Here is a 111,773-nt window from a genome sequence, read left to right on the forward strand (position 1 = left end):
GCGAGTTCTGCGAGACCCCGCCCGTCGCGAGCAGCGCAGGGAAGCCCGAAGGGCCGGTGACGTCGGCCGCCCAAGGGCACAGCACCCATCGCCGCCAACCCCCGAGGCGAAACACAAACAAGAAACAGGAACGCTTTATGCGTGCTGCAGCGCAGCACACCAACCATCCGCGAAGGAGCGCCCCATGCTGGACCGTACCGCCACCCAGTTCTCCCACGTCAAGCCCGGTGACACAGAATTCGTCTCGGGCGGCCTGCGCGATTTCTTTCTCTACCGCGACCTGGGCATTGCGCAAGCCACCAACGGCAAGGTCATCGCGCATCTGGTCAAGGCCAACATGGCACCCGAAACGGGCACCGGCTGGCACCTTCACGAGGCGGATTTCCAGATCGTGATCATGGTCAAGGGCTGGGCGCGCTTCATGTACGAGGACAAGGAAACCCTGGTCGAGGCCGGCGACGTGGTCCACCAGCGGCCCGGCATCCGGCACTTTCTCTTCGACTACTCACCCGACATGGAGTACCTGGAAATCGTCTCGCCAGCGGACTTCAAGAGCGTCGACGTGGAACCGGTCTGCGAGATTCCGCCGCCCACGCCCTGGAAGTAGCAAGTCTTCAGCGGTCACTTGGGCGCCGGCGTCGAGTGCGCGGCGGCGATTGCCAAAACAGGCTTCGCTCGGTCAGAGCGCGAGCCGCTGCCTGGCTTCCTGATACTCGCGCTTGAGCTTCTCGATGAAGGCCGCGGCGCTGGCCACTTCAGTCACGGCGCCGATGCCCTGGCCCGAGCCCCAGATGTCTTTCCAGGCCTTGGCCTTGCTGCCGTCGCCGCTCGCGAAGTTCATGGTCTTGAGGTCGCCTTCGGGCAGGTTCGCCGGGTCCATGCCCGCCTTGACGATACTGGGCGCGAGGTAGTTGCCGTGCACGCCGGTGAAGAGGTTCGAATAGACGATGTCGTCCGAGTTGCCGTCCACGATGGCCTGCTTGTAGTCGTCGCTGGCGCGCGCCTCTTCGGTGGCGATGAAAGCGGTGCCGATGTAGGCGAAGTCGGCACCCATGGCCTGCGCCGCGAGCACCGCGCCCCCGGTGGCAATGGAGCCCGACAGCGCGATCGGGCCGTCGAACCACTGGCGAATTTCCTGCACCAGCGCAAACGGGCTCTTCACGCCCGCGTGGCCACCGGCACCGGCCGCCACCGCGATGATGCCGTCGGCACCCTTCTCGATGGCCTTCTGCGCGAACTTGTTGTTGATGATGTCGTGCAGCGTCACACCGCCGTAGCTGTGCACCGCGTCGTTCACGTCGGTGCGCGCGCCCAGCGAGGTGATGACGATGGGCACCTTGTACTTCACGACCATCTCCATGTCGTGCTCCAGGCGGTCGTTGCTCTTGTGCACGATCTGGTTGATGGCGAAGGGCGCGGCGGGCTTGTCGGGGTTGGCCTTGTTGTAGGCCGCGAGTTCTTCGGTGATCTCGATGAGCCACTCTTCAAGTTGGGCCGCGGGGCGTGCGTTGAGCGCCGGCATCGAGCCGACCACGCCGGCCTTGCATTGCGCAATCACGAGCTTGGGGTTGCTGATGATGAACAGCGGCGAGCCGATGATCGGCAACGGCAGGTTCGCCAGGACGGGGGGCAGCTTGGACATGAAGTCTCCGGAAATGGTGTTCGGTTTTATAAGAGAGGAAGCCCGCGCCGCCGGTCAGATGGGCGACACGGGCCGTAGCGAGCCGTGAACCCGGGGCGTCAGAACGCGTCGAGCGCCAGCGCGGTGACGCTCTCGGCGCCGTCCACGATGCTGTCGCGGATGCCCGGCACCTTGTTCAGGATGTGCTCGGCATAGAAGCGCGCGGTGGCGATCTTGGCGAGCATGAAGTCGGTGTCGAAGCTGCGCGAGGCGAGGTCCTCGGCAATGATCAGCGAGCGCGCCAGCTGCCAGCCGGCCACGAGATTGCCCGCGAGCATGAGGTACGGCACGCTGCCCGCGAACACGGCGTTGGGCGAGGCCTTGGTCTGGCCCGCGACGAAATCGACCACTTCGATGAAGGCTTCGCGCGCGGCCTTCAGGCGCTTGTGCACTGAGGCGGCGGCGGGGCTGTCGCTCTTGGCGAGCTCGGCTTCGGTCTTCTCGATTTGCGCGGCGATGGCCTTGGCCGTCTGGCCGCCGTCGCGCGCGGTCTTGCGGCCCACGAGGTCGTTGGCCTGGATGGCGGTGGTGCCTTCGTAGATCGTGAGGATCTTCGCGTCGCGGTAGTACTGCGCAGCGCCCGTCTCCTCGATGAAGCCCATGCCGCCGTGCACCTGCACGCCGAGCGAAGTCACTTCGAGGCTCATCTCGGTGCTGTAGCCCTTGACCAGCGGCACCATGAATTCGTAGAAGGCCTGGTTCTGCTTGCGCGCGTCCGCGTCGGGGTGGTGGTGCGCGGCGTCGTAGGCAGCGGCAGCGACCGAGGCCATCGCACGGCAGCCTTCGGTGTAGGCGCGCATCGTCATCAGCATGCGCTTGACGTCCGGGTGATGAATGATCGGTGCGCTGGCGTTGATCGAACCGTCGACCGGACGGCTCTGCACGCGGTCTTTCGCGTAGGCCACGGCGTGCTGGTAGGCGCGCTCGGCAATCGCGATGCCCTGCATGCCCACGGCGTAGCGGGCCGAGTTCATCATGATGAACATGTACTCGAGGCCGCGGTTCTCCTGGCCGACGAGGTAGCCCACCGCCCCACCGTTGTCGCCGTACTGCAGCACGGCGGTCGGCGAGGCCTTGATGCCCATCTTGTGCTCGATGCTCACGCAGTGCACGTCGTTGCGCTCGCCCAGCGCGCCGTCCTTGCCGACCACGAACTTGGGCACCACGAACAGGCTGATGCCCTTCACGCCCTCGGGCGCGCCGGTCACGCGGGCCAGCACGAGGTGCACGATGTTCTCGGCCATGTCGTGCTCACCGTAGGTGATGAAGATCTTGGTGCCGAACACCTTGTAGGTGCCATCGGGCTGCGGCTCGGCACGGCTGCGCACCATCGCCAGATCGCTGCCGGCCTGCGGCTCGGTGAGGTTCATCGTGCCGGTCCACTGGCCGCTCACGAGCTTTTCGAGGTACACCGCCTTCAGTTCGTCGGAGCCCGCGGTGAGCAGCGCTTCGATGGCGCCGTCGCTCAGCAGCGGACACAGCGCGAAGCTCATGTTGGCCGAGTTGAGCATCTCGCCGCAGGCCGCGCCGATGGTCTTTGGCAGGCCCTGGCCGCCGAAGTCCGACGGGTGCTGAAGACCCTGCCAGCCGCCCGCGACGTACTGCGCGAAGGCGTCCTTGAAGCCGGGGGTTGTGGTGACCTCACCGCCCTTGAACGACGAAGGATTGCGGTCGCCTTCGATGTTCAGCGGCGCCACCACGTCCTGGTTGAAGCGCGCGCATTCCTCGAGCACGGCCTGCGCGGTTTCAAAGCCGGCGTCTTCGAAACCCGGCAGCTTGGCGATTTCGCCGATGTTGGCCAGGTGCTCGATGTCGAACAGCATGTCCTTGAGGGGGGCGGTGTAGCTCATGTGTTGTCTCCAGATACGGCGGATACGAAAAGGGCATCGCGAACGATGCCCTTCGGCTCAATGCAGCGATGCGGCGATCAGAGCGCCTTCACCAGTTCCGGCACGGCCGTGAACAGGTCGGCCACGAGGCCGTAATCGGCCACCGAGAAGATCGGCGCCTCTTCGTCCTTGTTGATCGCGACGATGACCTTGGAGTCCTTCATGCCGGCCAGATGCTGGATCGCGCCCGAGATGCCCGCTGCGATGTACAGCTGCGGCGCGACGATCTTGCCGGTCTGGCCCACTTGCCAGTCGTTCGGGGCGTAGCCCGCGTCCACGGCGGCGCGGCTGGCGCCCAGGCCCGCGTTGAGCTTGTCGGCCAGCGGCGCCATCACTTCGGTGAACTTCTCGGCGCTGCCCAAGGCGCGGCCACCCGAGACGATGATCTTGGCGGCCGTCAGTTCGGGGCGTTCGCTCTTGGTGACTTCGCGTCCGACGAAGCTGCTCTTGCCGCTGTCTGCGACGCCTTCAGCGGTTTCGACGGTGGCGCTGCCACCCGTTGCTGCGGCTGCATCGAAGCCGGTCGTGCGGACCGTGATCACCTTGGTGGCGTCGCTGCTCTGCACGGTGGCAATCGCGTTGCCGGCGTAGATCGGGCGCTCGAAGGTGTCGGGACTGACCACCAGGGTGATGTCGCTGATCTGTGCCACATCGAGCTTGGCGGCCACGCGCGGTGCGACGTTCTTGCCGTTGGCGGTCGAGGGGAACAGGATGTGGCTGTAGTTGCTGGCGATGGCCAGGACTTGAGCGGCCACGTTCTCGGCGAGGTTCTCGGCCAGGCTCGGGCTGTCGGCGGCGATGACCTTGGTGACGCCAGCGATCTGGGCGGCCGCCTTGGCTGCTTCGGCGGCATTGGCACCGGCCACCAGCACATGCACTTCACCGCCGCAGGCCAAGGCTGCGGTCACGGTGTTGAGGGTCGCGGGCTTGACGGTCGCGTGGTCGTGTTCGGCAATAACAAGTGCGGTCATTTTTTGTTCCAAAAAATTCTGATCAGTTGAGGACAGAGCTTGCGGCTGCGCCGCTGCGGACTATCCCGCAATGACTTCAAATTACCTTCGCTTCGTTCTTCAGTTTGTCCACCAGCGTCGCCACATCAGGCACCTTGATGCCCGCGCCGCGCTTGGGCGGCTCGCTGACCTTCAGGGTCTTCAGGCGCGGCTTCACATCCACGCCCAGGTCTTCAGGCTTGAAGACATCGAGCTGCTTCTTCTTGGCCTTCATGATGTTGGGCAGCGTGACGTAGCGCGGCTCGTTCAGGCGCAGGTCGGTCGTGATGACGGCCGGCAGGCTCAGGGAGATGGTCTCCAGGCCGCCGTCGACTTCGCGGGTGACCGTGGCCTTGTCGCCAGCGACTTCGACCTTGGAGGCGAAGGTGGCCTGGGGCAGGTCGGCCAGCGCAGCCAGCATCTGGCCCGTTTGATTGGCGTCATCGTCGATGGCCTGCTTGCCGAGGATGATCAGCTGGGGCTGCTCCTTGTCGACCAGCGCCTTCAGGAGCTTGGCGACAGCCAGCGGCTGCAGCTCTTCGGTGGTTTCCACGAGGATGCCGCGGTCGGCACCGATGGCCATCGCGGTGCGCAGGGTTTCCTGGCACTTGGCATCGCCGCAGGAGACGGCGATCACTTCCGTGACCACGCCCTTTTCCTTCAGGCGCACAGCTTCTTCGACAGCGATCTCGTCGAAGGGGTTCATGCTCATCTTGACGTTGGCAATGTCCACGCCGGTGCCGTCGCTCTTCACGCGCACCTTCACGTTGTAGTCGACGACCCGTTTGACAGGTACAAGAACCTTCATTGACTTGACTCCATTGGATTGCAAAAAGGGGGCTTCGAGGGCAGCCGGTCATTCTAGGGTTCGACCCCTGCGCCCCAAGGCGTTCGTTCAGACCGGCATCGCAGGCGATCAAAAAGAACGGTCGTGCTATTTAACGATTATAAAACAGCGTTTGGCGCCGGCGCCATCTCCGGCGGCAAAGATTCCACACGCAGCACGCGCTGCGGATAGGGAATGTCGATGCCCGCCCCGCGCAGCCCCTGGAGGATGGCGACATTGATGGCCGAGCGCAGGTTGTCCTTGCCCTTCTCAGGGTCGGCCACCCAGAAGTGCAGGCTGAACTCCAGCCCGTCGGGCGCGAAGTTCACGAGATAAGCCACAGGCGCGGGGTCGGTCATCACACGCGGCTGCACCTTGGCCGCCTCGCACAGGATGCTCTGCACCTGCGCCACGTTGCTCTCGTAACCCACCACGATGTTGGTCGTGATGTTGAACTTGCGGTCGGCCAGCGACAGGTTTTCCACCCGGCTGGTGATCAGCGATTCGTTGGGCACGATGGCTTCGCGCCCGTTGCCCGCGCGAATGAGCGTGTAGCGCGTCTTGATGTCGGTGATGCGGCCTTCGAAGGTGTCGACCTTGACGTTGTCGCCGATGCGGATCGAGCGCTCCAGCAAAATCACGAAGCCGCTCACATAGTTGGCCGCCAGCTTCTGCAAGCCGAAACCCAGGCCCACGCCCAGCGCGCCGCCCAGCACCGAGAGCGCCGTGAGGTCCACCCCCACCGCCGACAGCGCGAACAAGAGCCCGATGAGCAGCAGGAAGGCGCGCACCGCATTCGATGCCACCTTGCGCATCGACAGGTCGGTGACGGCTTCGCGCAGGATGCGCTTCTCGATGGTCGAGGCGATCCACAGCGCGATCACCAGCACCAGCCCGGCCGACAGCACGCCCTGGAAGATCGTCTGCACGCTCACCCGGGTCTTGCCGAAGGCCAGCGTGATGTTGTCCAGCTCGGCCAGCACCGGCGGCAACAGGCCGACGATCCAGAGCACGGCGGCGATCCACGCGAGCCAGGAGATGGTGCGTTCGATCAGCCGCACCAGGTTGGAGGTGGGAAACACCGCCCGGAGCACCCGCGCGAACAGGCGGATGACCAGGAGCGACAGAAACACCGACACCGCGATGCGCAGCACCAGCACCGTCTGGAAATCGATCACCACGCGCCGTGCAAGGTCGGTGAGCACCAGTGCGAGCAGCGGAAACAGCACGCCGTCGAAGGTGTTTTCACCGAACCAGATGGAGTCCTTGGGCTGGTCGCGCCCGAACCATTTGCAGACGGCCCACGCCAGGGCCACGCAGGCGGCCAGCACGGCCAGTTCGATGCCGATGCCGCGCGCATCGACCTGGGCGAGGCGTTGTGTGAAGTCGTTGAAGGTCATCAATCTGGGACCGTTCGGGCTGAGCTTGTCGAAGCCTTCGCAGCGCTTCGAGAAGCTCAGCGTGAACGGACTGTCTTTCGATCAGGAATACGAATCAGAGGTCCGCGAGCACGCGGATATGGGCTTCCACGCTGCGCGCCAGGGCGTCGAGGTTGTAGCCGCCTTCGAGCATCGAGACGATGCGGCCGCGCGCGTGGCGCCTGGCGACGTCGCGGATGCGGCCGGTGATCCACGCAAAGTCGTTCTCGTTGAGGCCCAGCTGGCCCAGGTCGTCCTCGCGATGGGCGTCGAAGCCCGCGCTGATGAAGACCATTTGCGGGCGGAATTCTTCGAGCCGCGGCATCCAGGCGGCCTCGATCAGCTCGCGCACGTCCATGCCCTTGGTGTAGGCCGGGATCGGCAGGTTCAGCATGTTCGACGCCGGGTGGTCGGTGCCGCTGTACGGATAGAAAGGGTGCTGGAAGAAGCCGACCATCAGCACGCGCGGATCGTTCGAGAGGATGTTCTCGGTGCCGTTGCCGTGGTGCACGTCGAAGTCGACGACGGCCACCCGGTCGAAGCCGTGCACCTCCAGCGCATGCCGCGCCGCGATGGCGATGTTGTTGAAGAAGCAAAAGCCCATGGCCTGCTCGCGGCAGGCGTGGTGACCGGGCGGGCGCACCGAGCAGAAGGCGTTCTCGATGTCGCCCGAAATCACCGCATCGGTCGCGGCAATGGCGGCGCCGGCGCCGCGGCGTGCGGCCAGCAGCGTGAAACGGTTGAGCGAGGTGTCGGGGTCCAGCAGCGCGTGGTCGGGGCCGCCCGCGGGTTCGTCGGCCACCAGGCGCTGGTGAAGTTCTTCCAGGTGCTCCACGTGCGCCACGCTGTGGGCCCGGGTGAGCTGCTGCAGCGTGGCCAGCGGCACTTCGCAGTGCTCCAGCGCGTCGCCGACGCCCGATACCAGAAGCCGGTCTTCGATGGCATCCAGTCGCTCGGGGCACTCGGGATGACCCCGGCCCATGTCGTGCTTCCAGAAGTCTCGGTGTGTGAAGTAGCCTGTCTTGCCCATGTCTCTTGTCGCGTGTAGACCTCACGCGGCATGGGGCCGCAAGGTCTTACGGTATCGTTTGCATATGGATACAAATATGGACGTTGCTGCGAAGCTTGCCACTTTGCTGAGTCAGCTTAACACGGTGATCGTGGGCAAAGAGGCGCAGGTGCGCGACTGCGTGGCATGCCTGCTCGCTGGAGGACACCTGCTGATCGAGGACGTGCCGGGGGTCGGCAAGACCACCCTCGCCCATGCGCTGTCGCACACCTTCGGCCTGCAGTTTTCGCGGGTCCAGTTCACCGCCGACCTGATGCCGGGCGACCTGTCGGGCGTGGCGATCTACGACCGGGGGCAGCAGGCCTTCGTGTTCCACCCCGGCCCGATCTTTGCGCAGGTGCTGCTGGCCGACGAAATCAACCGCGCAAGCCCCAAGACGCAGAGCGCCCTGCTCGAAGCCATGGAAGAAAAGCAGGTCACCATCGAAGGCGAGACCCGCCCGCTGCCCACGCCCTTCTTCGTGATCGCCACGCAGAACCCGCAGGACCAGTTGGGCACCTTCGCGCTGCCCGAGTCGCAGCTGGACCGCTTCCTGATGCGCATCTCTCTCGGCTACCCCGACCGCGCCGCCGAGCGTTTGCTGCTCTCGGGCGCGGACCGCCGCGAGATGCTGGCCGGCCTGCCCGCCATGCTGACCGCCGGCGAACTCACCGCCATCCAGCAGCGCGTGCAGCAGGTGCATGCCTCCGAGCCGCTGCTCAACTATGTGCAGGACCTGATCGCCGCCACGCGGTCGGGCCGCTGGTTCCTGCAGGGCCTGTCGCCGCGCGCCGGCATTGCCGTGCTGCGCGCCGCGAAGGCGCAGGCGCTCCTGGCCAACCGGAGCTACGTGGCGCCTGACGACGTGCAGGCCGTGCTGCCGCAGACGATTGCGCACCGGCTCACGCCCGTGGGCGATGCGGGCCGCGGTGCTGTCGAGCAGGTGCGCGCAATGATCGCGGCCGTCCCGCTGCCGTGAATCCGGTCGGCGCCCTGCGCTCGCGCATCGACGGCTGGTTCCTGTCGCGGCGGCCGCCGTCGGACAGGCTGGAACTCACGCAGCGCAACGTCTACATCGTGCCCACGCGGGCCGGCTGGACGTTGGCCGCCACGCTGCTGGTGCTGCTGGTCGCGTCGATCAACTACCAGCTCAACCTGGGCTACCTGCTGACCTTTCTGCTCGCGGGCAGCGTGGCGGTCGGCATGCATGTGTGCCATGCCACGCTGCGCGGGCTCGCCATGCACATGCAGCCGCCCGAGGCGCACTACGCGGGCGCCGCGGCCGTCTTTCGGGTGGTGCTGCACAACACGCGCCGCAGCGTGCGCTACGGCATCGGCATGGCGGTGCGCGGCAGCGGGCAATGGGCCTGGACCGATGTGCCGGCCGAGGGCACGTCCACCGTCGAGATCGCGTTCCTGCCCGAGCGGCGCGGGCTGCATGCCGTGCCGCCCTTGACGGCCGAGACGCGTTTTCCGCTCGGCACCTTCCGCGTGTGGACGGTGTGGCGGCCGGCGGCGCAGATGCTGGTGTATCCCACGCCCGAGGCGCACCCGCCGCCGTTGCCGGCCGGCGAACCGCTGTCGGGCCCGGCGGCGGCTTCGGCGGCGCTGCGTCCGCAGGGCGCGGGCGAGTACGACGGCGTGCGGGCCTACCGGCGCGGCGATCCGTTGAAGCTGGTGGTGTGGAAGAAGGCGGCGCGGGCGCAGGCGGCGGGGTCGGAAGACCTGGTCAGCCGCGATACGCAACACACGCAGCGTGAAGAGCTCTGGCTCGATGCGCAGGCTTGCGGGGTTGTCGATACCGAGGCCCGGGTGTCGCGGATTTGTGCTTGGGTGTTGATGGCGGATCGGTTGGGGGTGGATTACGGGGTTCGGGTGGGGGGGAGGGTTTTGAAGCCTTCTCAGGGGGAGGCTCATCGGAGGGCTTGTCTAGAGGCGTTGGCTTTATGTTGATGTGTTGTGTGATGGCTTCCCGGGGCCGGGTCTCGGCCCGGCGGCCGACCTACTTTTCTTTGCTTCGCCAAAGAAAAGTAGGCAAAAGAAAGGCGACCCTGCTGTGTGTGTCCCGCAGCGAAGCTGCGGGCAACCTGCGGTGCTCGCGGTTCGCGGGGTCTCGCAGAACTCGCTTCGCTCAAACAGCTGCGAGCCCTGATCCGCGAACCGCTGCGCTCCTCGGCACACCCAGAAGGGCTTTGGACGGGCCATCGCTTCGCTCGGCGCTCGACACCATGCGGGCCTTCGCTGCGCTCGGCTTGGGTTGCGGCTGCTCTCCTCGGGGAGGGTCGGGGTGGGGGCAAGCAGCGTGCCTATCGAGCGCTCTGCCTGCCCCCATCCCAGCCTTCCCCCAAAGGGGGAAGGAGCAAGTCAAGTCGGCGGCCGAGCGAAGCGAAGGCCCGACTGAAACCCGAGGCCGAGCGAAGCGACGGCCCGAACGGTGCCCCCTCCCCTCTGGCTGCGCCGAGGAGCACAGCGTTTCGCGGATCAGGGCCGCAGCTGTCCGAGCGCAGCGAGTTCTGCGGACCCCGCGAAACGCGAGCACCGCAGGTCGCCCCGTAGCAACGCGAAGGGGTCGCAGACAGTGGGGTCGCCTTTCTTTTGCCTACTTTTCTTTGGCGAAGCAAAGAAAAGCAGGTCGCCCGCCGGGGCGAGACCCGGCCCCGAGACAAAAAAGAGAGCACACAACATGAACAACCTCATGCAAAAGCTCTCAACCTTGCCAAGAGACGCAAGAGACACCCTCTTCCTCCTCACAGTCATCGCCCTGATCGTGCTGCCTCAGGTCGAGAACCTCCCCTGGTGGTGCACCCTCCTCACAGCCCTGGTCCTCCTCTGGCGCGGCTCCCTCGCCGTAGAAGCACGCCCCCTCCCCAGCCGCTGGTGGCGCATCGCCCTCCTGGCCCTGGCGCTGGCAGGCACCTACGCCACCTACCGCACCCTGCTGGGCCGCGACGCCGGCGTGACGCTCATCGTCATCCTGCTGGCGCTCAAGACCCTGGAGCTGCGCGCCCGGCGAGATGCCTTCGTCGTCTTCTTCCTGGGCTTCTTCGCGATGCTCACGAACTTCTTCTATTCCCAGTCGCTGCTGACCGCGTTCACCATGCTGCTCGCGCTGCTGGGGTTGCTGACGGCGCTGGTCAACGCGCACATGCCGGTCGGCCGGCCGTCGCTGATGCAGGCCGCGCGCACCGCTGGCTGGATGGCCCTGCTCGGCGCGCCGATCATGCTGGCGCTGTTCCTGCTGTTCCCGCGCTTCGCGCCGTTGTGGGGCACACCCAGCGACGCCATGGCCGGGCGCACGGGCCTGTCGAACACGATGCGCGTGGGCACCATCGCCGAGCTGGCGCTGGACGACAGCATTGCCGCGCGCGTCAAGTTCGAGGGCAACCGGGCGCCGCCGCAGAGCCAGCTCTACTTTCGCGGACCGGTGCTCGCGCAGTTCGACGGGCGCGAGTGGACGGCGCTCTCGCCCTGGGCGCGTGGCGGACAGGGCGCCGCCAACCTGCGCGTCAGCGGCGAGCCCGTGCGCTACGAGGTCACGCTCGAACCAAGCAACCGCCCCTGGCTGCTGACGCTCGATGCGGCCCAGCGGCCGCCCGAAGGCCCCGGCCTCGAGGTGACCGGCACGCCCGACTTGCAGTGGATCGCGAACCGCCCCGTCACCGACCTGCTGCGCTACAGCGCCGAAAGCTACACGCGCTTTTCGAGCGGGCCGACCCGCCGCATCGGCGGACAGCTGCAGGCCTACCTGGCCCTGCCGCCCGGCAAGAACCCGCGCACTGCCGCCCTCGCCGCCGAGATGCGCGGCGACCCCCAACTGGCCAACGCCGACACGCCGGCCTTCGTGCAGTCCGCGCTGCGGCGCCTGCGCACCGGCGGCTACACCTACACGCTGGAACCCGGCGTCTACGGCGACGACACAGCCGACGAATTCTGGTTCGACCGCAAGGAGGGTTTCTGCGAGCACATCGCCTCGGCCTTCGTCGTGCTGATGCGCAACCTCGGCGTTCCCGCGCGCATCGTCACCGGCTACCAGGGCGGTGAACTCAACACCATCGACAACTACTGGACCGTGCGCCAGCGCGATGCGCACGCCTGGGCCGAAGTCTGGCAAGAAGGCGCGGGCTGGGTGCGCGTGGACCCGACGGCTTCGGTTTCCCCCGGCCGCATCGGGCAGTTCCAGCGGCTCGCGCCGCAGCCCGGGCTGTTTGCCGGCGCCATCGGCGCGATGAGCCCGACGCTGGTGCAGAACCTGCGCGCCGCCTGGGAGGCAGTGAACAACAGCTGGAACCAGTGGGTGCTCAACTACACACAGAGCCGCCAGCTCAATCTGCTGAAGAACATCGGCTTCGATGCGCCGAGCCTGGAAGACCTGGCCTATGTACTGCTTTACCTGCTCATCGCCGCAAGCATCGCGGGCGCCGGCTGGACCCTGTGGGAGCGCACCCGGCACGACCCCTGGCTGCGCCTGCTGGGCCAGGCGCGCACGCGCCTGCAGAAGGCCGGGCTGCCCCTGCCCGAGACCACGCCGCCGCGCCGGATGGCCGCCGAGGCCGATGCGCGCTTCGGCACCGCCGCGCAACCGGTGCGCGACTGGCTGCTGAAGCTGGAGGCCCAGCGCTACGCGCCGCAGGCCGCGCCGGGCGCGCTGTCCGAGCTGCGCGCGGAGTTCCGCCGCCTGAGCTGGCCCGCCGCAGCGCCGCGCGGCTGAAACCACATGTGTCCCGCCGAAGCGCTCGCGCGAGCGGGCGGCACAATCGACGCATGCGATTTTTCTCCTCCAAGCCTTCTCGCGCCGCCACAGCCGCCGTCGCCCTTCTCGCCGCTTGCTGCGCGTGGTCCACGCAGGCGCTGGCGCAAAAATCTTCCGCGTCCGGCAATCGCAATGGTGCGAGCAACAGCAGCACCGTGCGCGGCGGCATCCCCTACGCCACGCGCGAAGACGCCATGCGCTTCGCCGACGACGTGGCCGAACGCCGCGGCCTGGACCGCGAATGGGTGCGTGCCACCATCGGCAGCGCCCGCTTCCTGCCCAATGTGCCGCGGCTGATGCTGCCGGGCCCGGTGGGCACGGTGAAGAACTGGCAGACCTACCGCAGCCGCTTCATCGACCCGGTGCGCATCGCGGCCGGCGTGCGCTTCTGGCGCGCCAACGCCGACACGCTCGCGCGCGCCGAGCAGGTGTACGGCGTGCCGCCCGAAATCATCGTCGGCATCATCGGCGTGGAAACCATCTACGGCCGCAACATGGGCAGCTTCCGGGTGATCGACGCGCTCGCCACGTTGTCGTTCGACTTTCCGCAAGGCCATCCGCGCGCGGCCGAGCGCGAGACCTTCTTTCGCGGCGAGCTCGAGAGCTTTCTCAGCACCGAGAGCCGCACCGCCGAAGACCCGCTGGTCCCCGTCGGCAGCTATGCCGGCGCCATGGGCATGCCGCAGTTCATGCCCAGCAGCATCGCCAAGTACGCGGTCGATTTCGACGGCGACAGCCGCATCGACCTGGTCAACAACCCGGCCGACGTGATCGGCTCGGTGGCGAGCTACTTCAAGGGCTTCGGCTGGACGCCCGGCATGCCGTCGATCTACCCGGTGCACTTCGAGGAAGCGCGGCTCAAGAAAGAGCTGCTGCTCGCACCCGACATCCTCCCCACCTTCAGCGCCGACAGCTTCGTGGCCGCCGGTGCCGTGCCCGAGGGCGAAGGCCTTCGGCACAAGGGCCTGCTCGCGCTGGTCGAGCTGCAGAACGGCGCCGACGCGCCGCCCACCTATGTGGCCGGCACGCGCAACTTCTACGTGATCACGCGCTACAACTGGAGCAGCTACTACGCGATGTCGGTGCTGGACCTCGGCCAGGAAGTCAAAGCCGCCATGGCGCAATAGCCGCCATGACACCCGAAGCGCTGCGCGCGAACTGGACCGCCGCCTGGCAGGTGCTGGGTGTGGCCGCACCCGCGCCCGCGCTGTGCGCCGAACTGCAGCACTGCTACGGCGAGCCGCAGCGCCACTACCACACGATGCAGCACCTGGGCGAATGCCTGGTCTGGTTCGAGCGCGAGAAGGCGCTGGCCGAGCGGCCCGGCGAAGTGGCGATCGCACTGTGGTTCCACGACGCCATCTATGACGTGCATGCCCACGACAACGAGGCCCGCAGCGCCGACTGGGCGCGCGACGTGCTGCGCGCGGCGGGCGCGGCACCGGAGGCGGCCGAACGCGTCCACGCCCTCGTGATGGCCACGCGCCACGATGCGGTGCCCGAAGGCCGCGATGCCGAATTGCTGATCGACATCGACCTGTCCATCCTCGGCGCCGACGAGGCGCGCTTCGACGAATACGAGCGCCAGGTCCACACCGAATACGCCTTCGTGCCGCTTGAGCTTCGCCTGCCGCGGCGCCGCGAAATCCTGCAGCGCTTTCTGGACCGCGAGGCGATCTACGCCACGCCGCGGATGCATGCGCTGCTCGAAGCCCGCGCACGCGCCAACCTCCGGCGCTCGATCTCTGCGGCATAGCCGCTGCCGGGTCAGGCCGGCACCAGCCGCCACCACTCGGAGCGCGCAGGCTCCGCGTCGCGCTCCTCTTCGACGATGCCGAACAGCAGCCCGTCACGAGAAGCACCGAGCTGGGACAGCTGAAGCAGGCGCTGCGCATCCTGGCACAGCATGAAGCTCGCGTCGCCCTGCCATTCGAGGCAGCGGCCGACTTCGGCGAGCATCAGCGCGGGCTGGCTCTGCATGAAGGTGAACGGCATCGGCAGGCCGGCATCGAGCTGCTCCAGCCCCGTGTGCATGGCGCGCCAAGCGCCGCGCTTGCTGGCCACCCGCAGGCGCGCGCCCTGGGGCAGCGCGGCTTCGTTTGCCGCGTCGAGGCAGCGCCGCGCACCGTACATCGCAAGCTCGGTCCACACGCCCACGCGGCGCGGCCGGCGGCCGAGGCGGATGGCCAGCTCGTCGCGCCAGTCCGCGGGCGGCGGATGAACGACGAAGTGAGCCGCGGTGCGCCAGACGGTCGAGCTTCCCGAATTCATGCGTGGCAATCCTCGATCAGCAGCGAAGCATGACCGCCGCCGAAGCCGACCACGTTGAGCAGGATGTTGCGCAGCTTCGCGGGCGCCTCGGTGGCCAATGCAATGCCCAGCGTCGGGTCCAGCGCGTAGCCGATCGACGGCCACGCCCCGCCCTCGATGCAGCCGACCAGCAAGGCCAACTCCGCGGCGCCCGCGGCACCCAACGTGTGGCCGAGCGACGACTTGAGCGACACCAGCGGCGGCAGCCGACCGAACACCTCCTTGAGCGCATTCACCTCGATGGTGTCGTTGACCAGGCTGCCCGCGGCCTGCACCTTGATGAGGTCGATGTCTTCCGGGCCGAGGCCGCTCTGCGCGAGCGCGGCGCGGCACATGGCGCGCACGGCGCTGGCCTCGGTGCCCGACGGGTTGCGCCCGTCGACCACGTTGGCACCGCCCGTGATGCGCCAGCGCGACGGGCGCGCGCTCAGGCGCAGCGCCGCGACGGCTTCACCGAGCACCAGGCCCTTGCGCTCGGCGCCGAAGGGCTGCGCGCTGCCCGGCGCCAGCAGTTGCATCGCGTGGAATCCGGCGGCGGTGAAGCGGTTGTCCATTTCGGCGCCCAGCACCAGCGCCTCGTCGTTGCCGCCGTGGCGGATCAGGTCGGTGGCCGCCAGCACGGCGTTGAGCGCCGACGTGCAGCCCGTGGAGACGGTGAAGACCGGGCCTTGCCAGTCGAGCGCCGAGGCGACGAGGCCGGCAAAGTCCTGCAGGTCGCCGCCGAAGCGCAGCGCGGGCTTTTCGAACTCCATGCCGCCGATGTCCAGCGACGACGAGGCCACGAAGAGCGGCGCGGTGCGATCGCCCCATTCGCCGGTCTGCGCGACCACGCTGCGCGCGGTGTGCTGCACGCGCCGGGTCCAGTCGCCTTCTTGCGGCGGCAGCTTGTAGACCGTGCAGCCCACACCGTCGGCCAACGCCACGGGGGTGGGCGGCACGCCGCCGCGCCCCAAGGCGTTGAGCGCGGCGGGCATGTCGTTGCCCAACACGCAGGCCAGGCCGGTCGCGGCCAGGTACACGTCGCCGTTCACGCCGCCGCTCATGCCTTGCCCGCCTGGGCAAGGTGCTCGGCAAGGTGGGCGATGGAGGTCAGCGCACGGCGTGTTTCCTTGCTGTCGGGCATGCGCACGCCAAAGCGCTGCTGGATCGCCATCGACACCTGCAGCGCATCGAGCGAATCGAGGTCCAGCCGCGCCTGCGGACCGAACAGCGGCTCGTCGTCGCCGAGGCCGCCGGGGGGCGCCTCTTTCTCGACGGACTCGAGCACCATCGTCTTCAGGTCGGCAATGAATTCAGGAGAAACGGTGCTCACGGTGTGCGCCTGCGAAACAGAAAGACCGCCACGAAGAACATGAACGCCGCGAACACGGCCAGCCGTCCGATCTGCGGCAGGGCATCGGCCACGCCGCCGCCGCGCAGCAGCACGGTGAGCAGGGCTTCGAGCCCCCAGTTCATCGGCGAGACCTCGACCAGCCGCTGCATGAAGCCCGGCATGACGAACTTCGGCACCATGATGCCGCCCGCCGCCGCCATCAGCACATTGACCATCGGCCCGAGCGTGGCGGCCTGCGCATGGCTGCGCACCAGGCAGGCCAGCGCGAGCGACAGGCTCACCGCCGCCAGGCTGATGGCCGCGAGCGAGAGCAGCAAGGCGCCCCAGTGGATGCCGGCGAGCGACAGCGCATCGCCGCCCACGAGCGGCATGAACCAGATGCCGGCCGCCAGCATCAGCAGCGCCTGCAAGGCGTTCACGCCCAGGTACGGCAAGGCCTTGGACGCCAGCAGCATCGAGCGCGACACGCCCAGGCTCTGCAGCCGGCCGAGCGCGCCCGAGCTGCGCTCCTGCACGAACAGGCTGGAGAGCGAGGCCACGACGAAGAACATGCCGAACACCAGCCACGCGGGCACGTTCTGCTGCACCGAGGTGGGCCGTGGGCCGGCGGTGGCGAAGCGCTCGGCCTGCACCATCGCCTGGATGGAAGCATCGGGCGCCGGGCCGGCGGTGCCGGGCACCGCGAGCGCAAGGCGCGCCTTCAGCTCGCCCGAGGCGCCGATGAGCTCCGCGCGCAGTGCATTGAAAAGATTGGCGTCGATGCCCGGCTCGGTGAGCAGCCGGATGTAGGGCTTGGTCGACAACGCGGCCGACTCCAGTTCTTCGGACAGCCCGGGCTCCAGCACGATCACGTACTTGAGCGTGCCGTTGCGAAGGCGCTCTTGCCAGTCCGCGCCCAGCGGCTGCGGCGCACCGTGGTTGCGCTGCCAGAGCTGCTGCAGCCACTGGGCGGGCGTCGCGGTATCGCGGACGTCGACGGCGTAGCTCAGCTCGGCGAGCGGCGGGCGGTAGATGTCCTTCAGGGTGAGCGACATCAGCACGATGAAGACCATCGGCATCAGGAACAGCACCGCCAGCCCATGCATGTCGCGCACGAGGGCGAGCAGTTCCTTCTTGATGAGCGCCAGCAGCATGGGGTTCAGGGCCTGTTCAGTCGCGCAACGAGCGGTGGGTGAGCGCCATGAAAAGCTGCTCGAGGTCATGGCGGCCGAACTCGGCATGGCGCACCACGATGCCCGAAGCTTCGAGCGCCGCGAGTACCGGGCCGGGGCCGGTGTCCGCGTTCAGGTGAATGCGCCAGTGCGCCGCGCCCTCGCCTGCCTCCACCGTGCCGAAGCGCGACAGCATCTGCGCATCGAGCCCGTCGGCGGCCAGCGTGAGCAGCATGGCGCTGCGCGACAGCAGATCGTCGAGCGAGCCTTCGCGCAGCACGCGGCCGTGGTCGAGGATGGCCACGCGGTCGGCGATGGCCTCGATCTCTTCCATGTAGTGCGAGGCGTAGATCACCGCAGCGCCGGCCTGCGCGAGGCTCTTGATGGCGTCCAGGATGAACGCGCGCGATTGCGGATCGACACCCACGGTGGGCTCGTCGAACAGCATCAGCTCGGGTTCGGGCAGCAAGGCGATCGCAAGGTTGAGCCGACGCTTCAGGCCGCCCGAGAGCCGGTCGGCGCGCACGCCCGCGAACTGCTCGAGCTGGGCGAACTGCGTGCAGCTTGCGATGCGCGATTTCTTTCTCGCGCCCGACAAACCGCCTGCCGCGGCAAAGCACGCGAGGTTCTCGGCAACCGTGAGCATCGGATAGAAGGCCTGCTCCTGCGGCGCCACGGCAATGCGCGTGGGCGTCTTCGCACGCACCTGCTTCAGCGCCTGCCCGTCGATGCGGATCTGGCCGGACTGCACGGCCAGCGCGCCCGACAGATGGGAAATCAGCGTCGTCTTGCCCGCGCCGTTGGGCCCGAGCAAGCCCAGCACGCAGCCCCGGGGCACCGCCAGCGACACATCGGTCAGCGCGGCCGCGTCGGCATGCGGATAGCGGTAGCCGAGCTGTTGCAGTTCGAGCATCGGGCCGTCAAGAGCGGGCTGCAACGCGGGCCTCATTCAGGTCAGGCGACGGCCGCCTTGAGATCGCGAAAGAAGGCTTCCTCCTGCTGCGCCTGCTCGCGCAGCTTGCCCGCCAGCGCCACCGGATCGACCGGCTCGCGGCCCTTGACCATGCGCGCCGCCTTGAGTGCAAAGGCGCGCCAGCCGTCGCCGATGGCGATCAGCCGCTCGGACATCTGCTGCAGTTGCGGCTTGTCGAGCAGCTGGGCCGCCTCTTGCAGAAAGCCCGCGTAGATGAAGCGAAAGCCCGCCCCGCCCGTGCCGATTTCTTCCTGCATGCGCACCAGGTGGCCGATGAAATCGACGCTGCGCGGGTCGGTGGCCGAAAGCCGTTGCAGCCGGTTGGCCAGCATGCGCATGCCGCGCACGCCGACGATGGGAATGGGCGCGAGCATGCCGCGCACCGTCTTGCGGATGGCCTTGGTCACCGAGGCGGGATCGACCGCCTTGCGCTCGATGGCCTGCGGGTAGTACATGAGCCCCTTGGGCGCGAGCACGCCCTTGGCAAAGCGCGCGCGCAGCAGGTCGGCGCTCGCGCAGCGCACGGGCTCCTCGAACACCGGGTCGCTGATGAGGTAGTCGTCGCCGTCCTTGCCGTAGACCAGCAGGTTGTGCGCGTTGAAGTGAAAGCGCATGTTCGGCGGAAAGTACGGCAGCCAGTACACCGAGGTCTGCAGGCCCACGAGCTGGCCGTCGGCCAGGAGCGCATCGAGCCGCCGCTGGCCCTTCTCGGGACTGCGGAAGGTCTCGAAGCGAAAGCGCGCGGCCATCGGCGCCATCAGGCCCTTGATGATGGCCTTGGGCGGCATGCGGTACGAGATGAGCGGCAGGCCCGACAGCTTGATGAACGGCAGGTAGGCGAACGACAGCGCCGACGACAGGCCCAGCGCCATGCTCTCGGTCATCGGTGCACCGTGGTGGCGCATGAGGCTGGAGATGACACCGCTCTCGCAGTGCGCCGCCTGTTGGTGTTGAAAGTTCACGGCAGGCCCTGCAAGGTGGAAATCGGAAGGCCCAGCGCCTCGGCGTAGCGCGCGAGCTGCGCCTGCGAAAGACCGGCGAAATGCCGCGGCTGCAGGTGGCGCCGCACGCGCCACTGCCAGAAGCCGCTGGTCTGCGAGAGCAGCGCCACGTCCATGCGGCGCTCGTACATCCAATATTCGAGCGGCGATGCGAGCCCGGCCTTGACCCGCTCTTTCGCCTCTTTCGCCTGCTCGACCAGCACATCGACCGCATGGCTGGTGACGATCTCTTCCGCCTCCCAGCCGCGCGAAGTGGTGGTCACGACGCGGCCCTGCGCGTCGCGGGCGTACATCAGCTTGGAATGGCCGGCCAGGGTCGCGTTGCCCTCCTGTGGAACTGCGTCGAGGTCCATGTCAGGCCTCCCGCCGGGCCGCCCCAAGGGAGGCCTGCGCCCCCTCGGGGGGCAGCGATACGCGAAGCGATGAGCGTGGGGGTTTCATACGGCCTCCATGTGGATGAAGCCGCTCGAAAAACGGCCGCTTTCGGGCACGAACATCAGCAGCTTGTGGCCGGGCTGGATGCGTCCGGAGCGGAACAGCTCGTCCAGCATGATGTACGGCGATGCCGAACCGGTGTTGCCCTTGCTGCTGAGGTTGCTGAACCAGCGCTCGCGCGGAATAGCAAAACCCATGGCGTCGAGGCAACGGCTGACGGGCTCGACGAAATAGTTCGACGACAGGTGCGGCAGGAACCAGTCGATGTCCGCCGACTTCAGCCCGCGCTTGCGGACGATGGCCTCAAGCGGCTCGCCCAGCGTGGCGCGCACGATGTTGTCGTTGAGCAGGCGCACGTCCTGCTTGACGGCGAAGGTCGAGTCGCGGTGCCAGTCGGCCGGCGAGGTGCGGGCCCAGCCGTCCAGGCCGCCTTTGGCGTTCTTGTCGGCGCCGGCATACATGCACACCGGCAATTCGTGCGCGGCCGAAGACAGGTCGATCCATTCGACGCGCAGCGACAGCGGCCCGCGCGGCGCGCGCTCCAGCAGCACGGCGCCGGCGCCGTCGGAGAGCATCCAGCGCAGGAAGTCTTTTTCGAAGGCCAGCTCGGGCCGGGCTTCGAGGGCGTCGAGCTTGTGTTCGAGCTCGGCCTCGAAGCTGGCGCCGCGCATCACGGCCGATGCCAGCTCCGAGCCGGTGGCCACCGCCCGCTGCGCATCGCCCGAACGCACCGAGAGCCACGCGTGCTTGAGCGCCGTGGTGCCGGCCAGGCAGATGCCCGCGCAGGCCACCACTTCGAGCCGGGGCCAGCCCAGTTCGCCGTGCACCATCACCGCATGGTTGGGCATGAGCTGGTCGGGCAGCGAGGTGCCGGTGGCCAGGCAGTCGACCGGGCCGATGTCGTCGCCCAGCGCCCGGATGGCCGCGGCGGTGAGCTGCGCGTTGGTCATGGCCAGTTGGCCGGTGGCGCGGTCGATGGCGTAGTGGCGCGACCGGATGCCGTTGCTGCGAAGAATCAGGCGCCGCGCGCGCGACGCCTTGCCGGCGATGCGGCCCAGGACCTCTTCGATGTCTTCGTTGCTGACCGGGGCAAAGGGCAGAAAGGCAGCGGTGCGGGTCAGGAAGACATCAGTCGTCATAGAGGTGGGAGCGGTCCGTGGCGGAGCCCGACGGGCACTCGAATTGGGCTGTCATTTTAGTCAGCCACCCCTTGAACAACGGTCGCAGGAGCGCCTGCAGGGTCAGGCTCACCGGAACGACGGTGACGATCAGCGCCAGCAGGAACACCACGTAGAGCAGCAGCAAGGGCTTGCGCGCCGGGGCGCCGGGCCCGCCGGCCGCCATGATCAGCTTGCCCCACAGATAGAAGCTGCGGGTGCCGGCCTTCTCGCTGATCAGCAGACGCGCATCGGCCTGCACCGCGCCCAGGCCGGCCAGCAGGGGCTGCGTGCCGCGCTCCAGGTCGCCGTGCAGCGCGTCGCGCAGCGCACGGCCGAAACGGCCCGCACCGCGAACCTGCGCGGCGCTGAGCCCCGCATCGGGCATGCCCCAGAAACCGCGCTTGCGGCCCCAGATCAGCCACGCCGGCGTGGTGAAGAAGGTGGCCAGCGTGGGGCCGGGGTCGGTGAGCACCACGTTGTCGATGAGGCGCGCGCCCACGTCGCCGAGCATGCCCTTGAGCTTTTCGTGCGCCAGCAGCCACATGTTGCGGCAGGCAATGACCGTGACCACCGGCTTGCCCTTGAGCAGGCGTGCCGCCACCGGATGCTTGAGAAATGCGGTGACCGGCTGCGACGGCGCCAGGAACCACACCTGGTACGGCAGGATGACCAGGTCGAAGTCTTCGTCGCCCGACAGCGAGAGCGGCGCCAGCGGCGGCGGCTTCATGTGGGCCGACTCCGGGAAGGCGTCGAAGAAGCTGATGAACGGCCAGGGAAAGGGAAACGGCGCCTGCGGCCGCAGCGTTTCCTCGTGCACCTCGATGGACGGATCGGCCTTGAGCGGCGCGACGATCTGAGCGGCGACGCTGTCGAGCTGCCCGGACTGCGAGTAATGAATCACCAGCACCCGCTTGGGGCGTGCGACCGGGTCGGCGGAACTGGGAAAGCTGGAAGTCACTGGGTGGGCTGTTTCGAGGGCCGTCGAATGTAATTCAACCGTTAACGAAACGCATCTGCCATTGGTCATGACGTCGCGCCGATCCCACGTTCAAGACTGTTCCATGGGCCGTTTCGACCGCCTTGCAGAGGAATGGCGACAGCAAACCCGAACCCGGCAACGCCGCGGGCACCGTGCAGATGCTTGCGACGCTGCTGCCCGCTCAGGCGGGCGGGCGCGGTGAGCCCGCCGGCGGGGGCCTCAGCGCCGCCACGAGGTGATCGACCAGAACGCGCACCTTCGGCGTGGTGTAGCGAGAAGCCAGGAACAACAGGTAGGCCATGCCCTGGTAGTTGGTGTCCAAGGCCCACTCCGGCAGCACATGGACCACCCGTCCGTCCGCCAGTGCATCATGTGCCACGAAATCCTGAACGCAACCCACGCCCAGGCCGGCCTCGATCGCCGCCAGACGCATCTCGCCGTGGTTCAGGGTGTAGCGGCCGGCCACCGCGAGTTCGACCTCGTCGTCGCCCCGCACGAAGCGCCAGCGGCTGTCGCGCTCCTGCTCGCCGATCGACAGGCAACTGTGGGCCATCAGGTCCTCGGGACTGCGGATGGCCTCGTGGGAGGCGAGGTAGTCCGGACTTGCCAGCACCAGTTGCCGCACCGGCATCAGCGCGCGCGCCACCATGCCCTGCGGTGGGTCGTCGGTCAGGCGGATCACGAGGTCGACGCCTTCGCGCAGCGGATCCACCGGCCGGTCGACCACCAGCAGATGCACATCCACGCCGGGATAGCGCTCGAGAAAAGACAGCAAGGGCCGCTGCAGCACATGGCGGGCGAACGCCTTGGGCGCGCTGACGCGGATCAGCCCCTTGGGCGTGCCTACATGGCCCTCGGCCACACGCATCGAGGCCTGTGCCGCGGCCACCATGTCGCGCCCGCGCTCCAACACGGCCATTCCCGCTTCGGTGAGGCGCAACTGCCGGGTCGTGCGCTGCAACAGCGACACGCCCATGACGCTTTCGAGGCGAGCCACTTGCCGGCTGATGGCCGACGGCGTTTGCCCATGCCGCCGTGCCGCGGCCGAAAAGCTGCCCGCTTCCGCCACACGGACGAACGCGACCAGTTCGCGCATCACCTCCAGGAAATCATCTGTTCTCAAGGCGCAAAGCTCCTGTTCTGGCGCCGAGTCTAGTCAACGCAGGAAGCGAAACGAACAATCCGCACGCCCACAACATCGAGGAGGAAACGGCATGTCGACACGCAGGATTCGCAGCTTCAAGGTTCCGGCCGTCATGAAAGATCGCGTCGACCAACCGGGGGCGACGGGTCTGCGTTCGATCAGGACGGGTGCGCGGCCGTGGCCGTCGTTCGGCCCGGTCGAATGGCTTCTGCTTCTGGTGGCCGTGATCTGGGGCGGCAGCTACAGCGCCGCCAAGCTCGCTACCGGGCAGATGCCCGTGCTGCAGTTTCTGGTGCTGCGCTTCGGCCTCACTTTCCTGATACTGCTCCCCGCGTTGCGCGGGCTGGCGATGGCGTCATGGCCGGCGGCGCTGACCGGCGCATCGATGCTGGGCATCAATCTGCTGGCCATTTTTGTCTGTGAGACTTTCGGTGTGTCGTTGACCACGGCCTCCAACGCGGCATTCCTGATCAGCCTCTGCGTCGCCTTCACGCCGTTGTGCGAGTGGTGGCTGCTCAAGGCAAGGCCCAGCGGCGCGGTGCTCGCGGCGGCGGGCTTGTCCTTGCTGGGCGCGGGACTGCTGGCGTTCCAGCATGGCGGATCGGCCAACCTTGCTTGGGGAGACGGCCTGATGGTGCTCGCTGCATTCCTGCGGGGTGTCATGGTCTGCCTGACCCGTCGCCATGGTCAGGCACACGGCCTGCCCGCGCTCACGGTGACCGCGGTGCAGATGGGCGTGATGACGCTGGGCTCCGCGATCCTGATGCTCGCCGTGCACGGCGCCGCGTGGCCACCGCTGCCGCGCAGTGCATCTTTCTGGTCTGCCATGGCGTTCCTGGTGCTGCTGTGTACGTTGTTTGCGTTCTTTGTGCAGAACTACGCGGCATCGCGCAGCAGCCCCTCACGGGTGGCCCTGCTCATGGGCAGCGAACCGATGTGGGGCGCGCTGATCGCCGTCTTCTTTCTGGGCGAGCAGATGGCATTGCAGGGCTGGATCGGTGGCTTGTTGATCGTTGCATCGGCATGGTGGGTGACCCAGCCGGCAAAAAAATGAACTGCGCCTGATTCTTTTCTCGCGGAAGAACGCAAGCCGAGAGCTACCGCAGTCGGACGCAAAAAAAGGGCCGCACCCTCCGGCACGGCCCTTTTCGCTGTGGCTGCTGCTGTCCCTTCGGGCAGCTCGACCAGGCGCGTTCAGCGCACCTTGCCTTCCTTCCAGGCGCTCAGCAGCTTGTTGTAGTCGATGGTCTCGCCCTTGGGCTTTTCGTTGGCCAGCTTCTTCCACGGTGCGTTCTTGTCGCTGAGCCACTTGTTCGGGTCGCCCTTGGGGTTGAGCTTGGGCGCGCAATGGGCCATGCCGGCGCGCTCCAGGCGGGCCATCACGTTGTCCATCTCGTCGGCCAGGTTGTCCATCGCCTTCTGCGGGGTCTTCTCGCCGGTGACCGCCTCGGCCACGTTCTTCCACCAGAGCTGCGCGAGCTTCGGATAGTCGGGCACGTTGGTGCCGGTGGGCGTCCACGCCACGCGGGCCGGGCTGCGATAGAACTCGACCAGGCCGCCGAGCTTGGGCGCCAGGTCGGTCATGGCCTTGCTCTGGATGTCCGATTCGCGGATCGGGGTCAGGCCCACGATGGTCTTCTTGAGCGAGACGCTCTTGGAAGTCACGAACTGGGCGTAGAGCCAGGCGGCAGCCGTCTTGTTGGCGTCATGGCCGTTGAAGAAGGACCACGAACCCACGTCCTGGTAGCCGTTCTGCATGCCCTGCTTCCAGTACGGGCCGTTCGGGCCGGGCGCCATGCGCCACTTGGGCGTGCCGTCCTCGTTCACCACGGGCAGGCCCTTCTTGGTCATGTCGGCGGTGAAGGCCGTGTACCAGAAGATCTGCTGGGCGATCTGGCCCTGCGCCGGCACCGGACCGGATTCGCCGAAGGTCATGCCCATGGCTTCCTTGGGCGCGTACTTCTTCATCCAGTCGATGTACTTGGTGAGCGCGTACACGGCGGCCGGCGAGTTGGTCGCACCGCCGCGCGAGACGGCAGCGCCCACGGGCGTGCACTTGTCGTCCGCCACGCGGATGCCCCATTCGTCGATCGGCATGCCGTTGGGGTTGCCGATGTCGGCGGTGCCGGCCATCGAGAGCCACGCATCGGTGAAGCGCCAGCCCAGCGACGGGTCCTTCTTGCCGTAGTCCATGTGGCCGTAGATCGGCTTGCCGTCGATGGTCTTCACGTCGACGCTGAAGAATTCGGCGATGTCCTCGTACGCGCTCCAGTTGAGCGGCACGCCCAGCTCGTAGCCGTACTTGGCCTTGAACTTGTCCTTCAGGTCCTTGCGCGCGAACAGGTCGGCGCGAAACCAGTAAAGGTTGGCGAACTGCTGGTCGGGCAGCTGGTACAGCTTGCCGTCGGGCGCGGTGGTGAACTTGGTGCCGATGAAGTCCTTGAGGTCCAGGCCCGGGTTGGTCCACTCTTTCCCTGCGCCGGCCATGTAGTCGGTCAGGTTCATCATCTTGCCGTAGCGGTAGTGCGTGCCGATCAGGTCGGAGTCGGAGATCCAGCCGTCGTAGATCGACTTGCCCGACTGCATCGAGGTCTGCAGCTTCTCGACCACGTCGCCTTCCTGGATCAGGTCGTGCTTGACCTTGATGCCGGTGATTTCCTCGAAGGCCTTGGCCAGCGTCTTCGATTCGTACTCGTGCGTGGTGATGGTTTCGGAGACCACCGAGATCTCCTTGACACCCTTTGCCTGAAGCTTCTTGGCTGCGTCGATGAACCACTTCATCTCGGCGGCCTGCTGGTCCTTGCTCAGGGTCGACGGCTGGAACTCGCTGTCGATCCATTTCTTGGCCTCGGGCTCTGCGGCCCATGCACCGTGTGCGGCGAACATCGCCGCCGCCATCGCCAATGCCGTGTAGCGCATCTTCATGAATGTGTCTCCTCGGTTGTGCTTCCCCGGTGTTCTTCGTTTCGCGGCTCCGGGGAGGCGGAGAGCCGGACGCGTCTGAAAAAAACTTGAAGCCTAGCCTTTGCGCATCACCAGGGCCAGCACGAACATCGACAGCACGAAGCTGATCCAGATGGAAGGCTCGGCCTCCAGGCTCATCCATTCCTGGAACTTGCCGGCCAGGCCGATGAAGATCAGGTTCACATAGGCCGCCGACAGCAGCCCGATGAAGAGCCGGTCGCCGCGCGTGGTGGCAATGGGCAGCCAGCCACGCCGCATGACGGTGGGCGACTTGAATTCCCACACCGTCATGCCGACCAGCATGAGCACGATGCAGATGAAAAACACGGCCACCGGGGTGGTCCAGAACATCCAGTCGAACATCACAGATTCCTTCTCAAAGACCCGCCGACGCTTCTTGCGCCCACGGAGCTGGATACAGGCACAGCCCAGGCGGGAAACACCGCGGAACCGGCTTTGCCGGGCCGCTGGTGTTGCCCCCTCGAGGGGGGATGCGAGCCACACGAAGTGGGCGAGAGTCGGGGGTGGTCATACTCTGCCCATCGCGAAACCCTTCGCGATGTAGTGACGGACAAACCAGATCACGATCGCGCCGGGCACGATGGTGAGCACGCCCGCCGCCGCGAGCGTTGCCCAGTCCATGCCCGATGCGCTCACCGTGCGCGTCATCGTCGCCACGATGGGCTTGGCATTCACGCTGGTGAGCGTGCGCGCCAGCAGCAGTTCGACCCAGCTGAACATGAAGCAGAAGAACGCCGCCACGCCCACGCCGGCCTTGATGAGCGGCAGGAAGATCGTCGTGAAGAAACGCGGGAACGAGTAGCCGTCGATGTAGGCCGTTTCGTCGATCTCGCGCGGTATGCCGCTCATGAAGCCTTCCAGGATCCACACCGCCAGCGGCACGTTGAAGAGCAGGTGCGCGAGCGCCACACCCAGGTGCGTGTCCATCAGGCCGACCGTGCTGTAGAGCTGGAAGAACGGCAGCAGGAACACCGCGGGCGGCGTCATGCGGTTCGTCAGCAGCCAGAAGAACACGTGCTTGTCGCCCAGGAACGAATAGCGCGAGAACGCATAGGCCGCCGGCAGCGCCACGGCGAGCGAGATCACCGTGTTGATCGCCACGTAGATCAGGCTGTTGATGTAGCCCGAGTACCACGACTCGTCGGTGAAGATGCGCGCGTAGTTCGCCCAGGTGAGCTGCTGCGGGAAGAACGAGAAGCTCGAGAGGATCTCTTCGTTCGTCTTGAAGCTCATGTTGATCATCCAGTAGATGGGCAACAGGGCGAACAGGATGTACAGCACCAAAAAGATGCTGCGCTTGTGGAATCTCTTTTCGTTCATTTCTCGACCTCGACTTCCTGCGTACCGACCCGCTGCATCCAGTTGTAGAGCACGAAGCAGAACAACAAAATGATCAGGAAATAAATCAGCGAGAACGCAGCCGCCGGCCCGAGGTCGAACTGCCCCACCGCCTTCTGCGTCAGGTATTGGCTCAGGAACGTGGTCGCATTGCCCGGCCCGCCGCCCGTCAGCACGAAGGGCTCGGTGTAGATCATGAAGCTGTCCATGAAGCGCAACAGCACCGCGATCATCAGCACGCCGCGCATCTTGGGCAGCTGGATGTAGCGGAACACCGCGAACTTGCTCGCACCGTCGATGCGCGCGGCCTGGTAGTAGGCGTCGGGAATGGAGCGCAGGCCTGCATAGCAAAGCAAGGCCACCAGCGGCGTCCAGTGCCACACGTCCATCACCAGCACGGTGAGCCAGGCGTCGGTCGCGTTGCCGGTGTAGTTGTAGTCGATGCCCAGCGTCTGCAGCGCATGGCCCAGCAGGCCGATGTCGGCACGGCCATAGATCTGCCAGATGGTGCCTACCACGTTCCATGGAATCAGCAACGAAAGCGCCACCACCACCAGCACCGCCGACGACTTCCAGCCCTTGGCCGGCATCGAGAGCGCCAGGCCGATGCCCAGCGGAATCTCCACCAGCAGCACCGACAGTGAGAAGCCCAGTTGGCGCCACAGCGCCTGGTGCAGCTCGTCGTCGCGCATCACCGCGGCGAACCATTCGGTGCCGACGAACACGCGGCGCTCGGGCGAGATGATGTCCTGCACCGAGTAGTTGACCACCGTCATCAGCGGCACGATGGCCGAGAAAGCCACGCAGATCAGCACCGGCAGCACGAGCCACCAGGCTTTTTGATTGATGGGTTTGTTGGTTGCGTTCATTCCAATACCTCCGTGCTTCGCACTGCGGTGCGAACTTGCTTGGGGCGGCCCGGCGCGGCGTTCATGCCACCAGCTCCTCGTCCTTGTAATAGCAGGTGTGGGCATCGAGCACCCGCAGCCACACCGTCTCTCCCACGGCGGGCGGTTGCTCGTCGGAGTGCAGCCGCACCTTGATCACGATGCCGTCGACTTCGGCGCTCAGCATCGCGTGCGTGCCTACGTCCTGCACCTGCCTGACCACCGCGGGCACGGCGCCGGCGGCACCGGCGTTCGACAGGCGCAGGTACTCGGGGCGGATGCCGATCTTGAGCGCGCCTTGCGGCAGCTCGCGCGTGGGCACCAGCGGCGTACCCGCCACTTCGAGCGTGCCGTTCGCACTTTGCGCCGACAGGAAGTTCATGCCCGGCGATCCGATGAAGTGGCCGACGAAGGTGTGGGCCGGCCGCTCGAACAGCGCTTCGGCGCTGCCCACCTGCACCGCCTTGCCGCGCGTCATGACCACCACCTCCTCGGCGAAGGTGAGCGCCTCGACCTGGTCGTGCGTCACGTAGATCAGCGTGAGCTTGAGCTCGCGATGGATCTGCTTGAGCTTGCGGCGCAGCTGCCACTTCAGGTGCGGATCGATCACGGTGAGCGGCTCGTCGAAGAGCACCGCCGACACGTCGCTGCGCACCAGGCCGCGGCCCAGCGAGATCTTCTGCTTGGCGTCGGCCGCCAGGCCCGCCGCGCGCTGGTTGAGCTGGCCGCTCATGTCGAGCATCTCGGCGATCTCGCCGACACGCTTCTTGATCTGGTCTTCAGGCACCTTGCGGTTGCGCAGCGGAAACGCGAGGTTCTCGGCCACGGTCATGGTGTCGTAGATCACCGGGAACTGGAACACCTGCGCGATGTTGCGCTCCTGCGGCGTGGCGCGCGTCATGTCGCGGCCGTCGAAGGTGACCGTGCCGTGCGAAGGCACGAGCAGGCCCGAGATGATGTTGAGCATGGTCGTCTTGCCGCAGCCCGAGGGGCCGAGCAAGGCGTAGGCGCCGCCGTCGCGAAAGCTCATCTTCAGCGGCAGCAGCGCGTAGTCGCTGTCCTGCGTGGGGTTGGCGCGGTAGGCGTGGGCCAGGTCGAGATCGATGCGTGCCATCTCAGTTTCCTTTGCGCCATGCGGGCGCGAGCGCCAGCTTTTCGCCGGCATCGAACACATAGGCTTGCGATGCGCTGAAGTACAGCGTGATCGAAGCGCCCAGCTCGAAGCGGTGCACACCGGTGAGCTGCGCCACCAGCTCGCCCACCGGCGTCTCGACGTGCACGAAGGTGTCGGAGCCCGAAATCTCGGCCAGCTCCACCTTGCCGGGCAAGGCGATGTCGCCCTCGCCCGCGCCCACGTTCAACGCACTCGCGCGCAAGCCGACCGTGACCGGACCCGAAACGCCCTCGGGCAAGGCCAGCGCCAGCGCGGGGCCTCCCGCGAGTTGCACCTGGCCGGCGGTTGCGGTGCCGGCCAGCAGGTTCATCGGCGGATCGCTGAAGGCGCGCGCCACGCGCAGCGACTGCGGCGCATGGAACACCTCGGCGGTCGGGCCGTACTGCAGCAGTTCGCCCGCATCCATCACCGCGGTGTAGCCGCCCAGCAGCAGCGCTTCGCCGGGTTCGGTGGTGGCGTAGATCACCGTCGAATCGCCGGTGGCGAAGAGCTGGGTGAGCTCTTCGCGCAGGCCTTCGCGCAGCTTGTAGTCCAGGTTGACAAGCGGCTCGTCCAGCAGCATCAGCGGCGCGTTCTTGGCGAGCGCGCGCGCCAGCGCCACGCGCTGCTGCTGGCCGCCCGAAAGTTCGGCCGGCAGGCGGTCCAGGAACATGCCGATGTGCAGCTTGTCGGCCAGCGCCTTCACCCGCGCGTCGATGTTCTTCTCGCCGCGCAGCTTGAGCGGCGAGGCGATGTTGTCGGACACCTTGAGCGAGGGGTAGTTGATGAACTGCTGGTAGACCATGGCGACGTTGCGCTCGCGCACCGGCATGCCGGTCACGTCCTTGCCGTCCACCAGGACCTTGCCCGTCGTCGGCGTGTCCAGCCCCGCCATCAGGCGCATCAGGCTGGTCTTGCCGGCCTGCGTGGCGCCCAGCAGCACGGTCACCGCGCCGCTCCTGGGCGCGATGCTCTGCTCATAGAGCCAGGTCTGCGCGCCGACCTTCTTGGTGACGCGCTCCAGAGTCAGCTGCATCAGCTCACCTCCACTTTCATGTTGTTGTTCGTCGCATGGGCCTGCAGCCAGGCAGCGACCTGTTCGCGCTCGGCCGGCGTGTAGTGCAGGCCGAGCTTGGAGCGGCGCCAGAGCACGTCGTCCGCGCTCATGGCCCATTCGTGGGTCTGCAGAAAGCGCAGTTCGCGCTCGTGCAGGCCGGGCGCCACTGCCGGGCCCAGGTCGGCCAGCGATTTCGCATCGCCCAGGAGGTCGGACACCCGCGCGCCGTAGGCACGCGCGAGACGGCGCGCCAGCTTGCCGTAGAGCCACGGATACCGAGTCTCGACCGCCGACACGAAGCGCTCGAAATCTTCGTCGGGCCGCCGGCCCGCGCCGATCCAGGCCGACAGGTCGCCGCCGGCGAGGAAGGCGCCGTCGGTCCATGCGGGGCGCTGCGCGCTCGACTGGCCGAGCATCTTGCCGACCTCGTCGGCCGCGTCTTCGGCGAGCTTGCGGAAGGTGGTGATCTTGCCGCCCCACACCGACAGCAGCGGCGCCGCGGTGGTGTTCGACTCCAGCATGTAGTCGCGCGTGACGGCCGACGGGTCGCCCGAGGCGTCGTCCAGCAGCGGGCGCACGCCCGAGTAGGTCCACACCACGTCGGCGGGCGCGATGGGCTTCTCGAAGTAGCGGCTGGCCTGCGTGCAGATGTAGTCGATTTCTTCCTGCGCGATGCGCGCGGCACCGGGGTCGTCGCCGCTCAGTTCGATGTCGGTGGTGCCGATGAGCGTGAACTCGTCCTGGTAGGGAATGGCGAAGATGATCCGCTTGTCGGGGTTCTGGAAGATGTAAGCGTGGTCGTGCTCGAACAGGCGCGGCACCACGATGTGGCTGCCCTTCACGAGCCGCAGGCTCTTGGTGGCCAGCGCTTCGCCCCTGGCCGATTGCGCCACGCCGCGCAGGAACGATTCGGCCCACGGCCCCGCGGCGTTGACCACGGCGCGGGCGCGCACGGTACGCGGCCCTTCTGGCCCCTCAAGCATTGCGGTCCAGCCGTCGGCATCGCGTTGCGCATGCGTGCAGCGGGTGCGGGTGAGCACCTGGGCGCCGCGCGCCTGGGCGTCGATCGCGTTCAGCACCACGAGCCGGGCGTCGTCGACCCAGCCGTCGGAGTAGACGAAGCCGCGCTTGTACTGGGCCTTGAGCGGCTTGCCGGCCGCGTGCGTGCGCAGGTCGACGCCGCGCGAGCCCGGCAGCACTTCGCGCTTGGCCAGGTGGTCGTACATGAACAGGCCGATGCGGATCATCCAGGCCGGCCGCATCGAGGGGTCGTGCGGCATCACGAAGCGCAGCGGCCACATGATGTGCGGCGCGCTCTTGAGCAGCACTTCGCGCTCCTGCAGCGCCTTGCGCACCAGCGAGAACTCGTAGTACTCCAGGTAGCGGAGCCCGCCGTGGATCAGCTTGGTGGACGAGGACGAGGTGTGCGAGGCCAGGTCGTCCTTCTCGCACAGCACCACGCGCCAGCCGCGGCCCGCGAGGTCGCGCGCAATGCCGCAGCCGTTGATGCCGCCGCCGACGATGAGCACGTCGCAATCGATGGCCGGCGAAGACGAATTGGAGGAGATATCACTCACAGGAATGCACTCACAGGAGGGGCCCGTTGAACCGTGACTTTGGTCACTGAAAGGCGCCATTGTATTTTCGGGTTTTTTCATTTGGATTCCTTTTAGCGCGATTTTCCTCCGAGTTTTCCCTTATGTGGGTTCGTTTTGATTCGCTTTAAAGTCACGCGCCCTGTACCCTCCAGCCAGCACTTCGCAGTCTTCACGTACTCCACGACGCCTTTGTGAACTCCAACCCGCGCCAGATCAACCTCCTGGACACCGTGCGCACGCGCGGCTCCGTCACCGTCGAGCAGTTGGCCGACATGTTGGGCGTGACCCTGCAGACCGTGCGGCGCGACGTGCAGCGGCTGGCCGACGAGGGCCTGCTCACGCGCTTTCACGGCGGCGTGCGCATGCCCAGCTCGACCACCGAGAACATCGGCTACCAGCAGCGCGAAACGTTGAACGCCGAAGGCAAGGCGCGCATCGCGCAGCGCGTGGCCGAGCTGGTGCCCAACGACTGCTCGCTGATCCTGAACATCGGCACCACCACCGAGGCCATCGCCAAGGCGCTGCTTCGCCACACGGGGCTGCGCGTGATCACCAACAACCTGAACGTGGCGACCATCCTGAGCGGCAACACCTCGTGCGAGGTGATCGTGGCGGGCGGCTCGGTGCGTGCGCGCGACCGCGCCGTGGTGGGCGAGGCCACCATCGATTTCATCCGCCAGTTCAAGGTGGACATCGCGCTGATCGGCGTCTCCAGCATCGAGGCCGACGGGTCGCTTCGCGACTTCGACCTGCGCGAGGTGAAGGTGGCGCAGACCATCATTGCGCAGGGGCGCGAGGTGTGGCTCGCGGCGGATGCAAGCAAGTTCAACCGGCCGGCGATGATCCAGCTGGGGACGCTCTCGCAGATCGACCGGCTGTTCACCGATGCCGTTCCGCCGGCGCCTTTTGCGGACCTGCTGCACAGCGCGCAGGTTCGCCTCGAAATCGCGCGCGAAACATGAGCTGCTCTTGCATTGCTCCCTCCCCCGCTGGGGGAGGGTCGGGGTGGGGGCACGACGGCTTCCGAAACGACGCGGCGCCTGATCGACGCCCTGCCCCCATCCCAGCCTTCCCCCGGAAGGGGAAGGAGCAAGACCATGCCGCTCCATTGACCGGACCCAGAGGAACATGAACCCATGACCTACCTGCTCGCCCTCGACCAGGGCACCTCCAGCTCCCGCAGCATCGTGTTCGACCGCGAAGGCCACATCGTCGCCATCGCGCAGAAGGAACTCACGCAGATCTACCCGCAGCCCGGCTGGGTCGAGCACGACCCGATGGAAATCTGGCGCAGCCAGCTCGCCACCGCACGCGAAGTGCTGGTGAAGGCAAAGCTCAAGCCCACCGACATCCACGCCATCGGCATCACCAACCAGCGCGAGACCACCGTGCTGTGGAACCGCAAGACCGGCCAGCCGGTGCACCACGCCATCGTCTGGCAGGACCGCCGCGCCGAGCCGCTGTGCGCGCAGCTGCGCGACGAGGGCATGACCGACACCATCCGCGAGAAGACCGGCCTGGTGATCGACGCGTACTTCTCGGGCACCAAGCTGCGCTGGCTGCTGGACAACGTGCCCAACGCCCGGGCCGAGGCCGAGCGCGGCGACCTCGCCTTCGGCACAGTCGACAGCTGGCTCATGTGGCAGCTCACCGGTGGCAAGGTGCATGTGACCGACGTGAGCAACGCCTCGCGCACGATGCTCTTCAATGTGCACACGAACGAGTGGGACGCCGACCTGCTTGCCGCGCTGAAGATTCCCGCCGCGCTGCTGCCCAAGGTGCAACCGTCGAGCTCGCACTTTGCCGACACCGATGCCGCCTTGCTCGGCCACACGCTGCCCATCGGCGGCGTGGCCGGCGATCAGCAGAGCGCCCTCTTCGGCCAAGCCTGTTTCGAGGCCGGCATGGCCAAGAACACCTACGGCACCGGCTGCTTCCTGCTGATGCACACGGGCGGCGCATTCCAGCCTTCGCACAACGGACTGCTGGTGACCAGCGCGGCGCAGGCCGACACCACGCCGCAGTACGCCATGGAGGGCAGCGTGTTCGTCGGTGGCGCGGTGGTGCAGTGGCTGCGCGACGGGCTCAAGGCCATCAAGGGCAGCGCCGAGGTGCAGTCGCTCGCCGAGAGCGTGCCCGATGCGGGCGGCGTGATGATGGTGCCGGCCTTCACCGGCCTGGGCGCGCCCTACTGGGACGCGGATGCGCGCGGCACGATCACCGGGCTCACGCGCGGCACGACGGTCGCGCACATCGCGCGCGCCGCGCTGGAAAGCATCGCCTACCAGAGCGCCGCGCTGCTGCAGGCCATGAGCCGCGATGCCGTGGCCGCGGGCGGCAAGCCGGTGGCCGAACTGCGCGTGGACGGCGGCGCGAGCGTCAACGACCTGCTGATGCAGTTCCAGGCCGACCTCTTGGGCATTCCGGTGGTGCGGCCCGAAGTGATCGAGACCACCGCGCTCGGCGCCGCGTACCTCGCGGGGCTGTCGACCGGCGTCTATGCCGACGCGCGCCAGCTCTCGAAATTGTGGAAGGTGGAGCGGCGCTTCCTGCCGACCATGGGCCGCGCGCAGGCGGAAGAGTCGATGGCGCGCTGGGAGCGCGCGGTGCGGCAGGCCACGGCGACCTGATCGGGTTGACGCCGGCGATCCCGGCCGAGCCCCACAGGTTCCGCGCGCATCTCTTGCGGCGAACTCGCCATGGCCCCCGCGACCGGCGGGCCACTGGACCCCGCTGCAGGCTCCCCGAGGCAGAATGCGCCCGCCCTCGACTCGCCGCCATGCCCGCTTGACCACTCTTCCTTCCGAATCGCCCATGCCACGGGACGCATCCCGCCAGCGCGCCCTGCTGGCCTGCGGCATCGTCGGCGCCACGCTGCTCGCACTGATCGCCCTGGGCCACGACGGCCGGCGCATCGCACAACTCGCGGTGCTCGCCATGCCGATGGTGCTGTGGCTCGCATGGCCACTGCGCAGCCTGCGCATGCGGCGGGCGCGCGCGGTGCTCGTCTGGCTCTGGGTCATGGGTTTTGCACTCGACGGCGTGGTGCGCGCCTACCTGCTCGACACCTACCAGGCCGCGCCCGACGGCGCGATGGTGCTGGGCGCCGCGGCCAATACCAATGCGCGCGAAAGCAGCGAATACCTCTGGATGCACTGGCGCTCCGCCGTCGTCTGGACCGGCATGCTGGCCATCGCCGGTGTGATCGCAGGCGTTTTTGTGCGGCGCGGCGCAACGGCCGATCCCGTCGCCCGGCCGGTGCGCGCGCGCCTTCCGTTCTGGGCCAGATCGCTGGTGCTCGTGCTGCTGCTGATCGCCTGCGTGGCCTATGCGAGCAAGCCGTGGCGCAGGCTCCATCCCGCCGTCTTCTGGGCCGACTGGACGCAGTCTGTGCACACGCAGCGCGCCGCCTGGGGGCAGCAGCAAGAAGTGCGCGACCGCGCGATGGCGCGCGCCAAGGAGATCGCACCGGTGTTCTCGCAAGCCGGCCCGTCGACCGTGGTGCTGGTCATCACCGACAGCATCAACCGCGACAACATGGCGCTCTACGGCTACGGTCGCCCCACCACGCCGCGCCTCTTGGCGCACAAGGCGCAGGCCGGCGACCAGATGGCGGTGCTGCAGAACGCATGGTCGGTGGATGCGAGCACCCTGCCCGCGCTGCGCAACATGTTTCACTTCGGCGCGCCCCAGAACGAGAGCACTGCCAACCCGCCGCACCTGCTGGCGCTGGCGCGCGCGGCGGGCTACAAGGTCTGGTGGATCAGCAACCACGACGACCTGGCCATCGAGCAGCAGCATGCACGCTACGCCGACGTGGTGGACATGGTCAACCGCACACCCGGCCGCGCCAGCGCCTCGCTGGACGGCGAGATCCTCGACTGCGTGCAGGAAGCCTTTGCGGACACGAGCACCGACCGCAAGCTGATCGTGGTCCACCTGATGGGCGCGCATCCGCACTACAGCCTGCGCTTTCCTGCCAATGCCAACCCCTTCGACGACGATGTCGACGCGGTCGAGAACGGCCTGGTGAAGGACGGCCGCTCGGCCTGGGTGCGCCGCTTCCGGCAGGAATACGACGCGGCACTGCTGTATCACGACTTCGTGGTGTCGGAGCTGCTGCAGCAGACCCGCACCACCGGCAAGCCGGATGAGTACCGTGCCTGGATGTACCTGTCGGACCACGGACAGGAGGTGGGCCACGGCAGCAACCGCGCGGGCCACAGCCCCGCGACCGCATCGGGCTACCGCATTCCAGCCGTGGTCTGGCGCAATCACGGGCCGCTGCCCACCGGCGCCGCCGCGCAGCAACCCTTTCGCGCGGACTGGGCAGGCTGGAGCCTGATGGACCTCCTCAAGATCCAGTGGAGCGGGCAGATGCCAGAGCGCAACGTGCTGGGCGACAGCTACCGCTGGGAAGCGCCCAGGATTCCGGTGGCTGTGGAGTCGTTCTCGCGCTAGGGCGACAACTGCCGCGCATGCCGTTCAGGCGGCGCTGCCATACATCACGTCGGAGCGCAGTACGTACTTCGTGCCCTCTTCGATCGCCGACCCTTCATGCCATGTGTCGTGAATGAAGAGCAAGGCCGCGCCGGTTTTTGGCTTGACGCGAAACTCCCGAAAATCGGTGTCGCCGCCCGTTAACCCATCGTTCAGATAGACGAGCAGCGTGAGCCGGCTGGTAAGCCCGTCTTCATGCCAAGGGCCGTCCTTGTGCATCTTGAAGCGCTGACCCGGCGAGTACTTGTAGAAACGCAGGTCCTTCGGCAAACCTTGGGGCGTCTGCCCGTCGATCTCGGGCAGGGCCACATCGCGCAACCGCTGCCAGAGCAGATCGACCCACTGCGGCGACGGCAACATTGCGCGTTCGTTGTTGCGGATGGCCGGCATGGCCTTGGGTCCGTCCGCTGTGCGAACGCCGGCCGAGGCGAAACCTTCGCGCTCGGCCAGTGCGATGAGCTGCTCGCACGCTTCGTGTTCGAGGAACCCCTCGATGGAAAAGGCGCGGGACGAATGGGCGACAAGCCGCATGCGTCCGCCGCCGTCGTTCTCGCTCAGTGCGCAGGCACCAGGAAATCCTGGCTGATGCGCCCGCCCAGTTCGTTCACCCGGTCGAGGAACTGCGTGAGGTAGGCATGCAGCCCCGTCGCCAGGATCTCGTCGACGCGCGCGTACTGCAGGTCGGCCAGGAGCTTGCCGGCGCGGCGCTGGGTTTCGGCGCTCTGTTCGTTCTGCACCTTCGCGAGGTTGGCGACCACCTCGGCCAGGCTGGCATGCAGCGAGCGCGGCATGTCGGCACGAAGAATCAGCAGCTCGGCCACACGCTCGGGCTTGATCACGTCGCGGTACACCTTGCGGTAGACCTCGAAGGCCGAAACGCTGCGCAGGATGGCGCTCCAGTGATAGAAGTCGTACTCCTGGTCTTCCTCGGTGGCGGTGCCGAAGAACTCGCTGTTGAGGGCATGGAACTTCACATCGACCAGCCGCGCGGTGTTGTCGGCGCGTTCGAGGAACGTGCCCAGGCGCGAAAAGTAGAAGGCCTCGTCCTGCAGCATGGTGCCCAGCGTCACGCCGCGCGAGAGGTGCGAGCGGAACTTGACCCATTCGAAGAACTGGCCGGGGTCGCGCTCGAAATCGCCGGCGCGCAGCATGCGGTTGACTTCGAGCCAGGTGGTGTTCTGCGTTTCCCAGGCTTCGGTGGTGAGCGCGCCGCGCACGGCGCGTGCGTTTTCGCGCGCGGCCTTCAGGCACGAGACGATCGACGAGGCGTTGCTCTCGTCCTTGACCATGAACTCCATCACGTCGGTGGGCGTGATCTGCTCGTACTTCTTGTTGTACAGCGGCAGCAGTTCGCTGATGGACAGCACGCCCTGCCAGCCGTACTTGGCCACTTCGGCGGACTGCGGCAGCAGCGAGGTCTGGTAATTGACATCGAGCATGCGCGCGGTGTTTTCGGCGCGCTCGGTGTAGCGGGACATCCAGTAAAGATGGTCGGCGGTGCGGGACAGCATCGTGTGGGCTCCTACGACGACGACGATTGGCTTTGCGACTGCGCGGCCGGCTTGGGCCGGGGCGCACGGTCGGCTTCGAGAATCCAGGTGTCCTTGGTGCCGCCGCCTTGCGAGGAGTTGACCACCAGCGAACCCTCCTTGAGCGCCACGCGCGTGAGGCCGCCGGGCACCATCTGCACTTCGCTGCCCGAGAGCACGAAGGGGCGCAGGTCGATGTGGCGCGGCGCGATGCCGGCGTCCACGAAGGTCGGCGAGGTCGACAGGCTCAGCGTGGGCTGCGCGATGTAGCCGTCGGGCTTGGCGAGCACGGCCTTCTTGAAGTCCTCGATCTCGGCGTGCGTGGCGGCCGGACCGATGAGCATGCCGTAGCCGCCGGCGCCGTGCACTTCCTTGACGACTAGGTCCTTCATGTTGTCGAGCGTGTACTGCAGCTCGTCCTTGTTGCGGCACATGTAGGTGGGCACGTTCTTCAGGATCGGCTTCTCGCCGAGATAGAACTCGATCATCTTGGGCACGTAGGGGTAGATCGACTTGTCGTCGGCCACGCCGGTGCCCACGGCATTGCAGATCACCACGTTGCCCGCTCGGTAGGCTCGCATGAGGCCTGCCGTGCCGAGCGTGGACGTGGGACGGAACACGTCGGGGTCGAGGAAGTCGTCGTCCACGCGGCGGTAGATGACGTCGACGCGCCGGGGGCCGCGCGTGGTGCGCATGTAGACGAAGTCGTCCTTGACGAACAGGTCCTGTCCCTCGACCAGCTCGATGCCCATCTGCTGCGCAAGGAAGGCGTGCTCGAAGTAGGCGCTGTTGTACATGCCGGGCGTGAGCACCACCACCGTGGGCTCGGCCGTGGCCGGCGGCGCGCTGGCGCGCAGGGTTTCCAGCAGCAGGTCGGGGTAGTGGGCGACCGGCGCGATGCGGTTCTGGTTGAAGAGCTCGGGGAAGAGCCGCATCATCATCTTGCGGTTTTCCAGCATGTAGCTCACGCCGCTGGGCACCCGCAGGTTGTCTTCGAGCACGTAGTACTCGCCGTTGCCGTCGGCATCGGGGGCGCGCACGATGTCGATGCCCGAGATGTTGGAGTAGACGTTGTGCGGCACGGTCACGCCCATCATCTCGGGGCGGAACTGCGCGTTGTTCAGGATCTGCTCGGCCGGAATGATGCCGGCCTTGATGATGTCCTGGTCGTGGTAGACGTCATGGAGGAAGCGGTTGAGCGCGGTGACGCGCTGCACCAGCCCCTTTTCCATGCTGTCCCACTCGTGGGCGGGAATGATGCGGGGCAGCAGATCGAACGGGATGAGCCGCTCGGTGCCCGAGCCGTCCTCGTCCTTGGCGCCATACACCGCAAAGGTGATGCCGACGCGGCGGAAGATCATTTCCGCCTCTTCGCGCCGGGATCGCATCACCTCACCGGGTTGCTTGGCAAGCCATTGGTCGTAGCGCTTGTAATGCTGCCGGATCGCAGCCCCCGAATAGGGCAACTGCTCATACATCTCGTCGAATTTGTGCATGGGAACGACCAATCTCCTTCATCCATAGCTTAGCAAGTTCGAGGCCAGTGAAACCCCTTATCTGCGCGCCGGAGACAGGCCGGAAGACTTTTCTGCCGTCAGTGCACGGGGCCGTCGTCGGGCACCCGGCTCTTGCGGGGCGACAGGAACTCCTTGATGCGCTCTCCGCTTTCATCGCCGTAGAGACTGGCAATGAACGACTCGCGTTCGGCATCGAGCTGCTCCCGCCGGCTGCGGCCGCGCGCCGAATACACCAGTTGCTTGATGCGCGCCTGAACCTCGAAGGGGCCGCGGGCGAGTTGCTGCGCCCATGCCAGTGCCGCGGCGCAGGCGCTGCCGTGCGGCACCAGCTTGTTGACCACGCCCCAGTCGTATAGGCGCCCGGCGGTGCACGGCGTGCCGTCGAGCAGCATTTCCAGCGCGGCCTGCGGCGGCAGCGCGCGCACCAGCGAATCGGTGCCGCCGCCGTCCGGGGTGAGCCCGACGTTCACATAGGACATGGCGAACTTCGCGTCTTCGGCCGCGACGATCAGGTCGCAGGCCAGGCACAGCGAGAACCCACCGCCCATGGCCGCGCCCTCGACCGCGGCGATGACGGGCTGCGGCGCCTCCTGGATCGCCATGATCCATTCGTTCAGCGCATCGATGTGCCCCTGCTGCTCGGAGGCCGGGAGCTTGCGCTGCCGGGCCAGCCGCCGCAGGTCACCGCCGCCGCTGAAATGCGCGCCCTCGCCGCACAGCACGATGGCGCGCACGGTGCGAAAGCCCGAGGTGGCGCGCATCGCCTTGGCCGCGGCGCGGTAGACCGACGGGTTGATCGCGTTGCGCGCGGCGGGGTTGCTCAGGGTCAGCACCAGCACCGGGCCCTCGCGGTGCATCTTGAGCCGGGCGCCGGCGGCGGTTGCGGCGCTGGCCGAGCCGGCGGCACTGGCCGCGCCGGTCATGGCGGGGACGCTGGTCGTCACGGCGCCCGGCCTGAAAGCAGGCCCCCGCATGATGTTGCTGCTGCGTGGCGCATGTCGTCCCCTTTTGAGTTGTTGCAGCACCATACAACGCTGCCGGCGTGCTGCGGCATGACGCCGAAGCACGCAACACGGCCAGATTCAACAATTAGTTCACATTTCGGCGAGCCCATCGCGACAAATCGGGGTCTTCAAAGTCCGCGCGAGCCGTCTCAAGACGGGCTCACCGCGGTTTCAGGGACCCGGTGATGCCAGTAGCGGCCGTGCCGTTCCCGTTCGCAGATCACTTTGCCGGGCGTCGCACTGCCCCAGCGCGCGGCACCGCAATGCGTGCTGGCGACCACCCGCACGCCGCGCTCCGCGTAGCGCGCCAACACGTCGGTCGCAGGGTGTCCGAAGCGGTTGCGGTAGCCGGCCTGGACCAGCGCGAAGCGCGGCTGCACCGCGTCCAGAAACCGCGCGCTCGACGACGTCTTGCTGCCGTGGTGCGGTGCCAGCAGCACATCGGCCCGCAAGCGCTCGCCTGCCGTGCGCGCGACCAGCGCGGCCTCCTGCAAGCGCTCGATGTCGCCGGCCAGGAGCGCCGTGGCGCGGCCGTTGCCGATGCGCAGCACGCACGAGACCGCGTTGGGCTTGGTGAAGCTGCTGTAGTCGGTGTCGAACGGGTGCAGCACCTCGAAGCTCACGCCGTCCCAGGTCCAGCGCTGGCCGGCTTCGCAACGCTGCGCTGGACGGAGCGCCTGCAAGGGATGGGTGGCTTCGATGGAACTGAGCAACGCGGCCTGCGGCTGCATCGCCAGCACCGCGGGCGCGCCGCCGGTGTGGTCGATGTCGCGGTGGCTCAGCACCAGCAGGTCCAGCCGCTCGCCCAGCGCGCGCAACAGCGGCACCAGCACGCGGTGGCCGGCGTCGCTCTCCAGGCTGTAGCGCGGGCCCGCGTCGTAGAGCAGGCTGTGCGTGGCGGTGCGCACCAGCACGGCGTTGCCCTGCCCGATGTCGGCGGCGAGCAGTTCGAACTCGCCGGCGGCGGGCCTGGGCATCTGCCACAGCAGCACCGGCAGCAAGAGCGGCACACCGAGCACCCGCACCGACCATGGCAGCCGCATTGCAAACAGCACGCCGCCCGCCACGCCGCAGGCGGCCATCCACCCCGGCGGCGCGGCCATCGACAACGTGGCGAACGGCAGCCCCGCGCACCATTGCAGCAGCACGGCGAGCGCCTGCACGGCCCAGGCGGCAAGGTTCCACAGCGGCGCCGCCAGCGCCCCGAGCATCGCCAGCGGCGTGATCACCAGGGTGACCCATGGAATCGCGACCGCGTTGGCCAGCAGGCCGACCAGCGACACCTGATGGAACAGCAGCAGGCTGAGCGGCGCGAGCGCCAGCGTGATCACCCATTGCTCGCGAAAGAACAGCATCAGCCGGCCGGCGGCGCCCGGCTTCTTGCCGCCCGGCGCGGACGCATCGGTGGCAAAGAGCACGCCGACCGCGACAAAGCTCAGCCAGAAGCCGGCCTGCATCAGCGCCCACGGGTCGATCGCCACCACCACGGACGCAGCGAGCAGCCAGACATGCGGCCACGGCCAACGCCGCCCGGCCAGTCGCAGCAGCGCGACGGTGGCAAGCATCCACACCGTGCGCTGCGACGGCACGCCCCAGCCGCTGAAGAGCGCGTAGAGCGTGGCGAGCAGCACGCCGCCCACCAGCGCCGCCTGCTGCGCCGGCAGCCGCAGCATCAGCCGCCGGCTGCGCCGCCACAGCGCGCCGACCACGTGCGTGGCGAGCCACGCGAACATGGTGATGTGCAGCCCCGAGATCGACATCAGGTGCGCGACGCCGGTGGCGCGGAACACATCCCAGTCGGCGCGGTCGATGGCGCCCTGGTCGCCGGTGACCAGCGCGGCGATCACACCCGCCTGCCGGCGATCGGCCACGCGTTCGAACGCCGCATCGCGCACCGCTTCGCGCGCACGCTCGATCGGGTGCCGCCAGGTGGTGGCGACGTGCGCGGGCGGTGCGTCGCGCGTGCCGGTGCGCACATAGCCGTTGGCATGCACGCCCTGCTCCCAAAGCCACAGCTCGTTGTCGAAGCCATGCGGATTGCGGGTGCCGTGCGGCGCCCTGAGCCGCACCGTAAAGCGCCATCGCTCGCCGGCATGCAGTTCGCCGACGGCGGCGGCAGGCGAGGTGCGCCCCTCGACGGCCCGGCCCCACAGCCCTGTGTTCTCGCCATACCAGGCCAGCGCGATACGGGGCGGCACCGTCGGCGGCGCGCCCTGGCCCGCGCCGTCTTGCGCGCCGGCCCATTGCGCCGACTCCACGTCCAGATGAAACCGCGTCCCGGTCTGGCTGCGCTGCGGCATCTGCGCCACCATGCCGGTCACCCGCAGGTCGCGCCCTTCGAGCGCCGGATCGAGCGCACCGCCCGCATAGACCACCGCGCGCCAGCCCGCGAGCCCCGTTCCGCCCATGGCGCCGCATGCCAACGCCGCGGCCAGAAGCAGCCGCCCAAAGTACCGCCGCCACCACAGCCCCGCAGCCCCTGCGAACAGCAAGCCGGCGTACACACCGGCCGGCCACAGCACCGGCTGCTGCAATTGCAGGGCCGCGCCCAGCAGCGACCCGCTCAACGCCGCAAACGCCCACGACCCGGCCGCGGCCGTGCCCGACACCCGCGACGGCGTCATTTCGCAACCTCGCAACACATGATGCAACCCCTCCCCGAACCCGCGCTCGATGGCGCGTTAATTGCTTGCTATCTCGGCTAGTATGCGTCTCACAAGAGACATCTTTTCGATGCAATCTCGCAGTACTGCACACAAAAACGCATGTCCATTCACGCCGCACTCCACCACGTCACCCACTACAAATACGACCGCCTGGTGCAGTTGGGCCCGCAGGTTGTTCGCCTCCGGCCCGCGCCGCATTGCCGCAGCAACGTCATCTCCTATTCGCTGCGGGTCGAGCCGGCCGAGCACTTCGTCAACTGGATGCAGGACCCCTTCGCCAACTACCAGGCGCGGCTGGTGTTCCCCGAGAAGACGCGCGAATTCAAGGTCACGGTCGACCTCGTGGTCGAGATGGCGGTCTACAACCCCTTCGATTTCTTCCTCGAGCCGCAGGCCGAGAACTTCCCCTTCAAGTACACCGCCTCGCAGGCCGAGGAGCTGGCGCCCTACCTCGTGGCCGAGCCGGTCACGCCGCTGGTGGAGGCCTATCTGGACAAGGTCGACCGCAAGGAGCAGCGCACCATCGACTTCCTGGTCGGCCTCAACCAGCAGGTGCAGAAGGACGTCAACTACCTCATCCGCATGGAGCCCGGCGTGCAGACGCCGGAAGAAACGCTCACCAACGGCAGCGGCTCGTGCCGCGACTCGGGCTGGCTGCTGGCGCAGCTGCTGCGCCACATGGGCCTGGCCGCGCGCTTCGTCTCGGGCTACCTGATCCAGCTCACGCCCGACGTGAAATCGCTCGACGGCCCGAGCGGCACCACGGTCGACTTCACCGACCTGCACGCCTGGTGCGAAGTGTTCCTGCCGGGCGCCGGCTGGATCGGCCTGGACGCCACTTCGGGCCTGATGGCCGGCGAAGGCCACATTCCGCTCGCCTGCACGCCCACGCCCTCGAGCGCCGCGCCCATCGAAGGCGTGATGGACGAAGCCGAGGTCGAGTTCGGCCATGAGATGAAGGTCACGCGCATCTACGAATCGCCGCGCGTCACCAAGCCCTACACCGAAGAGCAGTGGGCCGAAGTTCTGTCGCTGGGCGATGCCGTCGACGCGCGCCTGAAGGCCGGCGACGTGCGTCTCACGATGGGCGGCGAGCCCACCTACGTGGCCACCAGCGACCGCGACGCGCCCGAGTGGAACACCGACGCGCTCGGCCCCACGAAGCGCGGCTACGCCACCGAACTGGTTCACAAGCTGCGCGCCGAATACGGCAACGGCGGCTTCCTGCATTTCGGCCAGGGCAAGTGGTACCCGGGCGAGCAGCTGCCGCGCTGGGCGCTCTCGATCTTCTGGCGCGCCGACGGCCAACCGCTGTGGCAAGACCCCGAACTCTTCGCCGACGAGCGCGTGCCCACGCACTACACGAGCGAAGACGCACGCCGCTTCACCACCGTGCTGGCGCACAAGCTGGGCCTGACCGAGCGCTACATGCAGGCCGGCTACGAAGACGTCTACTACTACCTCTGGCGCGAACGCCGGCTGCCGGTGAATGTCGATCCCTTCGAATCGAAGCTGGACGACGAACTTGAACGCGTGCGCCTGCGCCGCGTGTTCACGCAAAAGCTCGACGCGGTGATCGGCTACATGCTGCCCATCGAACCGGGCAACGCCGACGGCGATGCGCCCGCGCTCGAGGGCCCCGGCTGGAAGACCGGCCCCTGGTTCCTGCGCGACGACCGGCTTTTCCTGATTCCGGGCGATTCGCCGATGGGCTACCGCCTGCCGCTCGATTCGCAGCCATGGGCCAGCAAGGGCGACTATCCCTACCTGATCGAGCGCGACCCCACCGCCCCACGCGGCGTGCTGCCGAGCGCCACCGACTACCGCGCGCGCTACGACGCGGCCTCGTCCGCGCCCGCCGAAGGCCTGGGCGGCGTGCCCTACACCTTCGGCGCACCGCCGGTGGTGCCCGCGGCGCTGCGCATGCAGGACCCCGCAAGCGCGGCAGCTGTTGCAGCCGCCGCAGCGCAGGGACCGGCATCGGCATCTTCAACCCCCGCCCCCGAGGCCGTCGACACCAGCGCCACCCGCCAGCCGCTGCGCGGCGAGTCGGCCCACTGGGTCACGCGCACCGCGCTGTGCGTCGAGGTGCGCGATCCTCGCCGTGCCAACGGCCCCTCGGCCGAGAAGAAAGGCAGCGCCTCGGGCGTGCTGTATGTCTTCATGCCGCCGCTTGCGCGTCTGGAGGACTACCTCGATCTGGTCGCAGCCATCGAAGCCACCGCCAGGCAGCTGGGCGTGAAGATCGTGATGGAGGGCTACCCGCCCCCGCGCGACCCGCGCCTGAAGATGCTGGCCGTCACGCCCGACCCGGGCGTGATCGAAGTCAACATCCACCCGGCCCACAACTGGAAGGAACTGGTCGCGCACACCGAGTTCCTCTACAACGCAGCCTTCGAAACCCGCCTGTCGGCCGAGAAGTTCATGACCGACGGCCGCCACACCGGCACCGGCGGCGGCAACCACTTCGTGATGGGCGGCGCCACGCCGGCCGACAGCCCCTTCCTGCGCCGGCCCGAGCTGCTCGCGAGCCTCCTGCTGTACTGGCACAACCATCCGTCGCTGAGCTACCTGTTCTCTGGCATGTTCATCGGCCCGACCAGCCAGGCGCCGCGCGTGGACGAAGCGCGCAACGACCAGGTCTACGAGCTCGAAATCGCGCTGAAGGAAATCGCGAAGAACCGCGAGATCTACGGCGCCAACATGCCCGCATGGCTGGTGGACCGCACGCTGCGCAACATCCTGATCGACGTGTCGGGCAACACGCACCGCAGCGAGTTCTGCATAGACAAGCTCTATTCGCCCGATTCGAGCACCGGCCGCCTGGGCCTGCTGGAGCTGCGCGCCTTCGAAATGCCGCCCCATGCGCGCATGAGCATCGCGCAGCAATTGCTGATCCGCGCGCTGGTCGCCCGCTTCTGGGACGAGCCCTACAAGGCGCCCGTCACCCGCTGGGGCACCGAGCTGCACGACCGCTTCCTGCTGCCGACCTTCGTGAAGATGGACTTCGACGACGTCATCAGCGAGATGCGCCAGGCCGGCTTTGCCTTCGATCCCGACTGGTTCGCGCCGCACTTCGAGTTCCGCTTCCCGCTGGTGGGACAGATGCAGGCCATGGGCGTGGAGCTCTCGCTGCGCAATGCGCTGGAGCCCTGGCATGTGATGGGCGAAGAAGGTTCGGCCGGCGGCACGGTGCGCTATGTCGATTCGTCGCTGGAACGCATCGAGGTGCGCGTCACCGGCCTCAACGAAAGCCGCCACGTCGTCACCGTCAACGGCAAGGTGCTGCCGCTGCAACCCACCGGCGTGACCGGCGAGTTCGTGGCCGGCGTTCGCTACAAGGCCTGGAACCCGCCTTCGGCGCTGCACCCGAGCATTCCGGCCCACGCACCGCTGACTTTCGACCTGGTCGACACCTGGATGAAGCGTTCGCTGGGCGGCTGCCAGTACTTCGTGGCCCACCCGGGCGGACGCAACTACGACAGCTTCCCGGTCAACGCCTACGAAGCCGAAAGCCGCCGCCATTCGCGCTTCACGCGCATGGGCCACACGCCCGGCCTGCTGCGCACGCCGCCGGCCACCATCGAGATTCCGGGCAGCCGCGAATTCCCGTTCACGCTGGACCTGCGCCGATAAGGGGATGTTCAAGCACACCGCCCCAACGGCTGCGCCGTGACGGGGGTGTGACAATCCCCCTCCTGTGGAACCATTGAACGAATCCCTGTTCGACGCCCAGGCACTGGAATTTCCAGCGGCCCTGGCGTCGGCGCTCGCACCGGCTGCACTGCCCGGCCACTTCGACGAGTTGCGCGGCCAGGCGACCGCGGCGGCGCCCTCGGCCCTTGCAAAGCCCGGCGCCGGCGCTGCGGTGCCGGCCTCTGCGCCGGCCCCGCTGCTGTATGACGCGATGGCGGAGCGGCCGCCGGCTGCGCTCTCTCAGTCGCAATCTCAATCCCAGTCTTCCCAGACGCAGTCGCAGTCGCAATCCCAGCCGCAGATCTCGCCCGGCGACACACCGCCGCTCACCCCTGCCTGGAACGCCTTCTTCGACCAGCTCGGCCCCGGGGGCTTCAACGACCTGCCACGCCGCGCCGTCAGCCTCGACCGCCAGATCCGCGACAACGGCGTCACCTACAACGTCTATGCCGACGCCGACGGCCCGCAGCGCCCCTGGTCGCTGGACCTGTTTCCGCTGATCGTCTCGCCCGAGAGCTGGAGCCAGATCGAGGCCGGCGTGCTGCAGCGCGTGCGCGTGCTCGACCGCGTGATGGCCGACGTCTACGGCCCGCAGCAACTGCTGAGCGAAGGCCTGCTGCCGCCGGCACTGGTGCGCGGCCATCCGGGCTACCTGCGCGCCATGCACGGCGTGAAGCCGCCCGGCGACACCTGGCTGCACATCGCGGCCTTCGACCTCGCGCGCGGCCCCGACGGCAACTGGTGGGTGGTGTCGCAGCGCACCCAGGCGCCCTCGGGCCTGGGCTACCTGCTGGAGAACCGGCTGGCCGTGACGCGGCAATTTCCTCAGGCCTTCGAGGCACTGCATGTGCAGCGCCTGGCCGCCACCTACAGCGCCATGATGGAGGGTCTGCAAGGCATGTGCCCGGCTGGCGTTCCGCCCCATATCGCGCTGCTCACGCCGGGTCCGTACAACGAAACCTACTTCGAGCACGCCTACCTCGCGCGTTACCTGGGCGTGACGCTGGTCGAGGGCAGCGACCTCACCGTGCGCGACCAGCGGCTCTACCTGAAGACGCTGCAGGGCCTGCGCCCGGTGCACGGCCTCATCAAGCGGCTGGACGACCAGTTTCTCGATCCGCTGGAGCTGCGCCCCGATTCCACGCTGGGCGTGCCAGGACTGCTGCAGGCCATTCGCGCCGGCAACGTGCTGGTGGCGAACATGCCGGGTTCGGCGTTTCTCGAATCACCCGCGCTGCTGGGCTTTTTGCCGGGACTAGCGCGCCGGCTGATCGGCGAGAAGCTCAAGCTGCCGGCGTTGCCCACCTGGTGGTGCGGCGAGCGGGCCGCGCTCGAAGCGGTGCTGCCGCAGTTGGGCGACTGCGCTATCAAGCCCACCTACCCCGGCTCCGACGGCCAGACCAGTTTCGACGCGGTGCTGGGCAGCCAGCTCGGCCGGCGCGAGCTCGACGAATGGGCCGGCCGCATCGTGCGCGAGGGCGACGCCCACACCGTGCAAAGCTACCTGCCGCTGTCGCAGATGCCCACGTGGGCGAGCGACCTTGGCCCCGGCCACATCGCGCCGCGCGCGGTGCTCCTGCGCGTGTTCGCGGTGAGCGACGGCGCGCAGTCGTGGCGGGTGCTGCCCGGCGGTCTCGCACGGCTCGCCGGTGCCAATGCGCAGATCGCCTCGATGCAGCGCGGCGGCAGCAGTGCCGACGTATGGGTGCAGACGCACGGCGAGGTCGATCGCACCACGCTGCTGCAGCCGCATGCCACGCCGGCCTCGCTCGCGCGCCACCGCGCGCCGGTCACCAGCCGCGCCGCGGAAAACATGTTCTGGCTCGGCCGCTATACCGAGCGCGCCGAGAACGCGGTGCGCCTGGCGCGCCTCACGCTCAACCTGCTGGGCGGCGAAGACCAGTCGTCGCTCGCGCTGCTCGAATGGCTGCACCGCATGGCCGTGCGCAATGCGCTGGTACCGGCCGAGGCGCCCAGCGCGCCCAAGTCGCGCCGCGTGTTCGAACGCGCGCTGGTGGCCGAACTGGGCGATGTCGACAAGGGCGGCAGCGTCGGCTACAGCATGCGCTGCATCCGCCAGGCCGCCGCCGCCGTGCGCGAGCGGCTCTCGCAGGACAACTGGAACCAGATCGTGCGGGCCGAGGCCGACTTCCTGCGCCGTGCCGCCGAGCAGGCGGGCGAAGGCAGCTTTGCCGCCAGCGCCGCCTTGCGCGCACTCGAATCGGCCAGCACCGCGCTGGCCGCGATGACCGGCGCGCAGACCGACCGCATGACGCGCGACGACGCCTGGCGCCTGCTGTCCATCGGCCGGCACATCGAGCGCCTGGGCTTCCTGTCGAACGCGCTGGGCGCGGGCTTCGACAACGGCGCGGTGCACGAGGTCAGCGGCTTCGAGGCGATGGTGGCGCTGTTCGACAGCACCATCACCTTTCATGCGCGCTACCAGCAGCGCCGCGATGTCGCGACGATGGTCGACCTGCTGGTGCTCGATGCCGAGAACCCGCGCTCGCTCGCCTGGGTCACGCAGACGCTGCGTGGGCGCATCGCGCGCCTGGCCGGCAGCGCGCCCGGCAAGCTCACCGCGCTGTCTTACGAGCTGCCCGACCCGGCCAGCTGGACGCTGGAGCACCTGTGCGCCGCCGGGCCGGACGCCAACTATCCCGCGCTGATCGAGCTGCTCGCCAACTGCGAGACGGCGGCCTACCATGTGTCGGACGCCATCGGCACGCGCTACTTCACGCTCACATCCGAATCGCTGCGCTCCGTCGGCGCGTGACTTTGGCTCTCCCCCATGCTTCGCGCACTTCGTGTCGCTTCGCACTCCCCCTCGCCGGGGGCAATGCCTGCAGCCCGGCAAAGCCGGTTCTGCGGCATTCCAGAATGAATTCAAGGAGGCAGAACATGCTGATCAATCGCCGTCTTACCCTCACCACAGCCTGCCTCCTGGTCGGGCTTGCTCTGGCCGGCTGCGGCAAGCAGGAATCCGCCGCACCCGCCGCCGGCTCGGCACCGCCGCCACCTGCCGCTGCGCGCGTGCTGGTCGTGGGCACCGACGCGGCCTACAAGCCCTTTGAGTCGCAGAACGAAAAGGGCGAGGTCGTGGGCTTCGACATCGACGTGGTCAAGGCCGTGGCGCAAAAGGCAGGCTTCGAGGTGAAGTTCGTCAACACGCCGTGGGAAGGCATCTTCAACGCGCTGGCCCAGGGCGACCGCGACCTGCTGGTGTCGGCCATCACCATCACCGAAGAGCGCCGCCAGACCATGGACTTCTCGCAGCCCTACTTCGAAGCCAGGCAGCTGATCGCGGTCAAGAACGACTCGAAGGTCGCGAAGTTCGAAGACATCAAGCCGCTGACGATCGGCGTACAGAACGGCACCACCGGCGACGAAGTGGTGGGCAAGCTGCTGGGCAAGTCGAGCACCGCCATCAAGCGCTTCGAGTCCACCCCGCTCGCGCTCAAGGAGCTGGAGGCCGGCGGCGTCGAAGCCGTGGTGGCGGACAACGGCGTGGTGGAGCACTACCTCGCCAACAACGCCGGCGGCGGCTTCAAGACGGTGAGCGATGCGGGCTTTTCCGCCGAGCAGTACGGCATTGCGGTCAAGAAGGGCAACACCGAACTGCTGGCAAAGATCGACAAGGGCCTGGCCGACATCAAGGCCGACGGCACCTACGCGAAGATCTACGCCTCGCACTTCGGCGCCGGGCCGAAGTAACGCAGCAGCACAACGGCCCGCCATGCTGCTCCACGTCACCCACGAAACCCGCTACGAGTATTCGCCGCCGGTCGAAACCGCGCAGCACCTGGCCCACCTGAAGCCGCTGGCCACCGGTTCGCAGCGGCTCGTGAGCCACACGCTCGCGATCGACCCGCCGCCCGCGCAGCGCAGCGAACTGCCCGATCTCTACGGCAACACGCGCGCGTTTTTTGCCCTCGAAGCCACGCACGACCGGCTGGTGGTGACCGCCGAGAGCGTCGTCGAGACCTCGGTGCCGGTGCTCTCGCCGGATGTTGCGCGCGATCTGCCGTGGGAGTCGGTGCGCGAGCGCTTCCGCTTTCGCAAGGACGCCACCTTCGATGCGGCCTCGGAGTTCGTGTTTCCGTCGCCCTACGTGCCGCGCCACGACGACTTCGCCGCCTATGCGCGTGCGAGCTTCGTGCCGGGCCGCCCCACCTTCGACGTGGCCATGGACCTCACCGAGCGCATGTACCGCGACTTCGACTACGACGCCGACAGCACCGAGATCAACACCCCCGCCGTCGAGGCGCTGGCCCAGCGCAAGGGCGTGTGCCAGGACTTCGCGCACATCATGATCGCGTGCTTCCGCACCCTGGGCCTGCCCGCGCGCTACGTGAGCGGCTACCTGCTCACACAGCCGCCGCCGGGCCAGCCCCGGCTGGTGGGTGCCGACGCCTCGCATGCGTGGGTGTCGGTGTACCTGCCCGGCGAAAGCGACGGCGACGGTCCGCCAGGCGCCGGCGGCTGGGCCGACTTCGACCCCACCAACGGCCGCCAGCCGGGCGAGGACTACGTCACGCTGGCCATCGGCCGCGACTACTCCGACGTGTCGCCGATGCGCGGCGTACTGCATGGCGGCGCCAGGCACACGCTGGACGTCGGCGTGACCGTGCAGCCCGTGGGGGAAGTGGTCGAGCTGGCGCCGCAAAGCCAGACACAATCGGCATCCCAAGACAAGGAGTCTCCATGAGCGTTTACGACAAACTTTCCAGCCTCGGCATCACCCTGCCCCCGGTCTCTGCCCCCGCCGCCGCCTACGTGCCTTTCGTGCGCACCGGCAACCTCGTGTTCCTCTCGGGCCACATCGCCAAGAAGGATGGCAAGGTCTGGGCCGGCCAGCTCGGCGCCAACATCAGCACTGAAGAAGGCAAAGAGGCCGCACGCGCCATCGCCATCGACCTGCTGGGCACGCTGCACGCCGCCGTGGGCGACCTGAACAAGGTGACGCGCATCGTCAAGGTGATGAGCCTGGTGAACTCGGTGGGCACCTTCACCGAACAGCATCTGGTGACCAACGGCGCGAGCGAATTCTTCGCCGAGGTCTTCGGCCCCGAAAAGGGCGCGCACGCACGCAGCGCCTTCGGCGTGGCGCAAGTGCCGATGGGCGCCTGCGTCGAGATCGAACTGATCGCCGAAGTCGGCTGATCCAGCACAAAAAAACGCCCCGCCGGCCGGGGCGTTTTCTTGAAGCGTTTTCAAGCCATGACCATCGCCCTGCGCAGCTTCGCCTCGACCGCGCTCCTGCTCGCCGCCATGCACCCGGGCGGCGCGGCGGCGCAGTCGCTCAGCTGCGGCGGCTTTCTGGCAGGCGTGGGCGAATCGAAGTTCTCCGTGCTCAACAAATGTGGCGAGCCGGTCCTCAAGGACATCGTCTGCGTGCCACGGCCCCAGGTCGAAGTGATCGTCACGCCGGGCGCGCGCGGCGGCGGCACGCGGCAGATCATCAGCCAGCAATGCATTCCGATGGAAGACTGGACCTATCACCGCGGCCAGGGCAACTTCCTCGGCATCGTGCGGTTCTACAACGGCGCCGTCGAATCGGTGCGAGATGGAGATCGGGTGCGCTGAGCACTACCGCACCCATCAAAGGCTAAAGGCCTGATGCGTCTGGCGACGCGCCGAAGCTCTCTTCCAGAAACCCGATCAACGCCTGCACCCGCGCCGTGCGCCCCTTGCGCACGGGCACCAGCAGCGTCACCGGCGCACTGTCGAATTGCCAGTCCGCCAGCACCCGCACCAGCGAGCCTCGCGCGATGGCGTCCGCGGCGTCCCACTCCGAGCGCAGCACCAGGCCCATGCCCTGCTCGGCCCATTGCCGGGCCACGCTGCCGTCGTTGGTCACGAAGGCCGGCGCGATGCGCAGCGTTTCGCGCGCGCCCGCCTTCACCGCCGATGACGGCGATGTGCCGGGCTTGGCGGCACGTCGCACATGCCACAGCGTCACGTCTTCGTCGTTCTCGCGGATGACGATGCAGGCATGCGCCATCGCGTCGCGCGGAACACGCGGCGTGCCGTGCACCCGCAGGTAGGCCGGGCTCGCGCACAGCCAGCGCTCGTTGGCGCTCAGCGTGCGCGCCACCCATGACGAGTCGCGCACCGTGCCGATGTGGATGATCGCGTCGGCATCGTGCCGGTCGGGCCACGGCGTCTCGCGCAGGTCGAACTGGAGGTGCAGTCCCGGATGCAGCCGGGCGAATCGCGCGAGCATCGGCGCCACGTACTGCCGGCCATAGCCGAAAGGCGCGGCAATGCGCAGCGTGCCGGTGAGGCGACGGTCGTCGCGCTGCATCGATTCGCGCAGCCCCTCGATCTGCGCCAGCAGCGCCGCAGCCTCGCGCGCGAAGCGCTCGCCCTCGGCCGTGAGGCTCAGCCGCCGCGCGGTGCGGGTGGCGAGCGAGAGGCCGAGCGTGGCTTCGAGCTTGCGCAGCCGCATCGACAACGCGGGCGGCGTCACATCGAGCGAACGCGCCGCGGCGCTGAGCGAAGGCTCGCGCAGCAGGGCTGCAGCCAGTTGCATGTCTTCGATCTGGATCATTCAGCAGTGCTTAACGATTGATGAGTTGGTATTGAAGCACAACGATGACTTTGAAACGTACAGTCGGTTTCCATGCAAGCCCCCATCGCCCCATCCGGCGCCTACCCCCGCGCCGTGCTTTTCGACCTGCTCACCGCCCTGCTCGACTCCTGGACCGTGTGGAGCGCCGCCGCCGGCTCCGAGGAAAAAGGCCGCGCGTGGCGCGCCGAATACCTGCGCCTCACCTACGGCTGCGGCGCCTATGTGCCCTACGAGCAACTGGTGAAGGACGCCGCCCGCAACACCGGCATGGCCGACACCGCACCGGACGCGCTCGAAGCGCACTGGGACCAGCTGCCCGCATGGGACGGCGCACGCGAACTGCTGCAGGCCCTCAAGCCGCATTGCAAGCTCGCGGTGGTCACCAACTGCTCGCAGCGGCTCGGCCATCGCGCGGCGGCGCTGCTGGGCATCGAGTGGGACGTGGTGGTCACTTCGGAAGAAGCCGGCTTCTACAAGCCCGACCCGCGCCCGTACCGCATGGCGCTGGCCCGGCTGGGCGTGCAGGCAGATGAAGCCGCCTTCGTCGCCGGCTCGGGCTACGACATGTTCGGCACCTCGGCCGTCGGCCTGCGCACCTTCTGGCACAACCGCGTGGGGCTCGCCCTGCCGAAGGGTGCGCCGCCGCCCGAGCAGCAGGCCCCGACGCTCGCACCCGCGCTGCCCTGGCTCCAATCCTTCGCTTCGATGCCCTGAACGGAACGTCCCCATGAACGCCCTCGCCCTTGCCACCATCGACACCCCCGCCGCCATCGTCGAGCGGCCGCGCATGCAGCACAACATCGCGCGGATGCAGGCGCGCATGAACGACCTCGGCGTGCGCTTTCGCCCGCATGTGAAGACCAGCAAGTGCATCGAGGTGGCGCGTGCGCAGCGCGATGCGGGTGCGCAGGGCATCACCGTCTCCACGCTGAAGGAGGCCGAGCAGTTCTTCGCCGCGGGCTTCACCGACATCCTCTATGCGGTGGGCATGGCGGCGCACCGGCTGCCGCATGCGCTCGAGTTGCGCCGCCGCGGATGCGCGCTTTCGATCATCACGGACGGCGTGGCCTCGGCGCGCGCCATTGCGGAGTTCGGCCGTGCGAACGGCGAAGCCTTCGACGTGCTGATCGAAGTCGACACCGACGGCCACCGCTCCGGCATCCGCCCGGACGACGATGTGCTGCTCGAAGTGGCGCATGTGCTGCACGACGGAGGCATGCGCCTCGCCGGCGTGATGACGCACGCCGGCTCCAGCTACGACCTCGACACGCCCGAGGCGCTCAAGGCCATGTCCGAACAGGAGCGGGCCGGCTGCGTGCGTGCCGCGCAAAGGCTGCGCGATGCCGGTCTGCCCTGCCCCATCGTCAGCGTGGGTTCCACACCCACGGCGCTGATGGCCAAGCGCCTCGACGGGGTGACCGAAGTGCGTGCGGGCGTCTACGTGTTCTTCGACCTCGTGATGCGCAATGTCGGCGTGTGCGACGCGGGCGAGGTCGCGCTGAGCGTGCTCACCACCGTGATCGGCCACCAGGTCGAGAAGGGCTGGGCCATCGTCGATGCAGGCTGGATGGCCATGAGCCGCGACCGTGGCACGCAGAAGCAGAAGCGCGACTGTGGCTACGGCCAGATCTGCAGCCTCGATGGCGCGGTGCTCGACGGCTATGTGCTCAGCGGCGCGAACCAGGAGCACGGCATCCTGTCGCGCGAAGGTGCGCCTGACACCGACATCGCGACGCGCTTTCCGATCGGCACGCGCCTGCGCATCCTGCCGAACCATGCGTGCGCGACGGGTGCGCAGTTCCCCGAATACCAGGCGCTCGGCGAAGACGGGGTGCTGCAGACGTGGGGCCGTTTTCACGGCTGGTGAGCGATCCGCAGAGAACGAAGCGTGCCTAGAACGCCTGCGACGAGCCCCGCACCATCAACTCACCGGGGAGCAGGAGCTGGCGCGGTGCAGCGTCAAGCCCCCGCAGCCGCTCGATCAGGCAAGTAGCGGCCGTGCGGCCGATGGCGTCGGTGGGCTGCGCCACCGTGCTCAGGCCGGGGCCGATCAGCGAGGCCCATTCGGGATCGTCGAAGCCGACGAAGCCCAGGTCGCCACCGAACTGCAAGCCCATCCGCGCCATCGCCTGCGCCACGCGCAGCGTGACCACGGCATTGCCCGCGACCACCGCAGCGCGACGGCCGCGCCTGGCGCGCTTGCGCAGAGCGGCAAGGGCCGCATCGAGCGCATCGTTATCGCCTTCGACCGACTCGAACACCTCGCCCGCCACGCGAGGCGCATGCGCGGCCACGCAAGCGCCGAAGGCCGACGTGCGCTCGCGCCGCGAGCTCACGCCCTTCTGCGGCTCGGTGACGTAGAGCAGCTCGCGGTAGCCGCCTTCGAGCAGATGCTCGCAAGTCGCCTGCATCGCTGCGTGGTTGTCGAGCGAGACGAAGTCGGTGTGCATGCCCGTGTGCCGGCGGTCGACCAGCACCGCGGGCTTGCCATGCAGCGTGACCGCATCGACCACGTTGCTGCCGCGCCCCAGGGTGTTGAGGATGAAGCCGTCGACCTGGTAGCCCGCGAGCGCATCGATGGCCTCGCGCTCGCGTTCGCTTTCGTTGCCCAGGTTGAACAGCATCACGAGGTAGCCGGCGTCCTGGCAGGCTTTTTCAGCGCCCCGCAGCACGGCGACCGAATAGGGGTTGGTGATGTCGGCCACGATCAGCCCGATGAGTCGCGAACGGCCGTGGCTCAACGCCTGCGCCATCGGGCTGGGCGTGTAGGCCAGCTTGGCGATGGCGACTTCGACGCGCGCGGCGATGTCGGGGCTCAACAGCCGCTCGCGATGGTTGAGGAAGCGCGAGACGGTGGCTTTGGAGACGCCCGCCGCCTCGGCGACGTCGGCGATGGTGGCGCGGCCTGTGGGTTTCATGGCTTTGCTCCTTCCCCCGCTGGGGGAAGGCTGGGATGGGGGCAGGCAGAGCGCTCGATGGATGCGCCGCTTGCCCCCACCCCGGCCCTCCCCCAGAGGGGGAGGGAGAAGAGCGGGATCGCAGTCATGCGGCGGTGGTGTCGTAAGGCGCGGTCGGCTTCTCGCCGGCCAGCACTTGCAGCAGATTGGTCGTCGCCAGTTCCGCCATCGCATGCCGCGTCTCGTGCGTGGCCGAGCCGATGTGCGGCAGCGGCGTGACGCGCGGGTGCGTGCGCAGTGGCGAATCGGCGGGCAGCGGCTCCTTCGCGAACACGTCCAGGCCGGCGGCGCGCAAGCTGCCGTGGTCCAGCGCGTGCAGCAGCGCTTCTTCGTTCACGGTGGCACCGCGTCCGACGTTGATGAAAGAAGCGCCCGGCTTCATGCGCGCAAAGAACTCGGCATCGATCATCCCGCGCGTGGCATCGGTCAGCGGCAGCATTGCGAGCACGATGTCGGCGCGCGCCAGCAGGTCGTCGAGTGGTGTGTGCGTGGCGCGGCCCTGCAGCTCAGGCGCTTGCGAGGCCAGGTCCACCGCGCGGCGCGAGTGGTACAGCACCGGCATGCCGAAACCCAGCGCCGCGCGCCGCGCCACGGCCTGCCCGATGCGGCCGAAGCCGAGGATGCCCAGCGTCTTGCCATGCACATCGGTGCCGAAGAGCTCGTCGCCGATGTTCTTCGTCCAGTTGCCTTCGCGCACGAGATTCGACAGCTCGACCACGCGCCGCTGCGTCGCCATGAGGATCGCGAACACCGTGTCGGCGACCGTCTCGGTGAGCACGTCGGGCGTGTGGCACAGCACGATGCCGCGCTTGTGCAGCTCGCCCAGCGGATAGTTGTCCACGCCGACCGACACGCTCGAAATCACCTCGAGCTGCGGCGCCGCATCGAGCAGCGCGGCATCGACCGTGTGGCTCGATCCGATCAGGCCGTTCGCCGTGGCGAGTGCCGCAGCAAAGGCATCGGGTTCCGTGCGCGGATCGGCAACAGTCACGGAATGCACGGCCTGCAGGCGCGCCAACTGGTCTTCAGGCAAGGGCCGGAACACGAGCACGTTCTTTTTCGTCATGGTCTTCAAATCCCCGCTTCTTCAAGTTCGGCGCGTGTCGGCAACCCTTCGGTATCGCCCAGCACCTGTACGGCGCGTGCGCCGATCCACGCGCCGCGGCGCACCGCCTCGGGCACGCTCCTGCCTTCGAGCAGCGCGCTCACCACGCCGGCCGCGAAGCCGTCGCCCGCGCCCACGGTGTCGATCACTTCCTTCACCGGGAACCCATCGACGCGGCCGGTGCCGGCCACGTCGCTGTCGTAGTAGGCGCCCTCGGCGCCGAGCTTGACGACCACCAGCTTCGCACCGCGCTCCCGGTAGAAGCGCGCCACGGCTTCGGGCTCGCTGTGGCCGGTGAGCAGCAGGCCTTCTTCGATGCCGGGCAGCACCCAGTCGGCGCGCGAGGCCAGCTCGTTGATCCAGTGGCGCATGGTCTCGGTCGAAGACCACAGCGTCGGTCGCAGGTTGGTGTCGAACGAGATGGTGCGGCCGGCCGCGCGCATCACGTCCATGGTCTTGAGCGCAGCCTGCAGGCTGGTCTCGGAAATGGCGGCGAACACACCGGTGGCATGCAGGTGGCGCGCCGAGCGCAGCCACGCTTCGTCGACATCGGCCGGGCCCATCTGGCTCGCGGCCGAGCCCTTTCGGTGGTATTCGACCGGTGGGTCGCTGCCGTCTGTGACGCGGCCCTTGAACTGGAAGCCTGTGCGCTGCGTCGCGTCGCAGATGACATGCGAGCAGTCGATGCCCTCGCGCTTCATCGTCGCGAGCAGCGCGCGCCCCATCGAGTCGGTGCCCAGGCGGCTGGCCCAGCCGACCTTCAGGCCCAGGCGCGAAAGGCCGATGGCCACGTTGGTCTCTGCGCCGGCGGTGCGCTTGTGAAACGCCTCGGCGTTCTCCAGCGGCCCCGGCCGGTCGGCCACGAGCAGCAGCATCGCTTCGCCGAAGAGTGCGACGTCGAAGGCAGTGGGTTCTGTCATGTGCGGTTCTATGCGCGCGCGGCGCGGATGAATTCGATTTGCGTGCGGACAACGGCCGGCAGGTCGTCGCCCGCCAGAGGGTATTCGATGGCGTGGGGCACGTCGGCGGGCAATGCGCGCAACACCGCACGCCATGGCGCCACGGAATCGCCCAGAGGCACCGCCACCCACTTGTGCGGCAGGCGCTGCGCGCCCTTGCAATGCACATAGCGCACGCGGTGGCTGAGCGCTTGCGCAGCCTGCAGCGGGCATTCGCCCACCCAGTGCCAGTTGCCCATGTCGAAGGTCATGCCGAGCGGCACGCCCGCGCGGTCGGCCACCTCGAAGAAAGTCTGCAATGCGGGCAGCGTGCCGGCGCGCACGGTCTGGTCGTTCTCGATGAGCAGTTCGACGCGTGTCTGCGACAGCTCCACCTTCAGCCCCCAGAGCGAGCCGTGCGACGACGCCTGGAAGTCGCCGATGGACATCTTGAGCCGCTTCGCACCGACCTTGGTGGCCGCGGCAATGCCGCGCTTGAGCGCCGCGCTGTCGAGCCAGCCGCCCTCGGCCCACAGCCCTTCGGGGCTGGAGTACACGGCGGCGAGGCCGTTCAACGCGGGCAGTTCGGCATCCGCATCGCGCAGCATCTCGCCGCGCACTTCGACCGAATCGGCTCCGGCGACGCGCGCAAGCTGCGCGCACCAGAGTTGGCCGTGCCGCCCCACCTCGGCCGCGCCGAAGGACGACAGAGAAATCAGAACCTCGAAGGACATCAGTGGGCCTGGTGGGAGCTGAGGATCTGACCGAGGAACTGGCGCGTGCGCTCGTCCTTCGGATTGCCGAAGAATTCTTCGGGCGGCGCCTGCTCGACGATCTTGCCTTCGGCCATGAAGATCACGCGGTCGGCCACGCTGCGGGCAAAACCCATCTCGTGCGTCACGCACAGCATGGTCATGCCGTCTTCGGCCAGGCCAATCATGGTGTCGAGCACTTCCTTGACCATCTCGGGGTCGAGTGCGGAAGTGGGCTCGTCGAACAGCATGATCTTCGGCGACATGCACAGCGCGCGAGCGATCGCCACGCGCTGCTGCTGACCGCCCGAGAGCTGGCTCGGGTACTTGCTGGCCTGCTCGGGAATGCGCACGCGGGTGAGGTACTTCATGGCCACCTCTTCCGCCTGCGCTTTGGTCATGCCGCGCGAGCGCATCGGCGCGAGCGTGCAGTTCTCCAGGATGGTGAGGTGCGGAAACAGGTTGAACTGCTGGAACACCATGCCGACTTCGGCGCGCACTGCATCCACGTTCTTGCCGCCGGCGGTGAGGTCGATGCCATCGACCACGATGCGGCCCTTCTGCACCGTCTCCAGCCGGTTGATGCAGCGGATGAGCGTCGACTTGCCCGAGCCCGAAGGCCCGCAGATCACGATGCGCTCGCCCTGGCGCACCGACAGGTCGATGCCGGTCAACACCTGGAATTCACCGTACCACTTGTTGACCGCTTCCATGCGGATGATCGATTCCGTCGTCATGCCAGGGTTTCCTTCAAGCGCTTTGGCTTATTGCATTTTCGGCAGGTCGGCCTGCAGCCACTTTTGATAGAGCTTGTTGAGCTCGCCGTTGGCGGTGTTCTTCGCAACGAAGTCGTTCACCGCCTTGGTCAGCTCTTCCTGGCCCGGGCGCATCGCGATGCCCATCGACTGCTGCACCAGCGTGAACTTGTTTTCGTAGGTGCCGGCGGGCACGCGCTTGGCGATCTGCGCGGCCACGGTGACCGAGCAGCCGATCGCATCGACCTGGCCAGAGATCAGCGCCTGCATGGCCGAGGCGTCGTCGTCGAAGCGGCGGATCTCGGTGCCTTCGGGTGCGGCCTTGGTCACGGCCACGTCTTGCGTGGACGCACGCGCCACGCCCACGCGCAGGCCCTTCAGATCGGTGGCTGCCTTGATGGGCGACTTGGTCGCGCCGTACAGCACGATGGTCGCGGCCGCGTAGGGCTGCGAGAACTGCACCTGCTTCGCGCGCTCCGGCGTGATGGCCAGCGAGGCGACCAGCACATCGACCTTGTTGGTCAGAAGGAAGGGAATGCGGTTCGGGCCGGTCACCGGCACGATGTTGGCCTTGACGCCCCAGTCCTTGGCCAGCAGCTTGGCCACGTCGGCGTCGTAGCCGTCGGGCTGGTTCTTGGCGTCGGTGGTGCCGTAGGGCGGAAAGTCGACCAGCATGCCGATGGTGATCTCGCCCTTCTTCTTGATGTCGGCCACGCTTTGTGCCGAGGCGAAAGGCGCGAACACGGTGAGGGCGGCGCCCAGGCCAAGGGCGGCCAGTGCGGCGCGGCGGGTAGAAGTGCGGGTCATGGGTTTTGTCTCCTGAATAAAGAAAGGAAGCGACGAGAAAAAGAAATGGGTCAGCGTGCAAGTGCCAGAGCGCGCTTGCGCTCCATGCGTGCCGCGAGCAGCGACAACGGCCAGCAGATCACGAAGTAGATGGCCGCCACCACCGAGAACACGATGAGCGGCTGGAAGGTGGCGTTGTTGATGATCTGCCCCGCGCGGGTGATTTCGGTGAAGCCGATGATGGCCGCCAGCGAGGTGCCCTTGATGATCTGCACCAGGTAGCCCACCGTGGGCGCCAGCGCGATCTTGAAGGCCTGCGGCAGCACCACGTCGCGCATGCGTGCGGTGTACTTGAGGCTCAGCGCCTCGGCCGCTTCCCACTGGCCGCGCGGCACGGCCTCGATGCAGCCGCGCCAGATCTCGCCGAGAAAGGCCGCGCTGTTGAGGATGAGCGCCGCGCCCGCGGCGATCCACGGGTTGATGTCCAGGCCCAGCACCGGCGCGCCGAAGAAGATCAGGAAGAGCTGCAGCAGCAGCGGCGTGCCCTGGAAGATCTGGATGAAGGTGGTCGACACGCCGCGCGCCCACACCGATTCGGAGGTGCGCATCAACGCGATGGCCAAGCCCAGGATCGCGCCGCCGACGAAGGCGATGGCCGAGAGCGCCAGCGTCCACTGGGCCGCTTCGAGGATGAAAAGGAATTCGGAAAAGCCGAAGGTACGCATGATGTTTTCTTCCGTGCGGTTGCGTTACCGGCGGTCCGGATAGTTGAGCGTGCGCTTGTAGATCAGCTTGAACATCGCCGAGAAGGCCAGCGCCAGCGCCAGGTAGATGGCGGCCACCACGATGTAGATCTCGAAGCTGCGGAAGGTCTGCGACTGCAGGTTGGCGGCCACCGAGGTCAGGTCGTCGGCCGAGATGACCGACACCACCGCCGAGCTCAGCATCAGCAGAATGAACTGGCTCGTGAGCGCCGGGTAGATGGCCTTGAGCGCGGGCTTGATGATGACGAAGCGAAAGATTTCCCAGGGCTTGAGGTTGAGCGCCCTGCCCGCCTCGATCTGCCCTTTGGGAATCGACTCGATGCCCGCTCGGATGATCTCGGTTGCATACGCGCCCAGGTTCACCACCATCGCCACCAGCGCGGCCGTCTGCGGCGACCAGCGCAGGCCGATGGCCGGCAACGCGAAGAAGAAAAAGAACAGCTGCACGAGGAACGGCGTGTTGCGGATCACCTCGATGTAGGCATTGATGATGAAACGCAGCCACCCCGGCCCCGAGGTCTTGCCCCAGGCGCAGAAAATCGCAACCACAAGGCCTAGCACCGTCGCGATGAGCGACAGCTGGATCGTGATCCATGTGCCCTTGAGCAGCAGCGGCCAGGCCGCGAAGACGGCGTCGAATTGAAACTGGTAGTTCATGGTGCGGCGTGCACGACAGGGCCGTGCGCATGCCTCGAAAACAAGGCTTGCAGCTTATATGAAACCGGTTTCAGGCGATGTCAGGGATTCCCCTAGTGGGACGTTTTGACCTGCCATTTGCCTACACTCGCGCGATGCTGAACTCACCCGCGGCCACCTTGCCCACAGAGGCGAACACGCCCTCCTCCGGCGCACCCACCGTGCAGCATTTCAGGCAGGCGCTGCTCTGGCCCCTGCGGCTGGTGCCCGCGCCCGGCGCCACGCCCGCGCATCACGGGCCCTGGCACCTGCTGCGCGAGATGGGCGACGCCTCGCCCTGGCGAGAAGAGGTGGACGAATACACCGGCGACAGCAGCCGTTTTCATGAGCGGCACTACAACGAGTTCGTGAGCTTCCTGCCCTACGTGCAGCGCTTTCTCTATGGCGAAGGCCGCTCGCGCAACACGAGCGAGCCCTCGGCTTCGGGCAACGAAGGCGATTCGCCGATGCGCATCTTCCGCCGCCACGACATCGCGGCGGTGCGCGTGGTGGCCCGGCCCGGGGATGTGCCGGTCACGCTGGACGTGATCCATTGCGACCTCTACTTCTTCTTCGACATCGACGTGGTGATGCTCAACCTCGAAGTCGGTGTCAATCACCTCAGCCTGGCGCAAGCGCAGGACATCCTCTACCGCTTCGGCCGCGCCTACCCCGCCGGCTGGGAGCCCGACGGATCGGCCCTGCACTGCATGGCCAGCGTCGAATGGCTGGGCGCCGACGGCCGCGTGCTCGCGAGCTCCGACGCGCAACAGCGCGAGAGCTTTCTCTCGCACGTGGCGCAGCACCGCGCGCCGCGCATTTCCTCGCACTGGGGCTACCTGATGCAGCCGCTGGTGAGCGACCATTCGGAAGCCCCCGGCGCGCTGCGCTACCGGCAGATCGAGTACTACCGCATGCCGGTGATGGCGTACCTCTCGATGGACGATCCGCGCCGCCTCACCCGCGACGACTTCGTGCGGCTCGCGCTGGTCACCGGCGCCGGCACGCCCGATGCGCACCTGCCCTACGCGGACCATCACCTGGCCGACTTCGAGCACAAGTACTGCTACGACCGTTTCTGGGTCGATGCGGGTGCCGCGCCCAACACGCGCTACCTGTGCAACGGCCACGCGCTGATCGTGGTGGGCGATGCGCGCTCCGAATTCTTCTGCTGCCGCGACCGTGGCGTGCTCGCGCAGTTCAGGCACCAGCACTTCCTGCTGTTCCTCATTGCGCATTTCCAGAAGGCGTCGCTGCTGATGTTCTCGGACCAGCTGGTCGAGGCGCTCAAGAAGCTGGACATCCGCAGCACGCCGAGCGTGAAGCAGTTCAAGCGCGCGATCCGCTCGAGCTTCGAGCGTTTTCTGCGCTTCACCCACCGCTACTGGTTCCACGAAATTTCCGAGCAGGCGCAGGTGCGCGCCCTCTCGCACATGTGCGCGAAGCACCTGGGGCTCGATCCGCTCTACGACGAGGTCAAGTCGCGCATCGCCGACATGAACACCTACCTCGACGCCGACAGCCTGCGCCGCCAGGCCAGCACCGTGGTGCGGCTCACGGTGGTCACGCTGTTCGGCCTGATCGGCACCGTCACCACCGGATTTCTGGGCATGAACCTGCTGGCCGAGGCCGACGCACCGCTGTGGCGCAAGGCGATCTGGTTCGGCGTGGTATTCGCCTTCACGACCTGGCTCACGATCTACACGATGGTGAAGTCGCAGCGGCTCTCCGACTTCATCGATGCGCTGTCGAACGACCGGCTGGGCTTTCGCGGCAAGATGGCTGCGCTGGCGCGGGTGTGGCGGGCGGGGTCGGACTGAAAGGCCAAAGAATGCGCATCGCCATCGTCTCGGACATTCACGGAAACCTCCCCGCACTCGAAGCCGTGGTGGAAGACATCGCCCGCCGCGGCTCGGATGCCGTCGTCAACCTGGGCGACAGCCTCTCGGGCCCGTTGATGCCCCTGGAGACGGCGCGGTTCCTGATGGCGCAGCACTGGGTTCATCTGGCGGGCAACCACGAGCGCCAGTTGCTCAGCCTGCCTTCGGCGCGGCGCGGCGCATCCGATGCGTTCGCGCATGCGCGGCTGGGTGCGAAGGAATTCGAATGGATGGCTTCGCTGGGGCACAGCCTGCGCCTGAGCCCCGAAGTCCTGCTCTGCCACGGCACGCCGGCCAGCGATCTCGAATACTTTCTGGAGACGGTCGAGCCTGCGAATTTCCGCGCGGCCACGCAGGCGGAAATCGATGCGCGGCTGGGCGAAGTCGATGCCGAGCTGATCGCGTGCGGCCACACGCATGTGCCGCGCGTGGCGCGCGCCGCCGGCGGCCAGCTGATCGTCAACCCGGGCAGCGTGGGCTTGCCAGCGTACGACGATGTTCATCCTTATCCGCACGCCGTGGAAACCGGCTCGCCGAATGCGCGCTACGCCATCGTCGACAAGCGCGACGGCGACTGGACCTGCAGATTGATTTCGGTGCCCTACGACCACACCTCGATGGCCGCGCTGGCGCTCGCGAACGGGCGGCCCGACTGGTCCCACGCCCTGGCCACCGGGCGCATGCCTTGAGCGTCAATCGCCGAACGCGATCTCCGCGCTGTCGACCGCGCTGATCCGCACGCCGAAGCTCGTGATGTCCGACAGCGTTGCGTTGTGGTGCGCGCGAATGAAAGCGCCGGTGGCATGGGGCTTGTCGTGCGAGGTGTGCGCATCGGCCGCGAGCACCACCTCGTAGCCCAGCGCGGCGGCGCGGCGGGTGGTGGTGTCCACGCAGAACTCCGACGAGTAGCCGCAGATCACCACGCGCCGCACGCCCTGCCCGGCGAGCCAGGCTTCGAGCGGTGTGCGCAAAAAGGAATCGGGCGTGGTCTTGCGGATCTTCGTGTCGCCCGCCTCGACCTGCAGCGCATCGGCAAGCTGCCAGCGCTCGGCGTCGAACTCCAGGTCGACCGCGTTCTCGTGCTGGATGAACGCCACCGGCACGCCGGCCGCACGGGCGCGGGATGCGAGCGCGTTGATGCGCTGGATGACTTCTTCCGACTCATGCGGGCGCGGCGGGTCGTCGCACAGGCCGCGTTGCACATCGATGACCAGAACGGCTGTCTTCATGGCGTTGGCAATGGATTCAGAAAGCAAGGCCCTTGACCGACCAGAGGATGGCGCCGGACAGCAAGGTCGAGATGAACGCAATGATCGCACTGGCGCCGAACGAGGTGCCGATGCCGATCTGGAAGCCCAGCGTATACGCAACGAACAGCCCCGCCATGGCCACCAGCGCGGGCGCGCTTGTGACGTGGTGAATGCCGGTTCCGCTGAAAAAACTCATGTAGCCCAGCAGCGCCAATGCCACGGCCAGCGAGGCATAGAACACCGCCTTGAACGACTCGCCCAGGGTCGGCGTGACGCCCGAGACGACCTGCGCGGAGATCTTCACCACCACCGTCACGAACAGCACCAGTGCGCATACCGCGATGGTGAGCTTGAGCGGCGCCATGAAGGCGAAGAAGACGCAGGCGCCGATGAAGAGGAGGTAATGCATGTGGGGTGCGATTGTGGACCTCGCGCACCGCTCCGGGGCATCAATCCCACGCGCTCACCTCCAGGCGCACCTTGCCGGTGATGCCTGGCGCCGATGGCGCGGCGCCCAGGCTGGAGAGCGGCACGATGAACTGCAGCTTGCCGTTGGTCAGCTGCTTCGGGCTGATGGGCAGCGACGCCTGCCCCGCGGTGTCGGTCTGCCAGCCGTACTTGACGTTCCAGTTCTGCGCCGGGTCGTCCGCCAGGGGCGGCGCGATCTCGATGACCAGCGTGTCGCGAAACAACGAGCTGCCCTCGTAGTGGCCGTCGAGCCAGAACTTCTTGTTCACCTGGTAGTCGGGCACGCGCACACCCAGCGTCATGGCGTAGGCGAGGGTCGGGCGGTTCTGGTTGACGCGGGCCTTGTTGGCCAGGAACACGGTCGACAGATAGATCGAGCGCCGCTCGGGCTTCTTCGGATCGGTCAGCTCCTTGTGGGTGCGGCAGGCCGGCGAATCTTCTTCGGCCACGCGCCGGCTCAGGTACCAGCGCTTGCCGCGCGGCGAGGCGAGCAGCTCGACCTGGTAGAGCGCATCGACATCGGCGTCCTTGGGCAGGTCGGGCGGCAGGATCACGCCGTCGACATCGAACCACAGGTCGACCCGCACGTCGCCGAACAGGAAGCGCACGAGGTTCTGATAGGCCTCCTCGGAGTTGACGATGCCGAAGTAACCCGAGTGCGAGCGAAAGGCATAGGCGGTGGCCACCGGCTGCGTTTTCTTGTTCGCGTCGACCGACCAGAGCGAGGCGTTCTCGATGCGCACCAGCCCGTCGCTGCCATGGCCCGCGAACATGCGCGAAAGCCCCTTGGCGGTTTCGTAGTCGCCGCGGTTGGAGCCGACCATGCAGAAGACGCGTTCGGCCGGGAAGGCCGAAGCCGGCAGGTAGTCCATGCGGCCGTCGATGGCCGGCGTGGCGAGAAATTCGGCCATCTTCTCGCGGTTGAAGGTGTTCATCTCGGCGGCCGTGAGCCAGGCCGGGATGTTGACGCCGCCCATCTCGATGCCGTTGTGCGGCGTGGCATAGGTGAACACCTTGTCCACGCAGGCGCGCGCCGCGGCATCGCCCAGCGCGGGGTTCTGCAGGAAGGCCCGCACCACCAGCCCGCCCATCGAATGCGCCACCAGGTAGCAGCGAAAGTCCTTCTTCGGCGCGCCGGCCGCGCCCTCGCGCAGCGCCACCAGGTCGCGCACCCGCAGGATCAGCTTGCTCAGGCCTTGCGCATAGAACTTGATGTTGCGCGACTTGCCGTCGCCCAGCAGCTCGGAGCCGGTGTCGTAGTAGCGGTAGATGACGATCGAGGCCGAGGGGATGCCGTCCACGTCCTTGCCGGTCTCGTCGGGCGAGGGCTTCCAGTCGTTGTCCAGGATGTCCAGGCCGTTCTGGTACACGCTCTGGTACTGGTAGTCGGCCAACAGGCGCACCACCGGCGACTCGAAGACGAACTTCTGCGCCGGCGCGTCTTTCTTGACGGTCGCGCGGTAGACCGTGGAGCCGATGTTGAAGCCGCAGAACGGGTCGGCCGCGGTTTCGTCGCGCTCGGCTTCGGTCATGGCATAACCGCGCACGTAGATGATGGGGTAACGGTTGCCGCTCATGCGTGTGGCCTCCTGGCAGGCCATGGGAGCCATGGCGCCCCGCAGTCTGGCGCTTTGCAGGCGCCGGGGCCATAGAACGCATGGCATAAGACCTGCGCCCTGCACCGGCCGGCCCCGAATTTCCCTGCGCGCCGAATGTTTCTGTCGCTGAAACCATCCGGGCGCGGGCTCCCGCTAGGCTCGCGCCTCCAATCCACAACACACGACAGAGGTTTTCTTCATGGCTGACGATTCGGCTTCGCAGGGCTCCTACCTGCCCGCGCTCCTGCGCAGGGGCACCGCGTTCGCGGCGGCGGGCTGCGCTTTCTTTGCGGGTTGCAGTGCGGCCGGCGGCGGCGAAACACGCTACGACAACTCGCCGCAGTTCAGGGACGGCGTGTTCCAGAACATGCCCAACCCCGAAGAGAAGCCCTCGGCCAGCGGCTGGCGCATCTGGTCGCGCTTCATCGTCGGCAGCAAGGTCGACACCGTGCCGGTCGATGCCATTCCGGTACGCGCGCTCGAACGCAAGGACCTGGACGCGCTCGACGCCACGGCGAACCACGTCGTGCGGCTCGGCCATTCGTCGCACCTGCTCAAGCTCAAGGGCAAGTACTGGCTGATCGATCCGATGTTCAGCGAGCGCGCATCGCCCGTGCAGTGGGCCGGCCCCAAGCGCTTTCACAAGCCGCCGCTCACGCTGGAGCAGTTGCCACCCATCGAGGGCGTGATCCTCTCGCACGACCACTACGACCACCTGGACGTGGCGACCATCGAGTACCTGGCGAACAGCGTCAAACGCTACTTCGTGCCGCTGGGCGTACGCGCCCGGCTGGCGGTGATGGGCGTGCCGGTGGAGCGCGTGAGCGAGTTGGACTGGTGGCATGAGGCCGCGCACGACGGGGTGAAGCTCACCGCCACGCCTGCGCAGCATTTCTCGGGCCGCACGCTCGCCGACCGGGGCCGCACGCTGTGGGCCTCGTGGGTGGTGCAAAGCGGCGAACAGCGCATCTTCTACAGCGGCGACTCAGGCTACTTTCCGGGCTTCAAGCAGATCGGCGACCGCTTCGGCGGCTTCGACCTGGCGCTGATGGAAAACGGCGCCTACGACCCCTACTGGCCCGGCGTGCACATGACGCCCGAGCAGAGCGTGCAGGCCTTCGAAGACCTGCGGGGCAAGGTGTTCCTCTCGGTGCACAACAGCACCTTCGACCTCGCCTTCCACAACTGGCACGACCCGCTGGACCGCATCGCGCGCCTGACCGAAGCCAGGAACATCGAGCTGGCGACGCCGGTGGTCGGCGAGGTGGTCACGGTGGGGCAGGCGCGGACCAACACGCGGTGGTGGCAGGGGCTGCGCTAACCAGCTCGCGGGCAACGCGCTCCTGCATCCGTAGCGCAGCCGTACGGCGCGCGCATGACACGGCCGTTCGCTTCGAGGGGACAACTTTCGTTCGCAATCAGACTGTCTTGTTCGGCAACAACACTCCATGACTGTCTCGATGCCGCAAGGCACGAGGCGCCCAGCGCCCGCTTCGACCGGAGCGGCGATTCCCCCTCATGGAGTGATACGAATGAAGAAATCCCTGGTCGTCCTGGCCGCACTCGCCGCTTGCGGCGCAGCCTCGGCACAGTCCACCGTGACCCTGTTCGGCGTGGTCGATGCCGCCGTGCGCAGCGTTTCGAACAAGAGCGAATCGGCCACCCCCTTCGGCCCCGTCTACTCGGTCAAGACCAGCCGCACCGAGCTCGCCAACTCGGGCCTCAGTTCCAGCCGCCTGGGCTTTCGCGGCGTGGAAGATCTGGGTGGCGGTCTCGCTGCGGGCTTCTGGCTCGAAGCACCGATCACCAACGACGACGGTGCCACCGGCGTCTCGGCGTTCTCGCGCCGCTCCACCGTGAGCCTGTCGGGCGCGTTCGGCGAAGTCCGCATCGGCCGCGACAAGACCGCCACGGTGTACACCGAAGAGCAGTACGACCCGTTCGGCGACACCGGCATCGGCGGCTCGCTGATCATCGACGCCAACGAAACCAGCGTGAGCGGCACCGGCTTCGGCTCGAACAGCGCCTACAAGCGCAGCGGCAACATGGTGCAGTACTTCCTGCCGCCCAAGCTGGGCGGCTTCTACGGCAGCGTGGAATACGCGCTGCACGAGCGCACCCGCACCTCGCCGGACACCCTGGCCGGCGCCGACCGCTCCAGCGCCGGCCGCCACATCGCAGGCCGCATCGGCTACGCCAACGGCCCGTTCGACATCTCGGCCAGCTATGCGCAGAACGACACCACCTTCACCACCGGCACGGGCAATGCCGCCGTGGCGCGCCCGGGGAAGATCAACACCTTCAACCTCGGCTCGACCTATGACTTCGGCGTGGCGAAGGTGTTCGGTATCGTTTCGCGCTCCAGGGACGAGCGCGATCCGCTCAACATCTTCACGCGCACGCCGGACCTGGACCTCACGGGTTACCTGCTGGGCGTAAGCGTGCCGATCGGCCCGGGCGTGATCCGCGCGTCGTATTCGCGCGTGAAGTACGACTTCAACCGGCCGCAGCAACTCTTTGCCGTGACACCGGCCGACCCCAAGGCAAGCAAGCTGGCGCTGGGCTACGTGCACAACCTGTCCAAGCGCACCGCGCTCTACGGCACGATCGCGCGCGTCTCCAACAAGAACGGCGCGAACCTCACGGTCGGCGCCGGCCCGTCGTACGCCGCCGCATTCAATTCGGTGGCGCTGCGCCCCAAGACTTCGACCGGCTACGAGTTCGGCATTCGCCACACGTTCTGAGACCGGCGCAAGCTCGAGGTTTTCTCCAAGGGTCCTTGAACAGATCCTTTTCAGGCCCGCCTCGTGCGGGCCTTTTTTGTTGCGGCTGGCCGGCTACTTGCCGACTACTTTCCGCTCTCGCGCCGCTCGCGCGCCCGCCGCACCTGCCGCGTCTCGTTGGCCTGCGATGCAATCCGGTCCTTCTCCCGCTTCCTGGCCGCGCGCTTCTCGCGCATGCGCCGGCCCAGCACATAGCTGCCGATGCCCGTGACCACCGCGATGAAAAGGCCGATGACGCTGACGTCGATACCGCTGATGTCGATGCCGCCCATCACAGCACCCGCACGATGCTGGCCGGCTTGAAGCCCAGGTCGGCCGCCTTGCCCTTGCGCGCACGGCTGCCGCGCGCGTTGTTGAGCGTGCGGATTTCCAGGGTCTCGTCGCGCTCCTTTCCGCCGCGGCCGATGCCCTCGATCTTCACGCTGCGCGTGTAGGCCGCGGCACCGGCGAGGGTGTCCTTGGGTTCCAGGTCGATCAGCGTGAGGCCGCGGCCGCCCTTGGGCAGGCTCTTGAGTTCGGCGATGTCGAAGGTCAGGATGCGGCCGCCCGTGGAGGCGCAGGCCACGTGCGTGGCCGCCGGCATCGGTTCGGCGCCGCTCGCGCCGCCCACCAGCGAGGGGCGGCAAAGCTGTTCGCCCTCGCCCACGTCGATGAAGGCCTTGCCGCCGCGCTGGCGCGACACCATGTTCTCGACCGTGGCGATGAAGCCGTAGCCGCCGGTGTTGGCCAGCAGAACGCTCGCGCCCACGGGGCCCGCGAAGAAATGCGTGACGTGCGTGCCGGCGTCGAGTTCGATGAGCGTGGTGACCGGCTGGCCGTCGCCGCGCGCGCCGGGCAACGAGGCCACGGGCACGGTGTAGACGCGCACGGTCTTGTCCTTGGCGGAGCCGAACACCAGCAGCGTGTCGACGCTGCGGCATTCGAAGGCGCCGTAGAGCGCGTCGCCCGACTTGAAGCTGTACTCGGGCGTGGTGCTGCCCTTTTCCCCGTTCGCTCCGGCCTTCTCGCTCGCCCAGCCTTTTTGCGCGCGGACCCAGCCCTTCTGCGACACGATGACGGTGACCGGCTCGTCGACCACCTTCACTTCGGCCACGGCGCGCTTCTCGGCCTGGATGAGCGTGCGGCGCGGGTCTTCGAAGGTCTTGGCGTCGGACTCGATTTCCTTGATCAGCAGGCGGCGCAACGCCGCCGGATTGCCCAGGATTTCTTCGAGCTTTTTCTGTTCTTCGCGCAGGCCCTTCAGCTCCTGCTCGATCTTGATGGCCTCCAGCCGCGCAAGCTGGCGCAGGCGGATTTCGAGGATGTCCTCGGCCTGGCGCTCGCTGAGGTTGAAGCGCGCAATGAGCGCGGCCTTCGGGTCCTCCGCCGCGCGAATGATCGCGATCACCTCGTCAATGTTGAGCAGCACCAGCTGCCGCCCTTCGAGGATGTGGATGCGCTCCAGCACCTTGTTGAGCCGGTGCCGCGAGCGCTTCTCGACGGTGATCTCGCGGAAGGCGATCCACTCGTTGAGCATCTGGCGCAGCGACTTCTGCGTGGGCTTGCCGTCGATGCCCACCATCGTGAGGTTGATCGACGAAGAGGTTTCCAGCGAGGTCTGCGAGAGCAGCGTGGTGATGAACTCGTCCTGGCTGATGCGCGAGGTCTTGGGCTCGAACACCAGGCGCACGGCGGCGTCCTTGCTGGATTCGTCGCGCACCACGTCCAGCATCGACAGCATCGCGGCCTTGAGCTGGGTCTGGTCGGCCGAGAGCGCCTTCTTGCCCGCCTTGACCTTCGGATTGGTGATTTCCTCGATCTCTTCGAGCACCTTCTGCGTGCTGACGCCGGGCGGGAGCTCGTTGACCACCAGTTGCCACTGGCCGCGCGCGAGTTCCTCGATCTTCCAGCGGGCGCGCACCTTGAGCGATCCGCGGCCGGTGCGGTAGGCGTCGGCGATGTCGCCCGCGCCGCTGATGATCTGCGCGCCGCCCGGATAGTCGGGGCCGGGCACGATGGTGAGCAGTTCTTCTTCGCTGAGCTTGCCGTTCGACTTGATCAGCGCCACGCAGGCGTCGGCGATCTCGCGCAGGTTGTGGCTCGGGATTTCGGTGGCCAGGCCGACCGCGATGCCGCTCGCGCCGTTGAGCAGCGTGAAGGGCAGGCGCGCGGGCAGGAGGCGCGGCTCTTCGGTGCTGCCGTCGTAGTTGGGAATGAAGTCGACCGTGCCTTCGTCGATCTCGTCGAGCAACAGGCTGGTGATGCGGGCCAGGCGCGCTTCGGTGTAGCGCATGGCGGCGGCACCGTCGCCGTCACGGCTGCCGAAATTGCCCTGGCCGTCGACCAGCGGATAGCGCTGCGAGAAGTCTTGCGCCATGCGCACCAGGGCGTCGTAGGCGGCCTGGTCACTGTGGGGGTGGAAGCGGCCGAGCACGTCGCCGACCACGCGCGCGCTCTTGACGGGCTTGGCACCCACGGTGCCGTTGGTGCCGCCGAAGCCCAGGCCCATGCGCGACATCGAATACAGGATGCGCCGCTGCACCGGCTTCTGGCCGTCGGACACATCGGGCAGCGCGCGGCCCTTGACCACGCTGAGCGCGTACTCGAGGTAGGCGGTCTGCGCGTAGTCGGCCAGCGTGAGGGTGGTGTCGCCGTCGGTGGGACCCTGGAGATCGAGCGGAGGTTGGGAGTCGTCCATGGAGAAGAAGAGAAGAAAGAATCAATGGCTGCGGGCCGCGCGCGTTGGCGCTCAGCCCGGGGTGGAAGTAAGGCGCCTCGATGAAGACCCGGCAGGGCTCGTCGCCGGAAGGAATGGCAGACACAGCGCCATCACGACACCGGCGTCTCGGCGGCGCCGGGCGGAACCGGCGCTGGCTCGGGGATGTCGGGCATCGACGGCATGCCGGCGGGCGAGCCGGGCGGCATGTTGCCACGGCCGACGGCACCGCCCTTGGGCACCACCAGCTCCATGCGGATGCGGCCGGGCGCATTGCCGCCGCGCCCGCCGCCGCCCCCGGTCGCGGCCGAGGGCTTGAGGTAGGCATAGAGCTGCAGCACCGTCTGCACGTAGTTCTGCGTTTCCTTGTAGTTCGGAATCTTGTTGCCCGCGCGCTGCACCGCGCCCTCGCCCGCGTTGTAGGCCGCGAGCGCCAGTTCGATCTGGCCCGGGAACATCGCGATCAGGTCGCGCAGGTAGCGCGAACCCGCGGCGATGTTGATGCGCGGATCGAACAGCTTTTTTTCGATGGTGCTGCGCTTGTCCGCCGCGACGCCATAGCGCTGCGCAGTCGCGGGCATGAGCTGCATGAGGCCCATCGCGCCCTTGGGCGAGACGGCCTGCGCGTCGAAGCCCGATTCGGTGGCAATCAGCGCCTGCAACAGTTCGTAGTCGATCGAGTGTTTGTTCGACGCATCGCGCAGCGCGGCCTTGGCGGTTTTGTAGCTGGGCGAGGCCTCGAAGAGCGCGAGCAGCGTCTGCGACGCGGGCGGCACCTTGCCGTCGAGCTTGCGCCCGCTGCGCGAGAGCGGCGAGATGCCCTTGGATGTGTCGAAACTCTGGCCGCCCCGGAAGAAGATCTGGTAGCGCTCGTCGATTTTTTCGGAGGCGAAGTGGGCGACGCCCTTGCTGTCGATGTAGCCGTAGATGTCAGCGGCGTGCGCGAGCCCCTGCTGCATGCACAGCAGCAAGGCCAGGAGCAAGGGACGCATGAAATCTGAAAGTGTCACAGGGCATCAAACATCGATATCGACGTCATCGGCGCGCAGTTCCATCAACTCGCGCCGGGCGGCCGCTTCGCCCTTGCCCATGAGCTTGGTGATTTCGCCCTGGGTGGATGTGAAGTCGAAGCGTCCCAGCTGCACCTTCATGAGGCGCCGGGTGTCCGGATTGAGCGTGGTTTCCCACAATTGTTCCGCGTTCATTTCGCCCAGGCCCTTGAAGCGGCTGATGCTCCAGGCGCCTTCGCGCACGCCGTCCTTGCGCAACTTGTCGAGCGTAGCGGTGAGTTCGCCCTCGTCGAGCGCGTAGACCTTGGAGGCCGGCTTCTTGCCGCGCGCGGGCGCATCGACCCGGAACAGCGGCGGCTTGGCCACATACACATGCCCGGCTTCGATGAGCTTGGGAAAGTGGCGGAAGAACAGGGTGAGCAGCAGCACCTGGATGTGCGAGCCGTCCACGTCGGCATCGGAGAGGATGCAGACCTTGCCGTAGCGCAGGCCGCTCATGTCGGGCGAGTCGTTGGGGCCGTGCGGATCGACGCCCACGGCCACCGAGATGTCGTGGATTTCGGTGTTGGCGAAGAGCCGGTCGCGCTCTACTTCCCAGGTGTTGAGCACCTTGCCGCGCAACGGCAGGATGGCCTGGCTTTCCTTGTCGCGGCCCATCTTGGCGCTGCCGCCGGCGGAGTCGCCCTCGACCAGGAACACTTCGTTGTGGCTCGTGTCCTTGCTCTCGCAATCGGTCAGCTTGCCGGGCAGCACGGCCACGCCGGAGCCCTTGCGCTTCTCGACCTTCTGGCCGGCGCGCTGGCGGGTCTGCGCGGCCTTGATGGCCAGTTCGGCAAGCCGCTTGCCGTAGTCGACATGCTGGTTGAGCCACAGCTCGAGCGCGGGGCGCACGAAGCTGGAAACCAGCCGCACCGCGTCGCGCGAATTCAGGCGTTCCTTGATCTGGCCCTGGAACTGAGGGTCGAGCACCTTGGCGCTCAGCACATACGAAGCGCGTGCAAACACGTCTTCGGGCAGCAGTTTCACGCCCTTGGGCAGCAGCGAGTGCAGCTCGATGAAGCCCTTCACCGCGGTGAAGAGGCCGTCGCGCAGGCCGCTTTCGTGCGTGCCGCCGGCGCTGGTCGGAATCAGGTTGACGTAGCTCTCGCGCACCGGCTGGCCGTCTTCGGTGAAGGCCACGCACCAGTCGGCGCCCTCGCCTTCGGCGAAGTTGTCGGCGTTCTTGTCGGCATGGCCGCTGCCTTCGAACAGCGGAATCACCGGGTCGCCGTTGAGCGTCTGCATGAGGTAGTCGCTCAGGCCGCCCTTGTAAAGCCACTGCTGCACTTCCTTGGTCTTTTCGACGGTGAGCGTGACGCTCACGCCGGGCATCAGCACCGCCTTGCTGCGCAAAAGGTGGGTGAGCTCGGCCATGGGCAGCGCGGCGGTTTCGAAGTACTTGGCGTCGGGCCAGGCGCGCACCGTGGTGCCCTGGCGGCGCTCGCCGGCTTCGAGCTTGCGGATCTCGAGCGCCTCGATCACGTCGCCGGCGCTGAAGGCCAATTTGGCGATCGAGCCTTCGCGGTGGGAGGTCACTTCGAGCCGCTTTGACAGCGCATTGGTCACCGACACGCCCACGCCGTGCAGGCCGCCCGAGAAGCTGTAGGCGCCGCCGGAGCCCTTGTCGAACTTGCCGCCGGCATGCAGGCGGGTGAACACCAGCTCGACCACGGGGGCCTTTTCCTCGGGGTGCAGGCCGAACGGGATGCCGCGGCCGTCGTCTTCGATGCTCACCGAGTTGTCGGCATGCAGCGTGACCTTGATCTTCTTGCCGTGGCCGGCCAACGCCTCGTCGGCGGCGTTGTCCAGCACTTCCTGGATGATGTGCAGGGGGTTGTCGGTCCGGGTGTACATGCCCGGGCGTTGCTTCACGGGCTCGAGGCCCTTGAGCACGCGGATGGAGCCTTCCGAATAGCCGGAAGCGGAATCTGAGGAGGTCTTGGGGGGAGTCGCCATGGGGGCGGATTGTAGTCAGTCGCCACCAAATGACTGGATACCCATACAGCAAACGCTTTGATGACAGATGCGCATCGAAACGGCGCGGATAAATCATCAATGGCAATGCGCGCCCGCGCACCTGCCCCGGCGCGCAAGTGGCTACATTCGACGCCATGCAAGCCCCCACGCCCACTCTCTCGATCAAGCAGGTGCTGTTCTGCGGCGCCATGATCGTCACGCTCTCGATGGGCATCCGCCACGGCTTCGGGCTCTGGCTGCAGCCGATCACGCAGGCGCAGGACTGGAGCCGGCAGACCTTTTCGTTCGCGCTGGCCATCCAGAACCTCTCCTGGGGCATCTTCGGGGTGTTCGCGGGCATGCTCGCCGACCGCTTCGGGGCCTTCCGGGTGCTGATCGGCGGCGCGGTGTTCTATGCGCTGGGGCTGCTGGGCATGGCGCATTCGCCGACGCCGCTGCTCTTCACCCTCAGCGCGGGCGTGCTGATCGGCGCGGCGCAGGCGGGAACCACCTATGCGGTGATCTACGGCGTGATCGGGCGGCAGATTCCGGCGGAGCGGCGCTCGTGGGCCATGGGCGTGGCGGCGGCGGCCGGGTCGTTCGGGCAGTTCCTGATGGCGCCCATCGAAGGGCGCCTGATCGGCCAGTTCGGCTGGCAGACCGCCCTGGCGGTGCTGGCCGTGCTGGTGCTGGTGATCGTGCCGCTGGCCTTCGGCCTGCGCGAGCCGCGGCGCGAGGCGCTCGCCGGGCAGCGCGAGCAGTCGGTGCTGCAGGCGGTGGGCGAGGCCTTCCGCTACCCGAGCTTCGGCCTGCTGATGGCGGGATATTTCGTCTGCGGGTTTCAGTTGGCCTTCATCGGCATCCACATGCCGACCTACCTGCGCGACCGGAGCCTGTCGGCCGACGTGGCCGGCTACGCGCTGGCGCTGATCGGGCTCTTCAATGTGTTCGGCACCTACACGGTCGGCCTGCTGGGGCAGACGCTGGCCAAGCGCAAGATCCTCGCGGCGATCTACTTTGCCCGGGCGATCTCCATCGCGCTGTTCCTGATCGTGCCGATCTCGCCCATCAGCGTGTATGTGTTCTCCGCGGCAATGGGCTTTCTGTGGCTCTCGACCGTGCCGGCGACCAATGCCATCGTGGCGGGCATCTTCGGGGTGGCGCACCTGTCGATGCTCAGCGGCTTCGTGTTCCTGAGCCACCAGGTCGGCTCGTTCCTGGGGGTGTGGCTGGGCGGGTACCTGTACGACACGACCGGGAGCTACGACGTGGTCTGGTACATCTCGATTGCGCTGGGCGTGTTCGCGGCGCTGATCAACCTGCCGGTGAAGGAACACGCCATTGCGCGCGGGGCCGGGCCGGCAGCCGTGCCGGGCTGATGCCGGACGGGCAGACAATCGCACCATGACACCGCAAACGCGTCACCACCTCGTGCATGCCGCCTGGCTCGCCGCCGCGCTGGGAGTGCTGGGCGGCGTGTTCATGCTCTATACCCATCCGGACTTTCTGGTGACGCTGGTCGATCAGGTGTGGTCCTGTTTCTGAAGCTGACCTGCCTGATCCACCCATGAAAGAAGCAAGCACGCTGCACGGCACCGGGGCGCCTTCCGAATGGATCGTGCGCTGGTCGCATCTGTTGGCTGCCGGCGCGACCGTGCTCGACGTGGCTTGCGGTTCGGGGCGGCACATGGAATGGCTGTCGGGGCGCGGGCATGCGGCCACGGGTGTCGACCGTTCATCGGAAGCCATCGAAGCCGCGAGCGCCTTCGGCCGCACCGTCACGGCCGACATCGAAAACGGCCCCTGGCCCTTCGCCGGCCAGACCTTCGGCGCGGTCGTCGTCACCAACTACCTTTGGCGCCCTCGCCTGGCCGACATCGTCGACGCCGTGGCACCGGGGGGCGTGCTTCTCTACGAAACCTTCGCCGCCGGCAACGAGACCGTCGGCAAACCCTCGCGGGCCGACTTCCTGCTGCAGCCCGGCGAGCTGCTCGCCGCCTGCGCAGACCTGCGCGTGGTGGCCTACGAAGACGGGTTCCTGACCGGTCCGGCGCGTTTCGTGCAGCGCATCGCCGCGATCCGCCCGCCTGCGCCCGTGCCCGGCCAGCCGCTGCGCGCGCCCCTCGAGGGAAACTGAGGGGGCGGCCCCGGCTGCGGCTGCGGCGCCCGGAGTAAGTAGAATCGGCGCTTTCGTCCACCGACAAAGAGATTCCCCCTTGGAGCAACTGACAGGCAGCATCGTCGCGCTCGTCACGCCGATGCACGACGACGGCAGTGTCGACTACCCCGCCCTGCGGCGGCTCATCGACTGGCACATCGAAGAAGGTACCGACTGCCTCGGCGTGGTCGGCACCACCGGCGAATCGCCGACGGTCGATGTGGAAGAACACTGCGAAATCATCCGCGTCTCGGTCGAGCAAGCCAAGGGCCGCGTGCCCGTCATGGCCGGCTGCGGCGCCAATTCGACCAAGGAAGCCATCGAGCTGGCCAAGTTCGCCAAGGGCGTGGGCGCCGCTTCGCAGCTGCAGGTCGTGCCCTACTACAACAAGCCGACGCAAGAAGGCCAGTACCAGCATTTCAAGGCCATCGCCGAAGCCGTGGGCGACCTGCCCGTGGTGCTTTACAACGTGCCCGGCCGCACCGTCGCCGATATGGCGCACGACACCGTGCTGCGCCTGGCCCAGGTGCCCGGCATCATCGGCATCAAGGAAGCCACCGGCAACATCGAACGCGCCCAGTGGCTCATTCGCGACCTGCCCAAGAACTTTGCCGTCTACTCCGGGGACGACCCGACGGCAGTGGCGCTCATGCTCTGCGGCGGCCAGGGCAACATCAGCGTCACGGCCAACATCGCGCCGCGCAAGATGCACGAGCTGTGCGTGGCGGCGCTCGCAGGCGACGTCAAGCGCGCGATGCAGATCCAGTTCGAGCTCATGCCGCTGCACCGCAACCTGTTCGTCGAGCCCAACCCGATCCCGCTCAAGTGGGCCATGGCCAGGCTCGGCCTGTGCGGCGGCGCCCTGCGGCTGCCGCTCACCGAACTCGGCGAAGCGAGCCGTCCGGCCGTCGAAGGCGCGCTGCGCGCCACCGGCCTGCTCAAGGGCTGAGCCTCCACCCCACCCACACCTCCACCGATTCATTCCCCCGGCCGCATCAGGGTTAAGCAACCTTTTGCCAGAACTGTGCTCAGAGATGGCGGGCGCTGCGGCCCACGACAGACCGAACCATTCCAACAAGGAAGACGACGTTGAAGAACCTTTCGCAACTTTCGCGATTTGCATTGCTGGCCACACTTGCCGCCAGCCTCGCCGCCTGCTCCGTCCTCGAGAGCGACAAGATCGACTACAAGAGCGCCGGCAAGGCCCCGACGCTCGAAGTCCCGCCCGACCTGTCGCAGCTCTCGCGCGACAACCGCTATGCGGTGCCCGGCGGTGCCGTCACCGCCAACGCCTACCAGGCCGGCATTGCCAATGCGCCCGGCATTCCCACCGCCGTGACCAGCATCGGCGACGTGCGCATGGAACGCGCCGGCACGCAGCGCTGGATCGTCGTCAACCGTACGCCCGACCAGCTCTGGGACCCGGCCAAGGACTTCTGGCAGGAAAGCGGCTTTCTGCTGACCACCGAGCAGCGCAACCTGGGCATCATGGAAACCGACTGGGCCGAAAACCGCGCCAAGCTGCCGCAGGACATCATCCGCGGCACGCTGGGCAAGCTGGTCGATTCGGTCTACTCCACCGGCGAACTGGACCGCTTCCGCACCCGCATCGAGCGCACCCCGAACGGCACCGAGATCTTCATCAGCCACCGCGGCATGCAGGAGGTCTACAACAACTCGCGCCAGGACCAGACCGTCTGGCAACCGCGCCCGAGCGACCCTGAGCTCGAAACCGAATTCCTGCGCCGCCTGATGGTCAAGCTCGGCGTCTCGCAAGAGCAGTCGAAGATCCTGGCCGCCACCTCGGCGCCGGCCAAGACCGCCACCGTCGCCAGCGTGGGCAACCAGCCCGTGGTGCAGATCAGCGAAGGCTTCGACCGCGCATGGCGCCGCGTCGGCCTGGCGCTCGACCGCACCGGCTTCACCGTGGAAGACCGCGACCGCAGCGCCGGCGTCTATTTCGTGCGCTACGTGACGCCCAACCCCGACAAGAAGGAAGCCGGCTTCTTCGGAAAGCTGTTCAGCGGCTCGGCCAAGGACGAAAAGCCGATCAAGTTCCGCATCCTGGTCAAGAGCCAGGGCGAGGCCACCACGGTCTCGGTGCAGAACGAAGCCGGTGCGCCCGAAACCTCGGCCAACGCACAGCGCATCGTCAAGGTCATCGCCGACGATCTGAAGTAACCCGCATGCTCCGCTTCCGAAGCCTCGGCAGCGGCAGCACGGGCAACGCCGCGCTGGTCGAAGCGACCAGCGGCGGCCGCACCTCCAGGCTCCTGGTCGACTGCGGCTTCGGCATCCGGCAGCTCGACCAGCGGCTGGCCCAGGCGGGCCTGGCCGCAGGCGACATCGACGCCGTCTTCATCACCCACGAGCACGGCGACCACATCGGCTGCGCCCACACGCTCTCGCGGCGCAACCGAATACCCGTGTGGATGAGCGAAGGCACCTGGCTTGCCACGGGCGGACGCGACTTCGAAGGCCGCCTGAACCTGGCGCGCGATGACGAAGAATTTGCAGTCGGCGACATCGCCGTGCAGCCCTTTACCGTGCCGCACGATGCGCGCGAACCGCTGCAGCTGCGCTGCTCGGACGGCGCGCGCACGCTGGGCGTGCTGACCGACCTGGGCCACGCCACCACCCATGTGCTGAACCGCCTGAGCGGCGTGCATGCGCTGCTGCTCGAGTTCAACCACGACAGCGACCTGCTGGCCGGCTCGGCCTATCCGCCGTTTCTCAAGATGCGCGTGGGCGGCAACTACGGGCACCTGTCGAATGCCGCCGCCGCGGAGATCGCGCGTGCGGTGCTTCACGACGGGCTGCGCCATGTGGTCGCGGCGCACCTGAGCGAGCAGAACAACCGGCCCGACATCGTGCGGCGCCTGATGGCCGAAGCGCTGGGCGGCCATGAGGCCGAAATGCTGACCGCCACCGCCGCCGGGGGCTCGCCCTGGCTGGATGTCTGATCGCCGTCCCGCCCTGCTGAGCCTTGTACCCATGAAAAAGCCGCCCTCAGGCGGCTTTCTGCATTTCGGGCAAAGCGCCCTCTGCTCTTATTGCTTGGGCGCTTCTTCCTTCTTGGCCGCCTCGGTGGCTGCATTGGCAGCGTCCAGCGCCGACGACGCAGCAGGTGAAGGGGTCGAAGCAGCCGGGTCGGCGGAAGGCGCCGGTGTGGCCGCAGGCGGCGCGGGCGCCGGCTCGATCACAGGCGCGGGCGGCGGCGTCACGACGGCGGGAGCGGCGTCCTCTTTCTTGCCGCAGGCAACGAGTGCGGCGGCGGCAATCAATGAGGCAATCAGGACGGATGAAGACTTTTGCATGATGGAAACTCCTTTGGCAAAGAATGTCTGGACCTAAAAAATTCTAGACCCCCATCTCCGCCCGAATGTGTCGCGCGGCGGGATTCGCGGCATTGGCTTACAAGCCGAGCGTCGATGCCGGGAATGCCGGGCGCGCAAGGCGCCAGCTCTCGTCGATGGCCTCGCGCAGCGCGCGGCGCGCACGCGCATCGGTGCTGCTGACGCCCCCGCTGCGCTCGGGGTCGATGCGGTGCACGAACCATGTGGGCGTCCAGATGGCGCTGGGCACGTCGGCAGAGCCCGCCGCCTTGCCGGTCGCGCGGCACTCGATGATGTGGTCCCACATGCGGCGCCACGGCACGAAGCGCGCGTGCCCGCGTTCGATCAGGTCGAAGCGCCGGGCGAGCAGCACCAGGCGCCGGCCGCTTGCGGCCCACGCCTGCAGCGCCTCGATGCCGGCGCGTTCGCCCAGGGGCCAGTCGGCGAAATCGGGGTCGCTGAAGACGATCTCTTTCCAGCCCTGCCGTGCCGCCGCCGACAGCGCTTGGCGAACGATCTCGCCGAAGGCCTGCGGGCCTTCGAAGCGGCCTTCGGGCAGCGGCGGGAAGGCCTCTTCCACGATGTCACCCGGCATGCAGCCAGCCCGCCTCGCACCATTCGCCCAGCAGGGCCACGGCGCCGTCGCTGGCACGGGCCAGTTCGCGCGCACCGAGCGTGCGCTGGTCGGCCAGCCGGCGCATCAGCGTCGCGTCGGCGCCGCCGGCTCTGAAGCTCTCGCCGTTGATGTAGATGTGCCGCGTGTCGTAGAGCATCCGGGTGCGGCGGTCGAGCGCCACGTGCTGCAACACGTCGGGGACCTGGCCGCCTTCGTCGAACCAGATGTTGGCCTTGGGCTCGGTCAGCGACTCGCCGAGGGCGCGGGCGATGGCGTCGGGGTCGCGCAGCGCGGCCTCGACGGCCTTGCGCGCGAAGTCCTGCAGGGCTGCGGGCATTGCGGCCGGGTTGTCGACCGCAGGCTGCGTGGGGTCGCGGTAGCGCGCCAGTTCGGCCGGGCCGGCGTCCTCAAGGTCTTCGGCGTACGCCTGCGCCATGCGCGCCAGCAGATCGGCGCCGAGTTCGCCCACGGCGGACGAACGCAGGCCGATGGAGAAGGTCATGCAGTCGTCGCCCACCGCCACCCCGTCGTGGGCGTATTTGGGCGGCAGGTAGAGCATGTCGCCCGGCTCGAGCACGAAGGTGTCTTCCGGCTCGAAGTTCTCGAGGATCTTGAGCGGCAGGCCCGCTTGCAGGCTCAGGTCGCGCTGCTTGCCGATGGACCAGCGGCGGCGCCCCTGCGCCTGCAGCAGGAACACGTCGTAGCTGTCGAAATGCGCACCCACGCCGCCGGTGTCGCTCGCGTAGCTGATCATCAGGTCGTCCAGGCGCGCGTCGGGCAGGAAGCGGAACTGCCGCAACAGATCGTGCACCCCGTCGTGGTGAAGATCGACGCCCTGCACCAGCAGCGTCCAGGCGGGCTGTTTCAACGGCGGCAGGGCGCGCCGTGACACCGGGCCGTGCTTGAGCGTCCAGCCGGCCTTGCCGTGGCGAATGAGGCGGGATTCCACCCCTTCGCGTTCGGCCAGCGCGAACAACGCATTGCGGTCGATCGGTGGCACCATGGCGGGAATGGCCTGGCGAACCAGCAAGGGCTTTTTCTGCCAGTACTGCCGCATGAACTGCGCGGCACTCAGGCCGCCGAGCAACGGCAGCGGTTGTGTAGTCTCCATGGGAGAATTCTGCAATGGAAATCTCTGAACAATGCGTGGTCGGCTTGACCTGGACAATGAAAGACACGCTCGGCGACGTGCTGGACGTCCTCGACGAGCCGGTGGAATTCATGGTGGGCGGCGACGATCTCTTCGACGTCATCGAGGCCGTGCTGCAAGGGCACGAACCCGGCGCCCGTGTGCAACTGCAGATCGAACCCGAACAGGGCTTCGGCGACTTCAACGACCGCTTGCTCTTTCTGGAGCCGCGCTCGCTGTTTCCCGAAGGCACCGAGGAAGGCATGACCTTCGACGGCTCTGCCCTGCCGAAGGGCGTGAGCGAGGACATGCCCAAGGACACGATCTACACCGTGGCCGAGATCTACCCCGAGCACCTGGTGCTCGACGGCAACCACCCGCTGGCGGGCATTGCGATCCGGCTGGACATCACCGTGCGCTCGGTGCGCGAAGCCACCGAAGAAGAAGTGGGCCGCGGTACCGCGGGCACGGCGTTTTTCAAGGTGCCGCCGATGGCGCCGGGCAACCAGATGCTGCACTGAAGCCGAGCTGGGGCCGAGGACCGCAGACGCAAAAAAACCGGGCACCGCCCGGTTTTTATTTTGCGCCCGCGACACAGGCTTACATGCGCGAGATCTGTCCGTTGTCGATGCGCACCCGGTCGCCGATGCGCAGGTCGCCCGGACTTTGCACGTCGAAGGCCCGGTATCCGCCGCGGTCGGTCTGCACCGACACGCGATAGGTTTCATAGGCACGCGGCCCGTTCTGCTGGGCTTCGATGGTGTTGCCCAGCAGGGCGCCGCCCACGATGCCCAGGGCGGTGGCGGCCGCGCGGCCTTGTCCGCGTCCGAACTGGTTGCCGACCACGGCGCCGATGACGCCGCCGGCGACGGCACCGCCGCCCGAGGTGCCGGTGCCGGCCGTTTCGCTGCGCAGCACCTCGATGTTGGCCACATGACCGTATTCGACATACGCCGCCTCGCGGTACTGGATGGCCTGCGGCGGCGCTTGGTAGGGATAGCGCGAGGTCTGGTAGACCGGCGCGGGGGCGACGCAAGCGGTGAGCGTGGCCAGGGCCAGCACCGTGGCGGTAACGGATGCGAAGCGCATTGAAATCTTCATGTTGAGTGGCTCCTCAGGTAGAACGGCGCAAGGGAAAAGAAAAGATGCGCCTGCCTGTGCCTAACGCCGCAGCTTTCTCTGCGATGACGCACGACACATGCTGAAACTATCGAGCGCGGCGGCGCCTGCGCGGTTCCGTTCTTTACCCCTCGCTTACCTGTCGCTTACTCAGGTTCGCTTCAGGATCCAGCGGCTAATGCTTGCCCGTGGATCCGTAGCCGCCCTCGCCGCGTTGCGAAGCTGCAAACTCCGAAACCACCTGAAACTGCGCCTGCACCACCGGCACGATGACCAGTTGCGCAAGCCGCTCCATGGGCTGCAGCACAAAGGGCGTGTTGCTGCGGTTCCAGGCGCTGATCTTGAGTTCGCCCTGGTAGTCGCTGTCGATCAGGCCGACGAGGTTGCCCAGCACGATGCCGTGCTTGTGGCCCAGCCCCGAGCGCGGCAGGATCAGCGCCGCGAAGGCCGGGTCCGCCAGATGAATCGCGATGCCGGTCCCCACCAGCTGCCAGCCGTTGGGCTCCAGCGTGATCGGCGCATCGAGGCAGGCGCGTAGATCGAGGCCCGCGCTTCCGGGCGTGGCATAGGCGGGCAATTGATCCGCCATGCGCGGATCGAGGATACGGACGTCGACTTTCACTGACTTACTTGCCTTGCTTTTGTTGCTGTTCTCTTTGCTTGCGAGCGGCCTCTTCGAGCACCTGCTGCCACTTGGCAGGGCCAGGCGTCAGCTTCAGACCCTTGAAAAAACTCTTGCCGAACCACGCGGCCGCGACGAACCCCGCGACCAGCACGAAGAACGGCACACCGATGGACCACAACACCAGGAACACCAGCGCCCCCACGCCGCCCAGCACCTTGAGCAGCACCGGGTCCAACGAGCCCGGCTCCCGCTTCTGTTCCTGGCCGTTCGGCAGGTCGGCGCGCTGCATCGCGGCCGTGACCGGGCCCTGCTGACCGGGCGACGGCGTCATGCCGACGTCGAGCCCGGGCTCTCCCGGTTGCCCCGGCCGTTTCGGCAGCGCGGCCCGCGCCGAAAGCTGCTCCACGTAACGGGCAAAGTCGCCATTGGGCGGTGTGTTCGATTCGGTGTTCATCAGACTCTCCAGTCGATAAGGCGTGCGGCAATCTCGGTCATCAGTTCACGCGCCAGCGTGAGCTTGGGTGCGCGGGGCAGTTCGCGCACGCCCTGGGCGTCCACCAGCAGCAGCGCGTTGTCGTCCTGCCCGAAGGTGAGCGGGCCGATGTTGCCGACCAGGAGCGGAATGCCCTTGCGCTCGCGCTTGGCCTTGGCATGTTCGACAAGGTTCTCGCTCTCGGCCGCGAAGCCGACGCAGAACAGTTTCTTCGCCTGCGCCCGATCGCTCTTGGCAACCGTGAGCAGGATGTCGGCGTTCTCGACGAAATTGAGCACCGGCGTCTTGCCGCTGCCGTCCTTCTTGATCTTCTGGTCGCTGTGCGTGGCCGGGCGCCAGTCGGCCACGGCGGCCGTCGCTACAAAAATGCTAGCGCTCTGCGCGGCCTGCACGGTGGCTTCCAACATGTCCTGCGCCGAAAGCACATCGATGCGGGTCACGCCCCGCGGCGTCGGCAAGTGCACGGGGCCGGCCACCAGCGTGACGTCGGCGCCGGCCTCGCGGGCCGCGCGCGCGATGGCGAATCCCATTTTTCCGGACGAATGGTTGGTGATGCCGCGAATCGGGTCCAGCGCCTCGAAGGTAGGCCCCGCCGTGACCAGCAGCTTCTGCCCTGCCAGGAGCTTCGGCTGAAAGAAAGCGGTGATGTCCTCGAGCATCTGCGCCGGCTCCAGCATGCGGCCGTCGCCGGTTTCGCCGCAGGCCTGCCAGCCGCTGCCCACGCCCAGCACGGTCGCGCCGTCGGCCGACACCTGCATCAGGTTGCGCTGGGTGGCGGGGTGGGCCCACATCTCGCGGTTCATGGCCGGGGCGATCAGCAGCGGCACGCGGTCGGTGGGGCGGGCCAGGCACATCAGGCTCAGGAGGTCGTCCGATCGGCCCTGCACCAGGCGGGCGATGAAGTCGGCGCTGCAAGGCGCCAGCACGATCGCATCGGCCTCGCGGCTCAGGTTGATGTGCGGCATGTTGTTGGGCTCGCGGGCGTCCCACTGCGAGGTGTAGACGGTGCGCCCCGACAGCGCCTGCATCGTCACTGGGGTGATGAACTGCTCGGCCGCCTCGGTCATCACCACCTGCACGGTCGCGCCCGCCTTCACGAGCAGCCGGCACAATTCGGCCGACTTGTAGCAGGCAATGCCGCCCGTGAGGCCCAGGACAATGTGTTTTCCGGCGAGATCTTGCATGGGCCGTATTGTTGCTCATAGGCCATCGAACAAATGGCAACAAGCCCTCGGCGGGAGGTGTCGCAAAGGGCACACCTATAATCGCAATTTCCCACTGCCCGGATTCACGCATCCGGAACTGGCATGACCAAATTTGTCTTCGTCACCGGTGGTGTCGTATCTTCCCTTGGCAAGGGAATCGCCTCCGCCTCGCTCGCCGCGATCCTCGAATCGCGCGGCCTTCAAGTCACCCTCATCAAGCTCGATCCGTACATCAATGTCGACCCCGGCACGATGTCGCCTTTCCAGCATGGCGAGGTGTTCGTCACCGATGACGGTGCCGAGACCGACCTGGACCTCGGCCACTACGAGCGCTTCATCAACACGCGCATGCGCAAGGCCAACAACTTCACGACCGGCCAGATTTACAAGACCGTGCTCGAGAAGGAGCGCCGCGGCGACTACCTTGGCAAGACGGTGCAGGTGATTCCGCACATCACCAACGAAATCCAGGAATACATCAAGCGCGGCGCCGGCATCGGCACCTCGCACGAAGTGGACGTGGCCATCGTCGAGATCGGCGGCACGGTCGGCGACATCGAATCGCTGCCCTTCCTGGAAGCCGTGCGCCAGATGAGCCTGCGCAACGGCCCGAACAACTCGGCCTTCGTGCACCTCTCCTACGTGCCCTGGATCGCCGCCGCCGGCGAGCTCAAGACCAAGCCGACGCAGCACACCGCCAAGGAACTGCGTGCCATCGGCATCCAGGCCGACGTGCTGCTGTGCCGCGCCGACCGCCCGATCCCCGACGACGAACGCGCCAAGATCTCGCTGTTCTCCAACGTGCCCGAATGGGGCGTGATCTCGATGTGGGACGTGGACACCATCTACAAGGTGCCCCGCATGCTGCACGAGCAGGGCCTGGACGGCCTCATCTGCGACAAGCTGCGCATCAACACCCCGCCCGCCAAGCTGCAGCGCTGGGACGAACTGGTCTACGAGGTCGAGCATCCGCAGCAGGACGTGTCGATCGCCATGGTCGGCAAGTACGTGGACCTTTCGGACAGCTACAAGTCGCTCAACGAAGCGCTGCGCCACGCCGGCATGAAGAACCATGCGCGCGTGAAGATCGACTACATCGATTCCGAAACCATCACCGCGCAGGACGTCTCGCGCCTCGCGAAGTACGACGCGATCCTCGTGCCCGGCGGCTTCGGCCAGCGCGGCGTGGAAGGCAAGATCTCCGCGGCCCGCTTCGCCCGTGAAAGCAAGGTGCCGTATTTGGGCATCTGCCTGGGCATGCAGGTGGCCACCATCGAGTACGCCCGCCACGTGGCGGGCCTCAAGAACGCCAACAGCACCGAGTTCGACCCCGAGACGCCCACCCCCGTGATCGCGCTGATCACCGAGTGGAAGGACAACGACGGCACCGTCAAGACGCGCGACGAGAAGTCCGATCTCGGCGGCACCATGCGCCTGGGCGCACAAAGCTCCGACGTCACGCCCGGCACGCTGGCCCACAGCATCTACGGCGACGTGGTCACCGAGCGTCATCGCCATCGCTACGAAGCCAACGTCAACTACCTGGACGAGCTGCGCGCCGCAGGCCTGGTGATCTCTGCGCTCACGCAGCGCGAGCACCTGACCGAAATCGTCGAGCTGCCGCAGGACGTGCACCCCTGGTTCATGGGCGTGCAGTTCCACCCCGAGTTCAAGTCGACGCCGTGGGGCGGCCATCCGCTGTTCAACGCCTTCATCAAGGCAGCGCTCGATCACAAGGACCGGGGGGCGGGAAGCACCAAGGCCCTGAAAGCCGTCGCATGAAACTTTGCGGATTCGACGTCGGGCTCGACCAGCCCTTCTTCCTGATCGCCGGCCCCTGCGTGATCGAATCCGAGCAGCTGCAGATGGACACCGCCGGCACGCTGAAGGAAATCACTTCGGCGCTGGGCATTCCGTTCATCTTCAAGAGCAGCTTCGACAAGGCCAACCGCTCCTCGGGCACCAGCTTTCGCGGTCCGGGCCGCGACAAGGGCCTCGAAATCCTCGCCAAGGTGAAGCGCGAACTGGGCCTGCCCGTGCTCACCGACGTGCACACCACCGAAGACATCACCGAGGCCGCCAAGGTGGTCGACGTGCTGCAGACGCCCGCCTTCCTGTGCCGCCAGACCGACTTCATCCACGCCGCGGCGCAGTCGGGCAAGCCGGTCAACATCAAGAAGGGCCAGTTCCTCGCGCCGCACGACATGAAGAACGTGATCGACAAGGCGCGCGCGGCCGCCAGGGAAGCGGGCCTTGACGAAGACAGCTTCATGGCCTGCGAACGCGGCGCGAGCTTCGGCTACAACAACCTCGTCTCGGACATGCGCTCGCTCGCGATCATGCGCGAGACCCAAGCGCCCGTGGTGTTCGACGCCACCCATTCGGTGCAGCTCCCCGGCGGCCAGGGCACGACCTCCGGCGGCCAGCGCGAAATGGTGCCGGTGCTCTCGCGCGCGGCCGTGGCCGTTGGCGTGGCCGGCCTCTTCATGGAGACGCACCCCGACCCCGCCAAGGCACTGAGCGACGGCCCCAACGCCGTGCCGCTCAAGCACATGAAGGCCCTGCTCGAGACGCTCGTGGCGCTCGACCGGGTCACCAAGAAAACCGCTTTCCTCGAGGACATCTTTCAGCAATGAGCAGCGCCTACATCATCGCCAACGTCGTCGTCACCAACCCGACCCAGTACGAGGACTACAAGAAGTGGTCCACCGAAGCCATGAAGGCGCACGGCGCCGAGGTGTGCGTGCGCGGCGGCAAGGTCGAAGTGCTCGAGGGCGACTGGTCGCCCGAGCGCATCGTGATCCTGAAGTTTCCCAGCGTCGAAGCCGCAAAAAAATTCAGTGCGTCGCCCGAGTACAGCAAGGCGCGCGCCGCGCGCGAGGGCGCAGCGATCATGCGAATGATCGTCGTCGAAGGTCTGTGAACCGTTTTATTTGAGAAAGAGAAAAAGATGAGTGCAATCGTTGACATCGTCGGCCGCGAAATTCTCGACAGCCGAGGCAACCCCACCGTCGAGTGCGACGTGCTGCTCGAGTCGGGCACCATGGGCCGCGCGGCCGTGCCCTCGGGCGCATCGACCGGCTCGCGCGAAGCCATCGAGCTGCGCGACGGCGACAAGAGCCGCTACCTGGGCAAGGGCGTGCTCAAGGCCGTGGAGAACATCAACACCGAGATCTCCGAAGCCGTGCTCGGCCTGGATGCCAGCGAACAGGCCTTCCTCGATCGCACCATGATCGACCTGGACGGTACCGACAACAAGGCGCGCCTGGGCGCCAACGCCACCCTCGCCGTCTCGATGGCCGTGGCCCGCGCCGCGGCCGAAGAATCGGGCCTGCCGCTGTACCGCTACTTCGGCGGCATGGGCGGCATGCAGCTGCCGGTGCCGATGATGAACGTCATCAACGGCGGCGCGCACGCCAACAACAGCCTGGACCTGCAGGAGTTCATGATCATCCCCGTGGGCGCCAAGAGCTTCCGCGAGGCCGTGCGCTACGGCGCCGAAGTGTTCCATGCACTGAAAAAGATCCTGGGCGACCGCGGCATCAGCACGGCGGTGGGCGACGAAGGCGGCTTCGCTCCCAGCGTCGAAAGCCATGAAGCGGCCATCCAGCTGATCCTGGAAGCCATCGACAAGGCCGGCTACACGGCAGGCGAGCAGATCGCCCTGGGCCTGGACTGCGCGGCCAGCGAGTTCTACAAGGACGGCAAGTACATGCTGTCGGGCGAAAACCTCTCGCTGTCTGCCGAAAGCTGGACCGACATGCTGGCCACCTGGGTCGACAAGTACCCCATCATCAGCATCGAAGACGGCATGCACGAAGGCGACTGGGACGGCTGGAAGCACCTGACCGAACGCCTGGGCAAGCGCGTGCAGCTGGTGGGCGACGACCTGTTCGTCACCAACACCAAGATCCTGCAAGAAGGCATCGACAAGGGCATCGCCAACTCGATCCTGATCAAGATCAACCAGATCGGCACGCTCACCGAAACCTTCGCCGCCATCGAGATGGCCAAGCGCGCGGGCTACACCGCCGTCATTTCGCACCGCTCGGGCGAAACCGAAGACAGCACCATCGCCGACATCGCCGTGGGCACCAACGCCGGCCAGATCAAGACCGGCTCGCTCTCCCGTTCGGACCGCATCGCCAAGTACAACCAACTGCTGCGCATCGAAGAAGACCTGGGCGACATCGCCAGCTACCCGGGCCGCGGCGCGTTCTACAACCTGAAATGAACCACCCCCAGGCTGCGCGCACTGGCCCCAGGCTGCCCTGCGATAGCCCGCTCAGGGCCTGACCATGCGCGCGCGCTTCGTTCCCCCCATCGTGTTGCTGCTGCTGCTGGTTGTGCTGCAGTGGCAGCTGTGGAACGGGCGCGGCAGCGTGCGCGACGTGGCGCAACTGCAGACCAAGCTGACCGACCAGAAGGAAGCCAACGCCAAGGCCACCATCGCCAACGAGCGCTTGTCCTCGGAGGTCAACGACCTCAAGGACGGGCTCGAGATGGTCGAAGAGCGCGCGCGAGCCGAGCTCGGCATGGTCAAGCCGAACGAAGTGTTCGTGCAGATCACCCACTGACCACGCACTGACGCCGCAACGCTGCGCCTGCCGATGCCCGAGTTCCTCTCGGCCCCCGCCTTCGCGCTCTGGGGCTCTCCCGTCAGCTGGCTCGAACTCGTGGCCGCCGTCCTGGCGCTCGCCATGGTCGGCTGCAACATGCGCGAGATTCACTGGGGCTGGCCGCTGGCCGTCGTCAGTTCTCTCCTTTATGTCGTGGTGTTTGCCAGGGCGCGCATCTACGGCGATGCGTCGCTGCAGGTGTTCTTCGCTTTCGTCGCGCTGTGGGGCTGGTCGCAATGGCTGCGCGGGCACCGGGCCGACGGCAGCGCGCTGCAGGTCAGCCGGCTTTCGCCGCGCGGCATCGCATTCACCCTGGCGGCCTGTGCCATTGCATGGCCCGCCGTCGCCCTCTTTCTTCGCCGCTTCACCGACACCGACGTGCCTTGGTGGGACGGCTTTGCCACGGGTCTCAGCCTGGTCGGCCAGTTCCTGCTCGGGCGCAAGTTCATCGAGAACTGGCTCGTGTGGCTGGCCGTGAACGTCGTGAGCGTGGGCCTGTTCATCCACAAGGGGCTGTGGCTCACCGTCGGGCTCTACGCGGTGTTCGCCGTGCTCAGCGTGGCCGGCTACCTGGCCTGGCAGCGGCGCCTGCCCGGGGCGGCGCGCGCATGACGCCGACGCTGCCCACCGGCTGCGTCATCACCGTGCTGGGCGCCGAGAGCACCGGCAAGACCGAACTGGCCCGCGCCATCGCGCAGCGGCTGCAGCAGCGCGGCATTCCGACGACGCTGGTCGGCGAATACCTGCGCGAATGGTGCGAGCGCGAGCGCCGCACGCCGCGCCCCGACGAGCAACAGGCCATTGCCGACGAGCAGACCCGCCGGATCGCCATGGCCGCCGCAACGGGCGTCGTGGTGGCCGACACCACCGCGCTCATGACCGCGGTCTACAGCGAGCAGCTCTTCGGTGACCGCTCGCTCTACGCCGACGCCCTCGCCGCCCAGCGCCGCTACGCCGTGCATCTCCTCGCCGCGCTCGACATCCCCTGGGTCGCCGACGAGATGCGCGACGGCCCGCATGCGCGCCAGCCGACCGACACGCTGGTGCGTGCCGCGCTGGTGGGGGCCGGGCTCCCGTTCGCGGTGGTTCACGGCAGCGGCGGCGAACGGCTCGCCAACGCCTGGAACGCCATCCATTCGATCGCCGGCAGCGAAACGCGTGCGCGAGTGCGCGGCCAAACCGAAGCAAAGCCCGCCGCGTGGACATGGCCTTGCGAGAAGTGCTCCGACCCGGAGTGCGAACATCGCCTCTTCACCGACCTGATCGGCCGGCGCGAATGAAGATTTGCTGAACGCGCCGCCCCCTGAATCTGTTTGCCTCTTCCCACGGAGACCTGATGCCCCTGCCCCACGCCCCTCGCACCAGCCGCCTCTTTTTCACCTTCGCCGCCGCGCTGCTTTCGGCCGGCACGGCAGCCATTGCAGCCCCGGTCGCCGCCACCGTCGAGAACGGCACCACCACCACCGCCTGCGCGGAAGAAGACAACGTCTCGATGGTGTTGCGCGGTGACGGCATCCGTCGCATGCGCATCGAGGCGCTGCAGCCCGACTACCTCGACAAGATCGGCAAGGACATCACCGCGCCCGATTTCTCGGGCTGCAACTTCGACGGCGGCGCGCACCCCACCGATCCGGCGCACCGCTTCAAGAAGCGCACCGTGGTGCTGCTGGACAACGCCCAGTGGCGCATCGTCGGCATGACCCTGCCCACCTTCTGGCGGCCGCAGCGCGTGCCGGTGCAGGTGGACAACCGCAGCGACCGCGGCTTTCATCTGCTGCAGGTGTTCAAGAAGGAAAACGGCAAGGCGCTCGAAGCCATCGTGCTCTACCCCTCCGACGGTTATTGGCGCCTCAAGCCGCTGCCCGAGGCGCGCTTCGGCGACGGTGTGTACGGCTCGTCGTTCCTGCTCGGCCCGGTCGAGCAGGCCGGGCGGCCGGTGGTGAACATCGCCTCGATCCGCGTGGTGACGAAGCCGCTGGCGATTCATCTGCGCTTTGCGAACGGCGGCAGCGCCTTGGCGAAGGTGGACGAAATCAGCCGCAAGCGCACCGCGCTCGACGTGACGCTCACCAAGCCCACGGCGAACGCGCAACCTTTCGCCGTGCTGCGCTCGATGTACGTGACGCCCGACAACGCCGACATGAGCGAAGTGCGCTGGCAGGAATCACCGAGCGCCGCCTTGCAGGCCAAGCCTTTGCCCGAGGTGAAGTCCTTGCAGGCCACGCAGGTGCGCTTCGGCCGCAGCCTGCCGTCCAAACACAACACCAGCGCGCCCGACATCGAATTCAGCGGCTTCGACAACGAAGCCCGCTGATCGATGGGGGCCGCAGTAACAGGCCCTTCCCTTAGCCCGCGCGCCGCAGCTCGCCCGGCGTCACGCCCAGCACGCGGCGCATGCAGCGCGCCATGTGGCTCTGGTGTGAGAAGCCGCTTTCCAACGCAACCAGGCTCGCCGGCATGTCGCCGCGCACCAGCAAACCGCGCGCGCGGTCCACGCGCCGGTACACCACGTACGCATGCACCGGCAGGCCGGTGGAGCGCTTGAACTGCGTCTTCAGGTGCGAGGCGCTCAGGCCCGCAACGGCAGCCAGTGCCGGCAGCGAAAGATCGCCGTCCAGGTGGGCTTCGATGTACTCCGTCACGCGGCGCAGTTGCGGCCGCGTCAGGCCCTGCACGGGTGTCCGACCGGTCTCGCCCTGGTGCCCGGCGATCAGCCGCACCGCCAGCGCGGTGCCCAGGCTGTCGGTGTAGAGCCTGCCGTTCGCAAAGCCCGCGCGGCGCTCGGCGTCCAGCGCCCAGGCGATGTGTTCGATCTGTGCGTCGCGGAACTGGTGGCGCTGGTCGAGCCGCGCGCGTTCGGCCGGCAGCCCCATCTCGTCGGCGGTGCGCTGCAGCAGCGAAGGCGCCAGGCGCACCACGATCGAGGTGCTGGGCGCTTCCTCCTGCCAGATGTCGGTGGTCCCGGCCGGCAGGATGTCGAGATCGCCGCGTGTGTAAAGGAACTTGTGCAGCCGGCAGGCACCGGTGACCGGCGCGCCCGCGTGGAGCTTGATGCGGTGGTCGGGCAATGCCTCGTAGCCCACCACGCCGGCCGGCGTCTGGCGCATGTCAACGCGCAGGCCGGAGGCAGCGGGCATCACGAAGCTGTCGGCTGCAAGCGCCACATCGCGCTCGCGTCCATGTTCTTGCAGGTCGGTGTCCAGGTCGGAACTGCTCATCCGAACCATTATCGGCCGCGCGCTACCGCATGTCTTCGTCCGTTTGTGCTCCTGCACAGCCGAACGTGCGCGACCGTTCGGGCGGCATTCCCGATCATCTGCAGCCATGAACTCCACCCCTTTCAAGGCACGCAGAAAATCATGAACTCTCCCTATGCAGGCAAGAAGGCCGTCATCACCGGCGGCACCATCGGCATGGGCCTGGCGACCGCGCAGGCGCTGCTCGATGGCGGCGCCGAGGTGCTGGTGACCGGACGCAATCCCGAGAACCTGGCCGCGGCACGCCTCGCGCTCGGGCCGCGCGCCCAGGTGCTGGCGTCCGATGCCGCGTCGCTTGCCGACATCGACGCACTCGCCGCGACGGTGCGCGAGCGTTTCGGCCACATCGACCTGCTCCACATCAACGCGGGCATCGCAACGCTGGAGCCTTTCGAGCAGGTGACCGAGGCGGGCTACGACCGCGCCTTCGCGATCAACACCAAGGGCCCGTTCTTCACCGTGCAGCGCCTCGCGCCGCTCATGCGGCCGGGCAGCGCGATCGTCGTCACTTCGTCGATTGCCGACGAAGGCGGCACGCACGGCATGAGCGTCTACAGCGCCACCAAGGCAGCACTGCGCTCATTCGCCTCGGGCTTCGCGGCGGAGCTTGTGACGCGCGGCATCCGCGTCAACGTGGTGAGCCCCGGCTTCATCGACACGCCCACGCTCGGCATTGCCGGTGCGACCGCCGACGAGCGCGCGGAATTCATCCGCATGGGCGACCAGATCACGCCGATGCAACGCCACGGCACGGCCGCCGAAGTGGCGCGCGCGGTGCTCTTCTTCGCCTTCGAGGCGACCTTCACGACGGGGGCGCGGCTCACCGTCGACGGCGGGCTGGGGCAGAACCTCACGCCGGCAGCCGCCTGAAACCCACACCCCAAAGGAACAAGCACATGACCGACGTTTCCCTCATCGGCCTCGGGCCCATGGGCATCGCGCTCGCGCGTGCCCTTCAACCGAAGTTCACGCTGACGCTGTGGAATCGCACCGCCGAACGCGCGAAGCCACTGTTGAACCAAGGCACGGTGCTCGCGCCGACCGCGCTTGCCGCAGTGCAGGCCAGCCCCGTCGTGCTGATCTGCGTGGCCGACTACACGGCTTCCCGTTCGATCCTTGCCGCCCCCGGTGTCGTCGATGCGCTGCGCGGCAAGGTGCTGGTGCAGCTGAGCACTGGCACCCCGCAGGATGCGCGCGACAACTGGGCGGCCCTCGGCGGCGTGGCCTACCTCGACGGCGCCATGCTCGCCACGCCCAGCCAGATCGGCCGGCCCGACACGCCGCTCTTCATTTCCGGTGAAGAGCGCGCCCTCGCCGCCTGCCGGCCGGTGCTCCAAGCCGTTGCCGGCAACGTCCAGTACATGGGCGAGCCCATCGGCAATGCCGCCGCCTGGGACCTGGCCACGCTCTCGTGCATGTTCGGCGCAATGAGCGGCTTCTTCCACGGCGTGCGCATCTGCGAATCCGAAGGGCTCAAGATCGACGCGTTCTCGCAGATGATCGGCGCGATTTCGCCAGTGCTCGGCGAAATGATCAGCAGCGAAGGCGAGGCCATCCACGCCAGCCAATACGGCGAGCCCGAGAGTTCGATGGCCACCTGCGCGAGCTCGGGCCGGCTTTTCGTGAAGCAGGCGCGCGAGGCGAAACTCGATGCGAGCTTTCCGGATTACTTGATGGGGTTGTTCGAGCGCTCGCTGGAAGCGGGCTTCGCGAACGAGCGGCTGGCTGCGATGGTCAAGGTGCTGCGCCAGCCCGCCTGAAACGGGGCCGGCGCTCCAGGACTACTGAACGATCGGACTGCCCGGAATCTGATCCGTCGGCGGCCTGAAGATCTGCGCCGCATCGACCGCGTCGAAGCGGTACTGCTTGCCGCAGAAATCGCAGCCCACCTCGATGTCGCCGCGCTCGGCGAGGATCTCTTCGGCTTCTTCCGCGCCGAGCCCGCGGATCATCTGCGCCACGCGCTCGCGGCCGCAGGTGCAGGCGAAGTGCGGGCCCAGCAAGCCGGCCTGCGGCTCGAAGCGCAGCAGCTTCTCTTCCCAGAAAAGGCGGCGAAGAATGGTCTCGATGTCGAGCGTGAGCAGCTCGTCGCGCGTGAGGCTGGAGGCCAGGATCGAGATGCGGTTGTAGTCCTCGTTCAGGCCGATCTGGTCTTCGTTGGCCTGGTCGCGGTCTTTGTCGGACGTGCCTTCGAGGTTGCCCTCGCCCTTCACCGGCAGGCGCTGGATCAAAAGGCCCGCGGCCACCTTGTCGTCGGCCGCGAGCACCAGCGTGGTGTCGAGCTGTTCGCTCTGCAGCATGTAGTGCTGCAGCACGTCGCTGAGCTTGCCGAGCTTTTCGCCTTCGTCGCCGAAGAGCGGCACCACGCCCTGGTAGGGCGTCGCGCCCGGGAGCTTGTCCTTGGGGTCCAGCGTGATGGCGCAGCGGCCCTTGTTGTTCACGTTGACCATGTCGGGCAGGCGCGCATCGGCCGGCAGGTCGCCGATCACCTTGGCGGTGGCGCGCAGGCTCAGGTCGGGCTTGGCCTCGGCCACGGCGACCTTGACCGGACCGTCGCCGAAGATCTGCAGGATCAGCGCGCCGTTGAACTTGATGTTCGACTGCATCAGCGTGGCCGCCGCCGTCATCTCGCCCAGCAGTTCGGCCACGGGCGGTGGGTACGGGCCGGTCGAGGTGTTGGAGGCGCGCCGCGCGAGGATCTCCTGCCACGCATCTGTCAGGCGCACGATCATGCCGCGCACCGGCAGGCCATCGAACAGGAATTTGTGCAGCTCGCTCAAAACGGATTCTTCTTTCTGTTGGGCCTGCGCGGGGTCAGGCGATTTTCTTGAGGCCCTTCGCGTAGCGAATGGCGTTTTGTACGTAGTGCTCCGAACCGTGACGCAGCCGGGCAGCGTCTTCGTCGCTGATCGTGCGCATCACCTTGGCGGGCGAGCCGAAGATCAGGGAATTGTCGGGAAACTCCTTGCCCTCGGTGACCACGCTGCCGGCGCCAACGATCGAATTGCGGCCGATCTTCGCGTTATTCAAGACCACCGCCTGGATGCCGATGAGAGAGTTGTCGCCGATGGTGCAGCCGTGCAGCATGACCTGGTGGCCGATGGTGACGTTCTCGCCCACGGTCAGCGGGCTGCCGGGGTCGGAGTGCAGCATCGACATGTCCTGCACATTGCTGTTGCGGCCGATGGTCATGGTCTCGTTGTCCCCGCGCAGCACGGCGCCGAACCAGATGCTGGCGTTCTCGCCCAGCTGCACGTTGCCGATCACCTGCGCGCTGTCGGCGACCCAGGCGCCATCGGCCAGTTGCGGCGCAACGCCGTCGAGTTCATAGAGGGCCATCGTGGGGTCTCCGGGGGCAAAAACTAGAATTGTAGGGATGCACCCCCGATTGAGCGCGCTGGCCGCGCTGAGACTGACCGATCCTGAACAAAAGGTGGCTGCAACACGCGCTACCGTGGCGCTGGCCGCTACCGATTCCATAGCAACCGACCCGATCCGCGCCGAGGGCGACGACCTGGGCGTGCCCGGCCGCCCCGAACGCCCCGAGCGCGTGTCCGCCACCGCGGTGCAAAAACGCTCGCCCTTCACGCCCGAAGGCCGCGCGGCGCTGATCCATTCGATCTGCCACATCGAGTTCAACGCGATCAACCTCGCGCTCGACGCGGTGTGGCGCTACGACGGCATGCCCGAGGCCTACTACCGCGACTGGCTGCGCGTGGCCGACGAGGAGGCGCTGCACTTCACGCTGCTGCATGCGCACCTGCAGGGCATGGGCTACAGCTACGGCGATTTCCCGGGCCACGACGGCCTCTGGAACATGTGCGAAAAAACGAAGGACGACGTGCTCGCCCGCATGGCGCTGGTGCCGCGCACGCTGGAGGCGCGCGGGCTCGATGCCACGCCGCTGATCCAGGCGAAGTTGAAGCGCGTCAACACGCCCGATGCGCTGCGCGCGGTGGAGATCCTGGACATCATCCTGCGCGACGAGGTGGGTCACGTCGCCATCGGCAACCACTGGTACCGATGGCTTTGCGACGGCGCCGGGCTGGACCCCGAAGCGACCTACCCGGCACTGGTGGCGCGCTACGACGCACCCCGCATCAGGCCCCCCTTCAATTTCGAAGCCCGCGAACGCGCCGGCTTCACCGCCGAAGAACTGCGCGCGCTGGCGGGCGGCAACTACACATGAACACGGCCAGCGCCCTCGTGGTTTCCGACCGGACCTTCTCGCGCGCCGAGCTCATGGCCTGCCTGCAAGGCCGGGACACACCCCCGCACTTCGAGCGCTGCAACTTCGACGAAGCGGGCCTTTCTAGGCTCGACCTGCGCGGCGCGCAGTTCACCCTGTGCAACTTCGCCGAAGCCTCGTTCGACCGGGCCCTGCTGTCGGACACCCGCTGGGCCGGATGCAGGGCGCGGCAAGCCGACTTCGGCCTCGCCGACCTCACGAATGCGCGCTTCCAGGACTGCGACCTCAACAACACGCAATGGACGCGCGCCAAGCTCGCATCCGCGCTCTTCACGGGCGTGAAGCTCACGGGCGCGCACTTCGCCGAAGTCTCCGCGCTGGGCATCGTCTTCAAGGACTCGCTGCTGATCGACGCCCATCTGCGCAGCCTGTCCTTCCGCAAGCAGACGCTGGCGCAACTCGACTTCTCCGAAGCCGACCTGTCGGGCTGCGATTTCCGCGAGGCCGTGTTCGAAGGCGGGAGCCTGCGCAACGCGCACCTGAAGCTCGCGCGCTTCGAAGGCGCGGACTTGCGCGATACCGATCTGGGTGGCCTGCGTCTGGCGAATGCGGCGCAGTTCAAGGGCGCGACCATCTCGCACCGGCAGGCGGCGTCGCTGGTCGAAGAATTGGGCCTGCGCGTGGTCTGAGCCCGCGAGCTCAGCCCGGCGCTGGCCGGCTGTGCACCACCAGCTTGGGCGTGAAGTACTGCAGCACCTCGCCGCGCTGATTGCGCGTCTGGCAGCGCATCGTCACCATCGCGCGGCCGGGCTTGGAGCGCGAGGGCGTGATGTCGACCACTTCGCTCAGCACATGCAGCACGTCGCCGGGCCGCGTGGGCTTGGGCCATTGCAGTTCACCGCCCGAGCCGATGATGCCGTCGGCCAGCGGAATGCCGCTGTCCACCAGCAACTTCATCGTGAGGGCCGCCGTGTGCCAGCCGCTCGCCGCCAGCCCGCCGAAGAAGGTGCTCTTGGCCGCCTCTTCATCGGTGTGAAAGGGCTGCGGATCGAACTGCAATGCAAAGGCCTTGATCTGCGCCACGTCGAGCGCGTGCTCGCCGCTCTGGAAGCGGTCGCCGACCGACAGGTCTTCCAGGTACAGCGCGCTTCTTGCGCCGGTGCCGGGGTCATTCGATGTGGCCATGAGGGCTCCTTGTTGTACCTGTGCCGGCGTGCATTCTCGAACTTTCAGACGCGCTCGAGGATCGTCGCAATGCGCTGCCCGCCGCCGATGCACTGCGTGGCCAGCGGGTAGCGGCCTTTCTCGCGCGCCAGCAACGATGCGGCCGTGCCGGTGATTTCCAGGCGCAAGCCGCAGGGTCAATCGGCCTTGATGTTCGCGGCTTTCACGATGCGCGCGTTGCTCTCGAACTCCACCGCGATCTCCTTGGCGAAGGCCGCGGGCGTGCCGCCTGTGGGGACGTTGCCGGTCGCAGTGAGCTTGGCGCGCAGCTCGGGGCTGGCCAGGGCCTTGTCGATCTCGGCGTTGTACTTCGCGATGAGTGCGGGCGGCATCGCTGCCGGAGCGAACACACCGAACACCGAATTGATGTTCGCCGCGTTGTAGCCCAACTCGCCCAGCGTGGGCACCTGCGGCAGGCTCTCCAGCCGCGCCGGCGCACCCACGGCCAGCGGCCGCAGCTTGCCCGACTGGATGTGCGAAGTGAGCGTGGGGCTCGCATTGGTCGAGAGGATCTCGAACTGACCGCCCAGCGCATCGTTGAGCTGCTGGCCGCCGCCCTTGTAGGGCACGTGCGTGATGTCCACGCCCGTCGCCGCCTTCACCTGCTCCAGCACGATGTGGCCGAGCGACGCCGGCCCCGAGGTGGCCCAGCGCACCGCGCCGGGCTGCGTCTTGGCGTCGGCAATGAGCGCGCGGAAATCCTTGGCCTTGCTGGCGGGCGTGGCGATCAGCAGCACCGGCGAATACATCACGCTCGCGACCGGTGCAACGTCCTTCAGCGGATCGAAAGGCAGCTTGCCCAGGTGCGGGCTCAGCACCAGCGGGCTGATGGCCGAGAAGCCCAGCGTTGCGCCGTCGGGCGCGGCCTTGGCCACCGCGTCCATGCCGATGGCACCGCTCGCGCCGGCCCGGTTCTCGACGATCACCGTGGTGCCCATCTGCACGGCGAGCCGGTCGCCGAGCGCACGCGCGACCACGTCGCTGACGCCGCCGGCGGGGTAGGCCACGATGAGGCGCACGGTCTTGGGAACGGAGGGGGCTTGCGCACCGGCGCAGGTCGCTGCCAGGCTGGCGGCGGCCGCCAGCAACAGGCCGCCGGGATGTTTGTTGAAATTCATGGTTCTGTCTTCTCGAAGGAATCGACGATTCTGAAGCAGCCGCGCCGTCCGCGGCTCAACCGCGCGGATGGTGCGCCGCATGCAACTGCTTGAGCCGCTCGCGCGCCACGTGCGTGTAGATGGTGGTCGTCGAAATGTCCGCATGCCCCAGCAGCAATTGCACCGCGCGCAAGTCCACGCCATGGTTCAACAGGTGCGTGGCGAAGGCGTGCCGCAGCGTGTGCGGCGACAGTGGCACATGAATGCCGGCCGCGGTGGCCTGCTTCTTCACGATGAACCAGAACATCACGCGCGTCATGCCAGCGCCGCGCGCGGTCACGAAGAGGTCTGGCGTCTGCTGGCCGTCGAGGATGACGGGGCGCGACTCCTCCAGGTAGCGCTCGATCCAGCGCCGCGCCTCGCCGCCGAAGGGCACCAGGCGTTCCTTGTTGCCCTTGCCCAGCACGCGCAGCACGCCGTCGTTCAGGCTCATGTCGATGACCTTGAGCGCCACCAGCTCGCTCACGCGCAGGCCGCTCGCGTACATCAGCTCCAGCATCGCGCGGTCACGCAGGCCCAGCGGCGTCTGCACGTCGGGCGCGGCCAGGAGGTCGTCGACCTGTTTTTCCGACAAGGTCTTGATGGCGCGCGGCATCTGCCGCGCGGGCGCGAGCCTGATCGTCGGGTCGGCGGTGATGCGCCGCTCGCGCAGCGCCCAGCGGTAGTAGCGCTTGAACACCGTGAGCCGCCGGTTGGCCGAGGTGGCCTTGCCCTTGGTGGAGAGACGCACGCCCATGTAGGCCTGCACGTCGGATTCCTGCGCGGTGTCCAGCGCGATGCCGCTGCGCTCCTTGCCCAGCCACTGCGAGAACAGCGCGAGGTCGCGGCGGTAGGCGGCCAGCGTGTTCTTGGAGAGGCCGTCTTCGAGCCAGAGCGCATCGATGAAGTCGTCGATCTCGGGGGTTTGTGTGGCGGCGGCCTCGGTCATGCGGTGCAAGATAACAAAAGAAAAAGCCGCCCGGGGCACGGGCGGCTTGGCTCGAAAAAGATTCAGCGCGAGGCGGATCAGTCGATCTTCAGGTTCTGCTTTTTCACGACCTGCTTGTAGACCTCGAACTCGGCCTTGATCTGCGCTGCGAACTGATCGGGCGTGTTCGCCACGATGATCGAGCCGGTGTCTTCGATGCGCTTCTTGACGGCCGGGTCTTCCACCGACTTCTTCACGCCGGCGTTGATCTTGTCGACCACGTCCTTCGGCAGGCCCTTCGGGCCGAGGATGCCGTAGTAGGCCATGCGGTTGACCGGCTCCAGGCCGACTTCCTTGAAGGTCGGCACGTTCGGCAGGCCGGCCACGCGCGCCGGCGCCGACACCACGATCGGCACCAGGCGGCCGCTCTGGATGAAGGGCATCGCCGAGGGCAGGTTGTCGAAGATGATCGGCACCTGGCCGGCCACCACGTCGTTCAGCGCCGGGCCCGCGCCGCGGTACGGGATGTGCGTGACGAAGGTGGTGGTCAGGCTCTTGTACAGCTCCATCAGCAGGTGGCCGATGCCGCCCGTGCCCGACGAGGCGTACGAATACTTGCCCGGGTTCTTCTTGAGCTCGGCCACGAACTCGGCGTAGTTCTTGGCAGGGAAGCTCGGGTTCACCGCGATCACGTTCGGCGTGGCCGCGATGTTGATGATCGGCGTGAAGTCGTTGATCGGGTCGTAGGGCGTCTTGGGGTTGATGGCCGGGTTGGCCGCCGTGCTGGAGACGGTGGCCACGCCCAGCTTGTAGCCGTCGGCGGGCGCGCGTGCGGTCTCGGCCGCGCCCACGATGCCGCCGCCACCGGCGCGGTTGATCACCACCACGGGCTGGCCCAGCACCTTGCCCAGCGGGTCGGCGATCACGCGGGCGACGATGTCCGTCGTACCGCCGGGTGCGAACGGCACGCTCAGTTCGACCGGCTTGTTGGGATAGCCCTGGGCAAAGCTCTGGCCCGCGACTGCTGCCAGTGCGGCTGCCCCCATCAGGGTGCTCCATTGACGACGTTGCATCTATAACTCCTTGAATTGACTTGACCGACGGTTGTCGAAAAAAGCGAAGCCCGGATGCTAGCGGGTGCCGCCCGGCCGCCGTGCTGTGGATTACCCATGGTCCATGCGGTTTATGCTCGAAGCGGTGAACTATGCACAGCTGCTTTTCCCCGACTTTTCCCTCATCGCCATCGGCTGGCTCCTGTGCCGCTACACCGCGCTCGACCGCCGCGTGTGGGACCAGGTCGAGAGCCTGGTGTACTACTTTCTTTTTCCTGTTCTGCTGTTCCACTCGATCGTGCGCAGCCCGCTGGACTTCGGCGCCACCTCCAGCCTGCTGACCGCGGGCGTGGGCGTGGGGCTGTCGGGCATCGCACTGGCCTACGCCCTGCCCTATGTGCCGGGGCTGGGCGCGCACATCGACAGGCGCGACCATGCAGCGAGCGCGCAGATCGCGTTCCGCTTCAACTCCTTCATCTGCCTGGCGCTGGCCGACCGGCTCGCCGGCCCCGAGGGCCTGTTGCTGATCGCGGTGCTGATCGGCGTGTGCGTGCCGATGTTCAACATCGCCGCCGTGTGGCCGATGACGCGGCATGCGCAGACCAGCTTCGTGCGGCAACTGGTGCGCAATCCGCTGATCGTGGCCACGCTGGCCGGGCTGCTGGCGAATGTGCTGGGGCTGACGGTGCCGGCGTGGGTCACGCCGACGCTCACGCGCATCGGCGCGGCCTCGCTGGCATTGGGACTTCTGGCCGCGGGCGCGGGCATGCAGTTCGCGACGCTGGGGCGCGGCAAGGCGCTGGCGGTGTCGGTGCTGGCGATACGTCACCTGATCCTGCCGCTGGTGGCCTGGGGCCTGGCGCTCATGCTGCGGCTCGACGCGGTGCAGGCGTCGGTGCTGATGGCTTTCTCGGCCGTGCCCACGGCCTCGAGCGCCTATGTGCTCGCGGCGCGCATGGGCTACAACGGACCGTATGTGGCGGGGCTGGTGACCTTGTCCACCCTGCTGGGCGTCGTGAGCCTGCCGTTCGCGCTGTCGCTGCCCCGCTAGGGTTGCAACAACGCGGGCACCGCCGACGCCAGCATCGCGATGCCCGACAAGGTGAGCAAGCCCAGCACCAGCTTTCGAAACGCCGCCTCGCTGATGCCGATGTAAAGGCGCGCACCCAGCAACACCGGCACCGCGACGGCCAGCGCCACCAGCCCCAGCAGCGGCACCATCGAGGCCGCGATGCTCCCGCTGTAGAGATGCATCGCAAACGCCACCGCCAGCATCGAGAGATTGAAGTTCTGGATGACCGCGCGTTGCGTGTCGCGCTGAAAGCCGCGCAGCGTGCACCAGAGCGTGGGAAAGACCCCCGAGAAGCCGCCGATGCCGGCCATCGCGCCGCCGATGGTGCCCACCACGCCGTCCGCAATGCGGCCGCCGAAGGCCACCTTCGGCAGGTGCTGCGACATCAGCATCGCCGGGCACCACAGCGCCAGCAGCACGCCCAGGCACAGCTTGAAGACCACGAGGTCCAGGTGCGGCAGCAGCCACACACCGAAGGGCACGCCGACCAGGCCGCCGAGCACGAAGGGCCAGAGCAGGGATTTGTCGAAGGCGCGGCGCACGGTGAGGGCCGCGATCACCTGCCCCGTCAGCGCGCCGAACAGCGCCAGCACCGCGGCCAGCTGCGGCTCCAGCGTCCACGCCCAGACCGACATGGCGACCATGCCGAACGCAAAGCCCGACAGGCCCTGCACGAAACCCGCCAGCACGGCACCGACGATCACATAGACATACAAGGCTTGCATGCGGCCGATGATAGAAGCCGCTGCACCATGCCCGCCCTCGACGGACGGGCCGGAAAGGATCAGGCCGAAGCCGGCACCAGCGCCGTGCGGCGCACCCGCGTCACGTTGAACGCGCTGGCAATCAGCACGCCCTGCACCAGCGCCAGGCCGACGATCACGCTGGTGTACTGGCCGTGGTCCATCAGGCGGCCGAACACCAGCGGCGCCAGCGCCTGCCCGATGTCGAGCCCCGCATACACCACGCCGTAGACGCGCCCGGTGGCGTTGGGCGGCGTCGAACGCTTGACCAGGAGGTCGCGCGACGGCCCGGCCACGCCGGAGACAAAACCCATCGCGCCGAACAGCACCGGCACCAGCACCGGCGGGAACTGCGCAAAGGCCAGCACCAGCGCCAGCGCCGCCGCGATGCCGAAGCCCGTGCCCACGATGCGCTCGCAGCGCGAAGGGTCGGAGGCCAGGAAGCCGCCCACCACCATGCCTGCCGCGCTCGCCACCATGTAGACCGTGAGGCACACCGCCACCAGCGCCACCGGCACGGCATGCAGATGCCCGGCGGCCACTGGCGCAAAGGTCTGCACCACGCTGATGACCGCGGCATAGAAGAAGAAGAAACCGAAGCACATCCACACGGCGGGGATGCGCAGGAAGTCGAATTCGCCGCCCACCGGCGCTGGCTCGCCCTGCCCCGTGGCCTTGTGCACCGCGGCCGCGTCGAGCGACAGCACGCTGCGATAGACCCACAGCACCAGCAGCACCACGATGGCCAGCACGCCCGCCGAAGCCAGCGCCACGCGCCACGAGAACGCGATGGCAATCGGCACCACGAAGGCCGGCGCCAGCGCCCAGCCCAGGCTGCCGGTGATGCCGTGCACGCTGTAGGCATGGCCCAGGCGCGTGGGCGCGACCTTGCGGTTGAACAGCGTGTAGTCGACCGGGTGGAACACGCCGTTGCCGATGCCGCCGACCACCGCGGCCGCCAGCAGCATCCAGTAGCTCTGCGCCAGCGCATAGCCGAACGCGGCCAGCCCGAGCGCACCCAGTCCGACGAACAGCACCGGACGCGGACCCAGCTTGTCCACGATGAAACCCGAGGCAGCCTGCACGATGCACGAGACCACGAAGAACACCGTCAGCACCGCGCCCAGTTCGGTGTAGCTCACGTTGAAGGCGTCCTTCAGCCACGGGAACAGCGGCGCCAGGATGAGCTGGCTGAAGTGGCTGATCGCGTGCGCCAGACCGACGAGGCCGATCAGCTGGGCGTCCTTGCCGAGGGTGGTGGGAGGAAGGGTGGTCGCTGGGGAAGACATGGATTGCTACAAAAAACCGGGGCAGGCACCGATGCTATGTGGACGCGGCACGGCAGAATGGCGATACAGCGACAACATTTGTCGAAACCATGCCACGCGCTGCTTCTTCCTCTTCTGCGTCCCCCTCGCCGGTCACCAACGTGGCCTCGCTCACGCCGCACCTCTACGCGCCCGATGCGGTGCGGCCGCTGCGTGCCAAGGAACATTTCCTGAGCGCCGACACCTTCGTCGAACTGCACCAGCACCCCTGGCCGCAGCTCACGTTCTCCACGCGCGGCGTGATCCGCCTGAGCACCGAGGACGGCAGCTACATCGTGCCGCCTTCGCGCGCGCTCTGGGTGCCGGCCAACATGCCGCACAGCATCATGCTGATCGAGGACGCCGAGCTGCGCACCATCTACCTGCATGCCTGGCTCGCGCCGGCCTGGGAAAAATGCGAGGTGCTGGAGATCAGCCCGTTGCTGCGCGCCCTGATGCTCGCGCTGGACACCACGCCCGACGGCCTGCCGCTGGCCGACCCACAGGCGCCGCAACGCGAGCGCATGATCGCGCCGCTCCTGGTCGACGAGATCGAGCGCGCCACGCAGATCCGCATCGACGTGCCGCTGCCCACCGACAAGCGCCTGCGCCAGCTCTGCGAGGCGCTGCTGCGCAATCCGGCCGACCGCTCCACGCTGGCCGAGCGCGCGGCCACCATCGGCGCGAGCGAGCGCACGGTGGCGCGGCTCTTTCGCGACCAGTTGGGCATGAGCTGGCAGCAGTGGCGCCAGCAAGCGGTGATGGCGCACGCGCTGCCGCTGCTGGCGCGCGGCATGGCGGTGAGCCAGGTGGCTGCCGCCAGCGGCTACGCCACCGACAGCGCGTTCTGCGCGATGTTCAAGGCGGCCACGGGGCGATCGCCGACGTCGTTCCAGCACAAGAAGCGGTCCGCTGCATCGGCCTGAGCGCCGACGCGGAGCGTCACAACGCTCTGGCAAGATCTGCGATTCCGACAACACACGGACCTCCCCAGCCCCGCACATGGCATCGCCCCCCCGACCGCAGACCTGGACCTCCGACATCGGCCTGCGCATGCGCCGCCACTTCCTCCTGAAGGCGGTCGGAACCACGGTCTTCACGTGGATCTTCTTCATCGCGTACTTCCATCTGCTGCGCAACCCTGCCTTCCCGGTCACGGTGATGCCGCTCACGGCGCTGGACCATCTGATTCCGTTCCAGCCGTACGCACTGGGCGCCTACCTCTCGCTCTGGCTCTATGTGGGCGTGGCACCGGGGCTGCAGCTGACCTTTCGCGAGCTGGTCGTCTACGGGCTGTGGATCGGCGGGCTGTGCATCACCGGCCTGGGCCTTTTCTATGTCTGGCCGAGCCAGATCCCGCCGCTGGCCATCGACGTTTCGGGCTACCCCGGCTTTGCGATGCTGCAGGGCGTGGACGCGGCGGGCAACGCCTGCCCCTCGATGCACGTGGCGGTCTCGATCTTCACCGCCATCCGCATCGAGCACCTGCTGCGCCAGGCGGGCACGCCGGTCGTGCTGCGCGTGCTGAACTGGATCTGGTTCGCGGCCATCGCCTACTCGACGCTGGCGGTCAAGCAGCACGTGGTGCTGGACGTGGTGGCGGGTGCGCTGCTCGGCATGGCCTTCGCCTTTCCGTCCCTGTACTGGCGGCCGGGAAAGCGTGTGCCGGGGGAAGCCCCTGCGGGTAGAACGGATATCATCGGCCATCACTGACCCCCCACTGGCCGAGCGAGGAAGGGATCGATTCCGTGGCCTCCGCGGGTGCAATCGATCGACGGCGGCACAAGACGACAGGCATCGCACGATGAGTTCGCTGAAGGAATTGCAGGACCTGATTCACGAGAAGTACGGCATCGAACCGTCCAAGCTCGACCCCAACGCCTCGATGCGTGAAACCGGCGGCCTCGATTCGCTGGCGCTGGCCGAATTCCTGTTTGCCATCGAAGACCATTTCGGCATCACCATGCCCGACGAGGACGCGAACATCGACACCCTGGCCGAGCTCGCGGAACTGGTCGACAAGGTCCGGGCCGCGAAGACAGCGTGAACCACCACCAGGTCGCCGTCACCGGACTGGGCGTGATGGCGCCCCACGGCGACGAGCCCCACGCGCTCTTCGACGCACTGCTGCAGGGCCGCTCGGCCATCCAGCCCATCTTTCCCGAACTGCCCAAACCCGCCGCCGCCGCCCTGGTGGCCTTCGACGAAACCCGCTGGTTCACCAAGCTGCAGCTCGCGGGCGTCGACCGCGTGAGCCAGCTTGCGGTGGCCGCGGCCGACCTGGCGATGCGGGATGCGGGCCTGTCGCTCGGCGCCAAAGACGCCGACGCTGGCGCCGACCCCGAACGCGTGGGCGTCTATGCCGGCTGCGGCATGGGCGGCGCCGCGGCGCTCGAGGCGGCCTACCGCGGCAACGGCCGCGTGTCGCCGCTCACCATTCCGGCGTTCATGCCCAACGCGCCGGCCGCCCATGTGGCGATGCGCAACGGCGTGCTCGGCCCGGTGCTCACCTATTCGGTCGCCTGCGCCTCGTCGTCGGTGGCCATTGCCGAAGCGGCCAAGGCGATCCAGCGCGGCGAAGTCGACATCGCCATCGCCGGCGGCAGCGAGGCGCTGATCGTGCCGGGCGTGGTGCTGGCCTGGCAGGCGATGCAGACGCTGGCCACCTTCCAGCCCGGCGAAGCGGCCGGCGCGGTGCGTCCGTTCGCGAGCGACCGCAGCGGGTTCGCGCTCGGCGAGGGCGCAGCCTTCCTGGTGCTCGAATCCGCCGAGCGCGCGCGACGCCGCGGCGCCCGCAGCTACGCCACGCTGGCCGGCTGGGGCCTGAGCAGCGACGCCACCCACCTCACCAAGCCCGACGCACCCGGCCAGGCGCGCGCATTGCGCCAGGCGCTGCGGCAAGCCGGCCTGCAGGCCCGCGACGTGGGCTACTGCAATGCGCACGGCACCGCCACGCGCATCGGCGACGTGGTCGAGCGCAACGCGCTGGCCGAAGTGTGGGGCGACGATCTCGACAGCCTGCGCGTGAGCTCCACCAAGGCGCTGCACGGCCACATGCTCGGCGCGGCGGGCGCCATCGAGGCCGTGGTCACGGTGATGGCGCTGCACCGCCGCGAGTTGCCGCCCAACGCCCACTGCCAGGAGATCGACGCGGCCTGCGGCCTGAACCTGGTGCAGTCCGGCGACACCGCCGCGCCCGCGCTGAAGGCCGCCATGAGCAACTCCTTCGCCTTCGGCGGCACGAATTCGGTGCTGCTCTTCCGCAGCCCGTGAGGCGCGGTTCCGTCGGGGGTATGCTGACGACGGATCCTCCTTCACATCGACAGACACAGACGGGAGTACGTCATGCATGCTCGTTCCACACTCATCTCCGTCATGCTGCTCGCGGGCAGCCTCGTCGCCCCGGCGCATGCCAACAACCTGCTCGACCAACTCAAGGAGCAGGCCGGCGCCGCCGCCGGCTCAGGGTCGCAGGACGGCAACTCCGCGCTCGGCAATCTGGGCTTCAAGATGCCCGCCATCGGCTCCAGCACCATCGGCAGCGCGGCCGGCGTGCTTCAGTACTGCATCAAGAACAACTACCTGGGCGGCGATGCGGCCTCGGTGAAAGACAAGCTCCTGGCCAAGATCACCGGCCAGAAGCAGCAGGAAAAGAACTTCCAGACCGGCGCCAAGGGCCTGCTGATGGGCGGCGACGGCAAGTCGCTCAACTTCAAGCTCCTGACATCCAAGGTCAAGGAAAAGGCCTGCGACTACGTCCTCAAGAACGCGACATCGCTGATCTGACAGCGCTTTCCGCACGGCTCCCGCGCGGCGCACCGCGCACCTGCTTTTCTGCTTTTTTGTCCCGTGCGCCAGCAACGACTCCATGAACCCGGCAGCCCCTTCTTCTACTTTGCGCCAGCGCCTCGCGCGCTGGGTCCCCTGTCTTGCATGGCCCCGCCCTTCGCCAGCACTGCTGCGCAGCGAGGCGATGGCCGGCATCACCGTGGCGCTGATGGTCATTCCGCAGGGCGTGGCATATGCGGCGCTGGCCGGCATGCCGCTGGTGACCGGCGTGTACGCGGCGCTGTTCCCGGCGCTGATCGCGGTGATGTTCAGTTCGTCGCAGCGGCTGTCGGTCGGGCCCACGGCGCTCACCAGCCTGCTGGTCGGCGCCTCGCTCGCGCCGCTGGCGGTGGCGGGCAGCGCCGAGTGGGTGGCCATGGCGGTGTGGCTCACGCTGATGTCGGGCGCCATCCAGATCGTGCTGGGCGCGGGGCGCGTCGGCTGGCTGCTGCGGCTGGTGAATTCGCCGGTGCTGATCGGCTTCACGCAGGGAGCGGCGGTGCTGATAGCGATCTCGCAACTGCCGTCGCTGCTGGGCTTTACCGGGCGCACGATTCCGCAGGTGCTGCAGGGCGGTCCGCTGCCGGATCTCGTGGCCATCGCCTTCGGCCTCGGCAGCATCGCGGTGCTGTGGCTGGGCAAGCGGATGCTGCCGCGCTTTCCGACGACGATGGCGCTGGTGGCGGGGGCCGCGGCCATCAGCTGGGGCATGAACTACGCCTTGCGCGGCGGCGCGGTGGTCGGCAGCCTGCCCTCGGGCCTGCCCTCTTTCTACTGGCCCAGCCTGCTGCCGCTGGGCACCTTCAGCGCACTGGTGCTGCCCGCGCTGATGATCACGCTGGTGAGCTTTTTGGAGACCGCCTCCAGCGCCAAGGTCGACAACGCGCGCGCCGGCACGCTGTGGAACGAAAACCAGGATTTGATCGGCCAGGGCCTGGCCAAGCTGGCTTCCGGCTTCTCGGGCGCGTTCCCCACGAGTTCTTCGTTTTCGCGCTCGGCCATCACGCTCTATGCGGGCGCGCAGACCGGCTGGGCCACGCTCTTCAGCGTGGCGGTGGTGGCCGGTGCGCTGCTGTGGCTGATGCCGCTGCTCTACCACGTACCTCAGGCGGTGCTGGCGGCGGTGGTGGTCACGGCCATCCTCGGGCTGGTGAAACCCGCGAGCTTCACCGCGCTGTGGCGGGTGTCGCGCATCGAGGCGGGCATCGCCTTCGGCACCTTCGTGCTGACCATCGCGACCGCGCCCAGCATCTACTGGGGCGTGCTGGGCGGGCTGCTCGCGAGCATGGCGCACTACATGTACCGCCACCTGCATCCGCGCATCATCGAAGTGGGCCTGCACCCCGACGGCAGCCTGCGCGACCGCAACCTCTGGAAGCTGCCGCCGCTCGCGCCGAAGCTCTACGCACTGCGCATGGACGCCGAGCTCGACTTCGCCTCGGCGTCCACGCTGGAACGCGCGCTCACCGTGGCGCTGGCCGAGCGCCCCGAGCTCACCGATGTGTGCCTGTTCGCGCAGCCCATCAACCGCATCGACATCACCGGCGCCGAGGTGTTCGGCTCGATCCGGCGAATGATGGAATCCAGGGGCATTCGCCTGCACCTGAGCGGCATGAAGCTGCCCGCCATGCAGGTGCTCGAACGCGCGGGGCTGCTGGCGCCCGGGCCGATGCTCTTCAGCTACCGCACCGATGGCGAAGCGCTCGCGGCGCTGATGCCGCGCATCGAGGTTCCCG

At 67.5% G+C, this 111,773-nt stretch carries 108 protein-coding genes and 1 pseudogene (1 of these 109 running past the window's edge); 48 read left to right on the plus strand and 61 right to left on the minus strand.

Annotation, left to right across the window (positions count from 1 at the left end; all coding sequences use genetic code 11):
- The first annotated feature begins 184 nt into the window (after positions 1-184).
- A complete protein-coding gene (locus ABIC90_RS13945; RefSeq protein ID WP_354354770.1) occupies positions 185-607 on the plus strand; it encodes a cupin domain-containing protein in 423 nt (140 codons plus the stop codon).
- 72 nt (positions 608-679) lie between these two features.
- Here the strand turns inward: ABIC90_RS13945 and ABIC90_RS13950 are convergent, their stop codons facing one another.
- From ABIC90_RS13950 to ABIC90_RS13975, 6 genes are all read right to left on the minus strand, one after another.
- Positions 680-1,642 carry an NAD(P)H-dependent flavin oxidoreductase gene (locus ABIC90_RS13950; protein ID WP_354354772.1) on the minus strand — a complete coding sequence of 321 codons (963 nt, stop codon included), beginning with the start codon at positions 1,640-1,642 and terminating at the stop codon, positions 680-682.
- A 98-nt stretch (positions 1,643-1,740) separates the two neighbouring features.
- Positions 1,741-3,531: an acyl-CoA dehydrogenase gene (locus ABIC90_RS13955; protein ID WP_354354774.1), complete on the minus strand. Its 1,791-nt coding sequence runs from the start codon at positions 3,529-3,531 to the stop codon at positions 1,741-1,743.
- A gap of 77 nt (positions 3,532-3,608) precedes the next feature.
- A complete protein-coding gene (locus ABIC90_RS13960) occupies positions 3,609-4,541 on the minus strand; it encodes an electron transfer flavoprotein subunit alpha/FixB family protein (RefSeq protein WP_354354776.1) in 933 nt (310 codons plus the stop codon).
- 76 nt (positions 4,542-4,617) lie between these two features.
- Positions 4,618-5,367 carry an electron transfer flavoprotein subunit beta/FixA family protein gene (locus tag ABIC90_RS13965; protein WP_258351309.1) on the minus strand — a complete coding sequence of 250 codons (750 nt, stop codon included), beginning with the start codon at positions 5,365-5,367 and terminating at the stop codon, positions 4,618-4,620.
- Positions 5,368-5,504: 137 nt separating this feature from the next.
- Entirely contained in the window at positions 5,505-6,785 is a 1,281-nt protein-coding gene (locus ABIC90_RS13970; RefSeq protein ID WP_354354779.1) for a mechanosensitive ion channel family protein, read from the minus strand.
- Positions 6,786-6,879: 94 nt separating this feature from the next.
- On the minus strand, positions 6,880-7,833 hold the full coding sequence (locus ABIC90_RS13975) for a histone deacetylase family protein (RefSeq protein WP_354354781.1): 954 nt from the start codon (positions 7,831-7,833) through the stop codon (positions 6,880-6,882).
- A 76-nt stretch (positions 7,834-7,909) separates the two neighbouring features.
- Here ABIC90_RS13975 and ABIC90_RS13980 point away from each other — a divergent pair, with 76 nt between their 5' ends.
- The 5 genes from ABIC90_RS13980 (at position 7,910) to ABIC90_RS14000 (ending at position 14,357) form a co-directional block, all read left to right on the plus strand.
- On the plus strand, positions 7,910-8,830 hold the full coding sequence (locus ABIC90_RS13980; protein ID WP_354354783.1) for an AAA family ATPase: 921 nt from the start codon (positions 7,910-7,912) through the stop codon (positions 8,828-8,830).
- Positions 8,827-9,804 (plus strand): DUF58 domain-containing protein, encoded by a 978-nt coding sequence (locus tag ABIC90_RS13985; RefSeq protein ID WP_354354785.1) that lies wholly within the window; start codon positions 8,827-8,829, stop codon positions 9,802-9,804. Before ABIC90_RS13980 ends, ABIC90_RS13985 begins: the two co-directional genes overlap by 4 nt.
- A 730-nt stretch (positions 9,805-10,534) precedes the next feature.
- Complete coding sequence (locus ABIC90_RS13990; RefSeq protein ID WP_354354787.1) at positions 10,535-12,559, plus strand: DUF3488 and transglutaminase-like domain-containing protein; 2,025 nt, start codon at positions 10,535-10,537, stop codon at positions 12,557-12,559.
- Between the two features lie 53 nt (positions 12,560-12,612).
- Positions 12,613-13,728 carry a lytic murein transglycosylase B gene (gene mltB, locus ABIC90_RS13995; RefSeq protein WP_354354789.1) on the plus strand — a complete coding sequence of 372 codons (1,116 nt, stop codon included), beginning with the start codon at positions 12,613-12,615 and terminating at the stop codon, positions 13,726-13,728.
- A gap of 5 nt (positions 13,729-13,733) precedes the next feature.
- The gene (locus ABIC90_RS14000) at positions 13,734-14,357 is read left to right on the plus strand and encodes an HD domain-containing protein (RefSeq protein ID WP_354354791.1); all 624 of its coding nucleotides are present in this window, start codon (positions 13,734-13,736) and stop codon (positions 14,355-14,357) included.
- A gap of 11 nt (positions 14,358-14,368) precedes the next feature.
- Here ABIC90_RS14000 and ABIC90_RS14005 read toward each other — a convergent pair whose 3' ends face one another.
- The 10 genes from ABIC90_RS14005 to ABIC90_RS14050 form a co-directional block, all read right to left on the minus strand.
- The gene (locus tag ABIC90_RS14005) at positions 14,369-14,872 is read right to left on the minus strand and encodes a hypothetical protein (RefSeq protein ID WP_354354793.1); all 504 of its coding nucleotides are present in this window, start codon (positions 14,870-14,872) and stop codon (positions 14,369-14,371) included.
- On the minus strand, positions 14,869-15,954 hold the full coding sequence (locus ABIC90_RS14010) for a beta-ketoacyl synthase N-terminal-like domain-containing protein (protein WP_354354795.1): 1,086 nt from the start codon (positions 15,952-15,954) through the stop codon (positions 14,869-14,871). The genes ABIC90_RS14005 and ABIC90_RS14010 overlap by 4 nt, the downstream gene beginning before the upstream one ends.
- Positions 15,951-16,223, minus strand: a complete 273-nt coding sequence (locus ABIC90_RS14015; protein WP_354354797.1) for an acyl carrier protein — start codon at positions 16,221-16,223, stop codon at positions 15,951-15,953. Before ABIC90_RS14015 ends, ABIC90_RS14010 begins: the two co-directional genes overlap by 4 nt.
- Positions 16,220-17,377 (minus strand): ABC transporter permease, encoded by a 1,158-nt coding sequence (locus tag ABIC90_RS14020; protein WP_354354799.1) that lies wholly within the window; start codon positions 17,375-17,377, stop codon positions 16,220-16,222. The genes ABIC90_RS14015 and ABIC90_RS14020 overlap by 4 nt, the downstream gene beginning before the upstream one ends.
- Before the next feature lie 16 nt (positions 17,378-17,393).
- A complete protein-coding gene (locus tag ABIC90_RS14025) occupies positions 17,394-18,332 on the minus strand; it encodes an ABC transporter ATP-binding protein (RefSeq protein WP_354354801.1) in 939 nt (312 codons plus the stop codon).
- Positions 18,333-18,349: 17 nt separating this feature from the next.
- The gene (locus ABIC90_RS14030) at positions 18,350-19,330 is read right to left on the minus strand and encodes a BtrH N-terminal domain-containing protein (protein ID WP_354354803.1); all 981 of its coding nucleotides are present in this window, start codon (positions 19,328-19,330) and stop codon (positions 18,350-18,352) included.
- The gene (locus tag ABIC90_RS14035) at positions 19,327-19,722 is read right to left on the minus strand and encodes a hypothetical protein (protein ID WP_354354805.1); all 396 of its coding nucleotides are present in this window, start codon (positions 19,720-19,722) and stop codon (positions 19,327-19,329) included. The genes ABIC90_RS14030 and ABIC90_RS14035 overlap by 4 nt, the downstream gene beginning before the upstream one ends.
- An 84-nt stretch (positions 19,723-19,806) precedes the next feature.
- The gene (locus ABIC90_RS14040) at positions 19,807-20,943 is read right to left on the minus strand and encodes a beta-ketoacyl-ACP synthase III (RefSeq protein ID WP_354354807.1); all 1,137 of its coding nucleotides are present in this window, start codon (positions 20,941-20,943) and stop codon (positions 19,807-19,809) included.
- Positions 20,933-21,991: a dialkylrecorsinol condensing enzyme gene (locus ABIC90_RS14045; protein ID WP_354354809.1), complete on the minus strand. Its 1,059-nt coding sequence runs from the start codon at positions 21,989-21,991 to the stop codon at positions 20,933-20,935. Before ABIC90_RS14045 ends, ABIC90_RS14040 begins: the two co-directional genes overlap by 11 nt.
- Before the next feature lie 133 nt (positions 21,992-22,124).
- A complete protein-coding gene (locus ABIC90_RS14050) occupies positions 22,125-23,066 on the minus strand; it encodes a LysR family transcriptional regulator (protein WP_354354811.1) in 942 nt (313 codons plus the stop codon).
- A 133-nt stretch (positions 23,067-23,199) separates the two neighbouring features.
- Here ABIC90_RS14050 and ABIC90_RS14055 point away from each other — a divergent pair, with 133 nt between their 5' ends.
- Positions 23,200-24,141 carry a DMT family transporter gene (locus tag ABIC90_RS14055; RefSeq protein ID WP_436318213.1) on the plus strand — a complete coding sequence of 314 codons (942 nt, stop codon included), beginning with the start codon at positions 23,200-23,202 and terminating at the stop codon, positions 24,139-24,141.
- Between the two features lie 140 nt (positions 24,142-24,281).
- On the opposite strand, the gene ABIC90_RS14060 is transcribed toward ABIC90_RS14055, so the two are convergent.
- The 7 genes from ABIC90_RS14060 to glpD form a co-directional block, all read right to left on the minus strand.
- Positions 24,282-26,012 carry an ABC transporter substrate-binding protein gene (locus ABIC90_RS14060; RefSeq protein WP_354354815.1) on the minus strand — a complete coding sequence of 577 codons (1,731 nt, stop codon included), beginning with the start codon at positions 26,010-26,012 and terminating at the stop codon, positions 24,282-24,284.
- A 93-nt stretch (positions 26,013-26,105) separates the two neighbouring features.
- Positions 26,106-26,414 carry a DUF2160 domain-containing protein gene (locus tag ABIC90_RS14065; RefSeq protein WP_354354817.1) on the minus strand — a complete coding sequence of 103 codons (309 nt, stop codon included), beginning with the start codon at positions 26,412-26,414 and terminating at the stop codon, positions 26,106-26,108.
- Between the two features lie 165 nt (positions 26,415-26,579).
- Complete coding sequence (locus ABIC90_RS14070) at positions 26,580-27,392, minus strand: carbohydrate ABC transporter permease (RefSeq protein WP_354354819.1); 813 nt, start codon at positions 27,390-27,392, stop codon at positions 26,580-26,582.
- Positions 27,389-28,279 (minus strand): carbohydrate ABC transporter permease, encoded by an 891-nt coding sequence (locus ABIC90_RS14075; RefSeq protein ID WP_354354821.1) that lies wholly within the window; start codon positions 28,277-28,279, stop codon positions 27,389-27,391. Before ABIC90_RS14075 ends, ABIC90_RS14070 begins: the two co-directional genes overlap by 4 nt.
- Before the next feature lie 61 nt (positions 28,280-28,340).
- On the minus strand, positions 28,341-29,411 hold the full coding sequence (locus ABIC90_RS14080) for an ABC transporter ATP-binding protein (RefSeq protein WP_354354823.1): 1,071 nt from the start codon (positions 29,409-29,411) through the stop codon (positions 28,341-28,343).
- Position 29,412: 1 nt separating this feature from the next.
- Entirely contained in the window at positions 29,413-30,486 is a 1,074-nt protein-coding gene (locus ABIC90_RS14085) for an ABC transporter ATP-binding protein (RefSeq protein ID WP_354354825.1), read from the minus strand.
- Complete coding sequence (glpD, locus tag ABIC90_RS14090; protein ID WP_354354827.1) at positions 30,486-32,165, minus strand: glycerol-3-phosphate dehydrogenase; 1,680 nt, start codon at positions 32,163-32,165, stop codon at positions 30,486-30,488. Before glpD ends, ABIC90_RS14085 begins: the two co-directional genes overlap by 1 nt.
- Positions 32,166-32,296: 131 nt before the next feature.
- Between glpD and ABIC90_RS14095 the strand changes: the two genes are divergently transcribed.
- The 3 genes from ABIC90_RS14095 (at position 32,297) to ABIC90_RS14105 (ending at position 36,566) form a co-directional block, all read left to right on the plus strand.
- Positions 32,297-33,067, plus strand: a complete 771-nt coding sequence (locus ABIC90_RS14095) for a DeoR/GlpR family DNA-binding transcription regulator (protein WP_354354829.1) — start codon at positions 32,297-32,299, stop codon at positions 33,065-33,067.
- A 174-nt stretch (positions 33,068-33,241) separates the two neighbouring features.
- Positions 33,242-34,735: a glycerol kinase GlpK gene (gene glpK / locus ABIC90_RS14100; protein ID WP_354354831.1), complete on the plus strand. Its 1,494-nt coding sequence runs from the start codon at positions 33,242-33,244 to the stop codon at positions 34,733-34,735.
- A gap of 184 nt (positions 34,736-34,919) precedes the next feature.
- Positions 34,920-36,566: a phosphoethanolamine transferase gene (locus tag ABIC90_RS14105; RefSeq protein WP_354354833.1), complete on the plus strand. Its 1,647-nt coding sequence runs from the start codon at positions 34,920-34,922 to the stop codon at positions 36,564-36,566.
- A 24-nt stretch (positions 36,567-36,590) separates the two neighbouring features.
- On the opposite strand, the gene ABIC90_RS14110 is transcribed toward ABIC90_RS14105, so the two are convergent.
- The 5 genes from ABIC90_RS14110 to ABIC90_RS14130 all read right to left on the minus strand — a co-directional run bounded on the left by ABIC90_RS14110 (position 36,591) and on the right by ABIC90_RS14130 (position 43,279).
- Positions 36,591-37,136: a prolyl hydroxylase family protein gene (locus tag ABIC90_RS14110; protein WP_354354835.1), complete on the minus strand. Its 546-nt coding sequence runs from the start codon at positions 37,134-37,136 to the stop codon at positions 36,591-36,593.
- A 23-nt stretch (positions 37,137-37,159) separates the two neighbouring features.
- Positions 37,160-38,116 carry an alpha-E domain-containing protein gene (locus ABIC90_RS14115; protein ID WP_354354837.1) on the minus strand — a complete coding sequence of 319 codons (957 nt, stop codon included), beginning with the start codon at positions 38,114-38,116 and terminating at the stop codon, positions 37,160-37,162.
- An 11-nt stretch (positions 38,117-38,127) separates the two neighbouring features.
- A complete protein-coding gene (locus ABIC90_RS14120; protein WP_354354839.1) occupies positions 38,128-39,630 on the minus strand; it encodes a circularly permuted type 2 ATP-grasp protein in 1,503 nt (500 codons plus the stop codon).
- Positions 39,631-39,728: 98 nt separating this feature from the next.
- Positions 39,729-40,595 carry an oxepin-CoA hydrolase, alternative type gene (locus ABIC90_RS14125; protein ID WP_354354841.1) on the minus strand — a complete coding sequence of 289 codons (867 nt, stop codon included), beginning with the start codon at positions 40,593-40,595 and terminating at the stop codon, positions 39,729-39,731.
- Positions 40,596-40,804: 209 nt separating this feature from the next.
- Positions 40,805-43,279 (minus strand): DNA internalization-related competence protein ComEC/Rec2, encoded by a 2,475-nt coding sequence (locus ABIC90_RS14130; RefSeq protein ID WP_354354843.1) that lies wholly within the window; start codon positions 43,277-43,279, stop codon positions 40,805-40,807.
- A gap of 141 nt (positions 43,280-43,420) precedes the next feature.
- Between ABIC90_RS14130 and ABIC90_RS14135 the strand changes: the two genes are divergently transcribed.
- From ABIC90_RS14135 to ABIC90_RS14160, 6 genes are all read left to right on the plus strand, one after another.
- Entirely contained in the window at positions 43,421-46,957 is a 3,537-nt protein-coding gene (locus ABIC90_RS14135; protein WP_354354845.1) for a DUF2126 domain-containing protein, read from the plus strand.
- 64 nt (positions 46,958-47,021) lie between these two features.
- A complete protein-coding gene (locus tag ABIC90_RS14140) occupies positions 47,022-49,793 on the plus strand; it encodes a circularly permuted type 2 ATP-grasp protein (protein WP_354354847.1) in 2,772 nt (923 codons plus the stop codon).
- Between the two features lie 125 nt (positions 49,794-49,918).
- The gene (locus ABIC90_RS14145; protein ID WP_354354849.1) at positions 49,919-50,731 is read left to right on the plus strand and encodes a basic amino acid ABC transporter substrate-binding protein; all 813 of its coding nucleotides are present in this window, start codon (positions 49,919-49,921) and stop codon (positions 50,729-50,731) included.
- A 22-nt stretch (positions 50,732-50,753) separates the two neighbouring features.
- Complete coding sequence (locus ABIC90_RS14150; protein WP_354354851.1) at positions 50,754-51,725, plus strand: transglutaminase family protein; 972 nt, start codon at positions 50,754-50,756, stop codon at positions 51,723-51,725.
- Positions 51,722-52,180 carry a RidA family protein gene (locus tag ABIC90_RS14155; protein WP_354354853.1) on the plus strand — a complete coding sequence of 153 codons (459 nt, stop codon included), beginning with the start codon at positions 51,722-51,724 and terminating at the stop codon, positions 52,178-52,180. The genes ABIC90_RS14150 and ABIC90_RS14155 overlap by 4 nt, the downstream gene beginning before the upstream one ends.
- 57 nt (positions 52,181-52,237) lie before the next feature.
- Positions 52,238-52,603, plus strand: coding sequence for a DUF2845 domain-containing protein (locus tag ABIC90_RS14160; protein WP_354354855.1), 366 nt, complete (start codon positions 52,238-52,240; stop codon positions 52,601-52,603).
- 22 nt (positions 52,604-52,625) lie between these two features.
- On the opposite strand, the gene ABIC90_RS14165 is transcribed toward ABIC90_RS14160, so the two are convergent.
- On the minus strand, positions 52,626-53,570 hold the full coding sequence (locus tag ABIC90_RS14165; RefSeq protein ID WP_354354857.1) for a LysR family transcriptional regulator: 945 nt from the start codon (positions 53,568-53,570) through the stop codon (positions 52,626-52,628).
- A gap of 72 nt (positions 53,571-53,642) precedes the next feature.
- Here ABIC90_RS14165 and ABIC90_RS14170 point away from each other — a divergent pair, with 72 nt between their 5' ends.
- Complete coding sequence (locus ABIC90_RS14170; RefSeq protein WP_354354859.1) at positions 53,643-54,305, plus strand: HAD family hydrolase; 663 nt, start codon at positions 53,643-53,645, stop codon at positions 54,303-54,305.
- A 13-nt stretch (positions 54,306-54,318) separates the two neighbouring features.
- Positions 54,319-55,458 carry a DSD1 family PLP-dependent enzyme gene (locus ABIC90_RS14175; RefSeq protein ID WP_354354861.1) on the plus strand — a complete coding sequence of 380 codons (1,140 nt, stop codon included), beginning with the start codon at positions 54,319-54,321 and terminating at the stop codon, positions 55,456-55,458.
- A gap of 25 nt (positions 55,459-55,483) precedes the next feature.
- Here the strand turns inward: ABIC90_RS14175 and ABIC90_RS14180 are convergent, their stop codons facing one another.
- The 8 genes from ABIC90_RS14180 to ABIC90_RS14215 form a co-directional block, all read right to left on the minus strand.
- The gene (locus tag ABIC90_RS14180; protein ID WP_354354863.1) at positions 55,484-56,509 is read right to left on the minus strand and encodes a LacI family DNA-binding transcriptional regulator; all 1,026 of its coding nucleotides are present in this window, start codon (positions 56,507-56,509) and stop codon (positions 55,484-55,486) included.
- Positions 56,510-56,633: 124 nt separating this feature from the next.
- Positions 56,634-57,614 carry a 2-hydroxyacid dehydrogenase gene (locus ABIC90_RS14185; protein ID WP_354354865.1) on the minus strand — a complete coding sequence of 327 codons (981 nt, stop codon included), beginning with the start codon at positions 57,612-57,614 and terminating at the stop codon, positions 56,634-56,636.
- Between the two features lie 5 nt (positions 57,615-57,619).
- Positions 57,620-58,573 (minus strand): sugar kinase, encoded by a 954-nt coding sequence (locus ABIC90_RS14190; RefSeq protein WP_354354867.1) that lies wholly within the window; start codon positions 58,571-58,573, stop codon positions 57,620-57,622.
- Between the two features lie 8 nt (positions 58,574-58,581).
- Positions 58,582-59,325 (minus strand): sugar phosphate isomerase/epimerase family protein, encoded by a 744-nt coding sequence (locus ABIC90_RS14195; RefSeq protein WP_354354869.1) that lies wholly within the window; start codon positions 59,323-59,325, stop codon positions 58,582-58,584.
- On the minus strand, positions 59,325-60,080 hold the full coding sequence (locus ABIC90_RS14200) for an amino acid ABC transporter ATP-binding protein (protein WP_354354871.1): 756 nt from the start codon (positions 60,078-60,080) through the stop codon (positions 59,325-59,327). The genes ABIC90_RS14195 and ABIC90_RS14200 overlap by 1 nt, the downstream gene beginning before the upstream one ends.
- 27 nt (positions 60,081-60,107) lie before the next feature.
- Entirely contained in the window at positions 60,108-60,905 is a 798-nt protein-coding gene (locus ABIC90_RS14205; RefSeq protein ID WP_354354873.1) for a transporter substrate-binding domain-containing protein, read from the minus strand.
- Between the two features lie 50 nt (positions 60,906-60,955).
- Positions 60,956-61,609: an amino acid ABC transporter permease gene (locus tag ABIC90_RS14210; protein ID WP_354354875.1), complete on the minus strand. Its 654-nt coding sequence runs from the start codon at positions 61,607-61,609 to the stop codon at positions 60,956-60,958.
- Positions 61,610-61,633: 24 nt separating this feature from the next.
- Entirely contained in the window at positions 61,634-62,305 is a 672-nt protein-coding gene (locus ABIC90_RS14215) for an amino acid ABC transporter permease (RefSeq protein ID WP_237675106.1), read from the minus strand.
- Between the two features lie 134 nt (positions 62,306-62,439).
- Here ABIC90_RS14215 and ABIC90_RS14220 point away from each other — a divergent pair, with 134 nt between their 5' ends.
- Both ABIC90_RS14220 and ABIC90_RS14225 read left to right on the plus strand, forming a co-directional pair.
- Positions 62,440-64,143: a hypothetical protein gene (locus ABIC90_RS14220; RefSeq protein ID WP_354354878.1), complete on the plus strand. Its 1,704-nt coding sequence runs from the start codon at positions 62,440-62,442 to the stop codon at positions 64,141-64,143.
- Between the two features lie 11 nt (positions 64,144-64,154).
- A complete protein-coding gene (locus ABIC90_RS14225) occupies positions 64,155-64,892 on the plus strand; it encodes a metallophosphoesterase family protein (RefSeq protein ID WP_354354880.1) in 738 nt (245 codons plus the stop codon).
- A 3-nt stretch (positions 64,893-64,895) separates the two neighbouring features.
- Here the strand turns inward: ABIC90_RS14225 and ABIC90_RS14230 are convergent, their stop codons facing one another.
- From ABIC90_RS14230 to ABIC90_RS14240, 3 genes are read right to left on the minus strand one after another with little or no spacing between them, the layout of a single operon-like run.
- A complete protein-coding gene (locus ABIC90_RS14230; protein WP_354354882.1) occupies positions 64,896-65,432 on the minus strand; it encodes a cysteine hydrolase family protein in 537 nt (178 codons plus the stop codon).
- Between the two features lie 16 nt (positions 65,433-65,448).
- Positions 65,449-65,862 carry a hypothetical protein gene (locus ABIC90_RS14235; RefSeq protein WP_354354884.1) on the minus strand — a complete coding sequence of 138 codons (414 nt, stop codon included), beginning with the start codon at positions 65,860-65,862 and terminating at the stop codon, positions 65,449-65,451.
- A 40-nt stretch (positions 65,863-65,902) separates the two neighbouring features.
- Positions 65,903-67,498: an esterase/lipase family protein gene (locus tag ABIC90_RS14240; RefSeq protein WP_354354886.1), complete on the minus strand. Its 1,596-nt coding sequence runs from the start codon at positions 67,496-67,498 to the stop codon at positions 65,903-65,905.
- A gap of 220 nt (positions 67,499-67,718) precedes the next feature.
- Between ABIC90_RS14240 and ABIC90_RS14245 the strand changes: the two genes are divergently transcribed.
- Together ABIC90_RS14245 and ABIC90_RS14250 are read left to right on the plus strand one after the other, a co-directional pair.
- Positions 67,719-68,840, plus strand: coding sequence for an MBL fold metallo-hydrolase (locus ABIC90_RS14245; RefSeq protein WP_354354888.1), 1,122 nt, complete (start codon positions 67,719-67,721; stop codon positions 68,838-68,840).
- Between the two features lie 211 nt (positions 68,841-69,051).
- Positions 69,052-70,263 carry a porin gene (locus tag ABIC90_RS14250; protein ID WP_354354890.1) on the plus strand — a complete coding sequence of 404 codons (1,212 nt, stop codon included), beginning with the start codon at positions 69,052-69,054 and terminating at the stop codon, positions 70,261-70,263.
- Between the two features lie 104 nt (positions 70,264-70,367).
- On the opposite strand, the gene ABIC90_RS14255 is transcribed toward ABIC90_RS14250, so the two are convergent.
- From ABIC90_RS14255 to ABIC90_RS14270, 4 genes are all read right to left on the minus strand, one after another.
- The gene (locus ABIC90_RS14255) at positions 70,368-70,574 is read right to left on the minus strand and encodes a hypothetical protein (protein WP_354354892.1); all 207 of its coding nucleotides are present in this window, start codon (positions 70,572-70,574) and stop codon (positions 70,368-70,370) included.
- Positions 70,574-72,979, minus strand: a complete 2,406-nt coding sequence (gene parC / locus ABIC90_RS14260; protein ID WP_354354894.1) for a DNA topoisomerase IV subunit A — start codon at positions 72,977-72,979, stop codon at positions 70,574-70,576. Before parC ends, ABIC90_RS14255 begins: the two co-directional genes overlap by 1 nt.
- A gap of 131 nt (positions 72,980-73,110) precedes the next feature.
- A complete protein-coding gene (locus tag ABIC90_RS14265; RefSeq protein WP_354354896.1) occupies positions 73,111-73,989 on the minus strand; it encodes a lytic transglycosylase domain-containing protein in 879 nt (292 codons plus the stop codon).
- A 24-nt stretch (positions 73,990-74,013) separates the two neighbouring features.
- Positions 74,014-76,002, minus strand: coding sequence for a DNA topoisomerase IV subunit B (locus ABIC90_RS14270; RefSeq protein WP_354354898.1), 1,989 nt, complete (start codon positions 76,000-76,002; stop codon positions 74,014-74,016).
- Between the two features lie 155 nt (positions 76,003-76,157).
- Here ABIC90_RS14270 and ABIC90_RS14275 point away from each other — a divergent pair, with 155 nt between their 5' ends.
- From ABIC90_RS14275 to ABIC90_RS14300, 6 genes are all read left to right on the plus strand, one after another.
- Entirely contained in the window at positions 76,158-77,381 is a 1,224-nt protein-coding gene (locus ABIC90_RS14275; protein ID WP_354354900.1) for an MFS transporter, read from the plus strand.
- 25 nt (positions 77,382-77,406) lie between these two features.
- Positions 77,407-77,547 (plus strand): hypothetical protein, encoded by a 141-nt coding sequence (locus ABIC90_RS14280; protein ID WP_354354902.1) that lies wholly within the window; start codon positions 77,407-77,409, stop codon positions 77,545-77,547.
- 22 nt (positions 77,548-77,569) lie between these two features.
- Positions 77,570-78,139 (plus strand): class I SAM-dependent methyltransferase, encoded by a 570-nt coding sequence (locus ABIC90_RS14285; protein WP_354354904.1) that lies wholly within the window; start codon positions 77,570-77,572, stop codon positions 78,137-78,139.
- A gap of 43 nt (positions 78,140-78,182) precedes the next feature.
- Positions 78,183-79,109, plus strand: a complete 927-nt coding sequence (gene dapA, locus ABIC90_RS14290; RefSeq protein WP_436318214.1) for a 4-hydroxy-tetrahydrodipicolinate synthase — start codon at positions 78,183-78,185, stop codon at positions 79,107-79,109.
- 140 nt (positions 79,110-79,249) lie between these two features.
- Complete coding sequence (gene bamC / locus ABIC90_RS14295; RefSeq protein WP_354354908.1) at positions 79,250-80,341, plus strand: outer membrane protein assembly factor BamC; 1,092 nt, start codon at positions 79,250-79,252, stop codon at positions 80,339-80,341.
- Positions 80,342-80,346: 5 nt separating this feature from the next.
- On the plus strand, positions 80,347-81,123 hold the full coding sequence (locus ABIC90_RS14300; RefSeq protein ID WP_354354910.1) for an MBL fold metallo-hydrolase: 777 nt from the start codon (positions 80,347-80,349) through the stop codon (positions 81,121-81,123).
- An 87-nt stretch (positions 81,124-81,210) separates the two neighbouring features.
- On the opposite strand, the gene ABIC90_RS14305 is transcribed toward ABIC90_RS14300, so the two are convergent.
- From ABIC90_RS14305 to ABIC90_RS14315, 3 genes are all read right to left on the minus strand, one after another.
- Positions 81,211-81,477: a hypothetical protein gene (locus ABIC90_RS14305; protein ID WP_354354912.1), complete on the minus strand. Its 267-nt coding sequence runs from the start codon at positions 81,475-81,477 to the stop codon at positions 81,211-81,213.
- Between the two features lie 97 nt (positions 81,478-81,574).
- Positions 81,575-82,090 (minus strand): hypothetical protein, encoded by a 516-nt coding sequence (locus ABIC90_RS14310; RefSeq protein ID WP_354354914.1) that lies wholly within the window; start codon positions 82,088-82,090, stop codon positions 81,575-81,577.
- Positions 82,080-83,222: a cupin domain-containing protein gene (locus ABIC90_RS14315; protein WP_354354916.1), complete on the minus strand. Its 1,143-nt coding sequence runs from the start codon at positions 83,220-83,222 to the stop codon at positions 82,080-82,082. The genes ABIC90_RS14310 and ABIC90_RS14315 overlap by 11 nt, the downstream gene beginning before the upstream one ends.
- Positions 83,223-83,236: 14 nt before the next feature.
- Here ABIC90_RS14315 and ABIC90_RS14320 point away from each other — a divergent pair, with 14 nt between their 5' ends.
- Complete coding sequence (locus ABIC90_RS14320) at positions 83,237-83,761, plus strand: FKBP-type peptidyl-prolyl cis-trans isomerase (protein ID WP_354354918.1); 525 nt, start codon at positions 83,237-83,239, stop codon at positions 83,759-83,761.
- A gap of 79 nt (positions 83,762-83,840) precedes the next feature.
- Here the strand turns inward: ABIC90_RS14320 and ABIC90_RS14325 are convergent, their stop codons facing one another.
- The 4 genes from ABIC90_RS14325 to coaBC all read right to left on the minus strand — a co-directional run bounded on the left by ABIC90_RS14325 (position 83,841) and on the right by coaBC (position 86,661).
- Positions 83,841-84,341, minus strand: coding sequence for a glycine zipper 2TM domain-containing protein (locus ABIC90_RS14325; RefSeq protein ID WP_354354920.1), 501 nt, complete (start codon positions 84,339-84,341; stop codon positions 83,841-83,843).
- 193 nt (positions 84,342-84,534) lie between these two features.
- Positions 84,535-84,981, minus strand: a complete 447-nt coding sequence (gene dut, locus ABIC90_RS14330) for a dUTP diphosphatase (RefSeq protein WP_354354922.1) — start codon at positions 84,979-84,981, stop codon at positions 84,535-84,537.
- A gap of 4 nt (positions 84,982-84,985) precedes the next feature.
- Positions 84,986-85,438 (minus strand): hypothetical protein, encoded by a 453-nt coding sequence (locus ABIC90_RS14335; RefSeq protein WP_354354924.1) that lies wholly within the window; start codon positions 85,436-85,438, stop codon positions 84,986-84,988.
- Positions 85,438-86,661: a bifunctional phosphopantothenoylcysteine decarboxylase/phosphopantothenate--cysteine ligase CoaBC gene (coaBC, locus tag ABIC90_RS14340; protein WP_354354926.1), complete on the minus strand. Its 1,224-nt coding sequence runs from the start codon at positions 86,659-86,661 to the stop codon at positions 85,438-85,440. Before coaBC ends, ABIC90_RS14335 begins: the two co-directional genes overlap by 1 nt.
- Before the next feature lie 123 nt (positions 86,662-86,784).
- On the opposite strand from coaBC, the gene ABIC90_RS14345 reads away from it, so the two are divergent.
- From ABIC90_RS14345 to ABIC90_RS14380, 8 genes are all read left to right on the plus strand, one after another.
- A complete protein-coding gene (locus tag ABIC90_RS14345; protein WP_354354928.1) occupies positions 86,785-88,464 on the plus strand; it encodes a CTP synthase in 1,680 nt (559 codons plus the stop codon).
- Entirely contained in the window at positions 88,461-89,318 is an 858-nt protein-coding gene (kdsA, locus tag ABIC90_RS14350) for a 3-deoxy-8-phosphooctulonate synthase (RefSeq protein ID WP_354354930.1), read from the plus strand. Before ABIC90_RS14345 ends, kdsA begins: the two co-directional genes overlap by 4 nt.
- Positions 89,315-89,605: a DUF1330 domain-containing protein gene (locus ABIC90_RS14355; RefSeq protein WP_354354932.1), complete on the plus strand. Its 291-nt coding sequence runs from the start codon at positions 89,315-89,317 to the stop codon at positions 89,603-89,605. The genes kdsA and ABIC90_RS14355 overlap by 4 nt, the downstream gene beginning before the upstream one ends.
- A 27-nt stretch (positions 89,606-89,632) precedes the next feature.
- A complete protein-coding gene (gene eno, locus ABIC90_RS14360; RefSeq protein ID WP_354354934.1) occupies positions 89,633-90,916 on the plus strand; it encodes a phosphopyruvate hydratase in 1,284 nt (427 codons plus the stop codon).
- Between the two features lie 64 nt (positions 90,917-90,980).
- Positions 90,981-91,259, plus strand: a complete 279-nt coding sequence (gene ftsB / locus ABIC90_RS14365) for a cell division protein FtsB (RefSeq protein WP_354354936.1) — start codon at positions 90,981-90,983, stop codon at positions 91,257-91,259.
- Positions 91,260-91,292: 33 nt separating this feature from the next.
- Entirely contained in the window at positions 91,293-91,913 is a 621-nt protein-coding gene (pnuC, locus tag ABIC90_RS14370) for a nicotinamide riboside transporter PnuC (RefSeq protein ID WP_354354938.1), read from the plus strand.
- On the plus strand, positions 91,910-92,581 hold the full coding sequence (locus ABIC90_RS14375) for an ATP-binding protein (RefSeq protein ID WP_354354940.1): 672 nt from the start codon (positions 91,910-91,912) through the stop codon (positions 92,579-92,581). The genes pnuC and ABIC90_RS14375 overlap by 4 nt, the downstream gene beginning before the upstream one ends.
- Before the next feature lie 56 nt (positions 92,582-92,637).
- Entirely contained in the window at positions 92,638-93,615 is a 978-nt protein-coding gene (locus ABIC90_RS14380) for a hypothetical protein (RefSeq protein ID WP_354354942.1), read from the plus strand.
- Positions 93,616-93,646: 31 nt separating this feature from the next.
- Here the strand turns inward: ABIC90_RS14380 and ABIC90_RS14385 are convergent, their stop codons facing one another.
- Positions 93,647-94,519: an AraC family transcriptional regulator gene (locus ABIC90_RS14385; RefSeq protein ID WP_354354944.1), complete on the minus strand. Its 873-nt coding sequence runs from the start codon at positions 94,517-94,519 to the stop codon at positions 93,647-93,649.
- A 141-nt stretch (positions 94,520-94,660) separates the two neighbouring features.
- On the opposite strand from ABIC90_RS14385, the gene ABIC90_RS14390 reads away from it, so the two are divergent.
- A complete protein-coding gene (locus tag ABIC90_RS14390; RefSeq protein WP_354354946.1) occupies positions 94,661-95,428 on the plus strand; it encodes an SDR family oxidoreductase in 768 nt (255 codons plus the stop codon).
- Between the two features lie 26 nt (positions 95,429-95,454).
- Positions 95,455-96,318, plus strand: coding sequence for an NAD(P)-dependent oxidoreductase (locus tag ABIC90_RS14395; RefSeq protein WP_354354948.1), 864 nt, complete (start codon positions 95,455-95,457; stop codon positions 96,316-96,318).
- A 21-nt stretch (positions 96,319-96,339) separates the two neighbouring features.
- Here ABIC90_RS14395 and ABIC90_RS14400 read toward each other — a convergent pair whose 3' ends face one another.
- Positions 96,340-97,338: an Hsp33 family molecular chaperone HslO gene (locus ABIC90_RS14400; protein ID WP_354354950.1), complete on the minus strand. Its 999-nt coding sequence runs from the start codon at positions 97,336-97,338 to the stop codon at positions 96,340-96,342.
- A gap of 34 nt (positions 97,339-97,372) precedes the next feature.
- Positions 97,373-97,897: a gamma carbonic anhydrase family protein gene (locus ABIC90_RS14405; RefSeq protein WP_354354952.1), complete on the minus strand. Its 525-nt coding sequence runs from the start codon at positions 97,895-97,897 to the stop codon at positions 97,373-97,375.
- Positions 97,898-97,934: 37 nt separating this feature from the next.
- Here ABIC90_RS14405 and ABIC90_RS14410 point away from each other — a divergent pair, with 37 nt between their 5' ends.
- Together ABIC90_RS14410 and ABIC90_RS14415 are read left to right on the plus strand one after the other, a co-directional pair.
- Positions 97,935-98,747, plus strand: a complete 813-nt coding sequence (locus ABIC90_RS14410) for a ferritin-like domain-containing protein (protein ID WP_354354955.1) — start codon at positions 97,935-97,937, stop codon at positions 98,745-98,747.
- Positions 98,744-99,436, plus strand: coding sequence for a pentapeptide repeat-containing protein (locus ABIC90_RS14415; RefSeq protein ID WP_354354957.1), 693 nt, complete (start codon positions 98,744-98,746; stop codon positions 99,434-99,436). The genes ABIC90_RS14410 and ABIC90_RS14415 overlap by 4 nt, the downstream gene beginning before the upstream one ends.
- A 10-nt stretch (positions 99,437-99,446) precedes the next feature.
- Here the strand turns inward: ABIC90_RS14415 and ABIC90_RS14420 are convergent, their stop codons facing one another.
- The 5 genes and pseudogenes from ABIC90_RS14420 to ABIC90_RS14440 form a co-directional block, all read right to left on the minus strand.
- Complete coding sequence (locus ABIC90_RS14420) at positions 99,447-99,932, minus strand: MaoC family dehydratase (protein WP_354354959.1); 486 nt, start codon at positions 99,930-99,932, stop codon at positions 99,447-99,449.
- Positions 99,933-99,976: 44 nt separating this feature from the next.
- Positions 99,977-100,087, minus strand: a pseudogene (locus ABIC90_RS14425) (thiolase family protein); the annotation flags it as partial.
- Between the two features lie 21 nt (positions 100,088-100,108).
- Positions 100,109-101,089, minus strand: a complete 981-nt coding sequence (locus ABIC90_RS14430; RefSeq protein ID WP_354354961.1) for a Bug family tripartite tricarboxylate transporter substrate binding protein — start codon at positions 101,087-101,089, stop codon at positions 100,109-100,111.
- A 55-nt stretch (positions 101,090-101,144) separates the two neighbouring features.
- Positions 101,145-102,056: a site-specific tyrosine recombinase XerD gene (gene xerD, locus ABIC90_RS14435; protein WP_354354963.1), complete on the minus strand. Its 912-nt coding sequence runs from the start codon at positions 102,054-102,056 to the stop codon at positions 101,145-101,147.
- Between the two features lie 77 nt (positions 102,057-102,133).
- On the minus strand, positions 102,134-103,108 hold the full coding sequence (locus tag ABIC90_RS14440; protein ID WP_354354965.1) for a tripartite tricarboxylate transporter substrate binding protein BugE: 975 nt from the start codon (positions 103,106-103,108) through the stop codon (positions 102,134-102,136).
- A 112-nt stretch (positions 103,109-103,220) separates the two neighbouring features.
- Here ABIC90_RS14440 and ABIC90_RS14445 point away from each other — a divergent pair, with 112 nt between their 5' ends.
- Positions 103,221-104,138, plus strand: a complete 918-nt coding sequence (locus ABIC90_RS14445; RefSeq protein WP_354355299.1) for an AEC family transporter — start codon at positions 103,221-103,223, stop codon at positions 104,136-104,138.
- On the opposite strand, the gene ABIC90_RS14450 is transcribed toward ABIC90_RS14445, so the two are convergent.
- Complete coding sequence (locus ABIC90_RS14450; protein WP_354354967.1) at positions 104,135-104,884, minus strand: sulfite exporter TauE/SafE family protein; 750 nt, start codon at positions 104,882-104,884, stop codon at positions 104,135-104,137. The genes ABIC90_RS14445 and ABIC90_RS14450 overlap by 4 nt on opposite strands.
- Before the next feature lie 59 nt (positions 104,885-104,943).
- Positions 104,944-106,191, minus strand: a complete 1,248-nt coding sequence (locus ABIC90_RS14455) for an MFS transporter (RefSeq protein ID WP_354354969.1) — start codon at positions 106,189-106,191, stop codon at positions 104,944-104,946.
- 89 nt (positions 106,192-106,280) lie between these two features.
- Between ABIC90_RS14455 and ABIC90_RS14460 the strand changes: the two genes are divergently transcribed.
- The 6 genes from ABIC90_RS14460 to ABIC90_RS14485 all read left to right on the plus strand — a co-directional run.
- Positions 106,281-107,135 (plus strand): AraC family transcriptional regulator, encoded by an 855-nt coding sequence (locus ABIC90_RS14460; protein ID WP_354354971.1) that lies wholly within the window; start codon positions 106,281-106,283, stop codon positions 107,133-107,135.
- A 76-nt stretch (positions 107,136-107,211) separates the two neighbouring features.
- A complete protein-coding gene (locus tag ABIC90_RS14465; RefSeq protein ID WP_354354973.1) occupies positions 107,212-107,922 on the plus strand; it encodes a phosphatase PAP2 family protein in 711 nt (236 codons plus the stop codon).
- Positions 107,923-108,013: 91 nt separating this feature from the next.
- Entirely contained in the window at positions 108,014-108,256 is a 243-nt protein-coding gene (locus tag ABIC90_RS14470; RefSeq protein WP_354354975.1) for an acyl carrier protein, read from the plus strand.
- Positions 108,253-109,482, plus strand: a complete 1,230-nt coding sequence (locus ABIC90_RS14475; RefSeq protein ID WP_354354977.1) for a beta-ketoacyl-[acyl-carrier-protein] synthase family protein — start codon at positions 108,253-108,255, stop codon at positions 109,480-109,482. Before ABIC90_RS14470 ends, ABIC90_RS14475 begins: the two co-directional genes overlap by 4 nt.
- Positions 109,483-109,554: 72 nt before the next feature.
- Entirely contained in the window at positions 109,555-109,995 is a 441-nt protein-coding gene (locus ABIC90_RS14480) for a DUF2501 domain-containing protein (protein ID WP_354354979.1), read from the plus strand.
- 82 nt (positions 109,996-110,077) lie between these two features.
- A protein-coding gene (locus ABIC90_RS14485; protein ID WP_354354981.1) for a SulP family inorganic anion transporter crosses the window boundary here: on the plus strand, positions 110,078-111,773 show its 5' portion. Its footprint extends 23 nt past the window's final position; the window shows 1,696 of its 1,719 coding nt (coding positions 1-1,696); it begins with the start codon at positions 110,078-110,080; its stop codon lies beyond the right edge, outside the window.

This window comes from Variovorax boronicumulans (assembly GCF_040544675.1).
GTDB lineage: Bacteria > Pseudomonadota > Gammaproteobacteria > Burkholderiales > Burkholderiaceae_C > Variovorax > Variovorax boronicumulans_D.

Coding starts and splice junctions, on each gene's coding strand:
- ABIC90_RS13945 (WP_354354770.1), top strand. CDS start 185: ATGCTGGACCGTACCGCCACCCAGTTCTCCCACGTCAAGCCCGGTGAC.
- ABIC90_RS13950 (WP_354354772.1), bottom strand. CDS start 1,642: ATGTCCAAGCTGCCCCCCGTCCTGGCGAACCTGCCGTTGCCGATCATC.
- ABIC90_RS13955 (WP_354354774.1), bottom strand. CDS start 3,531: ATGAGCTACACCGCCCCCCTCAAGGACATGCTGTTCGACATCGAGCAC.
- ABIC90_RS13960 (WP_354354776.1), bottom strand. CDS start 4,541: ATGACCGCACTTGTTATTGCCGAACACGACCACGCGACCGTCAAGCCC.
- ABIC90_RS13965 (WP_258351309.1), bottom strand. CDS start 5,367: ATGAAGGTTCTTGTACCTGTCAAACGGGTCGTCGACTACAACGTGAAG.
- ABIC90_RS13970 (WP_354354779.1), bottom strand. CDS start 6,785: ATGACCTTCAACGACTTCACACAACGCCTCGCCCAGGTCGATGCGCGC.
- ABIC90_RS13975 (WP_354354781.1), bottom strand. CDS start 7,833: ATGGGCAAGACAGGCTACTTCACACACCGAGACTTCTGGAAGCACGAC.
- ABIC90_RS13980 (WP_354354783.1), top strand. CDS start 7,910: ATGGACGTTGCTGCGAAGCTTGCCACTTTGCTGAGTCAGCTTAACACG.
- ABIC90_RS13990 (WP_354354787.1), top strand. CDS start 10,535: ATGAACAACCTCATGCAAAAGCTCTCAACCTTGCCAAGAGACGCAAGA.
- mltB (WP_354354789.1), top strand. CDS start 12,613: ATGCGATTTTTCTCCTCCAAGCCTTCTCGCGCCGCCACAGCCGCCGTC.
- ABIC90_RS14000 (WP_354354791.1), top strand. CDS start 13,734: ATGACACCCGAAGCGCTGCGCGCGAACTGGACCGCCGCCTGGCAGGTG.
- ABIC90_RS14005 (WP_354354793.1), bottom strand. CDS start 14,872: ATGAATTCGGGAAGCTCGACCGTCTGGCGCACCGCGGCTCACTTCGTC.
- ABIC90_RS14010 (WP_354354795.1), bottom strand. CDS start 15,954: ATGAGCGGCGGCGTGAACGGCGACGTGTACCTGGCCGCGACCGGCCTG.
- ABIC90_RS14020 (WP_354354799.1), bottom strand. CDS start 17,377: ATGCTGCTGGCGCTCATCAAGAAGGAACTGCTCGCCCTCGTGCGCGAC.
- ABIC90_RS14035 (WP_354354805.1), bottom strand. CDS start 19,722: ATGGACCTCGACGCAGTTCCACAGGAGGGCAACGCGACCCTGGCCGGC.
- ABIC90_RS14040 (WP_354354807.1), bottom strand. CDS start 20,943: ATGACGACTGATGTCTTCCTGACCCGCACCGCTGCCTTTCTGCCCTTT.
- ABIC90_RS14045 (WP_354354809.1), bottom strand. CDS start 21,991: ATGACCAATGGCAGATGCGTTTCGTTAACGGTTGAATTACATTCGACG.
- ABIC90_RS14055 (WP_436318213.1), top strand. CDS start 23,200: ATGAAAGATCGCGTCGACCAACCGGGGGCGACGGGTCTGCGTTCGATC.
- ABIC90_RS14060 (WP_354354815.1), bottom strand. CDS start 26,012: ATGAAGATGCGCTACACGGCATTGGCGATGGCGGCGGCGATGTTCGCC.
- ABIC90_RS14065 (WP_354354817.1), bottom strand. CDS start 26,414: ATGTTCGACTGGATGTTCTGGACCACCCCGGTGGCCGTGTTTTTCATC.
- ABIC90_RS14070 (WP_354354819.1), bottom strand. CDS start 27,392: ATGAACGAAAAGAGATTCCACAAGCGCAGCATCTTTTTGGTGCTGTAC.
- ABIC90_RS14075 (WP_354354821.1), bottom strand. CDS start 28,279: ATGAACGCAACCAACAAACCCATCAATCAAAAAGCCTGGTGGCTCGTG.
- ABIC90_RS14080 (WP_354354823.1), bottom strand. CDS start 29,411: ATGGCACGCATCGATCTCGACCTGGCCCACGCCTACCGCGCCAACCCC.
- ABIC90_RS14085 (WP_354354825.1), bottom strand. CDS start 30,486: ATGCAGCTGACTCTGGAGCGCGTCACCAAGAAGGTCGGCGCGCAGACC.
- glpD (WP_354354827.1), bottom strand. CDS start 32,165: ATGAAAAAACCCGAAAATACAATGGCGCCTTTCAGTGACCAAAGTCAC.
- glpK (WP_354354831.1), top strand. CDS start 33,242: ATGACCTACCTGCTCGCCCTCGACCAGGGCACCTCCAGCTCCCGCAGC.
- ABIC90_RS14105 (WP_354354833.1), top strand. CDS start 34,920: ATGCCACGGGACGCATCCCGCCAGCGCGCCCTGCTGGCCTGCGGCATC.
- ABIC90_RS14110 (WP_354354835.1), bottom strand. CDS start 37,136: ATGCGGCTTGTCGCCCATTCGTCCCGCGCCTTTTCCATCGAGGGGTTC.
- ABIC90_RS14115 (WP_354354837.1), bottom strand. CDS start 38,116: ATGCTGTCCCGCACCGCCGACCATCTTTACTGGATGTCCCGCTACACC.
- ABIC90_RS14120 (WP_354354839.1), bottom strand. CDS start 39,630: ATGCACAAATTCGACGAGATGTATGAGCAGTTGCCCTATTCGGGGGCT.
- ABIC90_RS14130 (WP_354354843.1), bottom strand. CDS start 43,279: ATGACGCCGTCGCGGGTGTCGGGCACGGCCGCGGCCGGGTCGTGGGCG.
- ABIC90_RS14135 (WP_354354845.1), top strand. CDS start 43,421: ATGTCCATTCACGCCGCACTCCACCACGTCACCCACTACAAATACGAC.
- ABIC90_RS14145 (WP_354354849.1), top strand. CDS start 49,919: ATGCTGATCAATCGCCGTCTTACCCTCACCACAGCCTGCCTCCTGGTC.
- ABIC90_RS14150 (WP_354354851.1), top strand. CDS start 50,754: ATGCTGCTCCACGTCACCCACGAAACCCGCTACGAGTATTCGCCGCCG.
- ABIC90_RS14155 (WP_354354853.1), top strand. CDS start 51,722: ATGAGCGTTTACGACAAACTTTCCAGCCTCGGCATCACCCTGCCCCCG.
- ABIC90_RS14160 (WP_354354855.1), top strand. CDS start 52,238: ATGACCATCGCCCTGCGCAGCTTCGCCTCGACCGCGCTCCTGCTCGCC.
- ABIC90_RS14165 (WP_354354857.1), bottom strand. CDS start 53,570: ATGATCCAGATCGAAGACATGCAACTGGCTGCAGCCCTGCTGCGCGAG.
- ABIC90_RS14170 (WP_354354859.1), top strand. CDS start 53,643: ATGCAAGCCCCCATCGCCCCATCCGGCGCCTACCCCCGCGCCGTGCTT.
- ABIC90_RS14175 (WP_354354861.1), top strand. CDS start 54,319: ATGAACGCCCTCGCCCTTGCCACCATCGACACCCCCGCCGCCATCGTC.
- ABIC90_RS14180 (WP_354354863.1), bottom strand. CDS start 56,509: ATGAAACCCACAGGCCGCGCCACCATCGCCGACGTCGCCGAGGCGGCG.
- ABIC90_RS14185 (WP_354354865.1), bottom strand. CDS start 57,614: ATGACGAAAAAGAACGTGCTCGTGTTCCGGCCCTTGCCTGAAGACCAG.
- ABIC90_RS14190 (WP_354354867.1), bottom strand. CDS start 58,573: ATGACAGAACCCACTGCCTTCGACGTCGCACTCTTCGGCGAAGCGATG.
- ABIC90_RS14195 (WP_354354869.1), bottom strand. CDS start 59,325: ATGTCCTTCGAGGTTCTGATTTCTCTGTCGTCCTTCGGCGCGGCCGAG.
- ABIC90_RS14200 (WP_354354871.1), bottom strand. CDS start 60,080: ATGACGACGGAATCGATCATCCGCATGGAAGCGGTCAACAAGTGGTAC.
- ABIC90_RS14205 (WP_354354873.1), bottom strand. CDS start 60,905: ATGACCCGCACTTCTACCCGCCGCGCCGCACTGGCCGCCCTTGGCCTG.
- ABIC90_RS14210 (WP_354354875.1), bottom strand. CDS start 61,609: ATGCGTACCTTCGGCTTTTCCGAATTCCTTTTCATCCTCGAAGCGGCC.
- ABIC90_RS14215 (WP_237675106.1), bottom strand. CDS start 62,305: ATGAACTACCAGTTTCAATTCGACGCCGTCTTCGCGGCCTGGCCGCTG.
- ABIC90_RS14220 (WP_354354878.1), top strand. CDS start 62,440: ATGCTGAACTCACCCGCGGCCACCTTGCCCACAGAGGCGAACACGCCC.
- ABIC90_RS14225 (WP_354354880.1), top strand. CDS start 64,155: ATGCGCATCGCCATCGTCTCGGACATTCACGGAAACCTCCCCGCACTC.
- ABIC90_RS14230 (WP_354354882.1), bottom strand. CDS start 65,432: ATGAAGACAGCCGTTCTGGTCATCGATGTGCAACGCGGCCTGTGCGAC.
- ABIC90_RS14235 (WP_354354884.1), bottom strand. CDS start 65,862: ATGCATTACCTCCTCTTCATCGGCGCCTGCGTCTTCTTCGCCTTCATG.
- ABIC90_RS14240 (WP_354354886.1), bottom strand. CDS start 67,498: ATGAGCGGCAACCGTTACCCCATCATCTACGTGCGCGGTTATGCCATG.
- ABIC90_RS14245 (WP_354354888.1), top strand. CDS start 67,719: ATGGCTGACGATTCGGCTTCGCAGGGCTCCTACCTGCCCGCGCTCCTG.
- ABIC90_RS14250 (WP_354354890.1), top strand. CDS start 69,052: ATGAAGAAATCCCTGGTCGTCCTGGCCGCACTCGCCGCTTGCGGCGCA.
- ABIC90_RS14255 (WP_354354892.1), bottom strand. CDS start 70,574: ATGGGCGGCATCGACATCAGCGGTATCGACGTCAGCGTCATCGGCCTT.
- parC (WP_354354894.1), bottom strand. CDS start 72,979: ATGGACGACTCCCAACCTCCGCTCGATCTCCAGGGTCCCACCGACGGC.
- ABIC90_RS14265 (WP_354354896.1), bottom strand. CDS start 73,989: ATGCGTCCCTTGCTCCTGGCCTTGCTGCTGTGCATGCAGCAGGGGCTC.
- ABIC90_RS14270 (WP_354354898.1), bottom strand. CDS start 76,002: ATGGCGACTCCCCCCAAGACCTCCTCAGATTCCGCTTCCGGCTATTCG.
- ABIC90_RS14275 (WP_354354900.1), top strand. CDS start 76,158: ATGCAAGCCCCCACGCCCACTCTCTCGATCAAGCAGGTGCTGTTCTGC.
- ABIC90_RS14280 (WP_354354902.1), top strand. CDS start 77,407: ATGACACCGCAAACGCGTCACCACCTCGTGCATGCCGCCTGGCTCGCC.
- ABIC90_RS14285 (WP_354354904.1), top strand. CDS start 77,570: ATGAAAGAAGCAAGCACGCTGCACGGCACCGGGGCGCCTTCCGAATGG.
- ABIC90_RS14300 (WP_354354910.1), top strand. CDS start 80,347: ATGCTCCGCTTCCGAAGCCTCGGCAGCGGCAGCACGGGCAACGCCGCG.
- ABIC90_RS14305 (WP_354354912.1), bottom strand. CDS start 81,477: ATGCAAAAGTCTTCATCCGTCCTGATTGCCTCATTGATTGCCGCCGCC.
- ABIC90_RS14310 (WP_354354914.1), bottom strand. CDS start 82,090: ATGCCGGGTGACATCGTGGAAGAGGCCTTCCCGCCGCTGCCCGAAGGC.
- ABIC90_RS14315 (WP_354354916.1), bottom strand. CDS start 83,222: ATGGAGACTACACAACCGCTGCCGTTGCTCGGCGGCCTGAGTGCCGCG.
- ABIC90_RS14320 (WP_354354918.1), top strand. CDS start 83,237: ATGGAAATCTCTGAACAATGCGTGGTCGGCTTGACCTGGACAATGAAA.
- ABIC90_RS14325 (WP_354354920.1), bottom strand. CDS start 84,341: ATGAAGATTTCAATGCGCTTCGCATCCGTTACCGCCACGGTGCTGGCC.
- ABIC90_RS14335 (WP_354354924.1), bottom strand. CDS start 85,438: ATGAACACCGAATCGAACACACCGCCCAATGGCGACTTTGCCCGTTAC.
- coaBC (WP_354354926.1), bottom strand. CDS start 86,661: ATGCAAGATCTCGCCGGAAAACACATTGTCCTGGGCCTCACGGGCGGC.
- ABIC90_RS14345 (WP_354354928.1), top strand. CDS start 86,785: ATGACCAAATTTGTCTTCGTCACCGGTGGTGTCGTATCTTCCCTTGGC.
- kdsA (WP_354354930.1), top strand. CDS start 88,461: ATGAAACTTTGCGGATTCGACGTCGGGCTCGACCAGCCCTTCTTCCTG.
- ABIC90_RS14355 (WP_354354932.1), top strand. CDS start 89,315: ATGAGCAGCGCCTACATCATCGCCAACGTCGTCGTCACCAACCCGACC.
- eno (WP_354354934.1), top strand. CDS start 89,633: ATGAGTGCAATCGTTGACATCGTCGGCCGCGAAATTCTCGACAGCCGA.
- ftsB (WP_354354936.1), top strand. CDS start 90,981: ATGCGCGCGCGCTTCGTTCCCCCCATCGTGTTGCTGCTGCTGCTGGTT.
- pnuC (WP_354354938.1), top strand. CDS start 91,293: ATGCCCGAGTTCCTCTCGGCCCCCGCCTTCGCGCTCTGGGGCTCTCCC.
- ABIC90_RS14375 (WP_354354940.1), top strand. CDS start 91,910: ATGACGCCGACGCTGCCCACCGGCTGCGTCATCACCGTGCTGGGCGCC.
- ABIC90_RS14380 (WP_354354942.1), top strand. CDS start 92,638: ATGCCCCTGCCCCACGCCCCTCGCACCAGCCGCCTCTTTTTCACCTTC.
- ABIC90_RS14385 (WP_354354944.1), bottom strand. CDS start 94,519: ATGAGCAGTTCCGACCTGGACACCGACCTGCAAGAACATGGACGCGAG.
- ABIC90_RS14390 (WP_354354946.1), top strand. CDS start 94,661: ATGAACTCTCCCTATGCAGGCAAGAAGGCCGTCATCACCGGCGGCACC.
- ABIC90_RS14395 (WP_354354948.1), top strand. CDS start 95,455: ATGACCGACGTTTCCCTCATCGGCCTCGGGCCCATGGGCATCGCGCTC.
- ABIC90_RS14405 (WP_354354952.1), bottom strand. CDS start 97,897: ATGGCCCTCTATGAACTCGACGGCGTTGCGCCGCAACTGGCCGATGGC.
- ABIC90_RS14410 (WP_354354955.1), top strand. CDS start 97,935: ATGCACCCCCGATTGAGCGCGCTGGCCGCGCTGAGACTGACCGATCCT.
- ABIC90_RS14415 (WP_354354957.1), top strand. CDS start 98,744: ATGAACACGGCCAGCGCCCTCGTGGTTTCCGACCGGACCTTCTCGCGC.
- ABIC90_RS14420 (WP_354354959.1), bottom strand. CDS start 99,932: ATGGCCACATCGAATGACCCCGGCACCGGCGCAAGAAGCGCGCTGTAC.
- ABIC90_RS14430 (WP_354354961.1), bottom strand. CDS start 101,089: ATGAATTTCAACAAACATCCCGGCGGCCTGTTGCTGGCGGCCGCCGCC.
- xerD (WP_354354963.1), bottom strand. CDS start 102,056: ATGACCGAGGCCGCCGCCACACAAACCCCCGAGATCGACGACTTCATC.
- ABIC90_RS14440 (WP_354354965.1), bottom strand. CDS start 103,108: ATGCAACGTCGTCAATGGAGCACCCTGATGGGGGCAGCCGCACTGGCA.
- ABIC90_RS14445 (WP_354355299.1), top strand. CDS start 103,221: ATGCTCGAAGCGGTGAACTATGCACAGCTGCTTTTCCCCGACTTTTCC.
- ABIC90_RS14450 (WP_354354967.1), bottom strand. CDS start 104,884: ATGCAAGCCTTGTATGTCTATGTGATCGTCGGTGCCGTGCTGGCGGGT.
- ABIC90_RS14455 (WP_354354969.1), bottom strand. CDS start 106,191: ATGTCTTCCCCAGCGACCACCCTTCCTCCCACCACCCTCGGCAAGGAC.
- ABIC90_RS14460 (WP_354354971.1), top strand. CDS start 106,281: ATGCCACGCGCTGCTTCTTCCTCTTCTGCGTCCCCCTCGCCGGTCACC.
- ABIC90_RS14465 (WP_354354973.1), top strand. CDS start 107,212: ATGGCATCGCCCCCCCGACCGCAGACCTGGACCTCCGACATCGGCCTG.
- ABIC90_RS14470 (WP_354354975.1), top strand. CDS start 108,014: ATGAGTTCGCTGAAGGAATTGCAGGACCTGATTCACGAGAAGTACGGC.
- ABIC90_RS14480 (WP_354354979.1), top strand. CDS start 109,555: ATGCATGCTCGTTCCACACTCATCTCCGTCATGCTGCTCGCGGGCAGC.